At 47.6% G+C, this 115,343-nt stretch carries 103 protein-coding genes, 21 tRNA genes, 3 rRNA genes and 2 pseudogenes (2 of these 129 running past the window's edge); 21 read left to right on the top strand and 108 right to left on the bottom strand.

Going from position 1 to position 115,343, the window contains the following annotated elements:
• Positions 1-164, bottom strand: the 5' portion of a protein-coding gene (locus tag V7R82_RS01700; RefSeq protein WP_338543026.1) for an aldose epimerase family protein. It extends 928 nt beyond the left edge of the window; the window shows 164 of its 1,092 coding nt (coding positions 1-164); it begins with the start codon at positions 162-164; its stop codon lies off the left edge, out of view.
• A 227-nt stretch (positions 165-391) separates the two neighbouring features.
• Here V7R82_RS01700 and V7R82_RS01695 point away from each other — a divergent pair, with 227 nt between their 5' ends.
• On the top strand, positions 392-1,207 hold the full coding sequence (locus V7R82_RS01695) for a helix-turn-helix domain-containing protein (RefSeq protein ID WP_023392450.1): 816 nt from the start codon (positions 392-394) through the stop codon (positions 1,205-1,207).
• Between the two features lie 104 nt (positions 1,208-1,311).
• Here the strand turns inward: V7R82_RS01695 and V7R82_RS01690 are convergent, their stop codons facing one another.
• The 36 genes from V7R82_RS01690 to V7R82_RS01515 form a co-directional block, all read right to left on the bottom strand.
• Positions 1,312-2,559 carry an NAD(P)H-dependent oxidoreductase gene (locus tag V7R82_RS01690; RefSeq protein WP_291454415.1) on the bottom strand — a complete coding sequence of 416 codons (1,248 nt, stop codon included), beginning with the start codon at positions 2,557-2,559 and terminating at the stop codon, positions 1,312-1,314.
• 27 nt (positions 2,560-2,586) lie between these two features.
• Complete coding sequence (locus V7R82_RS01685; RefSeq protein WP_070755753.1) at positions 2,587-3,195, bottom strand: NADPH-dependent FMN reductase; 609 nt, start codon at positions 3,193-3,195, stop codon at positions 2,587-2,589.
• A gap of 27 nt (positions 3,196-3,222) precedes the next feature.
• Entirely contained in the window at positions 3,223-4,143 is a 921-nt protein-coding gene (locus V7R82_RS01680) for an FAD:protein FMN transferase (protein WP_338543727.1), read from the bottom strand.
• A 342-nt stretch (positions 4,144-4,485) separates the two neighbouring features.
• Positions 4,486-5,103, bottom strand: a complete 618-nt coding sequence (locus tag V7R82_RS01675; protein ID WP_338543023.1) for an SAP domain-containing protein — start codon at positions 5,101-5,103, stop codon at positions 4,486-4,488.
• Between the two features lie 87 nt (positions 5,104-5,190).
• Positions 5,191-6,489, bottom strand: coding sequence for a HAMP domain-containing sensor histidine kinase (locus tag V7R82_RS01670; protein WP_338543021.1), 1,299 nt, complete (start codon positions 6,487-6,489; stop codon positions 5,191-5,193).
• Positions 6,490-6,491: 2 nt separating this feature from the next.
• Positions 6,492-7,205 carry a response regulator transcription factor gene (locus V7R82_RS01665; RefSeq protein WP_315271663.1) on the bottom strand — a complete coding sequence of 238 codons (714 nt, stop codon included), beginning with the start codon at positions 7,203-7,205 and terminating at the stop codon, positions 6,492-6,494.
• Positions 7,186-7,827, bottom strand: a complete 642-nt coding sequence (locus V7R82_RS01660) for a GTP pyrophosphokinase family protein (RefSeq protein ID WP_338543017.1) — start codon at positions 7,825-7,827, stop codon at positions 7,186-7,188. Before V7R82_RS01660 ends, V7R82_RS01665 begins: the two co-directional genes overlap by 20 nt.
• 637 nt (positions 7,828-8,464) lie before the next feature.
• Complete coding sequence (locus V7R82_RS01655) at positions 8,465-10,336, bottom strand: ABC transporter ATP-binding protein (protein WP_338543015.1); 1,872 nt, start codon at positions 10,334-10,336, stop codon at positions 8,465-8,467.
• Positions 10,326-12,074 carry an ABC transporter ATP-binding protein gene (locus V7R82_RS01650; protein ID WP_338543013.1) on the bottom strand — a complete coding sequence of 583 codons (1,749 nt, stop codon included), beginning with the start codon at positions 12,072-12,074 and terminating at the stop codon, positions 10,326-10,328. The genes V7R82_RS01655 and V7R82_RS01650 overlap by 11 nt, the downstream gene beginning before the upstream one ends.
• A gap of 181 nt (positions 12,075-12,255) precedes the next feature.
• A tRNA-Gly gene (locus V7R82_RS01645) sits at positions 12,256-12,326 on the bottom strand.
• A 1-nt stretch (position 12,327) separates the two neighbouring features.
• Positions 12,328-12,403 (bottom strand) — tRNA-Asp (locus V7R82_RS01640).
• 2 nt (positions 12,404-12,405) lie between these two features.
• Positions 12,406-12,478 (bottom strand) — tRNA-Met (locus V7R82_RS01635).
• A 9-nt stretch (positions 12,479-12,487) separates the two neighbouring features.
• Positions 12,488-12,577 (bottom strand) — tRNA-Ser (locus V7R82_RS01630).
• 12 nt (positions 12,578-12,589) lie between these two features.
• Positions 12,590-12,661: transfer RNA gene (locus tag V7R82_RS01625), tRNA-Glu, on the bottom strand.
• 25 nt (positions 12,662-12,686) lie between these two features.
• Positions 12,687-12,775, bottom strand: a tRNA-Ser gene (locus V7R82_RS01620).
• A 23-nt stretch (positions 12,776-12,798) separates the two neighbouring features.
• Positions 12,799-12,872: transfer RNA gene (locus tag V7R82_RS01615), tRNA-Ile, on the bottom strand.
• A 17-nt stretch (positions 12,873-12,889) separates the two neighbouring features.
• Positions 12,890-12,960: transfer RNA gene (locus V7R82_RS01610), tRNA-Gly, on the bottom strand.
• A gap of 4 nt (positions 12,961-12,964) precedes the next feature.
• Positions 12,965-13,037 (bottom strand) — tRNA-Met (locus V7R82_RS01605).
• A gap of 9 nt (positions 13,038-13,046) precedes the next feature.
• A tRNA-Ser gene (locus V7R82_RS01600) sits at positions 13,047-13,136 on the bottom strand.
• A 24-nt stretch (positions 13,137-13,160) separates the two neighbouring features.
• A tRNA-Ile gene (locus tag V7R82_RS01595) sits at positions 13,161-13,234 on the bottom strand.
• Between the two features lie 7 nt (positions 13,235-13,241).
• Positions 13,242-13,315, bottom strand: a tRNA-Met gene (locus tag V7R82_RS01590).
• A gap of 14 nt (positions 13,316-13,329) precedes the next feature.
• Positions 13,330-13,402, bottom strand: a tRNA-Ala gene (locus tag V7R82_RS01585).
• A gap of 12 nt (positions 13,403-13,414) precedes the next feature.
• Positions 13,415-13,488 (bottom strand) — tRNA-Pro (locus tag V7R82_RS01580).
• A gap of 9 nt (positions 13,489-13,497) precedes the next feature.
• Positions 13,498-13,571, bottom strand: a tRNA-Arg gene (locus V7R82_RS01575).
• A gap of 31 nt (positions 13,572-13,602) precedes the next feature.
• Positions 13,603-13,688 (bottom strand) — tRNA-Leu (locus V7R82_RS01570).
• Positions 13,689-13,706: 18 nt separating this feature from the next.
• Positions 13,707-13,778: transfer RNA gene (locus V7R82_RS01565), tRNA-Gly, on the bottom strand.
• 1 nt (position 13,779) lies between these two features.
• Positions 13,780-13,855, bottom strand: a tRNA-Thr gene (locus V7R82_RS01560).
• 14 nt (positions 13,856-13,869) lie between these two features.
• Positions 13,870-13,951 (bottom strand) — tRNA-Leu (locus tag V7R82_RS01555).
• A 36-nt stretch (positions 13,952-13,987) separates the two neighbouring features.
• Positions 13,988-14,060, bottom strand: a tRNA-Lys gene (locus tag V7R82_RS01550).
• Position 14,061: 1 nt separating this feature from the next.
• Positions 14,062-14,137 (bottom strand) — tRNA-Val (locus V7R82_RS01545).
• 19 nt (positions 14,138-14,156) lie between these two features.
• A 5S ribosomal RNA gene (rrf, locus tag V7R82_RS01540) occupies positions 14,157-14,272 on the bottom strand.
• Positions 14,273-14,342: 70 nt separating this feature from the next.
• Positions 14,343-17,231 (bottom strand): 23S ribosomal RNA (locus tag V7R82_RS01535).
• A 233-nt stretch (positions 17,232-17,464) separates the two neighbouring features.
• Positions 17,465-19,019: ribosomal RNA gene (locus tag V7R82_RS01530) — 16S ribosomal RNA — on the bottom strand.
• The 16S, 23S and 5S rRNA genes sit together here with 21 tRNA genes alongside, the layout of an rRNA operon.
• A 622-nt stretch (positions 19,020-19,641) precedes the next feature.
• Complete coding sequence (locus tag V7R82_RS01525) at positions 19,642-20,985, bottom strand: glucose-6-phosphate isomerase (RefSeq protein WP_303823044.1); 1,344 nt, start codon at positions 20,983-20,985, stop codon at positions 19,642-19,644.
• Between the two features lie 37 nt (positions 20,986-21,022).
• On the bottom strand, positions 21,023-21,424 hold the full coding sequence (locus V7R82_RS01520; protein WP_023392268.1) for a CvfD/Ygs/GSP13 family RNA-binding post-transcriptional regulator: 402 nt from the start codon (positions 21,422-21,424) through the stop codon (positions 21,023-21,025).
• A 19-nt stretch (positions 21,425-21,443) separates the two neighbouring features.
• The gene (locus tag V7R82_RS01515; protein ID WP_023392269.1) at positions 21,444-22,028 is read right to left on the bottom strand and encodes a peptidylprolyl isomerase; all 585 of its coding nucleotides are present in this window, start codon (positions 22,026-22,028) and stop codon (positions 21,444-21,446) included.
• A 189-nt stretch (positions 22,029-22,217) separates the two neighbouring features.
• Between V7R82_RS01515 and V7R82_RS01510 the strand changes: the two genes are divergently transcribed.
• Both V7R82_RS01510 and V7R82_RS01505 read left to right on the top strand, forming a co-directional pair.
• Positions 22,218-22,706: a divergent PAP2 family protein gene (locus V7R82_RS01510; protein ID WP_338543007.1), complete on the top strand. Its 489-nt coding sequence runs from the start codon at positions 22,218-22,220 to the stop codon at positions 22,704-22,706.
• A gap of 76 nt (positions 22,707-22,782) precedes the next feature.
• Positions 22,783-23,787, top strand: coding sequence for an NAD(P)/FAD-dependent oxidoreductase (locus V7R82_RS01505; RefSeq protein WP_338543005.1), 1,005 nt, complete (start codon positions 22,783-22,785; stop codon positions 23,785-23,787).
• A 32-nt stretch (positions 23,788-23,819) separates the two neighbouring features.
• Here the strand turns inward: V7R82_RS01505 and V7R82_RS01500 are convergent, their stop codons facing one another.
• The 7 genes from V7R82_RS01500 to V7R82_RS01470 form a co-directional block, all read right to left on the bottom strand.
• Positions 23,820-24,230 (bottom strand): Ohr family peroxiredoxin, encoded by a 411-nt coding sequence (locus tag V7R82_RS01500; protein ID WP_070755835.1) that lies wholly within the window; start codon positions 24,228-24,230, stop codon positions 23,820-23,822.
• Between the two features lie 59 nt (positions 24,231-24,289).
• Complete coding sequence (locus tag V7R82_RS01495; protein ID WP_338543002.1) at positions 24,290-24,910, bottom strand: TIGR01906 family membrane protein; 621 nt, start codon at positions 24,908-24,910, stop codon at positions 24,290-24,292.
• Positions 24,911-24,912: 2 nt separating this feature from the next.
• On the bottom strand, positions 24,913-25,683 hold the full coding sequence (locus V7R82_RS01490) for a TIGR01457 family HAD-type hydrolase (protein ID WP_338543001.1): 771 nt from the start codon (positions 25,681-25,683) through the stop codon (positions 24,913-24,915).
• Positions 25,684-25,692: 9 nt separating this feature from the next.
• Positions 25,693-26,361 (bottom strand): YutD family protein, encoded by a 669-nt coding sequence (locus tag V7R82_RS01485; RefSeq protein WP_070755832.1) that lies wholly within the window; start codon positions 26,359-26,361, stop codon positions 25,693-25,695.
• 166 nt (positions 26,362-26,527) lie between these two features.
• Positions 26,528-27,607 (bottom strand): iron-containing alcohol dehydrogenase family protein, encoded by a 1,080-nt coding sequence (locus V7R82_RS01480; RefSeq protein WP_338542999.1) that lies wholly within the window; start codon positions 27,605-27,607, stop codon positions 26,528-26,530.
• Positions 27,608-27,793: 186 nt separating this feature from the next.
• Positions 27,794-28,081: a DUF1294 domain-containing protein gene (locus V7R82_RS01475; protein ID WP_291429157.1), complete on the bottom strand. Its 288-nt coding sequence runs from the start codon at positions 28,079-28,081 to the stop codon at positions 27,794-27,796.
• Entirely contained in the window at positions 28,078-28,419 is a 342-nt protein-coding gene (locus tag V7R82_RS01470; RefSeq protein WP_023392278.1) for a MazG nucleotide pyrophosphohydrolase domain-containing protein, read from the bottom strand. The genes V7R82_RS01475 and V7R82_RS01470 overlap by 4 nt, the downstream gene beginning before the upstream one ends.
• 92 nt (positions 28,420-28,511) lie before the next feature.
• Between V7R82_RS01470 and V7R82_RS01465 the strand changes: the two genes are divergently transcribed.
• On the top strand, positions 28,512-28,844 hold the full coding sequence (locus V7R82_RS01465; protein ID WP_314211895.1) for a thioredoxin family protein: 333 nt from the start codon (positions 28,512-28,514) through the stop codon (positions 28,842-28,844).
• A gap of 31 nt (positions 28,845-28,875) precedes the next feature.
• Here V7R82_RS01465 and V7R82_RS01460 read toward each other — a convergent pair whose 3' ends face one another.
• The 13 genes from V7R82_RS01460 to V7R82_RS01400 form a co-directional block, all read right to left on the bottom strand.
• On the bottom strand, positions 28,876-29,496 hold the full coding sequence (locus V7R82_RS01460) for a DNA alkylation repair protein (RefSeq protein ID WP_291429160.1): 621 nt from the start codon (positions 29,494-29,496) through the stop codon (positions 28,876-28,878).
• A gap of 60 nt (positions 29,497-29,556) precedes the next feature.
• Positions 29,557-30,612, bottom strand: coding sequence for a threonine aldolase family protein (locus V7R82_RS01455; protein ID WP_338542998.1), 1,056 nt, complete (start codon positions 30,610-30,612; stop codon positions 29,557-29,559).
• Between the two features lie 262 nt (positions 30,613-30,874).
• On the bottom strand, positions 30,875-31,345 hold the full coding sequence (locus V7R82_RS01450; protein ID WP_291429164.1) for a putative immunity protein: 471 nt from the start codon (positions 31,343-31,345) through the stop codon (positions 30,875-30,877).
• 129 nt (positions 31,346-31,474) lie between these two features.
• Positions 31,475-32,206 (bottom strand): cyclase family protein, encoded by a 732-nt coding sequence (locus tag V7R82_RS01445; RefSeq protein WP_291429166.1) that lies wholly within the window; start codon positions 32,204-32,206, stop codon positions 31,475-31,477.
• 184 nt (positions 32,207-32,390) lie between these two features.
• On the bottom strand, positions 32,391-33,134 hold the full coding sequence (locus tag V7R82_RS01440; protein ID WP_338542997.1) for a hypothetical protein: 744 nt from the start codon (positions 33,132-33,134) through the stop codon (positions 32,391-32,393).
• A 101-nt stretch (positions 33,135-33,235) separates the two neighbouring features.
• A complete protein-coding gene (locus V7R82_RS01435) occupies positions 33,236-33,976 on the bottom strand; it encodes a TraX family protein (RefSeq protein WP_338542996.1) in 741 nt (246 codons plus the stop codon).
• 105 nt (positions 33,977-34,081) lie between these two features.
• Positions 34,082-34,762, bottom strand: a complete 681-nt coding sequence (locus V7R82_RS01430; protein WP_338542994.1) for a hypothetical protein — start codon at positions 34,760-34,762, stop codon at positions 34,082-34,084.
• Between the two features lie 51 nt (positions 34,763-34,813).
• Entirely contained in the window at positions 34,814-35,398 is a 585-nt protein-coding gene (locus V7R82_RS01425) for a GrpB family protein (RefSeq protein WP_338542993.1), read from the bottom strand.
• Between the two features lie 29 nt (positions 35,399-35,427).
• Positions 35,428-35,793, bottom strand: coding sequence for a hypothetical protein (locus tag V7R82_RS01420; RefSeq protein ID WP_338542991.1), 366 nt, complete (start codon positions 35,791-35,793; stop codon positions 35,428-35,430).
• 160 nt (positions 35,794-35,953) lie between these two features.
• Positions 35,954-36,796 (bottom strand): DUF4300 family protein, encoded by an 843-nt coding sequence (locus V7R82_RS01415; protein ID WP_338542989.1) that lies wholly within the window; start codon positions 36,794-36,796, stop codon positions 35,954-35,956.
• 99 nt (positions 36,797-36,895) lie between these two features.
• Positions 36,896-37,924: a S66 peptidase family protein gene (locus V7R82_RS01410; protein ID WP_338543726.1), complete on the bottom strand. Its 1,029-nt coding sequence runs from the start codon at positions 37,922-37,924 to the stop codon at positions 36,896-36,898.
• Between the two features lie 104 nt (positions 37,925-38,028).
• A complete protein-coding gene (locus tag V7R82_RS01405) occupies positions 38,029-38,577 on the bottom strand; it encodes a DUF6609 family protein (protein ID WP_338542987.1) in 549 nt (182 codons plus the stop codon).
• A 126-nt stretch (positions 38,578-38,703) separates the two neighbouring features.
• Positions 38,704-39,666, bottom strand: coding sequence for an aminoglycoside phosphotransferase family protein (locus tag V7R82_RS01400; RefSeq protein WP_338542985.1), 963 nt, complete (start codon positions 39,664-39,666; stop codon positions 38,704-38,706).
• A 184-nt stretch (positions 39,667-39,850) separates the two neighbouring features.
• On the opposite strand from V7R82_RS01400, the gene V7R82_RS01395 reads away from it, so the two are divergent.
• A complete protein-coding gene (locus tag V7R82_RS01395) occupies positions 39,851-40,102 on the top strand; it encodes a hypothetical protein (RefSeq protein ID WP_338542983.1) in 252 nt (83 codons plus the stop codon).
• A gap of 179 nt (positions 40,103-40,281) precedes the next feature.
• Here the strand turns inward: V7R82_RS01395 and V7R82_RS01390 are convergent, their stop codons facing one another.
• The 6 genes from V7R82_RS01390 to V7R82_RS01365 all read right to left on the bottom strand — a co-directional run bounded on the left by V7R82_RS01390 (position 40,282) and on the right by V7R82_RS01365 (position 44,615).
• Positions 40,282-40,671 carry a MarR family winged helix-turn-helix transcriptional regulator gene (locus V7R82_RS01390; protein WP_291427761.1) on the bottom strand — a complete coding sequence of 130 codons (390 nt, stop codon included), beginning with the start codon at positions 40,669-40,671 and terminating at the stop codon, positions 40,282-40,284.
• 66 nt (positions 40,672-40,737) lie between these two features.
• Positions 40,738-41,145, bottom strand: a complete 408-nt coding sequence (locus tag V7R82_RS01385) for a polyketide cyclase (protein ID WP_268445483.1) — start codon at positions 41,143-41,145, stop codon at positions 40,738-40,740.
• Between the two features lie 168 nt (positions 41,146-41,313).
• Positions 41,314-42,240 carry a peptidase gene (locus V7R82_RS01380; protein WP_338542981.1) on the bottom strand — a complete coding sequence of 309 codons (927 nt, stop codon included), beginning with the start codon at positions 42,238-42,240 and terminating at the stop codon, positions 41,314-41,316.
• A 169-nt stretch (positions 42,241-42,409) separates the two neighbouring features.
• Positions 42,410-43,504 (bottom strand): ferrochelatase, encoded by a 1,095-nt coding sequence (gene hemH / locus V7R82_RS01375; RefSeq protein WP_338542979.1) that lies wholly within the window; start codon positions 43,502-43,504, stop codon positions 42,410-42,412.
• Between the two features lie 282 nt (positions 43,505-43,786).
• Positions 43,787-44,230 carry a GNAT family N-acetyltransferase gene (locus V7R82_RS01370; RefSeq protein ID WP_338542978.1) on the bottom strand — a complete coding sequence of 148 codons (444 nt, stop codon included), beginning with the start codon at positions 44,228-44,230 and terminating at the stop codon, positions 43,787-43,789.
• Positions 44,231-44,462: 232 nt separating this feature from the next.
• Positions 44,463-44,615 (bottom strand): hypothetical protein, encoded by a 153-nt coding sequence (locus V7R82_RS01365; RefSeq protein ID WP_338542976.1) that lies wholly within the window; start codon positions 44,613-44,615, stop codon positions 44,463-44,465.
• A gap of 489 nt (positions 44,616-45,104) precedes the next feature.
• Here V7R82_RS01365 and V7R82_RS01360 point away from each other — a divergent pair, with 489 nt between their 5' ends.
• From V7R82_RS01360 to V7R82_RS01350, 3 genes are all read left to right on the top strand, one after another.
• On the top strand, positions 45,105-46,166 hold the full coding sequence (locus tag V7R82_RS01360) for an ABC transporter permease (protein WP_338542974.1): 1,062 nt from the start codon (positions 45,105-45,107) through the stop codon (positions 46,164-46,166).
• 10 nt (positions 46,167-46,176) lie between these two features.
• The gene (locus V7R82_RS01355; protein ID WP_338542972.1) at positions 46,177-46,851 is read left to right on the top strand and encodes an ABC transporter ATP-binding protein; all 675 of its coding nucleotides are present in this window, start codon (positions 46,177-46,179) and stop codon (positions 46,849-46,851) included.
• A gap of 241 nt (positions 46,852-47,092) precedes the next feature.
• Positions 47,093-47,365, top strand: a complete 273-nt coding sequence (locus tag V7R82_RS01350; protein ID WP_338542971.1) for a hypothetical protein — start codon at positions 47,093-47,095, stop codon at positions 47,363-47,365.
• 67 nt (positions 47,366-47,432) lie between these two features.
• Here the strand turns inward: V7R82_RS01350 and V7R82_RS01345 are convergent.
• From V7R82_RS01345 to V7R82_RS01335, 3 genes and pseudogenes are all read right to left on the bottom strand, one after another.
• Positions 47,433-47,711, bottom strand: a pseudogene (locus tag V7R82_RS01345) (hypothetical protein); the annotation flags it as partial.
• A 494-nt stretch (positions 47,712-48,205) separates the two neighbouring features.
• Entirely contained in the window at positions 48,206-49,501 is a 1,296-nt protein-coding gene (locus tag V7R82_RS01340) for a hypothetical protein (protein WP_338542970.1), read from the bottom strand.
• Between the two features lie 51 nt (positions 49,502-49,552).
• A complete protein-coding gene (locus tag V7R82_RS01335; protein WP_338542969.1) occupies positions 49,553-50,665 on the bottom strand; it encodes a DUF4238 domain-containing protein in 1,113 nt (370 codons plus the stop codon).
• A 552-nt stretch (positions 50,666-51,217) separates the two neighbouring features.
• Between V7R82_RS01335 and V7R82_RS01330 the strand changes: the two genes are divergently transcribed.
• From V7R82_RS01330 to V7R82_RS01315, 4 genes are read left to right on the top strand one after another with little or no spacing between them, the layout of a single operon-like run.
• Entirely contained in the window at positions 51,218-51,463 is a 246-nt protein-coding gene (locus V7R82_RS01330; RefSeq protein ID WP_001813542.1) for a hypothetical protein, read from the top strand.
• Positions 51,460-51,795 (top strand): hypothetical protein, encoded by a 336-nt coding sequence (locus V7R82_RS01325; protein ID WP_000806926.1) that lies wholly within the window; start codon positions 51,460-51,462, stop codon positions 51,793-51,795. Before V7R82_RS01330 ends, V7R82_RS01325 begins: the two co-directional genes overlap by 4 nt.
• A 12-nt stretch (positions 51,796-51,807) precedes the next feature.
• The gene (locus V7R82_RS01320) at positions 51,808-52,176 is read left to right on the top strand and encodes a hypothetical protein (RefSeq protein ID WP_000567222.1); all 369 of its coding nucleotides are present in this window, start codon (positions 51,808-51,810) and stop codon (positions 52,174-52,176) included.
• Complete coding sequence (locus V7R82_RS01315; RefSeq protein WP_001072467.1) at positions 52,163-52,462, top strand: DUF5960 family protein; 300 nt, start codon at positions 52,163-52,165, stop codon at positions 52,460-52,462. The genes V7R82_RS01320 and V7R82_RS01315 overlap by 14 nt, the downstream gene beginning before the upstream one ends.
• A 117-nt stretch (positions 52,463-52,579) precedes the next feature.
• Here the strand turns inward: V7R82_RS01315 and msr(D) are convergent, their stop codons facing one another.
• The 7 genes from msr(D) to V7R82_RS01280 form a co-directional block, all read right to left on the bottom strand.
• Positions 52,580-54,043, bottom strand: a complete 1,464-nt coding sequence (gene msr(D) / locus V7R82_RS01310; protein ID WP_000420313.1) for an ABC-F type ribosomal protection protein Msr(D) — start codon at positions 54,041-54,043, stop codon at positions 52,580-52,582.
• 119 nt (positions 54,044-54,162) lie between these two features.
• Entirely contained in the window at positions 54,163-55,380 is a 1,218-nt protein-coding gene (gene mef(A) / locus V7R82_RS01305; protein ID WP_000417519.1) for a macrolide efflux MFS transporter Mef(A), read from the bottom strand.
• A gap of 385 nt (positions 55,381-55,765) precedes the next feature.
• Entirely contained in the window at positions 55,766-55,936 is a 171-nt protein-coding gene (locus V7R82_RS01300) for a hypothetical protein (protein WP_000873143.1), read from the bottom strand.
• Positions 55,937-56,450: 514 nt separating this feature from the next.
• Positions 56,451-57,824 carry a 23S rRNA (uracil(1939)-C(5))-methyltransferase RlmD gene (rlmD, locus tag V7R82_RS01295; protein ID WP_338542965.1) on the bottom strand — a complete coding sequence of 458 codons (1,374 nt, stop codon included), beginning with the start codon at positions 57,822-57,824 and terminating at the stop codon, positions 56,451-56,453.
• Positions 57,825-58,250: 426 nt separating this feature from the next.
• Positions 58,251-60,014, bottom strand: a complete 1,764-nt coding sequence (locus V7R82_RS01290) for a flavocytochrome c (protein ID WP_338542964.1) — start codon at positions 60,012-60,014, stop codon at positions 58,251-58,253.
• A gap of 430 nt (positions 60,015-60,444) precedes the next feature.
• On the bottom strand, positions 60,445-61,182 hold the full coding sequence (locus V7R82_RS01285; RefSeq protein WP_314237377.1) for an amino acid ABC transporter ATP-binding protein: 738 nt from the start codon (positions 61,180-61,182) through the stop codon (positions 60,445-60,447).
• Positions 61,182-62,786: an ABC transporter substrate-binding protein/permease gene (locus tag V7R82_RS01280; RefSeq protein ID WP_338542962.1), complete on the bottom strand. Its 1,605-nt coding sequence runs from the start codon at positions 62,784-62,786 to the stop codon at positions 61,182-61,184. Before V7R82_RS01280 ends, V7R82_RS01285 begins: the two co-directional genes overlap by 1 nt.
• Positions 62,787-62,985: 199 nt before the next feature.
• On the opposite strand from V7R82_RS01280, the gene V7R82_RS01275 reads away from it, so the two are divergent.
• Entirely contained in the window at positions 62,986-64,008 is a 1,023-nt protein-coding gene (locus tag V7R82_RS01275; RefSeq protein ID WP_291432194.1) for a glycosyltransferase, read from the top strand.
• Positions 64,009-64,370: 362 nt separating this feature from the next.
• On the opposite strand, the gene V7R82_RS01270 is transcribed toward V7R82_RS01275, so the two are convergent.
• The 7 genes from V7R82_RS01270 to spxA all read right to left on the bottom strand — a co-directional run bounded on the left by V7R82_RS01270 (position 64,371) and on the right by spxA (position 70,496).
• Positions 64,371-64,805, bottom strand: a complete 435-nt coding sequence (locus V7R82_RS01270) for a hypothetical protein (protein WP_291432192.1) — start codon at positions 64,803-64,805, stop codon at positions 64,371-64,373.
• A 626-nt stretch (positions 64,806-65,431) separates the two neighbouring features.
• Positions 65,432-65,782 (bottom strand): hypothetical protein, encoded by a 351-nt coding sequence (locus tag V7R82_RS01265; protein ID WP_023392317.1) that lies wholly within the window; start codon positions 65,780-65,782, stop codon positions 65,432-65,434.
• Between the two features lie 16 nt (positions 65,783-65,798).
• Positions 65,799-66,632 (bottom strand): Cof-type HAD-IIB family hydrolase, encoded by an 834-nt coding sequence (locus V7R82_RS01260; protein WP_291432190.1) that lies wholly within the window; start codon positions 66,630-66,632, stop codon positions 65,799-65,801.
• A gap of 25 nt (positions 66,633-66,657) precedes the next feature.
• A complete protein-coding gene (locus V7R82_RS01255) occupies positions 66,658-67,581 on the bottom strand; it encodes an aldo/keto reductase (RefSeq protein ID WP_303766270.1) in 924 nt (307 codons plus the stop codon).
• Between the two features lie 44 nt (positions 67,582-67,625).
• The gene (locus tag V7R82_RS01250) at positions 67,626-69,119 is read right to left on the bottom strand and encodes a helicase HerA-like domain-containing protein (protein WP_291432186.1); all 1,494 of its coding nucleotides are present in this window, start codon (positions 69,117-69,119) and stop codon (positions 67,626-67,628) included.
• Positions 69,120-69,257: 138 nt separating this feature from the next.
• A complete protein-coding gene (locus tag V7R82_RS01245) occupies positions 69,258-69,971 on the bottom strand; it encodes an adaptor protein MecA (RefSeq protein WP_291432184.1) in 714 nt (237 codons plus the stop codon).
• Positions 69,972-70,097: 126 nt separating this feature from the next.
• Positions 70,098-70,496 carry a transcriptional regulator SpxA gene (gene spxA / locus V7R82_RS01240; RefSeq protein ID WP_035364812.1) on the bottom strand — a complete coding sequence of 133 codons (399 nt, stop codon included), beginning with the start codon at positions 70,494-70,496 and terminating at the stop codon, positions 70,098-70,100.
• 305 nt (positions 70,497-70,801) lie between these two features.
• On the opposite strand from spxA, the gene trpS reads away from it, so the two are divergent.
• Both trpS and V7R82_RS01230 read left to right on the top strand, forming a co-directional pair.
• Positions 70,802-71,797, top strand: coding sequence for a tryptophan--tRNA ligase (gene trpS, locus V7R82_RS01235; RefSeq protein ID WP_291454031.1), 996 nt, complete (start codon positions 70,802-70,804; stop codon positions 71,795-71,797).
• 69 nt (positions 71,798-71,866) lie between these two features.
• A complete protein-coding gene (locus V7R82_RS01230; protein WP_023392324.1) occupies positions 71,867-72,331 on the top strand; it encodes a Fur family transcriptional regulator in 465 nt (154 codons plus the stop codon).
• Between the two features lie 96 nt (positions 72,332-72,427).
• Here the strand turns inward: V7R82_RS01230 and V7R82_RS01225 are convergent, their stop codons facing one another.
• The 3 genes from V7R82_RS01225 to V7R82_RS01215 are packed head-to-tail and all read right to left on the bottom strand — an operon-like array spanning position 72,428 to position 78,298.
• On the bottom strand, positions 72,428-74,287 hold the full coding sequence (locus V7R82_RS01225) for a beta-N-acetylhexosaminidase (protein ID WP_338542953.1): 1,860 nt from the start codon (positions 74,285-74,287) through the stop codon (positions 72,428-72,430).
• 5 nt (positions 74,288-74,292) lie between these two features.
• Positions 74,293-76,986: an alpha-mannosidase gene (locus V7R82_RS01220; RefSeq protein ID WP_338542952.1), complete on the bottom strand. Its 2,694-nt coding sequence runs from the start codon at positions 76,984-76,986 to the stop codon at positions 74,293-74,295.
• 19 nt (positions 76,987-77,005) lie between these two features.
• Positions 77,006-78,298, bottom strand: a complete 1,293-nt coding sequence (locus V7R82_RS01215) for a glycoside hydrolase family 125 protein (protein ID WP_422388384.1) — start codon at positions 78,296-78,298, stop codon at positions 77,006-77,008.
• A 211-nt stretch (positions 78,299-78,509) separates the two neighbouring features.
• Here V7R82_RS01215 and V7R82_RS01210 point away from each other — a divergent pair, with 211 nt between their 5' ends.
• The 4 genes from V7R82_RS01210 (at position 78,510) to V7R82_RS01195 (ending at position 83,307) form a co-directional block, all read left to right on the top strand.
• Entirely contained in the window at positions 78,510-79,778 is a 1,269-nt protein-coding gene (locus V7R82_RS01210; RefSeq protein ID WP_338542950.1) for a DUF1576 domain-containing protein, read from the top strand.
• Positions 79,779-79,790: 12 nt separating this feature from the next.
• Positions 79,791-80,135 carry a hypothetical protein gene (locus V7R82_RS01205; protein WP_338542948.1) on the top strand — a complete coding sequence of 115 codons (345 nt, stop codon included), beginning with the start codon at positions 79,791-79,793 and terminating at the stop codon, positions 80,133-80,135.
• Between the two features lie 32 nt (positions 80,136-80,167).
• Complete coding sequence (locus V7R82_RS01200; RefSeq protein ID WP_338542947.1) at positions 80,168-80,440, top strand: hypothetical protein; 273 nt, start codon at positions 80,168-80,170, stop codon at positions 80,438-80,440.
• Positions 80,441-81,348: 908 nt separating this feature from the next.
• Positions 81,349-83,307, top strand: coding sequence for an ABC-F family ATP-binding cassette domain-containing protein (locus V7R82_RS01195; RefSeq protein ID WP_338542945.1), 1,959 nt, complete (start codon positions 81,349-81,351; stop codon positions 83,305-83,307).
• A 153-nt stretch (positions 83,308-83,460) separates the two neighbouring features.
• Here V7R82_RS01195 and tsaD read toward each other — a convergent pair whose 3' ends face one another.
• The 11 genes from tsaD to infC all read right to left on the bottom strand — a co-directional run bounded on the left by tsaD (position 83,461) and on the right by infC (position 93,824).
• The gene (gene tsaD, locus V7R82_RS01190; protein WP_338542943.1) at positions 83,461-84,474 is read right to left on the bottom strand and encodes a tRNA (adenosine(37)-N6)-threonylcarbamoyltransferase complex transferase subunit TsaD; all 1,014 of its coding nucleotides are present in this window, start codon (positions 84,472-84,474) and stop codon (positions 83,461-83,463) included.
• Positions 84,471-84,956 carry a ribosomal protein S18-alanine N-acetyltransferase gene (gene rimI, locus V7R82_RS01185; protein WP_338542942.1) on the bottom strand — a complete coding sequence of 162 codons (486 nt, stop codon included), beginning with the start codon at positions 84,954-84,956 and terminating at the stop codon, positions 84,471-84,473. Before rimI (V7R82_RS01185) ends, tsaD begins: the two co-directional genes overlap by 4 nt.
• An 11-nt stretch (positions 84,957-84,967) precedes the next feature.
• Positions 84,968-85,561, bottom strand: coding sequence for a ribosomal protein S18-alanine N-acetyltransferase (gene rimI, locus V7R82_RS01180; RefSeq protein WP_338543720.1), 594 nt, complete (start codon positions 85,559-85,561; stop codon positions 84,968-84,970).
• Positions 85,533-86,282, bottom strand: coding sequence for a tRNA (adenosine(37)-N6)-threonylcarbamoyltransferase complex dimerization subunit type 1 TsaB (gene tsaB / locus V7R82_RS01175; protein WP_338542940.1), 750 nt, complete (start codon positions 86,280-86,282; stop codon positions 85,533-85,535). Before tsaB ends, rimI (V7R82_RS01180) begins: the two co-directional genes overlap by 29 nt.
• Before the next feature lie 178 nt (positions 86,283-86,460).
• The gene (gene nagE, locus V7R82_RS01170) at positions 86,461-87,909 is read right to left on the bottom strand and encodes an N-acetylglucosamine-specific PTS transporter subunit IIBC (RefSeq protein WP_338542939.1); all 1,449 of its coding nucleotides are present in this window, start codon (positions 87,907-87,909) and stop codon (positions 86,461-86,463) included.
• Between the two features lie 19 nt (positions 87,910-87,928).
• Positions 87,929-88,828 carry a haloacid dehalogenase-like hydrolase gene (locus tag V7R82_RS01165; RefSeq protein ID WP_338542937.1) on the bottom strand — a complete coding sequence of 300 codons (900 nt, stop codon included), beginning with the start codon at positions 88,826-88,828 and terminating at the stop codon, positions 87,929-87,931.
• 270 nt (positions 88,829-89,098) lie between these two features.
• Entirely contained in the window at positions 89,099-90,865 is a 1,767-nt protein-coding gene (locus V7R82_RS01160; RefSeq protein ID WP_338542935.1) for an ABC transporter ATP-binding protein, read from the bottom strand.
• 1 nt (position 90,866) lies between these two features.
• Positions 90,867-92,609: an ABC transporter ATP-binding protein gene (locus V7R82_RS01155; RefSeq protein WP_338542933.1), complete on the bottom strand. Its 1,743-nt coding sequence runs from the start codon at positions 92,607-92,609 to the stop codon at positions 90,867-90,869.
• A 95-nt stretch (positions 92,610-92,704) separates the two neighbouring features.
• Positions 92,705-93,058 carry a 50S ribosomal protein L20 gene (gene rplT / locus V7R82_RS01150; RefSeq protein ID WP_023392342.1) on the bottom strand — a complete coding sequence of 118 codons (354 nt, stop codon included), beginning with the start codon at positions 93,056-93,058 and terminating at the stop codon, positions 92,705-92,707.
• 30 nt (positions 93,059-93,088) lie between these two features.
• On the bottom strand, positions 93,089-93,286 hold the full coding sequence (rpmI, locus tag V7R82_RS01145) for a 50S ribosomal protein L35 (protein ID WP_023392343.1): 198 nt from the start codon (positions 93,284-93,286) through the stop codon (positions 93,089-93,091).
• 22 nt (positions 93,287-93,308) lie between these two features.
• Complete coding sequence (gene infC / locus V7R82_RS01140; RefSeq protein ID WP_023392344.1) at positions 93,309-93,824, bottom strand: translation initiation factor IF-3; 516 nt, start codon at positions 93,822-93,824, stop codon at positions 93,309-93,311.
• Positions 93,825-94,828: 1,004 nt separating this feature from the next.
• On the opposite strand from infC, the pseudogene nrdD reads away from it, so the two are divergent.
• Together nrdD and nrdG are read left to right on the top strand one after the other, a co-directional pair.
• Positions 94,829-96,671, top strand: a pseudogene (gene nrdD / locus V7R82_RS01135) (anaerobic ribonucleoside-triphosphate reductase); the annotation flags it as partial.
• A 2-nt stretch (positions 96,672-96,673) separates the two neighbouring features.
• A complete protein-coding gene (nrdG, locus tag V7R82_RS01130; protein WP_314211557.1) occupies positions 96,674-97,207 on the top strand; it encodes an anaerobic ribonucleoside-triphosphate reductase activating protein in 534 nt (177 codons plus the stop codon).
• A gap of 136 nt (positions 97,208-97,343) precedes the next feature.
• On the opposite strand, the gene V7R82_RS01125 is transcribed toward nrdG, so the two are convergent.
• The 14 genes from V7R82_RS01125 to V7R82_RS01060 form a co-directional block, all read right to left on the bottom strand.
• Positions 97,344-98,108 (bottom strand): class I SAM-dependent methyltransferase, encoded by a 765-nt coding sequence (locus tag V7R82_RS01125; RefSeq protein WP_338542930.1) that lies wholly within the window; start codon positions 98,106-98,108, stop codon positions 97,344-97,346.
• A 130-nt stretch (positions 98,109-98,238) separates the two neighbouring features.
• Complete coding sequence (locus V7R82_RS01120) at positions 98,239-99,780, bottom strand: prolyl oligopeptidase family serine peptidase (RefSeq protein ID WP_338542929.1); 1,542 nt, start codon at positions 99,778-99,780, stop codon at positions 98,239-98,241.
• Positions 99,781-99,875: 95 nt separating this feature from the next.
• Positions 99,876-100,985: a UDP-galactopyranose mutase gene (gene glf / locus V7R82_RS01115; protein WP_338542927.1), complete on the bottom strand. Its 1,110-nt coding sequence runs from the start codon at positions 100,983-100,985 to the stop codon at positions 99,876-99,878.
• A 30-nt stretch (positions 100,986-101,015) separates the two neighbouring features.
• Positions 101,016-102,539 carry an LCP family protein gene (locus tag V7R82_RS01110; RefSeq protein ID WP_338542925.1) on the bottom strand — a complete coding sequence of 508 codons (1,524 nt, stop codon included), beginning with the start codon at positions 102,537-102,539 and terminating at the stop codon, positions 101,016-101,018.
• Between the two features lie 598 nt (positions 102,540-103,137).
• The gene (locus V7R82_RS01105; protein WP_338542923.1) at positions 103,138-104,481 is read right to left on the bottom strand and encodes a CapA family protein; all 1,344 of its coding nucleotides are present in this window, start codon (positions 104,479-104,481) and stop codon (positions 103,138-103,140) included.
• 198 nt (positions 104,482-104,679) lie between these two features.
• A complete protein-coding gene (locus V7R82_RS01100; RefSeq protein WP_338542921.1) occupies positions 104,680-106,986 on the bottom strand; it encodes an N-acetylmuramoyl-L-alanine amidase in 2,307 nt (768 codons plus the stop codon).
• A gap of 454 nt (positions 106,987-107,440) precedes the next feature.
• Positions 107,441-108,283, bottom strand: coding sequence for a dTDP-4-dehydrorhamnose reductase (rfbD, locus tag V7R82_RS01095; protein ID WP_291431506.1), 843 nt, complete (start codon positions 108,281-108,283; stop codon positions 107,441-107,443).
• Between the two features lie 12 nt (positions 108,284-108,295).
• Positions 108,296-109,324, bottom strand: a complete 1,029-nt coding sequence (gene rfbB, locus V7R82_RS01090) for a dTDP-glucose 4,6-dehydratase (RefSeq protein ID WP_291431504.1) — start codon at positions 109,322-109,324, stop codon at positions 108,296-108,298.
• A gap of 101 nt (positions 109,325-109,425) precedes the next feature.
• Entirely contained in the window at positions 109,426-109,998 is a 573-nt protein-coding gene (rfbC, locus tag V7R82_RS01085) for a dTDP-4-dehydrorhamnose 3,5-epimerase (protein WP_291431502.1), read from the bottom strand.
• A gap of 11 nt (positions 109,999-110,009) precedes the next feature.
• Complete coding sequence (gene rfbA / locus V7R82_RS01080; RefSeq protein ID WP_291431500.1) at positions 110,010-110,882, bottom strand: glucose-1-phosphate thymidylyltransferase RfbA; 873 nt, start codon at positions 110,880-110,882, stop codon at positions 110,010-110,012.
• Between the two features lie 10 nt (positions 110,883-110,892).
• On the bottom strand, positions 110,893-111,537 hold the full coding sequence (locus V7R82_RS01075) for a CatB-related O-acetyltransferase (RefSeq protein ID WP_338542917.1): 645 nt from the start codon (positions 111,535-111,537) through the stop codon (positions 110,893-110,895).
• 1 nt (position 111,538) lies between these two features.
• Positions 111,539-112,978, bottom strand: coding sequence for a lipopolysaccharide biosynthesis protein (locus V7R82_RS01070; RefSeq protein WP_291431496.1), 1,440 nt, complete (start codon positions 112,976-112,978; stop codon positions 111,539-111,541).
• On the bottom strand, positions 112,971-114,149 hold the full coding sequence (locus V7R82_RS01065) for an O-antigen ligase family protein (protein ID WP_291431495.1): 1,179 nt from the start codon (positions 114,147-114,149) through the stop codon (positions 112,971-112,973). Before V7R82_RS01065 ends, V7R82_RS01070 begins: the two co-directional genes overlap by 8 nt.
• A protein-coding gene (locus V7R82_RS01060; protein WP_338542914.1) for a capsular polysaccharide synthesis protein crosses the window boundary here: on the bottom strand, positions 114,139-115,343 show its 3' portion. The gene runs 781 nt beyond the window's last position; 1,205 of the gene's 1,986 nt are visible here — the last part of the coding sequence; the start codon falls outside the window, past its right edge — the gene reads right to left on this strand; it ends in the stop codon at positions 114,139-114,141. The genes V7R82_RS01065 and V7R82_RS01060 overlap by 11 nt, the downstream gene beginning before the upstream one ends.

Here is a 115,343-nt window from a genome sequence, read left to right as displayed (position 1 = left end):
AGACTGAGAATCAAGGATTCTCGACCATTTTTGCCAGGAATTGATAAATCACTAATTCGGGCACCCAGGGTGCAGAAGCTTGCCCGTAAGCCCTGCTTATTTTCTACCAGAATTTCCGTGACTTTTTTATCTGTAAAATTTTTTGATATTTCCTTTATATACATCTTGAATCCCTCCGTTAAACCGTTTACAATATAACTATACCAATTTTTAGCACCATGAGACAACAGCAAAAATCATGGAACTTGGCCTGCTAACCAATATTTTGGAGAAGTTTAATTAAAATTTAATGGGAAACCCAATGGTACGGGTTCCAATTTTAATTTAAATGGTGTATTATTATAGTAGAACATTGCACGTTCGCTCAAAAACAGAAAGGAGATTGCTTTTTATGTATATTTCGAATGTAAATTCTGCATCAGTCAAGCTAACTTCGATTACAACTCAGCAATTACCTGCCAACGAGCATCACAAAATAGCATCAGAAGATTTATTAATTTTCTATGTTAACAAAGGCGCGGGTATTTGTCACTCAGAATATGAACAACACGAAATCAAAAAACGTGATGTCATTATCCTGAACCCAGGCACCACCATTACCCTTGACCCAATTCGGAAGATTGACTGGATCTGCATTGCCCTATCCGGCGTTGTCTTCACTTCCTCTCAGGAAGCCAACTCTAGCTCACAATTATTTGTGGCCTCCCATCCTAACCCAACTCTCAAGTACTACTTGGACTTGGCTCTGATTGAAGAGTCCAACCGTTTCCGCGGTTCCGACCTCATCATGAAAAAGTTGATTGAGTGTGTGATGATTCATCTCTTACGTCACAACGAATTATCAATCAAGGACGCCAGCCTCCAAGCTAAGCATAATGAGATTGACGTGCTCCAAAATTATATCCGCAAGAACTACTCTAAGAAGATTACCTTGGAAGAGTTGTCTGACTTGGTGGATATCAATAAATACTACCTGATCCGCCTCTTCAAGCAACAAACTGGCTTGTCACCCATTGACTACCTCATTCACGTTCGCTTAGAAGAAGCAGAGAAGCTATTGGCTAAGTCTAACATTACCGTCTCTGATATCTCAGACCGGGTTGGCTTCCACTCACCTTCTCACTTCTCCAAGACCTTCAAGGAGAACAACCACTGTACGCCTTCCCAATACCGCAAACGCTACTCAGCTAACACGGTGCCATTATAAGGCTACTCATTTTGACTTCAATCCCTGCTGCGGCAGGGATTTTTTTATGCCACAAATATAAGAAGAGCGCCCAACTAAGTCGGGCGCCCTTTGCTTAGGCTTAATTAGTTGCTAGCGCCAGAAGTAGCGTCAGCTTGTGCACCGCCGCCACCGTGGCTGTCTGGCGCATCAGAAGCACCAGAAGTCGCATCGGCATGGCCACCACCGTGTGGGCCAGGGGCCACACTGCCGTTACCGCCAACGAGGCGTTGACCAGTAGATTGTAAGTACCAGTCTAACCATGGTTGGAAGTTGAAGACAATCTCGTTGATCCCAGCGTAAGACCCATCTGGGTAATACATAGCTTGGTAGTTGTGGGTGTTAATAACCCCTTCAGGTGAACCCGGTACAATCGTACGTACGTATTCTTGGTCGCCGTTACGGAGAACCCCAACTACCCACTCAACGTTCTTCATCCGCGCAGCAGGCAAGGAGTTGTGAACGGTTGATAAGCGGCTACCTGATTGAGATGGCACGCGTTTAGCGAACATGGTGTTAGGATCTTGGTGAGCGTTGTTATAGTAGAGGAATTGGTTGTTATCATCGGCATAAGTCAACTCGAAAGGCATGGCCTTAAGGAACATGTCGATTTGGTTAACAGTCAGAATCCCGTGGTCTAACTTAACGTAAGTATCGCCAGAGACTGCCCCTACCAGCTCAGCTGCTTTTTCTACCCATTCTGGATCATCTGGATCCACCCCTTGGATGGTAGTCGCGATTGGGTTAGTTACATCTAAGTCTTCAGGCTCGATTGGTTTTGGTTTCTTCAATTTAGAAACGACCTCCACATACTTAACGAAGTTATCCAAGCAGGAGCCTAAGAACTTAACGGTGCCTTCGTTGGTGATGTTACCGTTCAAGTCGAAGGCTTCTTTGGCTTTACCCAATAGGAATTCATTCCCTGGTAAGGTATAAGCGTTGACCCCTGGTGCGTCCAAGATCTTACGGAGGTGAACTTGGGCACGTGAAGTCCCTTGATCATGGTAGGAAGCCCCTACGATCATAACAGGTTTGCTTTCAAATGGGTGTACTTCATAAGACAACCATTCCAAGACATTCTTCAAGGCTGCCGTAATGGTGTGGTTGTGTTCTGGGGTTGCGATAATGACCCCATCCGCACGTGTGATTTTGTTGTATAAGAAGCGAAGTTGGAAGCTATCGTCCCATTTGCTTTCTTGATTGAAGAGAGGTACTTCATCAATTTCCAACACTTCTAATTCGAATTTGAGTTTAAATTCCCGGCGGATAAACTCTAATAATTTACGGTTATAGGATTGTTCAGCGTTTGAACCAACAAGTCCGACAAATTTCATAGTTTTCTTCCCTTCTCGTCACGTATGTTATAGGTTTTCCCAGTCAAAGTTTTCCGCTTCTTTGTGGAGCAGATCTTGCGCGCTTTTCAGCTTTTGCGTAATCTTCACGAATAAACGGAAATCATCGAAGATGGCGTCTAATTTCTTAATGGTGTCTAGATCAATTAGGTTGCCCTTCTTGTCAAAGGCCTGTAAGGAGTGTGACAAGAGGAATTCTGAACCAGGCATGACGTTAGCCTTCAATTCTGGGGAGTCCAGGATTTGGCGTAATTGTAATTGAGCCCGTGAAGAACCTAAGGTCCCGTAAGAAGCCCCGGTAATCATAACTGGCTTATTCAAGAGTGGGTAAATCCCATAAGAGAGCCAAGCCAAGGCGCTCATTAAGACCGCTGGAATGGCGTGGTCGTATTCAGGTGTCCCGATGATAACCCCATCAGCTGCGTCAATTTTAGCAGCAATTTCCTTAACGATTTCTGGAACTTGCTTGTCAGCTGGTTTGTTGAAGAGTGGGATATCTTGAATCTCAACAAGTTCGATTTCTGCCTTATCAGCAAAATGCTTCTGCATGTATTGAAGCAAACGACGGTTAGTGGAACGTTGGAAGTTAGTCCCAACAAGTGCAATAAATTTTGTCATAAGTGTTCCTCTCTATACTTAGAATGTTCAGTCTCGCTTGAGACCGGAAGTATGGTAGATGTGTTGGTCTTGGGTGACTAAGACAGCCTCTAGACCGGGTTGGGCCTCGACCTGGGCCAGGATATCCGCTGGCATGTCGCCGAAGAGGCGGGTTGTCCAGATTTCGCAATCGACGGAATGCTGGGCAATGATGGTCAGGCTGGCAATGGGGCTAGTCATAGGATAACCCGTCTGGCGATCCAGTATGTGGTGGTAGGTCTGGCCTCCGCGCGATAGGGTCCGCTCATAGATGCCTGAGGTCACCACCGATTGGTCCACAATAGGCAGAACCATCAGGTGTTGGCCACGTGCCGCCAAGGGATTCTGGATACCAATCTGCCAAGCTTGCTGCCGGTCTTGATTCTGGCCAATGGTCAGAATATTACCGCCTAAGTCAATCAAGGCTGATTGGACTCCCTGCGCTAACAAGAAATCCTTAAGACGGTCAGCGATATAACCTTTGGCTAGGGCACCAAGGTCAAGCTTCATGCCGGGCAAGGCCAGCTGGACTGCCAACTTGTCCTCATCCATGAGGATATTGGTTGGGTCCGTGAGAGCCAAGGCCGATTGAATTTCCTGTGGGCTTGGGACGCGGGCATCTTTAAAGCCAATCCGCCAGGTTTGGACCAAGGGCCCTATGGCGATATTGAGATGGCTACCAGGGGCTAGGCTGTGGGTCCGTCCCAGTTGAATGAGCTCGAAGAGCTCGGGGTGGACGGTCACTGGGGCCAAGCCTGCTTGCAGATTGACCTGCATAAGCTCCGAGCGCGCATCATTGGCACTAAAGCGCATATTATAGGTATGTAGACGTTCTTCCACCGCATCGAGGAGGCTCGGATCTTCCGAGTCTGCCAGTGAAATGGCGATTGTCGCACCCATCAAATGAATGATACGTTTGATATAAGGCAATTCACCACTCCCCTCCGTGTTATACAAACATCCACCCCTATTATAACACCTCTATAGCGTTTTCACAAGTTATTCTAGAATCAATCCTGAGGGCCAGGCATGGGGCTAAGATGAGGAAAAGCTGACGGTCAGCCTATTGACGAGATTGGACTGGCGTCTGGCTCCCAGTCAGCCTTTGATCAATGTGAATAGTGGCTTCTTCCTTAAGTCTTTTAGGCAAAGAAAAAACAGTAAAGCTTTTGAACTGCACCCCATGAGTTGGATTTTTTATTGTCCAACTTATGGGGTGCAGTTGATTTTCGCTTTACTTTTCTGTCTTAGATTTAATAAGTTGGGCATGCCCTACTTGTGATAGTCTTTTATCTTATCTCCATAGTCCCTTAAGAGATTGTCTGAATAGATTTTTTCCTTGTCTGAATCTCTGACTTCTTTCCAGAGAATGGCCGCTACTTTCAATTTATTTGAGTAGTGGCCACTATGTTTATCGGCACAAAAATCCTTTAAGAATTGATTCCATTGGCAAACAGCATGATCATACTTGGCATAATCTGATTGGCCATAATAGACCTTCAGCAAGTCTTGGATGGTAAACTTGCCATCCTGTTCGCTTTTTACTTTCCGCCAGGCAGTCGCCATATCAGCAGTGAATTTAAAGGGTGAAATCCCCGTTACAGCAGCAAAATATTCTCTGAATTTGGCATTAAAGGAAAAACCACATTCAAGTAAGGGACTATCTAAGGTAATATTTTCAACTTGCTTCTTGTCCTTTTTTTTTGGCGATTTTTTAATTAAGTTACCTTTGAAGTACTCTTCCATAATGTGATTGAGTTCTTGTTTGGTTCCTCTATATTCTAATCCTAACGACTTGCATATCTGTGAAATTTCCTCACGATACCAATAGTATTTATTAAACTGGTCAAAGGATGTAATTTTATCAAAGTCAGGTCTAGTTTCCATCAATTTGTTAGCTCCTCAACACTTATTTGCTTTTTCGACTCAACAGCATGGCCTTTGACTGACTTTAGGCAAAGGCTTGCAGCATGAGCTTTAAAGGCTGACCACAAAGCGGATGACCCCATCCTTGTAGTGGACGCTAATCTTGCCCCGGTGTAGGCTGATAATGTTTTGGGCCATGGACAGACCAATGCCGTAGCCCTGGGTGGGACTGGTGCCCCCACCTGCTGGCGTCGAGTCTGACTCAGCTCCCTCTTGGCTAACCACTTGGCGGGTGCGGGACTGGTCGGACCGATAGAAGCGGTCGAAGAAGAGTCGGTAGTCCTGACCCTGGCCGGCGGCATAATCGTTGGAGACGGTCAAGATTGCCCGCCCCTTTCTCAGCCAGGGCTTATAATTAGCCAGTTGCAGGCGCACAGTTCCCTGAGGGTCGCAGTACTTGCGGGCATTGTCTAGGAGGATGCTGACCAGCTCATAGAGGTCGTCAGGCACCCCTTGCAGGCTGATGCCTTCTTGAATGTCGGCCTCGTAATGCAGGCCTTCTTGCTCCCAGAGGGCCGACATGTTGTGGGAGACCCGCTGGACCAGTTGGCTAAAGTCTACCGTAACAGGCGCCTGGTCCTTGCGTTCTTCTAGCCGAGCCAGACGGATTAATTTCGCAATCAAATGATCCAAGCGGTCGACTTGATCCTTGGTGCTCTGGGTCCACTCCGTCTCGCCGGTCAAGAGCTCCTGCAACTCATTATTGGCTGCAATGACCGCCAGCGGCGTCTTGAGCTCATGCCCGGCATTGGTGATGAAGGAACGCTGCTTGTCGTAATTGCGGACAAAGGGCCGGATGGCCAGGCCAGAGAAGATGGTCACCACCACCACAAAGGCCAGCCAGCTGATGGCGGCGATTTGGATAGAGAGGACCAAGAGGGCCCAACGGTCGCGGAAGGCCTGAGTGGTCTCGAAGAAGACGACTAGGCGTTCCGTCTCGGAGACGGGGCTAATTCGATAGGAGAAGTAGCGCCCATCTTCTTCCAGGTAACCTCGATCACGGAAGGATTGTAGGCCCGACTGATCCACAAAGCCTTGAATTTGCTCCGAGGTCAGGTGGTTGGCCGTGCCCGGGTTGATGATGGCCTCGTTGGCCTTGATGCGGGCGCTAAAGTAGTTAAAGTTATAGAGGGTCCCCTGGCTGACAAACTGGCGGTCAAAGGTCTGGCGGTTCTCATTGGTGTCGGGGATGGTCCCGTTATTTTCCGTCAACAAGTCTAGCACGGCCTGAATATCGTGCTCGGTCTGCAGGTAGCGGACCGTGTTAATGACACCGACCAGGGTCATGAGGATGAGGGTGATGGCCAGGGTGGTAATGGCGATAAATTGGAAACGCAGCTTGCGGAACATGGCTAGTCGCCCCCTTCCAGGCTCTGGCTAGGTTCGGTTGGCGCGGCTTCCACTAGCAACTGGTAGGGGCCGCTTGGTTGGCCCACAATCTGGAGATTGGAGCGGATGCTGAGTAGCTTTTGGACTAAGTAGGCCAAGTAGACATTGACTAGTTCATAGTCGGCCGGGCCTGCTTCATCGGCCCAGACACGGTCATAGATATAGGTTTGAGACAGAGCCTTGCCTGGGTTCTTCATGAGTAGGGCCAGGAGTTTGGCTTCCTTGCCGGCCAGGCGAATGGCATTGTTGGCCGACACTTCCATTTCTTCTAGCTTGAGTTGGGTGTTGCCTAGGGCCAGTTGCGGCGCCTCATAGTGATCCACCCGGCGGGACATAGAGCGTAGGCGGGCTAAGAGTTCTTTGAGTGAAAAAGGCTTGGTCAGATAATCGTCGGCTCCGGCATCTAGGCCGGTCACCCGGTCGTCGACTTCGGCCATGGCCGTCAGCATGATGACGTGATTGGTGTGGCCACTGGCCCGAATTTCCTTGAGGGCTTCAATGCCGTCCTTGACTGGCATCATAATGTCCAGAATCATAAGGTCATAGACCGTCTGCTGGGCCAGTTGGACCGCTTGCTGGCCGTCCTTGGCCCAGTCCACCTGATAACCTTCATGGGCTAAGGCCGTCATCACGACCCGGGCCAATTGTTGTTCATCTTCAGCTAGCAGGATCCGCATGGACCTCACCCCCTTGGATTAAGTGTCGAATGGTCTGCATGGTCAAATCACAGGAAGCCAGCTCGTCGGCGCAGCGTTTGAGCTCGCGACTGATGCGCTCTGGATTGGCAATATCATGCTTGTACTTCATCTGATGCTCCAGGCTGGCCCAGGAATCCATGGCGATGGTTCTGAGCTGAACCTCGATATAATAACGACCCGGCGTCTGCCCCTGACAGTCCGGATAGTCGGTCTCTACCTCTAAAATGACATGGTAGGAACGGTAACCATTGGGCTTAACTTGGCTGATATAGTCCTTCTCCTCCACTACCTCATAGCCATCTTCCTGACGCAGGCGGTCGACTAGCTTATAAATATCTTCGACAAAGCCCGTGACAATTCGGACGCCAATAGCATCGCGAATGACTCTGAGGGCTGACTGCGGCGTCTGCTCCAGGCCTTTGCGCCGGCACTTGTCCCGCATCGAGTCCTCGGCCTTAACCCGGTATATCAGGTGCTCATAGAGCTTGAATCCCGTGACAGCCTTGTGATCCTTATTATAGTCTTCCAGTTTTCTAATCAAGTCTTGCATAAGCGGCGCTAGGTAGGCCCCGTAGGCGCCGTATATTGCCTCATGTGACATGCCGTCACCTCCTCGCATCTTATATGCGCGATTATAACATATGAACATAAAATTAGCGTGAAAAACATCCGTATATTAAACAAGGCGGAGTTTGTCAACAGGTAAATGTTGACAAACTCCGCCTTAAATCTTTGCTTCGCAAAGTGGCAGATGTGATACATCTGCCTTAGTGGAGATAGGTGATTGTAAATAAAGGTATTAGGAGATTCTTCGAATCTCTTTATCAAAAATAATTATAACTCACCTACAGATTTTTGTCAAGTTATTTTTTGATTACATTTTTTACAATCTAAACTCAAAAGAAAGGAGGCGGTTGCTTTGATGAACAAAATACTCAATATAATAACTTATTTTGCTCGGTGGATAAAGTTATCTAAATATATATTTGAAGTTCTGATGTTTGTTCAAAAAGCGAATGAGAACAACGTCACATTAGTTGACTTAATCTCGCTGTTGAGCACCATAAAAGGCATGTACAACGCTATATGTGATATAAAGTACTATAGTGATAAGTTTTGATAAAAAGGGAGACGGTAAAGCCGTCTCCCTTTTTTCTTCCCTACTCAAATCAATAGGATACCACTCACTAGCTGATCAAAAAAGCAGGGAAGCTGCTTCCCTGCTTACTGACTTTACTTTAGTCGATTTCTAGGCCGCCGGTGTAGAGGCGGTAGTAGGTGCCTCGCTCGGCCATGAGGGAGGCGTGGTTGCCGCGTTCGATAATGCGGCCGTGGTCCATGACCATGATGACGTCAGAATTGACGATGGTGGACAGACGGTGGGCGATTACGAAGACGGTGCGGCCGGCCATGAGACGGTCCAGGCCTTCTTGCACCATTTTTTCAGTCCGCGAGTCGATGGATGAGGTGGCCTCGTCCAGAATAAGGACAGGCGCATCAGCCAAGGCCGCGCGGGCAATGGCAATCAGCTGGCGTTGGCCGTTGGAGAGGCCGGCCCCGTCGTCAGTCAGTAGGGTGTCATAGCCCTGATCCAGATGCTTGACGAAGGAATCGACGTTGGCGATGCGAGCCGCCTCCAGAATCTCCTCGCGACTGGCGTCTTCTCGACCGTAGGCGATATTTTCCGCAATGGTCCCGCTAAAGAGGTGGGTATCCTGCAAGACGATGCCCAGAGACTTACGCAGGGAGTCCTTGTCAATCAGCTTGACGTCGATGCCGTCATAGGTAATAGAACCTGACTGGATATCGTAAAAGCGATTAATCAAGTTAGTAATGGTGGTCTTACCGGCCCCAGTTGCCCCGACGAAGGCCACCTTCTGACCCTTATCAGCGTAGAGCTGGATGTCATGCAAGATCTGCTTCTTGCCATCATAAGAGAAGTCTACATTGTTGAAGACCACATTCCCTACCAAAGGCGCCAACTCGTATTGGCCTTGTGGACGCGGATGTTTCCAAGCCCAGCGATTAGTCTTCTGGTCGGTGACAACTAGCTTACCGTCAACTTCTTCCGCATTAACCAGAGTTATCTTCCCTTGGTTGACTTCAGGCTCCTCATCTAGCAAATTGAAGATGCGGTCTGCCCCAGCCGATGCCATGAGGACAAAGTTAAGCTGTTGGGAGACCTGAGAAATCGGCCCGATAAAGGAACGGTTGAGTTGCAGGAAGGACATAAGTCCGCCAATGGTCAAGCCACCTACTCCATTTAGGGCCATAAAGCCACCGGCAATGGAGGTCAGGACGAAGGAGACGTTACCCAAGTTCCCTAGGATTGGCATAAGGACGTTAGAAAAACGGTTGGCCAGGTAGGAAGATTGGAAAAGTTGCTCGTTAATTTGGTCGAAGGCTTCAATGCTGGCTGCTTCATGGACAAAGGCCTTGATGACCTTCTGCCCAGACATCATTTCTTCAATAAAGCCATTCTCAATCCCTAAATTCTTCTGTTGCTCGCCAAAATAACGACCAGACTTGCTAGAAACTGTCTTGATGACCCAGACCATAATGGCCAGCATGACGGCCACCACTAAGAAGAGCAAGGGACTGACTACCAACATGGAGACCGTGACCCCGATCATGGTGATGGCAGACGAGAAGAGTTGGGGAATAGACTGCTCGATGGCCTGACGCAGCGCGTCGATATCATTGGTGTAGATGGACATGATATCCCCATGAGGATGGGTGTCAAAATACTTAACTGGCAGCTTCTGCATGCGCTCAAAGAGTTGATTACGTAAGGAACGCAAGGCATCCTGAGAGATGGTGGCCATCATGATGGAGAAGCCGTAGTTAGCAAGAAGCCCAACCAAGCAGAAGAGGGCTAGGCCCACCAAGAAATCGCGCAATGGCCCAAAGTCACTAGAGCCCGTCTGCAACATAGGTTGGACAAAATTGTCCACCAAGGAGCGGATAGAACTGGTCAAGTTAACGGTCACTAGGGCTGATATAACAATCAGGACAGCGGAGACTAGGAGGACCCACTTGTAGTCCTGCCACATGAATTTGAGAAGTCGGACAATGGAAGTCCAATCGCCACGTCTTTTCTTATTCTCCATCTGAGGCCGCCTCCTTTCCTTGGGTTTGCATTTGATAGACTTCTTGATAGATAGCATTGTTTGCTAGCAGCTGCTCATGATTGCCAATGGCATCGATTTTGCCGTCATTCAAGACCACAATGCGGTCGGCCTCTTGAATAGATGAAATCCGCTGACCGATAATGAGCTTGGTGGTCTCCTTAAGACTAGTAGCCAAGCCCTGACGAATCAGACTGTCGGTCTTAGTATCCACGGCCGAGGTGGAGTCATCCAGAATCAGAATCTTAGGATTCATGAGCAAGGCGCGGGCAATACAGAGCCGTTGACGCTGACCACCAGACACGTTAGCCCCGCCACGTTCAATCATGGTGTCGTAACCATCCTTGAACTCGGAGATAAATTCGTGGGCCTGAGCCAGCTTGCAGGCTGCTTCGATTTCGGCGTCAGTGGCATCCTTCTTACCCCAGCGCATATTTTCCTTAATAGTCCCGGAAAAGAGCACATTGGTCTGTAAGACCATGGCCACTTGGCGACGCAGGCTATCAAGATCATAGTCGCGGACATCCTGTCCCCCAACCTTGACAGCACCGGCTTCGACATCGTAGAGACGCGGAATGAGTTGAACCAGACTGGATTTACCAGACCCGGTCCCGCCTAAAATCCCGATAACCTCACCAGACTGAATGCTGAGGTTGATGCCTTCTAGGACATGGGCCTTATCACCATTTTCATCAGTATAGGCAAAGCTAACCTCTTGGAATTCAATACTGCCGTCAGCCACTTGAGTCAAGCCATTTTCAGGCGAGACAATGGTAGACTGGGTCTTGAGGACTTCATTAATCCGTTCAACTGAGGCGATGGATAGGACTAGCATGACGAAAATCATCATGAGCATCATGAGGGACATGAGAATGGTCATAGTGTAGGAGAACATCGAAGTGAGCTCCCCGGTCGTCATGTTGCCGACCACAATGAGATGGGCCCCCATCCAAGAAATCATAAGGAAGGAAGCATACATAGACAGCATCATAGCTGGCGTGCTTAAGACGCTGACATTAATAGCCTTCATGAACATGCGGTAAATTCTGCCAGAAGCAGTATGAAACTTAGTAGTCTCCTGGGCTTCCTTAACATAGGACTTAACCACCCGCATATTGGTGATATTTTCTTGAATACTGCTGTTGAGGTTGTCGTAAGCCTTGAAGACCTCAGTGAAAAGTGGATAGACAATCTTAAGAATGAGGGCTAGTACACTCCCTAAGAATAGAGCTACCCAGACAAAAATCATGGCCATCTGGCCATTAATGAGGAAGGTCGCCCAAATGGCAAAAATCAAGTTAAGCGGTGCCCGTACGCCCACCCGGATAATCATTTGATAGGAGTTCTGAACGTTGGTCACGTCGGTCATCATACGGGTAACCAGCCCCCCAGAAGAGAAGCGGTCAATATTCTCGAAGGAGAAGGACTGAACCTTGGCGAAGAGGGCCTTACGCAAGTTCTTAGCAAAGCCAGCCGAAGCAAAGGCCCCGTAGCGGGCAGACTGCATACCACAGAAGAGGGATAAAAAGGCACAGACCAACATGATGCCACCATAAAGGGCCACCTGCTGCATATCCCCCATCTGCACGCCCTTGTCTAAGAGCAGGGCCATGACAAAGGGAATGGAAATCTCAAAAATGACTTCCAAAAACATATAAAAGGATGCTAAGAATGAGGGTTTCTTGTACTCCTTAATCTCAGCAAGCAATGATTGAAACATAACTACCTCCTAGTATCGGATACAAGGTATCCGTTCATTAAAATAGAAAAGCCCCTGACAGCCTAGCTGTAGGGAGATCACAAACTATTGTACATACTTATTATATAGAATCTTCCATTCATGTGCAAGAATGGAGGCAAGACCATAAAAAAAAGAGCAGCTCAAGCTGCTCTAGTATGCAAGCGGGTGACGAGAATCGAACTCGCGACGACAGCATGGGAAGCTGTAGTTTTACCACTAAACTACACCCGCATGGCGGTCCCGACGGGATTTGAACCCGCGATCTCCTGCGTGACAGGCAGGCATGTTAACCCCTACACCACGGAACCTATTGCGGGGGCAGGACTCGAACCTGCGACCTTCGGGTTATGAGCCCGACGAGATGCCAACTTCTCCACCCCGCGATGATATTAAGGAGGATAAGGGATTCGAACCCTTGCACGCTTTTACACGCCTGACGGTTTTCAAGACCGTTCCCTTCAGCCGGACTTGGGTAATCCTCCGAGATATGATAATGATCCGTACGGGATTCGAACCCGTGTTACCGCCGTGAAAGGGCGGTGTCTTAACCACTTGACCAACGGACCAGCTAAGTTAAGGCAATAAAAAGAACGGAGAAGGAGGGATTTGAACCCTCGCGCCGGTTTACCCGACCTACACCCTTAGCAGGGGCGCCTCTTCAGCCTCTTGAGTACTTCCCCACCATTCTAATATTTTATTGCAATGGGCCTAAATGGACTCGAACCATCGACCTCACCCTTATCAGGGGTGCGCTCTAACCAGCTGAGCTATAGGCCCTTCATTATATAAAGTTAAGCGGGTGACGAGAATCGAACTCGCGACAACAGCTTGGAAGGCTGTGGTTTTACCACTAAACTACACCCGCAATATTGCGGAGGCAGGACTCGAACCTGCGACCTTCGGGTTATGAGCCCGACGAGATGCCAACTTCTCCACTCCGCGATTAAGGAAAGGAGGATAAGGGATTCGAACCCTTGCACGCTTTTACACGCCTGACGGTTTTCAAGACCGTTCCCTTCAGCCGGACTTGGGTAATCCTCCATTATGCCCAAACTGGCAAGAGAATGGACCTTGTAGGACTCGAACCTACGACCGGGCGGTTATGAGCCGCCTGCTCTAACCACCTGAGCTAAAGGTCCATGTCTATAGCGGCGAAGGGGATCGAACCCCTGACCTCCCGGGTATGAACCGGACGCTCTAGCCAGCTGAGCTACACCGCCAATATATAAAAAAATGGAGCCTAGCGGGATCGAACCGCTGACCTCCTGCGTGCAAAGCAGGCGCTCTCCCAGCTGAGCTAAGGCCCCATTATAATATAATCGGGAAGACAGGATTCGAACCTGCGACCCCTTGGTCCCAAACCAAGTGCTCTACCAAGCTGAGCTACTTCCCGTTTATATAATACACCCAGCAGGAGTCGAACCTGCAACCGCTTGATTCGTAGTCAAGTACTCTATCCAATTGAGCTATGGGTGCCTATTCAGTTGTTTTCAAGCCTAAGCTTGAATGCCGAGGACCGGGGTCGAACCGGTACGGGTATCACTACCCGCAGGATTTTAAGTCCTGTGCGTCTGCCAATTCCGCCACCCCGGCAAGGGCCATTATTGGCTAAGCGGAAAACGGGATTCGAACCCGCGACCCCCACCTTGGCAAGGTGATGTTCTACCTCTGAACTATTTCCGCGTGGTGCCGGCTAAAGGACTTGAACCCTCGACCCTCTGATTACAAATCAGATGCTCTACCAACTGAGCTAAGCCGGCTATTAAGTTGTTAATGCGGATGAAGGGACTTGAACCCCCACGCCCTAAGGCGCCAGATCCTAAATCTGGTGCGTCTGCCAATTCCGCCACATCCGCTGGCTTTTCATTCTCTAAGACGCATTTAATAGAGAATGAGTCATACAGGGCTCGAACCTGTGACCCTCTGATTAAAAGTCAGATGCTCTACCAACTGAGCTAATGACTCATGGTGGAGGTTAACGGGATCGAACCGCTGACCCTCTGCTTGTAAGGCAGATGCTCTCCCAGCTGAGCTAAACCTCCATCAAGACAATCTCACCCAGCATGGCAACGACCTACTCTCACAGGACCAAAGGTCCAACTACCATCGGCGCTAAGAAGCTTAACTGCTGTGTTCGGAATGGGAACAGGTGTGTCCTTCTTGCCATTATCACCACACTTGGGTGTTGTCTTATATGAGTGCTTGCACACTCAAAACTGAATAACCTCAAACCTAACCTCAAATCTTGTGGTTAAGACCTCGACCGATTAGTACTAGTCCGCTCCATGGATCACTCCACTTCCACTTCTAGCCTATCTACCTGATCGTCTCTCAGGGGTCTTACTTCTTTCGAATGGGAAATCTCATCTTGAAGCTGGCTTCACGCTTAGATGCTTTCAGCGCTTATCCATCCCGCACATAGCTACCCAGCGATGCCCTTGGCAGAACAACTGGTACACCAGCGGTGCGTCCATCCCGGTCCTCTCGTACTAAGGATAGCTCTTCTCAAATTTCCTACGCCCGCGACGGATAGGGACCGAACTGTCTCACGACGTTCTGAACCCAGCTCGCGTACCGCTTTAATGGGCGAACAGCCCAACCCTTGGGACCGACTTCAGCCCCAGGATGCGATGAGCCGACATCGAGGTGCCAAACCTCCCCGTCGATGTGAACTCTTGGGGGAGATAAGCCTGTTATCCCCAGGGTAGCTTTTATCCGTTGAGCGATGGCCCTTCCATACGGTACCACCGGATCACTAAGCCCGACTTTCGTCCCTGCTCGACTTGTAGGTCTCGCAGTCAAGCTCCCTTCTGCCTTTACACTCTACGAATGATTTCCAACCATTCTGAGGGAACCTTTGGGCGCCTCCGTTACTCTTTAGGAGGCGACCGCCCCAGTCAAACTGCCCACCTGACACTGTCTCCCGTGCTGTTACACGTGGGTTAGAGGGTCCGCATCACAAGGGTAGTATCCCACCAGCGCCTCCGTGTAGACTGGCGTCCACACTTCTTCAGCTCCTACCTATCCTGTACATGCCATACAAACACTCAATATCAAGCTACAGTAAAGCTCCATGGGGTCTTTCCGTCCTGTCGCGGGTAACCTGCATCTTCACAGGTACTATAATTTCACCGAGTCTCTCGTTGAGACAGTGCCCAGATCGTTACGCCTTTCGTGCGGGTCGGAACTTACCCGACAAGGAATTTCGCTACCTTAGGACCGTTATAGTTACGGCCGCCGTTTACTGGGGCTTCAATTCGTACCTTCGGATTGCTCCTAAGCACTCCTCTTAACCTTCCAGCACCGGGCAGGCGTCAGCCCCTATACGTCATCTTTCGATTTTGCAGAGACCTGTGTTTTTGATAAACAGTCGCCTGGGCCTATTCACTGCGGCTGACATCTCTGTCAGCACCCCTTCTCCCGAAGTTACGGGGTCATTTTGCCGAGTTCCTTAACGAGAGTTCTCTCGCTCACCTTAGTGTTCTCCACTTGACTACCTGTGTCGGTTTGCGGTACGGGTTGTTAACAACTCACTAGAAGCTTTTCTCGGCAGTTTGATTAGCCACCTTCGCTACTTAAATTTCGCTCCAGGTCACACGTCACAGTTATAGGTATAAGCATTTGACTCATACCACCACTTCGTGCTTCTACAGACACTTCCATCCGTCTGCGTGGCGTCGCCTCCTGCGTCCCTCCATCGCTCAAACATTGTTAACAAGTACAGGAATCTCTACCTGTTGTCCATCGCCTACGCCTATCGGCCTCGGCTTAGGTCCCGACTAACCCTGGGCGGACGAGCCTTCCCCAGGAAACCTTAGTCTATCGGTGGACGGGATTCTCACCCGTCTTTCGCTACTCATACCGGCATTCTCACTTCTAAGCGCTCCAACACTCCTTTCGGTATGCCTTCACCGCCCTTAGAACGCTCTCCTACCACTCAATTTAAAATTGAATCCACAGCTTCGGTGTACTGTTTAGCCCCGGTACATTTTCGGCGCGGAGTCACTCGACTAGTGAGCTATTACGCACTCTTTGAATGGTGGCTGCTTCTAAGCCAACATCCTAGTTGTCTATGCAACTCCACATCCTTTTCCACTTAACAGTTACTTTGGGACCTTAGCTGGTGGTCTGGGCTGTTTCCCTTTCGACTACGGATCTTATCACTCGCAGTCTGACTCCCAGAGATGAGTCCTTGGCATTCGGAGTTTATCTGGATTCGGTAAAGCGTGAGCCCCCCTAGTCCAAACAGTGCTCTACCTCCATGACTCTTACTCTGAGGCTAGCCCTAAAGCTATTTCGGAGAGAACCAGCTATCTCCAAGTTCGATTGGAATTTCTCCGCTACCCACACGTCATCCAAACACTTTTCAACGTGTCCTGGTTCGGTCCTCCAGTGCGTCTTACCGCACCTTCAACCTGCACATGGGTAGGTCACTTGGTTTCGGGTCGACGACACCTGACTTTCGCCCTATTCAGACTCGCTTTCGCTACGGCTCCGTTTCTTCAACTTAACCTCGCCAACTATCGTCACTCGCCGGTCCATTCTACAAAAGGTACGCCATCACCCCTTAACGGGCTCTGACTACTTGTAAGCACACGGTTTCAGGTACTCTTTCACTCCCCTCCCGGGGTGCTTTTCACCTTTCCCTCACGGTACTGGTTCACTATCGGTCACTAGGGAGTATTTAGCCTTGCCAGATGGTCCTGGCGGATTCCGACGGAATTCCACGTGTTCCGCCGTACTCAGGATACTCTTAGGTACAAATCAGTTTTCGTATACGGGGCTCTCACCCTCTTTGGCGCTGTTTCCCACCAGCTTCTACTAACTCATTTGAGTCCACGTTAGAGTCCTACAACCCCAGTGTGCATGCACACTGGTTTGGGCTCTTCCCGTTTCGCTCGCCGCTACTCAGGGAATCGATTTTTCTTTCTCTTCCTGCAGGTACTTAGATGTTTCAGTTCTCTGCGTCTACCTCACCCGTAGGTGTGACTAGCCATTACGCTAGCCGGGTTCCCCCATTCGGATATCTCTGGATCTTAGCTCACTTACAGCTCCCCAAAGCATTTCGTCGTTCGTCACGTCCTTCTTCGGCTCCTAGTGCCAAGGCATTCACCGTGCGCCCTTTGTTTCTTAACCACGATCATACTTGATGCATGATACTTTCGCGCTATTTTTTCTTACTCTGTAATTTCTTACAGACTCGGTCAATTCTCGGTTCATTATTTTAGAAATAATGTGTTTTACCATCCATCCTGTCGGATGATAAAACGGTTTGTTTGGTTATTCAGTTTTCAATGTGCAAGTTTGAGTGTTAGCACACTCAAAACTAAACAAAGACGCAAGCTCTGTGAGGTTCCGTTACTCCTTAGAAAGGAGGTGATCCAGCCGCACCTTCCGATACGGCTACCTTGTTACGACTTCACCCCAATCATCTATCCCACCTTCGACGGCTCCCTCCTAAAAGGTTAGGCCACCGGCTTCGGGTGTTACAAACTCTCGTGGTGTGACGGGCGGTGTGTACAAGACCCGGGAACGTATTCACCGCGGCGTGCTGATCCGCGATTACTAGCGATTCCGGCTTCATGTAGTCGAGTTGCAGACTACAATCCGAACTGAGAATGGCTTTTAGAGATTCGCTTACCCTCGCGAGTTCGCTGCTCGTTGTACCATCCATTGTAGCACGTGTGTAGCCCAGGTCATAAGGGGCATGATGATTTGACGTCATCCCCACCTTCCTCCGGTTTGTCACCGGCAGTCTAACTAGAGTCCCCATCTTAATGCTGGCAACTAGTTATAGGGGTTGCGCTCGTTGCGGGACTTAACCCAACATCTCACGACACGAGCTGACGACAACCATGCACCACCTGTCACCGACGTTCCGAAGAAAAACTCTATCTCTAGAGCGGTCGTCGGGATGTCAAGACCTGGTAAGGTTCTTCGCGTTGCTTCGAATTAAACCACATGCTCCACCGCTTGTGCGGGTCCCCGTCAATTCCTTTGAGTTTCAGCCTTGCGGCCGTACTCCCCAGGCGGAGTGCTTATTGCGTTAACTCCAGCACTGAAGGGTGGAACCCCTCCAACACTTAGCACTCATCGTTTACGGCGTGGACTACCAGGGTATCTAATCCTGTTTGCTCCCCACGCTTTCGAGCCTCAGCGTCAGTTACAGACCAGAGAGCCGCCTTCGCCACTGGTGTTCCTCCATATATCTACGCATTTCACCGCTACACATGGAATTCCGCTCTCCTCTTCTGCACTCAAGTCTCCCAGTTTCCAATGACCCTCCACGGTTGAGCCGTGGGCTTTCACATCAGACTTAAAAGACCGCCTACACTCCCTTTACGCCCAATAAATCCGGACAACGCTCGCCACCTACGTATTACCGCGGCTGCTGGCACGTAGTTAGCCGTGGCTTTCTGGTTAGATACCGTCACACGCATAACAGTTACTCTATGCGCTGTTCTTCTCTAACAACAGAGCTTTACGATCCGAAGACCTTCTTCACTCACGCGGCGTTGCTCCGTCAGACTTGCGTCCATTGCGGAAGATTCCCTACTGCTGCCTCCCGTAGGAGTTTGGGCCGTGTCTCAGTCCCAATGTGGCCGATCACCCTCTCAGGTCGGCTATGCATCATCGCCTTGGTAGGCCGTTACCCTACCAACTAGCTAATGCACCGCGGGTCCATCTCTTAGCGATAGCTTGCGCCACCTTTCCTCACTGGATCATGTGATCCCATGTCCTATGCGGTATTAGCAGTCGTTTCCGACTGTTATCCCCCACTATGAGGTAGGTTACCCACGTGTTACTCACCCGTTCGCCACTCACCTTGACCAAGTGCAAGCACTCAGTCGCGGTTCGTTCGACTTGCATGTATTAGGCACGCCGCCAGCGTTCGTCCTGAGCCAGGATCAAACTCTCATGAAAAATTTCATAAGTCTTGTTGACTCATTTCTTTACTAGCTTGTTTTTTACCCAGCTTGTCTGCTGCTGAATTGTTGGTTGTTCATCAAGTTTCCTCGATGACCCTCACATTCTTGGTGTGTCTTTGTTTAGTTTTCAATGTGCTCCTTGCCACCACGTGACAACTTCTATATATTAGCACAAGCCTCACTTCCTGTCAACAACTTTTCAGAAGTTTTTTCGAAGTTTTTGGTCAGTGCTTGTTGCTGGTAGCAACTCATATATCATATCAGTCTCGGCTATGCTTGTCAAACACTTTTTAGCTCTTTTTTCAAACTTTTTAGTGAATGTTCGCTAACTCTCAGACCTACTCTATAATATCATTACAACCGCTTCAGGTCAAGCCCTTTTTAGGAATTAGCCAGCAGCTTTTTCAGCTGTCGCTGTCGTAAGGACTCTAGTAATATACCATGGTCCACTTAAGACTGTCAACCACTTTTTTTCATCTTTTTTGGTCTATTTGAGAACTTGTGTTTAAGACTCTTTGGGGCCCTCTTTGGCCACAAGATATAGTGGTATAAACAAGACAAGCAGGGAAGTCTATCTGGATCCCTGCTTGTTTCTGTCTATTATATAGTAGAAAGTCTTATAAGCGGCTGTTCAATTCTGCAGCTAAGTCTTCAAAACCTGGCTTGCCTAAGAGGGCAAACATATTCTTCTTGTAGGCTTCTACCCCTGGTTGGTCGAATGGGTTAACCCCATTGAGGTAACCAGAAATAGCCACCGCAATTTCGAAGAAGTAGACTAAGTAACCTAAGCTGTAGGCGTCCATCGCTGGAATGCTTACGACTAAGTTAGGCACTTGGCCATCGATGTGAGCCAAGAGTGTCCCTTGGAAGGCTTTGGTGTTAACGAAGTCAACTGTTTGACCTTGTAAGTAACCTAAACCATCGGTATCAACTTCTTGTTCTGGAATGACCACGTCATGGCGAGGCGTCTCAACCTTGACAACCGTCTCGAAGATGTTGCGACGGCCTTCTTGGATGTATTGACCCAAGGAGTGTAAGTCAGTAGAGAAGTTAGCACTTGATGGGTAAATGCCCTTGAAGTCTTTCCCTTCTGATTCACCGAAGAGTTGTTTCCACCATTCGTTGAAGAAGGCCATACCTGGTTCGTAGTTAACCAAGAGTTCGGTTACTTTACCTTTACGGTAGAGAATGTTACGAATCGCTGCATATTGGTAAGCTTGGTTGCTTGCTAAATCTGCTTGGCTGTATTCGGCCATAGCAGCTGCTGCCCCTTGCATCATAGCTTGGATGTCGCCACCTGCAACTGCGATTGGCAAGAGACCAACTGGTGTTAAGACAGTGAAGCGCCCGCCGATTGCATCTGGAATAACGAAAGTTTGGTAGCCTTCTTGGTCAGCTTCTGCCTTGAGGGCGCCACGCTTAGCGTCAGTGGTTGCGTAGATACGTTTGATGGCTTCTTCCTTACCATACTTAGCAATCAATTTTTCCTTGAGGACACGGAAACCAACGGCTGGTTCAGTAGTAGTCCCTGATTTAGAAATAACGTTGATTGAGAAGTCACGGTCGCCAATTAAGTCTAATAAGTCATGTAAATAAGTAGAAGAAATGCTGTTACCAGCAAAGACTACTTGTGGCATACCCTTGCGGCCGGCCTTCATATTATAGAAGCTATCGTTCAAGAACTCGATGGCTGCACGGGCACCTAGGTATGAACCCCCAATCCCGATCACAACTAAGACATCAGAATCTTGACGGATTTTCTCAGCAGCTGCTTGAACTTGGGCAAATTCTTCCTTGTCGTATGCTTCAGGCCAAGTCACCCAACCAGTATAGTCGCTACCTGCCCCTGTACCCTCACGCAATTGACGGTCAGCTACGGTCACGTAGTCTTGGAGTTGAGTTAGTTCGTGTTCGCCAAAGAATTTTTTGGCAGTAGAGTAATCAAATTTAATATGTGCCATTTTTTCCTACCTCTTGTCTAGCTAGTATTGGACTAGTTTATTTGATTTGTTGCTTGACTTCAAAGCGATCTTCTTCAATGGATTGAAGGGCGCTGTCAATCCACTCCGGTAACTTCTTAGCCACACTGGAAAAACCAATGTCAGGCAAATGGCGCTTGGCGCGCTTCTTGGTCCGGGCTGGATACGGCGGGGTGTTGAGCTTCATCAAGACCCGCATGGACAGGCTAATCTTCTTGGTATATTCATCAATGTCAATGACCATGACCTTGACCTTGTCGCCTACCTTAATCTGGTTGCTGAGTTCATTCATGTAGCCATGCTTGCACTCGGAAATATGAACCAGACCTTGTTCGGTTGGCGAGAGGCCAACGAAAACACCATAATTTTGGATACCTGTGATTTGGCCTTCAACGATATCGCCTATTTTAAATTCAGTCATAGGATGTCACCATCCTTGCTTATTCTAACACATCAATCGTCTCAATCACAACAGGTTCTACCGGTTTATCTTGGAGACCGGTAACAACTTTATTGATTGCAATGACGACATCCATGCCTTCTACCACATGACCGAAGACAGTGTGGCGTTGGTCCAACCAAGGTGTCCCACCCTCTGTCGCATAGGCTGCCACGATTTCTTCAGGGAAACCGAGTTCCTGCATTTGGCCCAACATGGTGCTTGGTACATTGCTGGCTGTCACGATGAAGAATTGGCTGCCGTTGGTATTAGGCCCTGCGTTAGCCATGGAAAGGGCCCCCTTCAAGTTGTAGAGCTCACGTGAGAATTCATCTTCGAAGCTCTCGCCGTAGATGCTCTCGCCGCCCATACCGGTACCGCTTGGGTCGCCTCCCTGAATCATGAAGTCTTCAATGACCCGATGGAAAATCACGCCGTCATAGTAGCCTTGCTTAGCAAGACCTACGAAGTTAGCCACGGTCTTAGGTGCTAGCTCTGGGAAAAGGGCTACCTTGATGTCGCCGTGGTTGGTTTTAATTAAAGCATGTAAGCTGGCTTGAGCCAGATCAAGTTGTGGATATGTCATGAATCATCCTCCTATTGTTAATGGTTGAATATCATCTATATGATACACTAAATCCCGTCAGATTCAAATCAAAAGCGACCTCTAGACGATTTTTCTTGAGAATTTACGGCTTCCTACTAGTTTCAAGTCGCATTTTTTGATATTATCTAATAGATACCTGTATAAGGAGAAGGAGGGATCCCCCCACTTATGAATACTATATTGCTGACATCTCTTGTCGCGATTCTCTTCACTCAAGCTATTAAATACCCTATTGCCCTCGTGACTAGCCGTCATAAGGTCAAAGTAAATATTGTCATGACGACTGGCGGCATGCCAAGTTCGCATTCGGCCGCAGTTAGCAGCCTGATTACCAGCCTAGTGCTGGAATACGGCTTTGAATCCCCTCTGGTGGCCATCGCCACTATTTTCGGGGTCATCGTCATGTTTGACTCCATGGGCGTACGTCGCCAGAGTGGCGAACAGGGCCTCCTGCTCAACCTCTTAGCTAAGCGTCGCCTGCAAGATCCGGAGATCCAAGCTGACTTCCGCCGTCTGCAAGAAAGCTACGACATCGATCATTATGAGGATATGATCATCGAAAAATACCTGGGCCATCGCCCCACCGAAGTGGTGGTCGGCGTCTTAGTCGGCGTTCTAGTCGCCTTCGTCAGCCGGGCCATCTATCTCAGTCTCTAAGAAATCTGGTGCAAGGACCCTGGACTTGCCCTTTTCTTTTGCCTTAAAAACTATGATTGAATAAGGAGTCCCTACTATGTCACAAATTTACGACATCACCATCATCGGTGGCGGGCCGGTTGGCCTCTATGCTGCCTTTTACGCTGGCATGCGCCAGGCCAAGACCAAAATCATCGAAAGCTTGGACCTGCTAGGTGGCCAGCCAGCCCATCTCTACCCTGAGAAGACCATCTACGATATCCCGGCCCACTACCAAATAAAGGGGGGCGACCTCACCCAGTCCCTGATTCAACAACTGGACCACTTCGACACCACCATCTGTACCGGCCAGGAAGCCCGTCAACTGATTCAACATGAAGATGAGGACGGCAAGCCCTACTATGAAATTCAGACCCCGCAAGCCAGTCATTTTAGCCGCGCGGTTATTATCGCCGTAGGCAACGGGGCCTTCCGTCCTCGTAAATTGGACTTGCCCGAGGCGCCAGACTTCGAAGGTAAATCGCTTCATTACTTTGTCCGCCAACCTGAGGCCTTCCAAGATCGGGTCGTAGCCATCTGTGGCGGGGGCGACTCCGCCCTGGACTGGGCGCTGGCTATCGAACCTTATGCCAAGCAAGTCCACCTAATTCACCGCAGACCCCAATTCCGGGCCCACGAACACAGTGTCAGCCTGTTGGAGTCTTCTAGCGTCAAGATTTGGACCCCTTATATTCCAGTTGCCCTCCATGGCCAAGACGGCCAGCTTGACCACCTAACCTTGCAAGTGCCACGCCAAGAAGAAAGCGTCGACTTAGCCGTCGATGACTTCATCGTCAGCTACGGCTTCGTCTCTTCCTTGGGCGAAATCGCCAAGTGGCCCCTTACCATCAAGCGTCAGACTATCGAGACCGGCAGCTGCCACCAAACTAATTTGCCAGGTGTCTATGCCATCGGGGATATTGCCCAATACCAAGGCAAGACTAAGCTGATTGCGACTGGTTTTGGTGAAGCCACTACAGCGGTTAGCCACGCCATGGCCAGCCTCTATCCAGAGCGCAACAATCTACATGTTCACAGTTCCTCCCTTTTCGAGGATAAATAAAGAGACGAGGCCTGGGCCTCGTCTTTTTATACTTATTCAGCTACTAATTCCACTTCGATGTTGCCTTTTACTGCTTTAGTGTAAGGGCAGATGTTTTCTGTCTCTTGAACATAGCGTAAGGTTTCTTCTGGGCTCAAGCCTTCAATAGATACAATTAATTTAGCTGCTAGGTGCAAGCTGTTAGTATCTGGCAGGTCGCCTAAGAGCACTACTTCAGCGCGCACTTGGCGTTGACGGTCGCCTAAGCCATCACGTTGTAATGGGAAGGACAAAGCCCCATTGAAGCAGGCAGACAAACCAGCTGCGAAGAGTTCTTCTGGGTTGGTGTAGCCTTCTTTTTTAGCCATGCTAGTCTTAAGGTTTAAGTCCCCTGTTACGGATTTAACTTCGCCATCACGGCCACCTGTGTTCACGACGGTTGATAATGAAATTTTTTTGCTCATACTTACTTCCTCCTCGATTAGGTTATCCTCATTATAGCATAAGCTTATGCAAAGCGTATTCAAAATGCTTGAGGAGCGAAGAATTTGGCAAAAAGCCAGGACCACAAGACATAGAAGGCCAGAATAAGTGCCGTCAGTCCCAAAAAATAAGACTGAGGTAGAATCCAAATGACGGGGTCCAGACGCGGATCGAAGAGCCAGAGCTCATTGGCGAAGAAGAGCCGATGGAAGGCCACAAAGGCCTGGTCAAAGAAGAGTAGCATCCCTAGTCCTAGTAGGGCTAGCCCCCACTGGCCTTGCTTAAGCGCCTGCCAATAGGACCAGGAGTTGAATTGCTCTTGGCGGGCCCAGCGCCAGATAAGGACATTGAGCAGGAGAGCTAACAAGACCAGGCCAATTATGAGCGTCCGAACCTCAGCAAAGTGCTGACGCCCTCCGGCTGAACTGGCAAAATGTGCTAGTTCTAGGCTAGGCCGCCAGACTTGCCATAGATAGGTCCAGATGCGCATAAAGTCATCATAGATTGCTGCCTTTGACAGGCCTGCAATACGTGGAATCCAGCCTAGTTGCAGATAGGCCCCATAGAGCAGGGGCGCTAAGATGACGGTGCCTAGAACAGCATTGGCCAGGCCACCCAAGAGACTGACTCCCGCCCGAATCCATGCCCTTATTTGTTCCATGACTAGAGCTCCCAAGTGGAGAGGTCTGGCCGGACGTAGGTTGGTTGCACTGGCACGGACTTGAGATCTTCTTCTTGAGTGAAGCCTGTTAAGACGAGTAGGGTATCCATACCGGCATTAATCCCCACCTTGATGTCGGTCTCGTAATTATCACCAATCATGAGGACTTGATCCTTGGTCAAGCCCAGGGTATGGAGACCACCTTCCAGAATAGGACTGAAAGGTTTGCCCATAACGACCGGTTCTACCTGACTGGCATACTGAATAAAGGAAGTCAAGGCTCCTGAGCTTGGCATCATGCCCCGTTCAGTTGGGATATTACTGTCGGTATTGGTCACCAAGAAGGCCGCACCATTACGGATAGCTAGGACCGCAATGGACAGGGCTTCATAGGTGGTCTGACGGTCCAGGGCTTGGACCACCACTTGAGCCGATTCATTTTCCACTAGCGTGAAGCCGGCTGCTGCCACCTGTTCCTTAAGGGGTGCTTCGCCCACTACATAAACCGTTTGCCCCTCATGGTGGGCATGCAGATAGTCAATAATGGCCATGGCGGAGGTATAGACATGCTTCTCGGTCACAGGCAATTCATACTGGGTGCTGAGGGCCTGAGCCACTTGAGCTGCCGAGCGCGTCGCATTATTGGTAATGAAGAGGAAGGGAATGTCTTGCGCCACTAACTTCTTAATGAAGGCTTCGGCTGTCGGAATACGATTCTTGCCGAAGTAGACCGTTCCATCTAAATCAATCAAATAACCTGCGTAGTCTTTCATAGGGACCTCCTAAGGGTTGGTTTTGTTCTTTTGCTTGATGACAAAGTTATTCTTACGTTGCTTGGCAGCAGCTGGCGCCTGTTTAGGGGCCGCCTGATCGCCAGCGGCTGGGCGACGGTTGCGCTTCTTGAAAGGCTTCTTGCCGCCCTTAGCCGGCGCATCCACCTTGTTGCCCTTGAAGCGATTTGGATCTTCCTTAACTTGAATCTTAGCTAGTTGCTTGGTCTCGCCTACCTTTTTCTCGATTGGGGCCGGCTTAGTCTTAGCCTTGTCTTTGAGTTTGGCGTATTTAGCCACTTCCCGCTCCTTGGCTAGGACGAAGTATCGACAGCCAAAGTTACAGTATTCATTGAGATAGTCTTCTAGGAAATCAATGGTCTGATCCTTAGGCACCTTGGCCTGGCCGATTTGATAGAAGCCTCGTAGGCGTAACTGTTCAAAGCCCCAGTCCCCGACAATGAAGTCGAACTTCTCGAAGTATTCTTGGTAGCGATTCTCGAAGGCTAGCAAGTCGAAGCCCTCACGGTAGTTGAGAACCAATTGATAAGGTTCCTCCTTAATCAGCAGGTGGTCTTCGTTAATTTGGCGAATTTGCTTGTCTTCTTGGACTTGGTCCTGACTAACGTCGGTCAGGATGGAGTCGATTTGATAGGATATATTATTATCGCGTTGGGTCATGCCTTTAGCTCCTTTACTTCTATGTCTCGTTCCTTCCTATTATAGCAAATTCTGGCCCTGCAAGCTATGGAATTCTCTGAGCCAAGTCACCCGACAAAAAAGCCCGCTCATTCAGCTTATGGCGAACTGAATGAGCGGACCGATCTTAAGGAAGTAGAAATTAGAATTATTTAGCTTGAGCTTGGGCTTCTACCTGGTAGACGGCCGCTTGGACTTGTTCAGGTGTCACGCCAGGCACCGCCAGTTTGAAGGTCTCCTTGTCGGAGGCGGCGAAGTCAGCCATCTTAGCTACGGCAGTCGCCATATCCTCTTGGACCCCTAGTTGTTGCCAGGAGTAGATGAAGCCATTGTCCTTGCAGTAGTCGATGAGTTTTTGGGTCTCACCCTCTTCACCCATGGCTGCCAACATTACCAGCAGCCCATAAGCCACCTTGACCCCATGTTCAATGGTATGGGTTTCGGCAAATTGTGATAGAGCGTTGTGGACAGCGTGAGCCCCCGACATACGGCCATATTCACAGGCAAAGCACCCTACGGCAGCAGCCACGTTGAAGACCGTGTCAACCACGCGCTTGAAGGTGTCGTTCACTACGCCCAAGGCATGAGTGGCTAAGGCAGCGTGGGTATCGCGAAGCAGAATATCCTTGGTTACCTTGGCAGCAGCCAAACCTAATTCTACATTGGCTTCTAGCGCCCCAGTCAAATGACGGGTGATACTTTCGGCTTCATACCACTTGGCTACCGTATCACAGATGCCCCCTTCGAAGTAGCGTCTAGGCGACTCAACTAGGAGATCTAAGTCCACCACGCAGGCATACGGGGTACGTTTGAAGTAGGCCACGTCATTGAAGACTCCATTAGGATGGTAGACAGCCGCAACAGGAGTGGTTGGCGCACAGGTCCCCACGATTGTCGGCACGGTCACCACTTCACAGTGGAGGCGGTCAGCCGTCCCCTTGGCAGTGTCACAAAGCTTGCCCCCACCGACAGCCACGATGACATCGGCATCAGCTGCTAATTGAGCCAAGCGGTCCATATCTTCATAGCTGGCTGTGTGGTCATAACGTAAGACTGGCACACCTTCTAGCGGTTGAGGTAAATGTTTAAGAAAGGCAGCGTAAGATTTCTCCCCGGTAATAATGTAGGGACGCTCGAAGTTCTTTAAAATGCCTACTAAAGAAGCCAAAGCTCCTTTTTCACTGATATATTGTCCGGGTGTACTACGTACGACTTGTACAAATTCCATAAGCGTCCTCCTTATCACTTAGATATAGCTAAGCGAATGATTAAAGTTTTATTAGAAAATACTCTAACACACTTATTTTTCTAATACAAGGATCTGGCGTCAGAAATTTGTATCACTTTCTGAAAACAATTGGAAATTTCATGAAAAAAGCGCCAAGCCATCGGCTTGACGCTAACTAGTACTAGCTTAACGCCCTAACTTAGGGAGCCACTCAAATACAAGGAAAATGAGAAGGACGGCCTGAAGCACTAACATAAGAGGGACCCCCAGGGCAAAAAGCCACTTGTGGGTCTTGTGGCGCCAAACCTGCATGGCCAGGAGGGCGCCCAGGGCACCTCCTATGGCAGCTAGGCCTAATAGGCGGGCTTCCGGCACCCGCCAGTGGCGCGCCACAGCTTGATGCTTATCCCAGATATAGACAGCAGCCGTCAGCAGATTAATCAGAACAAGATAGAGCCAAATATAGGTCATCATGGCCGCTGTTTCCATTCTGCTAAGAAGTCAGCCAGATTACGCTCATGCTGGTACTTGATGGCTGCCTGAATATCCTTCTCGATGATGGCCTTGCTTAAATCCAAGCCATTGATGGCCGCAATGGCCACCGCATAATGAATCAGGTCCGCCAGCTCAGTCACCAGTTCCTGGTCGGTATCCTGGCCCTTGCCTTGCTTGCGCCCCGCACGAATATTGAGTAGCTCGGCTATTTCACCCATTTCCTCTACTAGCTTAATGAAGAGGCCCTGTTCCTGACCCCAGTCACCATAATGCTCCGCTAGATAGGCCTCTAGAGCTGCCAAATTCAAATCTGTCATTCCCGTCTCCTCCTATGGGCGCAAGCACCTAACTTGCCCAGTCTCAGTCACCATGCTACCATAAAAATAAGAATCTGTTAAGGAGGACCCACATGCAAGCACTCCAAGCCCACGAAGACTTGGCCCAACTCAAGGCTCAGTCTCAGCTCCTCATTCTCCAATTCGGTAGACCCCAATGCGCGCCCTGCGCTAGCTTGGCCTTGAGACTGGATGAATGGGCTCAAAGCCATCCCCAGGCTACCCTACGCTATATCGACTTAAGCCAGTGGCCCCAAGTAGCCGCCCAGGAACAAATCCTGTCCGCGCCCACCTTACAAGTATACATTGATGGGCGCCGCTACCTGCAAGAAGCTGGCTATTTTAGCCTGGACCTCTTGCTAGACAAGCTGGATTACTACTGGGAACTACGTCAAGATAGACCATAAGATAAGAAAAAGGCCATGACATGGCCTTTTTTTATGCAATGAGAAATTTGCTAGCTAGCTTATGAACCTGCTGGATGTCTTTGCCGTCCAAGGTCCAAGTTGCTAACTCCGCTTGAATGAGATCAGGAAATTTCCGGCTAATGTCCCTCAGGGCATTGCCGACCGACTTGCGGACATAGTCACTGGGATCCCGCTTCAAGCCAGCGATACGCCCAATGGCTTCCTGGGGATGGTCCTTAAAGTAAGGCCGGCTAGTCCAAATTCTCAGCCCCTCCGTTACAGCCCGTCTGGTATTAGCTTGGCTATGGCCTAGCCATTCATCAACGACCGGCAAGGCTGCTGGGTAACCTGTGGTCTTGCAGTAATGGTCCAAGGCCTTGGCTAATACTTCCTGGACCCGCCAGTTAGGGTCCAGACAGACCTGCTCTCTCAAATAATTCAGTATGTCCTCTTGCTGGGACAGGTAGCCCATGAGGAAGACGGCATACATGCGCACTTGATAGGTTTCTGATTGATAGGCCTGCATGGCCAATCGCTTGATATAGTCCGAATCCTGACTGGCGTAATCCGCTTGAGCCCTTTTCTCCTCTTCCTTGAAGCCTTTTTCAATCAGTGAGAACTCCGCCTCCAGGCGCTTGATATAGTCTTGCATCGGCAGTCACCTTCTCTCTTTTACTAAAGACCGCATCCTATCAAGGCGGTCAAAATAAACTTAGCTTTGAACTGGGTGCAGGGCAATGAAATTACAGAGGGCCGTCACCTGCTCTGGTCGCGTAGACCAAGCCGTTGTCAGACGGGCCACGACATAATCCTCAGCCAGTTCCCAGGTCGCATATTGGACCTTGTCCGACCATATCGGCACCAAGACCTTAGGTAGACGGACAAAGACCTGGTTGGTTACCGAACGATCGACTAGCTCGTAGCCATTGGCCACTAGGCAATCCTGAATAGTCTGGGCTGCTGCCACCGCCTCGCGGCCGATGACCTGATAGAAGCCATCCTCGAACAGCGCCTCGAATTGGACCCCTAGGACGCGTCCTTTAGCTAGGACGGCACCCCCCTGCTTCATGACAGTAAAGAAGTGTGGCAGTAGACTTGGGTTGGAAATCACCACGGCCTCCCCTAGCAGGGTTCCACACTTGGTTCCGCCAATATAGAAGACATCCGTCAAACGCGCCAAATCCGCTAGACTGACATCGTTACTTGGGCTGGCCAAGGCATAGGCCAGTCGCGCCCCATCAATAAAGAGGGGAAGCTGGTGCCGACGGCAGACAGTTGACAAGGCTTCAAGCTCGGCTAGACTGTAGAGCGTCCCCAACTCGGTTGGTTGCGACACATAGACCATGCCAGGATAGACTGAATGGACATGGTTAGCATCCGCATAGAAAGTCGTCACCCAATCCTCAACCGCTTGGGCGGTCAACTTACCTTCATGGCTAGGCAGAGGCAAAACCTTGTGACCCCCTAGTTCAATCGCGCCCGCTTCATGGACATTAATATGGCCCGTATCCGGCGCCAAGACCCCTTGGTAGGGCCGTAAGAGGGCCCGAATAACAGTGGAGTTGGTTTGAGTTCCCCCTATAAAGAAATGAACCGTGGCATGGGGGCAGTCGCAGGCTTGACGAATCAAGTCATAGGCCCGTTCACTGTGGCTATCACTACCATAACCCGCAGCCGGCTGGCGGTTGACTTCTATCAATCGCTCCAAAACCCGCTCATGTGCTCCCTCTAAATAATCAGATCCAAAATACAAATAGTCTTCAGTCATACTAATCAATCCCCTAATTTAATCAATATAGTCCTGCTGGATTTATTATATACTCTCTTGACTCTGGGGCGCAAACCGCACTACTAAGTTTAAATAGTTTGTGCTTAAATGTTCGTAATTCTGACCTAATACAAGAAAAGTAAAGCCCTACTCCGGCCTGTCAACATCTTCTGACCACATCTGTTATATAAGATTCTTTCTAGATGAGGATATAGTTGGGAAATATTGATGCCCCTAAGAAAACAAAAAACTACGACAGAAGCTAGGCTCTATCATAGTCTGTTTTGTCTTGCCACCAAGCCAACTGCCACTGGCGTTCTTTTTGAACGGCTGCCAGGTCATCTGGATAGGCTAGGTTAATAAGCTTGATTGCATAGTCACTGGCGACCAGGGCGTGTTCCTTCATATGGGCGGTCGCCACCGCATGGCCAATGACCCGCAAAAGGGTTTGTTCTAGAGGATTCTCGGCTTGCTTGGCCAGGGCGTGTATCTTGAAGCCCGCCTGTCTGACATCATGCATACGGGCCTGGCCGACCAAACAAGCTTGGCTGACAGCCCAACCTGCCTCAACATCAGGCTCCTGCCCTACCTTGAAGCCCGTCAATTCAATCAAATGCTCTACCAAATCCCGGCCGAAGCGGGCACAAGTCTCCTGACTAGCGGCTTGGTAATAGGAATCTAGCTGCTTTCTCAAATCATCGCTGTCTAGCAACTTAATTTTCCGCCTGGTCATAGCCTCACCCCCTTATAAACTTCTTAGCCCTAGTATACACCAAGCCCTAACTGAGTCAAACAAAGCCATTTGCCACTCATTCCCATAAAAAAGAGACCGGACTTCAAGAATCCGACCTCATTTATTGGCTTAAGGTAAAATAGCAATGGCGCGCACAGGCGAACCAGTCGCTTGCTCCCAATGTGGGAAGTGGACACTAATCAAGGCACCAGTGGCTGGCACTTGGTCCAAATTATTCAAGACTTCTACCTGGTAGATATCTTGCTCCAAGAGATAATATTCATTAACTAAGCCATGCTCCGCTGCCGGAATACCAGCATCGGTGTCAAAGGTCTCATGGCCCACAGCCTTGACTTGGCGTTCCTTAATCAGAAATTCCAAGGCCTCGCGACTCCAACCTGGACTCTGCTGAACACCGGCTGCATCTAGGTTGCGCATGGCCTCTTGGCTTGGCCAGCGCTTAGACCAGTCGCTCCGGAAGGCCACGAAACTTTCTGGGCGAATTTGACCATGTTCTGCTTCGAAATCCAGGATGTCTTGCTTGGTCAAAATGTAGTTAGGGTTCTCCGCCACTTGAGCCGACTTGTCAATAACATAAAGAGGCAAGAGCAGATCCTTGAGCTCAATCTGATCCAGCCAGCGGCCACCCGCCACGAAGTGGATTGGAGCGTCAATGTGGGTGCCGTATTGGCCCACCACCGAGATTTTCTGAACGTGGAAACCATCCTTAAGGGTGAAGAGGTCTTCCTTCTCTAGGGCTGGTAGCGCAGGGAAGTGGGGGCTAGATTCGTTAATGACATGGCTAAGGTCAACCCATTTTTTGGACTTGAGTGTTTCATAAAGTGAAAGTAAATCTGACATCTTGTCTCCTCCTAACTAAGAGCTAATGATTACTGTAAAGGCAGTATAACAAAGTTAAGTGAGGCAAAACAAGATAGAAGGACCTATTCCCTTAGACTATTTTTCTAGAACCTGATATAGCAAATAACTATAAAATTAAAAACAAGAGGCTAGCTCCCTAGAGCTAGCCTCTTGTCATCTTAGCTTATTTATCCTTACTCAACTGGCTTAAAATCCCCTTGAGATTAGCTACTTGCTGGCTGATGGCCGTCTCTAGGTCTTGGTCCCGTTCTAAGGGGAAATAGAGGGCTCCGACCAAGACAGAATCATCTTGTTTACCCGTATCCTCTAGGCGGTAGAAGACTAGGCAAGCCGTGTCGTGTTCGGGCTCGACTTCATAGCGAGCCTGAAATTGCTTACCCTCGATTTCAATCGATCCTTGGAAGATGGAATCTGGCCGGTCTGACTTGAGACGCTCCTCCAGTTCCTTATCGGTGAGCAACTTACCACCCTTGAGGGGGGAAGTCGTATAAGCCTCTAAGGTATAGAGATTGACATAACCCTTCATGCCAGGCGTCATGATGCGATAACCTATATCCCGACGGTCGTCCTTGGTCAAGGATGGATGCATCTTCCAATCCTCGGGAATCTTGTAGGGACGTTCAGTTGGCTTAGGTGGCTCCTTGCCATCCACGGCCTCATACATCCAGTTCTTGGATGATTCGAAAATCTTATCTTGGCCCTTGTCAAAGGCAGTTGCTTCCACCTTCAAGAGGGTCTTGAAGAAGGCTTCTTCCTGCTCCTTGTTTTCTAACTCCTTACTAGACTCTGAAACAGCAGAACTGGACTCTTGGCTATCGTCCGATTCATTGGCCCAGGCTGCTTGAGGGGCCAATAAGAAGCTAGTAGCGGTTGCTAGACTGGCTAAGACTAGATGTAATTTTTTCATGCTTTACCTCCTTGGGTGACCGATGATAAGGGGAGTCACCTTGGTTACTGGAGTACCTAGCCCTAGTCTAACCTATTTGAGCTCGTCAGGCAAGGAAAGGCCTATTTGGCTAAGCCCGCCGCCACCAAGGCCAAAAGCCAGAGATGGAGCGGATAGAAGACATAGAAGAAGTAGCGGTTGAAGGCTGACTGCTTACCTCTTTGGCCATTGTAGAGGGCTAAGAGAGGCAAGACACTAATGAAGAGCCAATCAGAGTTATAGAGCATCATGGTGAGGGTCTCCTGCCAACTGTCATAGGTGGCGTAAGAAAGGGCAAATAGGATTAGAGCAAGACCTAAATAAAGCACGGTCCCAAGGCCCTTGCGCTGACGGCAGCAGTAGGTAATCAAGATAAAGGGTAGTACCACCATGCCCCCTTCTGTCAGCAAGAGGCCGGCTAAGAAGAGGAAGCCTGCGCCAGCCCAACGGAGACGTTTGGCCTCTGGTGTCAGACTATACCGCGGGAAGGCCAATGCCAGAATGCTTACCCCCAGAGCTAGGGTGAGGAAGATGTTATTGCTGATATGGACACCGCGCTCGGCCAAGAGGCCATTAAGCAGCCAGTTGCCAGCTACCATGATGGCTGCGGCACCCCAGAGACGGACTTGATAGCGCTGCAGATTACGGGTATGGATGAAGCCTTCTACCGCCAGATAGGCAAAGCCCGCGGCCACACAGCGCGTCATGGCATGAAAGATGCCCTCCCAGAGTGGTGGCACCAGACCGGGCACATGGGGCAGATGATCTAAAACCATGAGGGCTGCCAACAAGTATTTGATTTGAGTTGCATTTAATTTCTTCATAGGAATACTCCTTTAAGTTTTCTTAGCTTAAGTTTAGACCCAAAAAGCCCGGCCAACCATAAGCTGAGCTTACAGTTAGCCGGGTTATCTTACATTATTGAAAGTTTAGGCTTGCTGCTCTATACCTCGCAGGAGACGTTGGATGACCCAGGACTTAAGCAAGAGGGTCAAGATAAAGTTTGGTAGCAAGGATAGGAGAAAAGCCAAAATCCCCAGACGAGCTACAAAGGACGAGACTAGGACGGGTTGCCAGTAGAGCCCCCATACCAGCGGCACCAGGCCAAAGAGATAGCCTAATAACAAGAGACTATTGACCAGATAAGGCCGCTGGCGCCCCGGTAGGGCTCCATTAAAACGCAGGGTTTGGTCACGAAAGTCGCTTAAAATGGCACGCTGACTAGCCAGGTCTGGCACTGGCACTGACTTGACTTGGGCTCTGAGATGGCTTGCCACGCCTTCATATACTAGCGCTAACAAGAGCCCCAAGAGCAAAGGCAAGGCCACTGCCCCCAGGCTACCTAGATATCTATCCGGGTAGTGTGGCTGACGCCCCGCATCATAACCTAGCCAGCGAATAAGGCGCCCGGCTAGCAGGGGCAAGATGACCAAGCCTAGAGACCACAGGGTCCAGGCCACACGCCGGCTTAGGTCAGTAGGACTTTCCTCTTTCCAAGTCAGCTGACCACTAGAGAGGTCATACTCTGCTAGCAAGCGACGGTCTGCTTCTTTCTGGACTTGGCTCAGATAGGCACCGTAGAAGACTAATTTTTTATAAGGTATCCACATTAATCTGGTTCCTTCCCTTTCTACCTTTGTTGCAATACTAGAGCTAAATTATTAGTCTGTTTTTCCTTTGTCATAGCGCGCCCCGTATTCTTGACGGGCTTGGCGCGTCCAAGTTTGGATGAAGTCGGTCTTGGCATCAGTGTAGGCATCTCGATTGTGCTCATACTGAGACCAGAGAGCTAACTTGAGGGTCTCATAATCCTCAGCTACTTGGGCATGTTCCCTGAGATAGTCCCTAAAGTAGAGCTCGTCGTGATCTCCTTGGTAGCGCAAGTGAATGTGATAGACCTTATCCGCGAAGCCTTGTGGCGTATAACCCGCATTCAAGGATACCCGCCCCTCTGACTCTGACATTTTAAGGAAGCCAGACTGAATTAGGCAATCACTGGCTAGGCGCAAATCAGCCTGGGGTGCTAACTCGACCAAGACATCAACGATATCCTTGGCCCAGATGCCTGGGATGGCCGTACTACCAATGTGGCTGATACGAACCAGAGGCAAATCTCCTAGGACTTGTTCCAGTCGCGCTTCCATTTCTTGATAATCAGCCTCCCACTGAGCCTTAGGTTCCACTAGGAAGATTGGAAATAGACGCCAGAGTTCTTCTAAAGATAATTGACTCAGGTCCTTGGCCATATGGGTTGCTCCTTTCAGACAAAGTAAATCTAGTTTTTTGGCTTTAAACCTAAAGCCGAGTAGCCCGAAGGTCGCATACGGTTCTCGGCTGCTAGCTTGTCAACCAGTCTTAAATTCCGTTCAGACTGGGTAGACTTGCCCTTGCGAGGTGTAAACTTCTGCAGATAGGACAGATCATCATAGGACCGTCGCATGCTTTCACTCCACCCGAAGCAAAGCCCTTCTTCCAATACCTCATGGAAGGTCACCGATGGCGACTTGGACTTAGCTTTAAAAATCCGAATCCAAATACCTGGCGAAGTCTGTTCATTGGCTAGTAACCAATCATGTAGTGCTTGTCTCTTTTCAAAAGATATAATCGGAAGTTGATCATAGACTTGGTCTAATTGTCGCATTATTTTTCCCTTTCATTCTTGGTGGTAATCATTCTGCTAAACTAAGGATAAGATGGCCTCACATACAAGCTTATCTAATTGATTGCCCTCATCCGGTCTGAGTTCTCTGTTTATCCCATCGAGTCCCGCCTTGGAACTTATGGTAATGGCGATAAACTAGCTATTGAGTCCCCTCCACCCATTGATCATTATCCATAATAAAGGGCTTGGCCAGTCCAGGACCAGTATAGTCGGAGTACTTGGTCCCCAGATATTGATAGACCTCTTCCTTGCTGGCAAATTTGATGGCCTGATAAGGCTCCTCGAAGGTCAGCTTCTCTAGGAAGAGATAGCCTCCTTTGGCTGGAACTAAGACGCCGACATGGCCGATGAAGAGGCTGTCGCCATCCAAATTATCATGTAAGACTACTGACAGCATTCTAACCTTATCATTGAACTTGAACTGGGACAGGTATTGCGCCATACACTTGGCGTGGACCTTGACGTCCTGGGTAGCCTCGGTCTTAACCCGAGAGAAGAGGATATTGAAGGCCGCCTTATCCTTGGCATCCATGACATGCCCCTTGTCGATGGCATCATTATCCATGAAGAGCAGCTCATCATCCTGGCTGACAGGCGGAATCTCAATGGTGTTTTTGAGCAAGGTATAGCTGTTAATGCGGCAATTTGTCCCGATAAAATCCCCCTTCTGCTCATGCCAGAGCGGGTTAATCTTGGCCACATCGTAGTCCGTCTTGGTGAATTCGGTGAAGTCCCCCTTGAGCCCGCTAGGTCCCACAATGTCATTGTAGTCCTTAACAAGTTTGAGGAATTCCTCAACGCTATCCTTATCCAAATGAGCAGACAAGAGGGTCCTCACTTCTTCCAGGCTACTTGGACTATTGAGGTTGGAAGAACTAGGATGAGAGGGGCTTGCTTCTTGGCCACTCTGCTTAGGACTACAGGCTACTAGGGTCAAAATGAGGCAGAGATATAAAATGATGGTTTTGGTATATTTGAACATGAGATCTCTCCTCTAGCTGATATTTTGGTCAAAATAAGTTGTGGTGCCATCTATTGGGCTTGTTCCATAGAAGGGCTGTCGCCCTATTCAAGTTTCCAATTATCCTTCAAACCTGATAACCTGATTGATTACATCTACGGTCGCTTTCAGGCCAAAGGGAATGATGCAGCGGGGTTGAGCATGTCCAATGTTAAGATTAAAGACCACAGGCAAGCTTGGATTGGCGATGACGTCTACCAATAGCTGCTTGTATTCTTCCGAATATACATCATCCATGGGCTTTCCTACTAGCAGGCCGGAAATCGAATCGAAGATACCTGTCTCCTTTAGCAAAGTGAGTGCTTGATAGAATTTCTCAGGTGGCATTTTTTCTTCACTGGATTCCAGTAAGAGGATTTTCCCAACCCAGTCTTCTTTTTGAGGGAGCAAGGCATATCGACTACAGAGTAGGGGCATATCCGCATAGCGCTCCCCATTAAAGATGTCATAGAGTGAGTCAATGCAACCTCCAAGAATCTCGCCCGAGAAGATTGGGTCCCCCTGAAGCAGGTCAAAACCATAGTCCGAGTGAGATTTCAAAGGCTTGCCAATTTGGTCGACGCCGAAGTCAGACCGGCTCTCATACCACAGCTCACTCGGTCTTATTTCTTTTATTGTACCCGTCCTTATTAATTCCTCAAAGTATTGTCGTGTGTAAGGCAGCATGTCCTGATTGAGCTCACAGATATCCGAAAGGAAGGATTGTCCATAGAAAGTATTGAGCCCGACTTTATGCAACATCAAGTGATTGAGGGTCGTGTCGGAGAAACCGAGGAAGACCTTTTGGGACACAGCACCAGCCAACTCTCCGTTTTCAAATAAATAGGGTAAGAGTCGATAAGTATCATCGCCACCAATGGCACAGAGGATCATGTCAATCTCTGGATCTCTAAAAGCCTGTAACAAATCAGTAGCCCGTGCTTCCGGGTGCTGCTTCAAATAGTCAATTCCCTTGAGCGCATTGGGCATAAAACTCACCTCTAGACCAAGGTCTGACAGTCTTTTAAGGCCAATTTCTAGCTCATGCTTGATGAAATCTTCGCCCAATACCCCAGCTGATAGGCTGACGATTGCTAGCTTTTTAATCATCATATTCACCTCACAAAATTAATCAAATGACGAGCTTGACTTCTGCAAATCAATGCTTATAAAATATACCTTTTAACGACAAATTAAAAGGTAAAATGAACTATTTATGCTTGTTGAGATGGTCGCGACAAAAAGTAGAGATAGGCCCCAAAGGCGAACTTGATGGCAGCATCTACATAGGCAATGACCGCCATGGAAATATTAGGGAAGAGATAGCCAACCGCAATATTGACCGCACACACCAGGGCTAGATAAATCATGGACTTACCATGGACGAAATAGAAGGGGAGGAAATGCAGTGCGGTCGCCATTAAGGCTCCCAGCCAGATAAGGCGCCAATTCTCCGTCGCGAAGAAGGGCCCGCCTAAGATGGCCATTAAGACAAAGAGTAAAATGACCGCATAGAGGGCTACTTTCTTCTGGAAGGGGCTAGAGCTACCCGTTGATAATTTATTAAGCAAGGACTTATTCTGGTTAATAGCGAAAAAGCTGACAATGTAACCTATACTGAAAACCTGCATATTGATAATCTGCTTGCCACCAATTAAGGTTGCCACCGCAATCACCGATGCGACGGCCATTAACCATAAGCCGCAGGCTTTCTTGAAGTTAAATGCTAGTTTTTCATTCTTGTCATAAGCTAAAAATCCCATAAATAAGTGCCTCCAAAATCTTCATAACTGCCATCTAGCCTCTATCCAGTAGGCTAGATGGCTCTTACTTTATTATAGCACTTTAATAGAAGAAAAGGAGTCAACAAGTTCCTTTTAGCTCAATATTTATACTGGAACTGGGAACTGCTCAAAGCGCAACCATTCCTGAGCAATTCTTAAGAGGCTGTCACCTAAGCCGTGTTCTTGAATTACTTTTAAAAACAACCCTGTTGAGACAGATTGAATGAATGCCCATTCCCAGATGCTCTGCTTCTCAACTCCAGTTTCATTATGAAGTAAGAGAACTCTCTCAATAGCTTTTTCCAAAGGAGCATCAACTAACTCCTCCACCCATTCTCGCACGAGGATTCCAAGGTCGTAGGCAGGTTCTCCTAGGATTCCATCCGGATCTATCAATTTATAAGATAGCTCATTGGAATCTAGTGCTTTCAGTATATTGTCAGCGTGAGGATCCCCATGGACTAGCACAGATTGATATGAAGACAGGCACTTTCTTCTTGATTCTAAAAACAAGAGCGCCCGTTCAATGATTTCTTTACTGCACGGTTGCTCTAATTTTTCCCAAGTGGACAGGATAAAGTCTTGAAACCACCCAATTAATTGTCCCATCAGTCTTAGCTCCTGTTTTTCATCGAGGGGAATCCAGGTTTTCTTAAGTAGCCCGCAAATTATCTTCATTTGGTCTCTAATAGAATAGTCAGACTCACTCAATGGCTCGCCCAGACACTCTAGTAAGACTGCTTTCCTCTTGACATCATGCTTTAGCAACTTGACATATCCCGCTCCATTTACAACTCTAAGGGCCTCTACTTGTTGCTCAAACTCGGAATTCCCCTCCAATTGAGGCATAAATAATTTGAGAATCCCCTTTTCTTGATTTCTCAAGGTACATTTTGCTACAAAGGCCTCTGTGCCTCCTTCGAGGATTTGCTCCAAAGAAAGGCTCCACTCTTTTGCTATGCAATCTATAACTGTATTTAAGTCCTTTTTCCATTGTAGCCCCTCATCACCTAATGCATCCAACTTGTTTTGAACATTGCACGGAATGTGGTCTTCCCAGTTTTTCATCTGTTGCTATTCCCCTTTAATTTTTCTAGCTTATCTTTAAACTCATTTGTCTACTCATCTCTATTTTAAATAGTCTCTTCATTTTTTTCCACTGCTTTTAAGTAGCTTTTAGGTTCATGTTGTACATTAGAGTTAGCACTAAGGAAAGGAGAAAGCTCCCCCCAGAGGTGAGCGGTGTAAAACAATGAGAACAATCGTCGTCATAGCTAATCTACTAGCCCAAAAACTTCATAAGCACTTCCTCAGCTCAGAAAACGCCAAGGCAGCCTATAAAATGGGTGTCCTCACCCTCATCTTCGGCTCCTTCCTAAAAGGCGTCTTCGACATCTACGGCACCCATTCAGTCTACCCAAGCTTCTACCTACCAGTGGGCCTGCTACTCTTGCTGGTCGCACTTTGCTTTGAAATCCACCAGAGGAAGGGGAGGGCAAAATAGGAAATTAATTACTAGAGCAACAGCACTCCATCCGTTGGATTCTCTTATCCAGCTGATGGGGTTTTGTTTATTACCTAAGACAATTAGTTATCATAATTATCGTACCTTCAAAAAATCCTCGAGCACGGTAAGAAATAAAAAAATCTTGGTTGCAAAGCGCAACCAAGATTCCGTTTAAACTATTCTTCGTTTAACCTAACAAGAAGGTGTTTGAAATGTTCTTCATCCTCAACTAGTTTTCCAAAGAACAACTCATCAATTTGCTCGATTACGGGCACAGCTTTTTGTAAAATCTCTTCTCCCTTTTTCTTCAAAATAACAGCCTTGGCTCTTGAATCTCTGGAGTGTTCTTTTCTCTCTACATATGCATGTTTTTCTAATAGACTCAATATTTGAGAAGCAGTCATTACGTCTATCCCAGAAAGTTTAGAAATCATGACTTGAGTCACTTCGTCATTAGTTTGCGATAGATAGGCAAGCGAAGCTAAAACAACAAATTGAGGGTGTGTCAGATTCATTTTCTTTAACTCTTTTTTTATTATAAGATGCCATTTATTGTACACCCTCATGAACAGCAAGCCAGTTGATTGTTCTGAATCTTTTTTATATTTCGATGTAAACAAACAGCAATCCTCCTATCGTTCCAAAAGCTCTTTCAGAATAAATATAGAGTTAGGGACATCTGAGAACACCTGGCGTAAAAATTCTAAATGTTGCTTACCCTCACTATCTAAGGATACAGAATGTTTGACCGTTACACTTCCATCATTGTTCTCCATTATTTGGTGTCCAAAAAGGATGTCACCAAAAGGAGTGGCTGTTTTATCCCAGAATTCTTCGAAGGCTTTTACAAGTGTAAGTTGAAAATCCATAGGAGGCATACCTTCAAGCTCCATCGTCCCATGGGATCCAGTCTTAAAATCATCGTTTAATGTAATGTTTTTTAAATCCTCTTCCCAGGCATACCATTTTTCAATATTGGCATAATACTCCCAAACAGCTTCTTTTGTTGCTTTAATTTTCAAACTGAAACTAAATTCCATTGTTTTCACCCCAATTTATTAAGTGTGCTTATTATATGTTATTTTACAATGTGTGTCAACAAAATTCTTTTTAGAATCGTAAGAGCGGGGATGACAAAATAGGATATGAAATAACCGGAGGTTTGCCTATACAGGCGCCTCCGGTTTTTTTTCATATGAGGTTAAAACTTAACTATCTCTAGCTACTAGGCATAAAGCTCTAAATCGGTCATCTAATTTCGCTATCTCCAACAAGAGGCGGGACAAGTCTTCGTAATCTTCCTTTAGGCAAGACAGGTGGGCTTGTCCAAATAAAGAGGCTAAGTCTTCTTTTATTTTTGAACGCAGACTATCATGCTCTGCTAGGAATCTACTCAGGTAGAGATTTCTGACAGCTGCCAGTTTAAAACTGAAATACTGATGCAGTTGTTTTTGCTCATCATTCAAGCCATGTTTTGCTACTGCCGCCGCGTAGATTGAGAGGACACCTTCTTGTCCTTGCAGGTATCTTTGGGCCATTATTTGCGAGGTGGCCAGATAGATTGCGCTCGCGTCTGGACTAGCGACTCGCTTGAAATTGCCCCACATAGAATAGGCGCCCCGCTTATAGTCGATTGCCTGAGCTTGCCATGCTGGCAGGAAGTCTTCGAACTGAACCTTCATACAGGCAAAACCTGCTGGATCATGCAAGTAGAGATAGTCATCATCTAAATCATAAGCTGAAACAAAGTGGTCCACTCCGTATAAGTGGGTGTGGTTAGTATTGTATGTCAGATGTCCCATATCGAGTGGCCCCAGCACTACCGGCCCATTAGCTAGAAGAGCTTTCAACTTCCTTCTGATTAAATTCAAATCAACCGCTTCCCCCTCTCTTAGATAATATTCTTCATAGTCAAAACCTAGAACTTCTAGGACATGAGAAATCGAAATATCCGGCATGCCGTTATCGAAGAATACTAATGGGTGCTCTTCATCTTCTTTGACAATGGAAGCCCCATTCCCCATCAACATAAGGGCCTCAAGATATTCCGGTCTCAGATCATAACCATAGGCCTCCAAAGCCATGGCTAAAGAATAGGTATAACAAAGCGATACGTCTCCAAAATAATTCTGCATCTAACTGCCTCCTTCTCATTGATAGCTTGATTATACAGTGCAGTTAGGGCTGCCACCCTAGAAAAAAGAATCAGAATTTATGGGGTGTGGGGATTGAAAAAAGTTACAGACCATTAAAAAAGCCCCCTTAGTTAGATTTTTATCCAGCTAAGGAGGCTTTTTTGGCTGTTTAATCGTACTTCTTGCCGAATTTCTTCTCCAGCATTTTCTTGACTAGATAAGGCATCTTGACGTTTTCTCGTCCCTTTTTGGCAATGAGTTTCTTAACAAAATCAGGCATCTGGATGTCTTGGTCTTCTTTTAGAATCGCATCGCTGTCTCTAGGCGCCGCCATCTCATCAAAAGTAGTCTCATCAGCTTGATGGATTTGGTAGTCCCCGTGGAGATGCTTGGCAACCGTTGACAGCAAGGCCTCAATCAGACGTGGATCCGTATTGGGCATAGGGGGACGCTTATAGCCCACCCCTAATTCATGGCAGAGTTCTTGACACTCCACGTCATTGTCAAAAAGCACCTCGATATGCTCACTAATAAAAGCAATAGGCACAAAGATATAATGGTCGGGATGCTGGCTTTGCTCCCGCAAATACTCCAAGACATCTGGTTTAATCCATGGCATCCCAATATCGCTCTCGCTCTGCCAAGTGTTGGTATACTGGTCTGGAGCAAGACCGAGACCTTCAGCAATCAAGCGGCTATTGTCGTAGATTTGGTCGATATAAGGATCGCCAAACTCTAAGGCCAAGACAGGTACGCTATGAGCCGAAAAAACGACCCGATAAGTCTGACTACCAATTTCTTGGATAATTTTTCGAATCTCCTCTACCCAATAATTGATAAGGGCTGGCTCGCGATACCAGTCTTTAATGACTTGAAAACGGATGGTCTGGCTCTCTAGGAATTTCTCATAGCCCATTACGGAGTAATAGGAATAATGAGGCTCCAAGATTAAACAGAGGCAGTCTTCAATCCCATCTGCCTCCATCTGCGCAATGACATCTGGGATGAAGGGACGCGAAAATTTATTAGCAAAATAAACGTTCGCTTGACCTTCTAGGGCCTCAGCTACTAGCCTCACTTCTTCCCTGGTAATGGCTTGGAGAGGCGTGCCACCAATCCGAACATAATTATCATATAGGGTTTTGATTTCATCTTCTTCTGGACGAACACCCCGGCGAATATGTGTGAAAAATTCCGCGACTGCTTCATAGCTAATCGCTTCTGGTGACCCAAAGGTCATCATGAGGACAGCTTTCTTAGACATGTCAAACTCCTTATGTGTGTGTCGTAGTTTCCGTCTCTTATTCTACCATAGAAAAGGCTTTATCGGAACTATCTAGGGTTCTATTATTCAGGCTTAGTCGTTTTCTTAAGCACCGCCACGCACTCAACATGAAACGATTGGTCTCTAAGTATAAAAGGTGCTCCGTATCAATCCCGCTAGTTTTTGAATCATATCTACACACTATTTAACGTTATTAACGTTAAATGATAGAAAATGAACCTTACCTTCATTAACACGGCAGTCTACTCCACAAACAGGAAGTTATAAATGTCTTTGCAAATATACCATATCTATTAGTTGTACACCGCCCTCATAAATTGGGTGGTCATAATTGTCAGTAAAGAAATTGGGAGTCTTATGAGAACGAACAAATCCACATTTTTCATAAAATGGTATCGTCAATGGACTGTCACCTGTTCCAACTTGCAAAATAGAATATTCATCTGCATATTTACTAGCAAGAAAATCAATTAGTGCTTTGCCATAGCCCTTTCCCTGATTTTCCGGATCGACTGCGATATTCTTGATTTCAAGTGTTTCGTTACCTTCATCGGTGACAACACATTCAGCTTTTACACCATTGTCTTCAAGCACATACATAGTTCCTTTTTCAAGATAGCGATCCACCATGCTCTCCTGTTCATCAGCTAATAACAATAATGATATAAACTGCTTTTTATTCTTATTCACTTCTCGGATTTTCATATCCATTCCTCCGTCAAACTGGAATTTAATGGTTCCATGCCATTATAAATTCCTTCTCCCCCGTATTACTATCTAAACTTTCAGATTGGGTGCTAATCTCTCACACTTCCTCCATATTTTGGCTCATTAATATGGACGCCAAGCAAGCCGATGTTTTGCACAGGCCCCCAGTAACGATAGTCGCCCTCAAATTGAATCCCCAGCATCTTATCGATTAGATAGTCAGTCAATTCTAGCTTGTCAGACAAATAAAAATATAGCCTAATCGGGTCAATAGATGCATAAAATCCATCTGCGTTTTCTTGTATTTTTTAGGTATCAGCTCTAGATAAGGTGTCAATCTGGCCTCATCTTGGACTTCTTCAATTAATTGTCTGATTAGCATGGCTTCTCTCCTAAATCTTAGTACATATCGTCGTCGTCGTGCTAGCACAAATACGCCGTCTTATAACCTTTAGCGACAAAACATTGGGCTCCTTGTCTTGATTTCCCTTTCATTATACCCCTTTTAGCACTCTCTGTCGAAGAAGGCTCCCAGAACCCTAGAGAATAACGAGACTTCATGAAGAGTAAACCTCCTTAGTCTAGGCCAGCAAGATATTCTAAGTCAGGGGATATTGCTAGAATGGGAATAAATTAATATCATCATAGGTTCCTTTTAATTTGTTAATACCTTTAGTATGATTCTAACCCACGACTCCTTTCTCTTGACAGTGCCTTTTTGTTTTGGTAGATTGATAGGACTAAACTCGGAGAATGGGTTACAAAGAGATATCCAAGCAGTAATTCAATGCTTCAAATGATTTTAGCTAATGGGCTCGGCTAGACTTAAGCTATCCAAGAGCCAAATCACAACCAATTAAGGAGCATTCACATGTATCTCGCAATTAAAGAAATTCTGCAAAATAAATTACGCTATAGTCTCATTGTATCCACCATTTTTCTGATTACCTTTATGGTCTTTTTTCTAACTGGCCTAGCGCTTGGTCTTATGAGGATCAATCGAATTGCTGCAGACAACTGGAACGCTACTGGCGTTGTTTTATCTGACTATGCCAACAATAATTTAACTGCTTCTTTTATCCCAGAGGCCAATTACCAAGATAAGCTCTCAGATGATGCTGTGGCTCTTGGTTTTATGTCTGTAGTGACAAACCTCAAAGACAATGATGATACGGAAAAACTCAATGTATCTCTCTTTGCCCAAGACTGGGACAGCTTTATTGCACCTAAGTTGACTGAAGGCAATTATCCAACTAAAGATGATGAAGTGGTTGTTGACGAATCTTTGAAAAACTACGGCATCTCAATGGGAGACGAGATTCAACTTAACGGCAGCGAGACAAGCTACAAGGTTGTTGGTTTAACGACGAATAGTAAATTTTTTACTGCACCTGTCATCTATAGCAACTTGACAACCTACTGGACTTTACAAGGAACACTTGACTCTAGCCGTTCGGTTTCGGCCTTAGTCTTGAAAAATGATCAAATGATTTCTGCAGATGAATTGACTCAACTCACGGTGGAAGAGATGATTTCTCGTCTCCCTGGCTATGGCCCACAGAAAAATGTTTTCGCTGGGATGATTATTGCGATGATTGTGATTACTGGGATGATTGTCGGAATCTTCATTTATATTATCACCATCCAAAAATTAGGCTTATATGGCGTGATGCGAGCTCAAGGGATTCAAGCCAAGACCATTGTTTGGTCCTTGTTTTGCCAAATATTCATTCTGTCTCTTATTGGGATTGCCTTCGCCTTAATTGGAATTTGGGCCGTCACCTTGGTCTTGCCTGCCACCTTCTTCTTCTATACAAATTGGGCTGCATATGGGGCTTTAAGCCTAGTGATTGGTCTGATGGCGTTACTTGGCGGCATGATTTCATTACCGCGCTTACTCAAGGTTGACCCAATCACTGCTATTGCCGAATAAGGAGAAAAAAATGACTAAATTAATTGAAATGAAGCAAGTAACGAAAACATACGGGCATGGGCATTTACAGGTGGTTGCTTTGCACGAAACGAATTTCCATCTCAATGCTGGTGAGTTTGTGGCCATTATTGGACCGTCAGGTTCCGGGAAAACAACCTTCTTGACCACGCTCGGACAACTCCAACATCCATCGAGTGGTGATATTCTTGTAAAAGGAAAAGATACGCGCCAGTTATCTGAAAAAGAAAAAACGGCTTTACGTTTCAAGGAGTTCGGCTTTATTCTGCAAACTTCAAACTTAATCCCATTCTTAACCGTCAAAGAACAATTAGACTTAATCGACCGTTTGGATAAGGGACGGTCGGTTAAGGAAGATCGTCAAAAATTATTCAATCTATTAGATTTAGACAAGGTCAAAAACAACTACCCCAAAGAACTTTCTGGGGGCGAACGTCAACGTGCTGCGATTGCAAGGGCCCTCTACAATAATCCGAGTATCATTTTGGCCGACGAACCCACTGCTAACCTAGACACCCAACGGGCTTATCAGGTCACTGATATGTTAGCAACTATTGCCCATGAACAAGGGAGAGGCGTTGTTATGATTACCCATGACACACGCCTTTTAGACAAGTTTGACCGTATTTACACCATGAATGATGGCCAATTAAAAGAGAAAGTCTAAAACTATAGGTAAGTAATTCCATCTATTTGGTCTGCATATATAGAGAAAAAGCCTTGAACCCAAGGCTTTTTTTCTATCCACATCTATCTTCAATTTTCTAGGCTTTCAGGAGCAGCCCCACACACTCCACTAAAGCCAATCAAAACAAGAAAGGCATCCCTTCTACACAGTCACTACCTTAAGCGCCTTGATAAGCTAAACTGTCTACGAGTTCTTCAGACACTAAGTATACTCACCTTTTATGTACCTACTCTTCCTGATTCCCCTCCTACTAGCGCTAGCGCCTAATCTACTAGCCCAAAAACTTCATAAGTACTTCCTCAGCTCAGAAAACGCCAAGGCAGCCTACAAAATGGGCGTCCTCACCCTCATCTTCGGCTCCTTCCTAAAAGGTGTCTTCGATATCTACGGCACCCATTCAGTCTATCCGACCTTCTACCTGCTAGTTGGCCTGCTGCTTCTACTAGTCGCACTTGGCTTTGAAATCCACCAGAGGAAGGCGATGACAAAATAGGAAATGAAATAACCGGAGGTCTGCCTATAAGAGCGCCTCCGGTTTACTGTGGATATGAGGTTAAAGCTTAGCTATCTCTAGCTTCTAGGCATAAAGCTCTAAATCGGTCATCTAATTCCGCTATCTCAAACAAGAGGCACGACAACTCTTCATAATCTTCCTTTAGGCAAGACAGGTGGGCTTGTCCAAACAAAGAGGCTAAGTCTTCTTTTATTTTTGAACGCAGACTATCATGCTCCGCTAGAAATCTACTCAGGTAGAGATTTCTGACAGCGGCCAGCTTAAAACTGAAATACTAATGCAGTTGTTTTTGCTCATCATTCAAGCCATGTTTTGCTACTTCCTTCTTCTCATTGATAGCTTGATTATACAGCGCAGTTAGAGCTACCACCCTAGAAAAAAAAGAGCAGAATTTATGGGGTGTGGAGACTAGGAAAAGATATACCTACGATGACTTCTGTAGATGCCATACACAACATAGGATCTTAATTAGACTCGAGTTAAGAAAGTCGATATTATTTCACAGTATTACGTTAAATAAAATCACGAAACGTTTGTCCCCAGTTAGTTGTACCTAGATAAAAACACCGGTAAACTCCATTGGATGCAGACAAGTTTTACGAATACCTGCAACTCATCAATAGTTGACAGGTTTTATCAAAGCTTGATTTTTGTTTTATTGAGTTTGATGAAGCAATTAAAATCACTGGCTTAAGAATATCACAACCTGAATGGACTGTTAGAGAGTTGAATTGAAATCTAGACTTAAGTATGATATGGATAAATTCACATAGAGTCGCGAAACCCTCCCAGCCATGATGGTTGAGAGGGTTGTTTTGGTTATTTGTCTTTATTTTCTGGAAGATAGTAAATCTTCCCATTCTTAGAAATGAGCTGGACATCCTCTGTATATAGTTCAGATGTATCTGCTATATGCAGCGCATCATGACCTGATGCTTGTGCTGAAATCATCGTAGCAGTTTTCTTTTCAATAGAACGGAAATTGAAATCGTTATTAAAAAGACCTAGTATAGAATGAATTGTACCATCAAATCCTACTCTCTTTCTTCGAATCTCATCTGTTTCTATTCCTAAACGTTTTGCTGTTCCATCATGCCATGCAGTAAGACGTTCTTGCGTGTCACTTACTTGTTTTGCATAGGTCGGTAATAATGCAACACACTGTTCTCTTGATAAAGCTCCCAAATACAATGTGTAACGTAAATCTGAAATCTTGTAAAGTACATCTAATAAAGACTTCTGATAAATGAACCAGTTATGTGCAATACTTAATGCCCTCTCATAGGCTTCATAATCCAGATCCGTTTTCTTTGCGAAACTTGCGAGTGTAAGATTTGCTTGTCCAAGAAGTTTCGTACATTCTTCTTCCAAACTATCAAGCTGCGTAATCTTCGAAAGACGCAACTCATCATTTTCTAAAATTTCTGTCTGGAAATCAGCAATCTTCTTTACATGAGCAACAAGTGAAAACACCCTGCTACGGTACTCATTATCCTGAAAATCCTGTATCTGAGAAATACCATCACCGATTTCCCCTAGTTTTCTGTCTATCTGAGTCATGTAATACTGACCAACCACCATTGATGCAACACCCATTGCCGCTGCTGCAGTGTTTGCAACAACCGCAGTTCCTTTTTGTGCTTCTACAGCCACAAGATTGGCATGGCCTTTAATTCCATCAGCGCCATGATAGATACCGCGAACAGCACCTTCCATTACTTTAGAATTTGTCAGTTTTGCGCCAGCAGGAATAACCGCACGATATAACATTTCACCATTCGCTGCTTGAACAGCCTGCGCAGCATTATTGACTGCATTCCCGGCCTGAGCTAATCCTGGAACCAGATTATTAACATGAGCCAGAACTTTGCTATCTGTGATTTCTACTAGCTTAGTATCATCATCAATAGCCTCTGCCGGGAGCATCTCCATCTGAATAATGAGTTCATTTTCCTGATGAATCTCAGCAAGTTCATCTTTTTCGCTTATAGCTTTTGACGCCACCGGTACTAAATCGTTTGATGAAGTAGAGCCACGCTTCTTAAATTTTGTAGAGATGATAATGCCTGCTGCTATTGCTACAGCTACGACAATACCTATTCCTATGTATTCCATATGTTTTGAATCTCCTATTGTTTCTATAATAGGCTTTGTAATTTTTGCGAACTACGTCACATCCATTAAGTTTGTTGATGAAGAGATTATTATCTCCGTCTTGTGCAAATTGATTATTCTGTTGAACTTTTTAATAGTTTCTGCATCTGCAAATCTATGGTCAACAACATTAATTCCTTCATCTCCTTTAGCAACAAAAACTAGATATTTAGGAGATATCGGAAAAACAAGACCACTACCATTATCTCTCTCAACAACAGCTGATTTATGTTCGAATGCAGGATTATCAGATGTGATAAAAAATCCTGCGTTATCGTATGCCTCGAATAGAATCATCTGACAACCGCTTAACGCTAATTGCACAGCATTATGATAAAATCCACCTGTATTATTAAAGAACATTTTATAGAGTTCAGAATACCATATTCCCGTCATTAACTCATCAACATACTCTTTTACTTCGTTTACATCCTCGTCTTTACACATCGACTCAAAGACAGGATACAACAAGTTTTCTTTAATTTGTGTATAAATACCCATAGCATCAAATTCAGGATTTCTACAAAGCATAATGAAAAAAGACGCCAACATATCCCTTGCAGTATCTACTGGGATAATTCTTTCGCTTCTTCCAAGTCCAACAGGCTGACCGTTATGAACTCCATAGACAAATGAATTCATAGTATTTTCCCAGTTTTTTTCTAAATAATCGTCAAATGATTCTTCTAAAATATAACAATTAAGTGCATCTATCTGGCTTAGAATAGCTGTTTTCTTTGCAACATTACCGTCATCATAATAGAAGTCCCAATCATGTATTTCAAAAAAATGCTTCTTTATACTCTTCTTGGTTTTGATAATGCTATATCCTAGTTTTCCATAAACAGGCTGTTTAAATTTATTTCTTAGCAACTCGTAAATCATGTCAACAAACTGCGATTTTACTTTGGCACATGAATTGCAAATAAAATCATACTTAAAATTGATAGTATACAGATGCGGTTTCCAAAGTACGGAATTTATGTTTGCTCCATCACCAGTGCTTCCGTCTTTAATCACATAAATGCCATTGAATTTTTTATCAGGCTCTTTATGTGTTTCTACTTGTGTTTCCCAAGCTTTCATATATACACGGGGCACAAAATGCTGCTTTTTGGTTGGCATACAAAACTCATCCTTCCATAACATCTAATCCACTGCTTGCCATATTGCTAACAGTCGAGTTGCCGGATTATACAACATCTAAATCACTCACTCAAATTGAGTTTGCACCCTAGATAACATCTATCCTAGTGCTGCAACCCACGACATCCAATCCACAGCCTATACCCTCTGACTGTTTTTACAGTAGATATGTTTCAATATAAGAATTACGGACTTTTATGAGCTATTGCCTAATCTCAAAAAAGCCCATAAATTCGCTACTTTTCGCTATTTATTTTCTTCCCTAGACATCAAACATACCGTCTCCACATGTGCTGAGAGCTTTCTTCTATACTAATAGACGAAAGGGTGTGAAAATGATTTTTAAATGATACTGTGGAACGGAACAGTAGCCCTAGTATTGACTACTGTCGTTTCTATTCATATTGGCTATTCTAGGACTGAGATGAAAAAATCTATAAATGCTCAGAATAAAATTGAACCCGCAAATCTCCCAAAAACAATGGTGAGTCATGTACTTGTATTATTCCGAAAAAATACACCTCTGGTGCAGTGAGACAAATTGGTGTATCTTATAGTGGCTTCGTAGATGAAAGCTATACTCTACTATCACTCTTTGATGATGTAGAACAAATTGAAAAAGATAATAGACTTCAGACAGCTATTGATGTTGTCAGAGAACAGTTTGGTTTTTTAGCCATACAAAAAGGAACCGTCCTAACTGAAGGTTCCAGAAATATTGAACGCAGTAAACTTATCGGTGGTCATTCCGCGGGTGGATTGGAGGGATTAAAATGAAACAAGAAAAAAATACAGTACAATTTTCAGAAATCCGTAGCAAAGGATGTAATGATATTGAAATGCTTGAAAGATTTTTACATGGAATCGTTGAAACAGCAACTTCAAAACTTCGTCAGAGAAAACTCAAAACAACTGAAATATCGATACGACTAGTACATGCTAAATCTGAAAACCGATTACCATTGGAATTTACATTTAGCATTAAGCCAACAAGCTCATCTGTGATAATCTATACTGAGGTAATCAATCGCTTTAAAGAATGTTACACAGGTGGGGGAATTCAAGGTTTTACGATTCAATTTGATAAAAATACCCTTGCCTCTGCATAGAAAGGATTTGATATGATTGACCGTTCATATTTACCATTTCAATCAGCAAGAGAGTACCAGGATACAAAGATGCAAAAATGGATGGGCTTTTTCCTATCTGAACATGCATCAGCACTCTCTGATGATACAAACAAAGTAACGTACATGTCTGACTTATCACTAGAGAAGAAATTATTACTCCTCAGTCAAGTATACGCCGGGCAGCTACGCACACGCATTCAAGTGATTGAAAAAAACAAGCGTGTTTCCTACACTGGAACAATACCAAGTCTGACCAAAGATTTCATTTTGATAAAAACTACAACAGGTCACATCAATTTGAAATTAAAAGACATTATTAGTATTGAACTTGTCGAGGAGGTGCTCTATGAATCAGCTTGAGTTTCAGCGTAATCACCTACAAATGGACTATTATAGCGAGAGCTACCAAGATTTTGAACGTGACTTCTACCGCTACTCTAACATGAATATTCCATTGACCTTCCTAACTGATGATATCCTAAAAACAATGGCGACTTCACGTAAGAATTACTTTGTCCTCAATAAGGAAAAGTCCAGAGATAACCGCGATCACTTCTTCATATTTGAAGTAAGTACCGTAGATGAGAATCCGCTAATCTATCATTATACATATAAGAAAACTACAATATATTTAGCAGAAAAATAGGAGCAGTTCAATTGACTGTTCCTATTTTTAATATTCATAAAATCTAAAGTCTTTATACTCTTTAACAATGGAGTCGCCAACCAGAACAGACTATACTGACCAGCGACTACCTTAAATTTAATGTTTCAGATTTATTTTCTTATCTCTAATTTCATAAACTACATCTGCTACATTTTCGAGTAATCGTTTATCGTGGGTGATAAACACGATAGTTCCGGTGTACTCCTTCATTAGTATTTCCAAAGCCTCTAAACTTGGTATGTCAAGGAAGTTACTGGGTTCATCCATTATTAGGATGTTATATCTACCCATGAGCATTTTAGCAAGCAACAATTTTATAATTTCTCCACCGCTTAAAACAGATAAACTTTTTCCAATATCGTTCTGTTTGAACCCCATAGATGCTAGCACTGAACGAATTTCTGATATATTGTAGTCACAATCCTTCTGCATAAACTCCATAACATTCTGATTACTGTTGTACTTGTAACCATTCTGTGCAAAGTAACCTATTTTTGCCTTAGGCGAAATAGAAATTCCTTCTTCATGGTTTAAGATCATTTGGATTAAAGTTGTTTTTCCGATTCCATTACCACCAGTTAACGCCACTTTTGCTCCTAACGGAATTTGAAAAGATGCATTTTCAAACAGAGCCTTATCCCCAAATACTTTATTAATTTCTGCACCGACTATAGGGTATGGATTATGGAGCTCCAATGCTTTACTTTGCCTGAAACGAATTCTGCGAATGCCTTCCGGAGCTTCTACTTTTCCTAAGGCCGCAATCCTGTGCTCTAGGGTTTTAGCAGCATTATACATCTTTTTTTCCTTACTTCCTATTGATTTTTGATGAGCTAAACGCCCTCCGTCTTCAGTACTTTTTTTCTTTGAAGAACCTTTTGCCTTCTGTTCTATTTTACGAGCCTGTTTTCGCTTTTCCTCCGCAGCCCTTTCCAATCGGGCACGTTCCGCAATAAATTGTTCGTATTCTGCAGCTTGGCTCTTACGTTCTTCCTCTTTCTGACGAAGATAATCAGAATAGTTTCCCCAATACTCAGTGATTTTGCCATCTTTCAGTTCCCATATTTTATCTACTATTTCATCAAGAAAATAGCGGTCATGGCTAATAACTAACAGTGCACCTGTAAAATATTTTAGCTGTCCTATTAGAAAATCAATTCCTTCACGGTCTAAATGGCTCGTAGGTTCATCCGCTAAAATACCATGAACCTGTGCCGATAAGGCCTGTGCTATTTTAAGCCTTGTTTCTTCACCACCGCTCATAGTCTGTATATTTAATTGCTCAACACCTAGCTTGCCTACAAGTGCAAAATCTTTTTCCTCCTGCAGAGTTACTTCGTCCAACTGGGGAATATAGGCAAGTTCACCCAGACGATTCATTTTACATCCTGGGGGAGTTAATTCTCCTAAAAGTACCCTGAGTAAAGTGCTTTTTCCAGCACCATTTGCTCCTACTAAACCAATACGGTCATAATCATATACTTCTAATTCATTTATATCTAAAACATCGCGTCCTTTGAATTCCACACGAATGTCTTTTGCTTTTAATATTAATTCCATAACATTTCCTCCTGTCTATAATCGCATGCTTTCATTTGCTTGTATGCAGGGAAAACCCTGCGATTTTAGCAGGAAGAGTTACATGAAAATAAGATACATAAATATTCCTCCAATATTGTTTATTTTAAATCTAATTTTCTAACCTCAGTTATCATTTGGCAAACTATAGCAATGCCAATAATTAAAATACCTGATAGTAAAAACCAATGATTTACACCGATTTTATCAGCAAAGAATCCAGAAAGAATTAACCCAATTGGCATAGCAAGTGACATGATACTTCCGATCAAAGAAAATACACGTCCTAAATATTCAGGCTTAATTTTCTCCTGAAAAAGAGCTGTTTGCACACCGCTATAAAATGGCACCGAAAGCCCCATTATTGCACAGCAAACTACGAATATTACAAATCCATTTGGAGGAAGTATTCCCGAAACGGCTAAACTGGTCCCCATTATAAAAAATGAACTTGTTATTAGTAATACATGCTTTTCGAAGCCCCCTAATCTTCCTAATAATAAGCCTCCTGCTAGCATCCCAAATGCAAAGGAAATTTCCGTAATAGAAATATGCACAGGCGTTCCATTAAAGTGTTCCATGCTTATTAAAGGAAATAGTGCATTGATTGGCATATAAACAAAAGTATATAGTGTTCCTAAGAGTAATAAGGCAAACAATCCTTTGTTTTGTCTCAGAACCACAACTCCTTCTTTCATCTCCCTTATGAAATTTGGTTCTAAACTTTGCACTTGATTACCCAGCTTAGGTATACGTACAATTGCTACCGTAATAGATGCAATCACAGCACCCAATACGTCGATGGCAATAATAGCATTTAAATCCCAAACGGAGTATAAGAGTGCTGCAACTGCCGGACTAACAATATAGCTTATAGACTGCAAAGACTGACTATAGCCTGCGCATTTCGTTAGCTGTTCTTCTGGTACTAAAAGTGGTGTAACCGCATTGAGTGCTGGGGTATGAAAAGCTGTTCCAATGCTACGGATAAACAATACTATCATAATCATCCAGACAGGTAGCTCCATACAGAATGCAACAATAGCAAGCACTGCACCAGCTGCTGCGATAATTAAATCGGCACCAATCATTATCTTCTTCCTATCATGACGATCCACTAGCACACCAATGGCAGGTCCCAAAATCGCATAGGGTAAAAAACCTACTAATGAAGCCATAGACAAGACCATCGCAGATCCTGTTTTTTCTGTAAGGTAAAAAATAATCGCCATTTGCAGGATGGCACTAGTGATTAATGATACTGCTTGCCCTGCCCATATTGCATAAAATTTTCGTTTCCAATTGTTGTATTTTTCCATTTATATTATCTCCTGCATATTATTTTGCTTGAATTTCTATTTTGAATAGCATTCTAGGCAATAAAAAATGCAGGCCAAACCCCACAATGTGGCTTTTGGTCTGCATACATACAATTTGGAAACATTCATATTAAAGACATAGTTAAATAAAGGTATAGTTAAATAACCAATATCCTCACCGTAACTAATGAATGCTCAATATCGTATAAATAAGCACAACAAAAAAGCCTATCATCGGGTATAGATTCTGCTTTTTTTATTGCCAGCTTATCTTAAACGCATTGAGGCTGTCATAGTTTCGGTTCCTCCTACATCTTTGTTTATATCAATTTATAGTATAACACAACAAGATGATATGTTCAATATAAAAGTTATGGAATGAGACTCATACTTCCAATTCGATGCCAGATTTAAAGGATATGACGAAGTTTTCTTCATAGACTGTAACGCTCTGGATTATCTTCCTTAGTAGCAAGCGATTAGCTTTCACAAAATCTTCTGTTTGTAGTTTTAAAAATTCATCAGGATTTTCTAACTCAACCTCAAAATATTTCATTTTACATTCCCTCATTTCATTTATTGATAAATTGAGTTTGCAAAAAAGAGTGGACAATTTTTGTCTACTCTTAACCTTTAAAATAGTTTTTTTTAATCGATTTGAAGTTGCCTAAATTATTACTTATTCGGTAAAATGAAGTATTGCTTTCAACAGATTTCCTTCAACTACACTTCACTTGATTCAAACAAGGTGGGTACATTTCTATTCCCACAAACTCCTTGTCAATGGAAACAAACACGTACCCACAGGGTAAATGGAAATAGAAACTGATAATTTCTAGCTATCACTTCTACTCATTCCAAAAATTTTCTCACTCTGATACTTACCCACCATAAAGCAAAAAGCCTTGCAATCAAGGCTTTCATTATCCCTTTCGTTCAAAGGTTTCTAAGCTTTTACGAGCAGAGCGACACACTCAGCGGTTCGCTATCTCCGTTCTGTCTGCGTGCTAGCACTTGTCAATCACGGACAGCTATCGCATGGGCGGAAGTAAATGCTAATCTTCGTCGTTTTACTCCTTGACTAGCAAACTTACCGCCTCAACATGCGCGGTCTGCGGGAATAAATCAACCGGCTGCACCCACTGAAGCTCATAGCCTGCCTGGGCCAAGAGCTGGCAGTCCCGGGCACAGGTGGCTGGGTTGCAGGACACATAGACAATCTTGTCTGGCGCCAGTTCAATCAGAGTCTTAACGAATTCAGGGTCTAGGCCCTTGCGTGGTGGATCGACTACCGCCACATCAAAAGCAATGCCTTCTGCCTGCCAAGCTGGTAGTACTTCTTCGGCCTTGCCGGCTTGGAAGGTGACATTGGTCAGGCCATTGGCCTCGGCATTGGCCCGCGCCATGTCGATGGCTTCTGGTACGATTTCCATGGCATAGACCTGACCGGCTTTACGGGCTAGGGCCAGGGAGATGGTGCCGATCCCGCAGTAAGCATCCAGGACGGTCTCACTGCCAGATAAATCGGCTGCCTCAATGGCATAACGATAGAGGGCTTCGGCCTGAGGGGTATTGACCTGATAGAAGGAATGCGGGGAGATAGAGAAATCTAGCCCCAACATCTGGTCCTGATAGACCGGCTGGCCCCACAAGAGCCGATTGGTCGGCCCCATAATGACATTATTGGCCTGCGTATGGCTGTTGAGGACCAGGCTGACTAGGTTAGGAATGGCATCGGTCAGGGCTTCCACTAACTGTTCTTCTCGTGGCAGGCCCTTGCCGTTGACGACCAGGATTAACATGACTTGGCCGCTATAGTGGCCGCGCTTGACGATGATATGGCGAATTTGGCCCTTGCGACTCTCCTCGTCGTAGGCAGTATAGCCCAGCTGGCGCAAGATATCTCGCGTCTTAAGAATGGCTTGGTCGATGGCTGGATCCTGAATATGGAAATTCTCCACCGGCACTAGCTGGTGGCTATTCTTACGGAAGAAGCCGGTCTCTAGTTGGCCTTTGACGGTCCGCACCGGGATTTGGGCCTTATTGCGGTATTGCCAAGGATGGTCCATGCCATGAGTCGGCCGGACTTCCAAACTTTCCGGGAATTTTCCTAGGCGACTGAAGACCTGCTTGACTAGGGCCTGCTTAGCCTTGAGCTGGGCAGGATAAGCCATATGTTGCAAGGTCATGGTGCCAATCTGACGGCCGATAGGGTCGGTAATCTCCACCCGATCCGGACTGGACTTTAGGATTTCTTCCAGGCGCGCAAAGCCGAAGGACTTGCCGACCTTGAGTACCTTAATGGCGACCTGCTCACCCGGAATCACCCCCTCGACAAAGAAGGCGTAGCCGTCAATTTTGACGACGCCCTGTCCTTCGTGAGTTAGATCCACTACCTGCCCTTGGTGTACTTGGTTCTTCTTAAATACTTGTTTTGCGTCCATCTTCAGTCTCCTTTGCTTTTCCTTCCTATCATACCACGAATCAAAGGCTAGGCAAAGACGTGGCCACTCCTTGCGGGCTAGTTTAGGAAGTCATATGCCACCTTTTTTCGTCGAGCCAGTCCATTGTGTTCTGCCTATCCATGGACTGGCGACACCTTCCCTAGGCTATCTAGCAGTTTTTGTCCATTTTTCGTCGAGCCAGTCCATTGTTCTACCTATCCATGGACTGGCGATACCTTCTCTAGGCTATCTAACAGTTTTTGACCAATTTTCGTCGAGCCAGTCCATTGTTCTGCCTATCCATGGACTGGCGCTGACCTTTTACCTAGCTTGTTGGGACTGGGGCCAGTCTATGCTTGTATTAAGTGCTGGTGGTGGTCTTAATACAACAAAAGAGGCAGGGTCTAGCCCCTGCCTCGACTTGTCTTATTTACTTACCATCTTGCCGGCAACGCGTCCGAAGGTGATGATATCAGCGATGGCATTCCCGCCTAGACGGTTAGCCCCATGAATCATACCGGTCAATTCACCGGCTGCATAGAGGCCTTCAATTGGCTTGCCAGCTTCATCTAGGACCCGGGTATCCTTATCGGTCACCAAGCCCCCCATGGTGTGGTGGACACTTGGGCGAACTTTTTCTAGGATATAAGGGCCTTCTTCCAAGGATGCCAAGCCAGCCCGGTGGTTGAAGTCGGGGTCTTTCTTGTCCTTGGCATATTGGTTAACCTTGGCTACCGTTTCCTTGAGCTTAGCCGGATCGATGTCGAAGTGAGCCGCAACTTCTTCCAGCGTGTCCGCTTCAACTAGCAGGCCTTGTTTCTTGAGTTCTTGATACTCAGCCTGGTGGTGCTCCTTAGAGTGGGAGATATCGTCCGTCTTCTGGTTCCAGAGTTGATAAGTATAGCCCCCTGGTTGAGCCAGAATGGCCTTAGAAATCACATCCCGCCGGTCCAATTCTTCTACAAATCGTTGGCCCTCTTGGTTAATGAGGACCGCCCCATCGAAACGGGTATCGGCTAGGAGGGAGATTTCCCCGGTCTCAGGGTTAGACACCGGATAGGTTTGGATGGAAGACATATTGGTGACAGCTGCACCAATGGCTTGAGCCATGACAATCCCATCACCGGTAGAGCCGACCGTATCCGTGGATAGGTAGCGCTCGTCCATCTCAGGATTGTATTGCTTACGCATGTCAATGTTAGAGCCAAAGCCCCCCGTAGTCAGTACGACCCCATTCTTGGCATGGAAGGTCACAGCCTGGCCTTGATGGTCTGCCTTGACGCCGACAACACGCTTGCTGTCATCTTGGATGAGTTCAGTAGCCTTGGTGTTCACCAGAATTTTAACACCTAGTTCTTCTGCCTTGGCGTTGAGCTTGGTCACCAATTCTTGGCCGGTGTGGCCTTCTGGAATCAGGGCCCGCTTGTAGGAGTGTCCACCAAATTGGAAGAGCTTGTCTTCCAGGAATTTGACGCCAACCACGTCACGTAGCCATTCGGCTGACTCTAGGGCATGTTCTGCTAGATAGCGAACCATCTCAGGATTACCCAGATTGTCGCCACCCTTCATGGTGTCTTGGTAGTAGGTTTCTACGCTATCGCCTTCAATGCCTAGTTTCTTCTGAACCCAGTTACCTGGCGCATTCATTTCGCCCCCACTAATGAGGGTATTCCCACCGACAGCTGGCATCTTCTCGATAATCACCACGGATTTGCCTGCTTGGGCTGCTTCGATCGCCGCACTAAAGCCTGCGCCCCCTGCTCCGACAACGACCACATCATAGGATTGTTCGCTGTCTAGCTGCTCTTGGGTTGAAGTAGTAGAACTTACCTCTGCTAGGGTCAGGCCTGATTTCTTAACGGCATCTTGGACGGCTTCCAGATAACCTTGGCTAGTGGCTGTGGAGCCGGACACCACATCGACATCGGCCTTGTTGTTGCCAATAATCTTATCCTTAAGTTGCTTGTAGACGGGTGTGGCTAGGACTTCATTCTCATCGGACTGGAGCACCTTAATGTCCGCAATCCGGTCGTCTTGGAAGGTCACTTCCACCTCGACAGTCCCGTGTTTCCCCTGGCCTTGGCCCTTGACCGTTTGGCTGCCGGCCGCCTGAGCTAGGCTAGCCAAGGGACCCATGACTAGGACTAAGAGGGCTAAGACTAGCCAGAACTTTTTCCAGTAATTTTTCATATTCCATCCTCCTATCTATTTTTACCACCAAGACTAGGCTCAGAATCTTGGTTACCCTTTCATTATACTCCTTTTATGCCTTTCTGTCTTGATAATATATTACTTAAAATGGCCTAGGCTTGCTTTTCAGCCTTCAACTTTCTGTTAAGATTTACCGAAATCCGATAGCATATTCATCTCAGTAGATTATTAATCGAGCTTTGCCAGGGGCGGGTGGGCCCAAGCTTAGCCCTCAGTGCCAAAAGGATGCCGAGCGTATGAGTTCCCCTGGGAGCTTTAGCGACCTAGGGGACCATAGATCGGCAAGGCGGAAGCCATCCGCAGGATGGCTAGAGCCGGTCCCGCACTGAGGACTAAGTTGGAGCCCACCCGCCCTAGGCAAAACCATGCACAAAAACAGGCGACTGGAAATCCAGTCGCCTGCAACTTATTAACTGCGTAAGTAACGTTCCAAGAATTGTTGGGTCCGTTCTTCTTTAGGGTTGACGAAGAGTTGCTCCGGCGCGCCTTGTTCGGCGATGACCCCTTGGTCCATGAAGACCACGCGGTCAGACACCTCACGGGCGAACTCCATTTCGTGGGTGACAATAATCATGGTCAAACCAGTGTGAGCCAATTCCTTCATAACCTTCAAGACTTCGCCGACCATCTCAGGGTCAAGTGCAGAAGTTGGTTCATCGAAGAGAATGACATCTGGCTGCATGGTCAAGGCCCGAGCAATGGCTACCCGTTGCTTCTGGCCCCCAGATAATTGGCTAGGACGAGCATGGACATAATCCCCCATGCCGACTTGCTCCAAGAACTTAGTAGCTAAGGCTTCGGTCTCAGCCTTGTCCTTACCTAGGACCTTGATAGGGCCGACGGTACAGTTAGCCAAGACATCCATGTTGTTGAAGAGGTTGAAGGATTGGAAGACCATACCGATATGGGTCCGGTACTTGTTGACGTCATGCTTAACGTCTAAGATATTCTCGCCCCGGTAGATAATTTCCCCACCGCTTGGTTCTTCTAATAGGTTAATACAACGCAAGAGGGTGGATTTCCCTGAACCTGAAGAGCCGATAATGGTTACGACTTCCCCTGCTTCAACGGAAAAATCAATGTCCTTGAGGACCGTACGGTCGCCAAAGGTTTTGCTTAAGTGTTGAATTTCTACAATCGCCATGATTAGGCCTCCTCTTTGAGCACTGCCACTTGTTGTTGGTTACCGGCAGCCAGTTGATCACTTGGGCGCCCGTCAATGCGTTTTTCAATGGCGCGCAAGAGTGATGTAATGGTAAAGGTTAAGATGAAGTAGATAACCGCCGTTACGAAGAAGGTCTCGAAGTAACGGAAGTTATTGCCGGCAATGGTCTTGGTCGTGAAGTACAATTCGCTGACCGAGATCACGTTGAGGACGGATGTATCCTTAACGTTGATGACAAATTCATTGCCGACAGATGGCAGAATGGTCCGGAAGACTTGTGGCATAACCACTTCTTTCATGGTTTGCCAGTGGTTCATCCCAATAGCACGAGCCGCTTCAAATTGGCCCTTGTCGATGGCGTAAATCCCACCCCGAACGACTTCGGCAATGTAGGCCCCGGTGTTAATGGAGACAACCAGGAAGGCTGCTGACATAGGGGTTAATTTCCAGCCCCAGAGTAGGTCGGTCCCGTAGTAGAAGATCATAGCTTGAACGATCATCGGTGTCCCACGGAAGATGGCAATATAGGCATTGAGCAATAGGTTAGCGACTTTCAAGACGCCATTATGGATTTGGCTCTTAGACTTCGGAATGGTCCGGATAATCCCGACGGCCAAACCAATCAGGAGACCGATTAAGGTACCGGTTAAGGATACCCAGAGGGTCATGCCGGTCCCGGCCAAGTATTGACGCCAGTTCTGAGTGGCAATCTCCCAAGTACGAGCAAAGAAGTTATAATCTTCTGTGGCCGCTGCCTCAGTGCTGGTTTCTTGACCGTCAGCCGCTGGCTGGTTCTTAATGGCCTGGTCCATGAAGTCCTTGCGTTGCTGATCTGTAATTTCCGCAATGGCCTCATTAATTTGGCTCATAAGTGGGCTTCCCTTCTTGACCCCGATAGAGACCTTGCGATCTTCTGGCGCCACTTGGAAGCTTGGATTAAGTTCTACGTAGGTGAATAGAGGGTTAGCGGCTGCCGCAGAGACAGCTTCTGGATATTCTGAGATGTAGGCATCTAACTTGCCCGCTTCTAAGGCCACTCGCAAGACAGGGAAAGAATCCTGTGCCTGCTCAACCTGAGCGTCCTTGAGTTGTTTCAACAAGTCATAGTGCAGGGTCCCTTGTTGACCTGACACCTTAGCACCCGCAAAGTCGTCTAGCGTCTTCGCTTGCGCGTATGGTGAATCCTTGCGGACCACCATGACGAAACGTGAGTCATAGTAAGACTCGGAGAAGTCAATCTCCTTAGCACGTTCCGCAGTTGGCGACATGCCGGCAATAATCATATCTATCTTGTCCGATTGGACAGCTGGTAAGAGCCCATCCCACTCCGTCTTGACCACTTGGACTTCGCGGCCTAATTTTTCCCCAATCTTACGCGCGATTTGCACGTCGTAACCATTGGCGAATTCCTTGGAGTCCTTAATAGGTACAGCACCGTTAGCGTTGGTGGACTGTGTCCAGTTATAAGGCGGATAGCCCGCTTCCATCCCGATCAATAGGGGTTGAGTGTCTTGCTTCTTGGCGCCACACGCTACCATCATGAATGCAACGAAGGCTAATGCCAAGAATTTTAACGATTTTTTCATTTTTCTCACTCCTATTAATAGAATTATAATAATAAGTATACACCTTCCGAACCATAGTGCAAGATATTTTTAAGATGAAAGCGTTATTTATGGTTTATTTTTTTCAAATGTCCCTAGGATTCTCTCGGCCAAGCTTGCACTCTAGCTTCTATTACTATACACTTAAGGAAAGCAATCGCATTTTAAAGGAGGTTTCGGGGTGAAAGTCCTACTCTACAGTCAACATCTCGACAAGATCGCCAAATCTGGCCTTGGTAAATCAATTAAACATCAAATGAAGGCCTTGGAACATGCCGGGATTGACTACACCACCGATCCCAAGGACTCCTTCGATTTATTACATATCAATACCTACTTCCCCCAATCCATGCTCTTTGCCCGCAAATGTCGCAAGCAAGGCATTCCGGTCGTCTACCATGCACATTCGACCATGGAGGACTTCCGTAATTCCTTCCGCTTCTCTAATCAGCTAGCGCCTATCTTCAAGCGTTGGCTCATGACTTGCTATCAGCAGGGCGATGTCCTCATTACACCTACGCCCTACTCCAAGCGTCTACTCGATTCTTATAATATGGGGCGGGAAATCTTCGTCCTGTCTAACGGTATCGAGCTAGAGAAATTCGCCCCTCAGCCTCAGGCGCGGGAGCTCTTCCGGGCTCGTTACGGACTGACCGAGCAAGACTTCGTCTGCATTGGGATTGGCCTCTACCTAGAGCGCAAGGGCATTCTAGATTTTGTGGAGTTGGCTAAGCGCCTGCCCCATATCCGCTTCATCTGGTTTGGCTATACGGACTTGAACCTGGTGCCGTCTGCTATTCGGGCTGCCGTCTCTAATCCACCAGCCAACCTGACCTTTGCCGGTTATGTCGACAATCAGGAGATTATTCAGGCCATGCAGGGCAGCGACCTCTACCTCTTCCCTACCTTGGAAGAAACCGAGGGTATTCCGGCCGTCGAGGCCTGTGCCGCCCATGCCAAATTCATCATTCGAGACATTCCGGTCTTCGATGACTGGCTAACCGACCAGGTCAACGTCTATAAGGCTAAGGATGTCGATGACTTCGAGCGTCTGATTCGGGCTAACCAAGCCCAAGAGCTACCTGATTTGACCCAGGCAGCCTATCCCGTGGCGGTCCAACGTGACCTATCGGTCATCGGCCAAGAACTAGGCCGCATCTACGGCCATGCTATCCGTGCTAGTCAGGAGCGACAAGGATTATAAGATAAGTAAAGGGTGGGAGTTTCCCCACCTTTTTTCTATACCCTAAACCGTGTGAGGCCAGCCCCACTCTGACCAAAAGACGGGGCTTGTGGTGGGATCGGCTGCAGCCAGCCTGCGGCTGTCTTGCGCCTTGCCTCGCTATTGAAGGGCTAGGTCACTAACGTTCCAAGCCCTTCTGATACGCGAGGCATCCTCTTGCACCACAAGCCCGCTTTTGGACGTGGGGCTAGTCTCACACTGGACTATGGGCAAAATGAAGAAAGCTAAGTTGTATGCCTCTTGAAAAGCACCCCATAAGTTAGACATTAAAAGTCCAACTTATGGGGTGCTTTGCATAAAAGGGTGAAATCTCATTTTCTAACTCAATTGTTTGCTCCTGGACCTTGTAAAATAACCGTCCCCTTATATATAGCGTAGTAAATTGGGCCCAGTTGCCATATTTTAACCAAAGGGATATAACCATAGTAGTGATTTTTATTATAGTAAATGGTTTGAGGTGGCTGAGAACTAAAGAATCGAATCTCTTCTACCACAATAGAGGTTGGAAATGCGTCTCGTTTTTTATCCTTCTTATCAGGAATATAGGCTGTCAAATCTTCTTCAATCGGCCGAACATCATTTGGATCTGCTCCCTTGTACCACTCTACAGCATATTCTTCACACCAAGATTCATGTGGCTTCTTAGGACAGCAACATAGGTCATCACCTACTGATTGGTTGGCTTGAACGTTTGAAGTCGAAAGACAAAAGAGCAGTAGAAACAAGAAAGTGAGTGGGGTCAAAACAAAACGTTTCATATTACATTGCTCCTTTATATCTTGCATGCTTGATGACGACATTACCCTAACCCTCCCTTCTCGAAGACATCGTCATCCAAATCCTATCTACACACTCATTATACATCCAGAAAGTGTTTTCATCCACTTTTTCTATGCTTTTTGACAGCCCAGTGGGAGCCCAGACCCATGGCCAAAAGTGGGGCTTGCGGTGTCCAGGATGTGGCGCGTATCAGAGGGGCTGGGAACGCAGTGACTTAGCCCTTCGATAGCGACGCAAGGCGGAAGACAGCCATGGGCTGGCTGTAGCCGGTCCCACCTCAAGCATCGTCTTTTGGCTCGAGTGGGGCTTGGCTCACACGCCTTTGGATACCTTCAACCTTGTCTCTATCTCCTTTCGTAGTCCAGTGGGAGCCTTGCCTCGCGGCCAAAAGCGGGCTTGTGGTGTTCAGGATGTGACGCGTATCTGAAGGGCTTGGAACGACAGTGACTTAGCCCTTCGATAGCGTAGCAAGGCGGAAGACAGCCATGGGCTGGCTGCAGCCGGTCCCACCTCAAGCCCGCCTTTTGGTTCAAGTGGGTATGGGCTCACACGCCTCTGGACACAGATAAAAAGGGTGGGAAATTCTTTTCCCACCCTTTCTATATTACCCCTCCGTCTGGCGGAGATGGTCCACAAATTTATCCAGTTGATGCTTGTCCCGCGCCTTCTGGGCCTGAGAAATATTGCTAGGATTGAGGTAAATCCGTAGCTGTTCGACGTCGGCCGCATCATAGGCGACCACTGCCTCCCCTTCTTCCTCATTGTCCGAGACCCGAGCCACCCGGGCGAATTCCTGACTCAATAGAGCCAACAGATCCTCGGCCACGGCTTCCCGTAAGACTTGATACATGGCGGCAAAGGGCGCCGGAATCATAAAGGCGTCAACCTGCACCAAGTCATCTTGGGCTTGCTCCTTGTGGGCTTTTTGCTTTCTTTTGCTTGGCTTTTTGGACACGGTCTTGCTCCTTTACTTAGCGACGATATTGGGCCAGGAAGGTCGCACTTGGGTCGGCCACTAGGGCTTCCAGGATATCAATCACTGCTTGCGATTCATTATCGCCAATTTGATAACGGCAGATAGCCAATAAATCTGGATCGGCGTTGCCCATGGCTAGGCTATAATCGACCACTTCCATCATGGTCTGGTCATTGAGGCTATCACCGAAGGCCATGGTCTGGCTGGCATCCGTCTGCAAATAGTCTTGCAGGTAGCGGATGGCCTTGCCCTTGCCCCCTTGGGGACTGAAGACATCAATCCAGCGACCACCACTGGTCACCGCATGCCCCTCTGGGAAACGTTCATTGAGAATCCGCGTCATGACCTTATTGTCAGCTACACTACGCTTACTCATGACCGATAGTTGAAGAATGGCTTCTTCTGGATTGAGGTCACGGAAATTAACCAAATGATCAATATGCGGATGGTAGAGACGGAAATGATCCAAGGCATCCTGATCTTGGGTCACGGCATAGGAGCCACGGTCGGTCATGACCAGACAGAAGAAATCTGAGAACTCATTGAGGAAGTCAATAATGGCTTCGGTCGTGTCATAGTCCAAGGCGCTATAATGAAGGCCTTGCTCTTCTACCATAATGGCGTTACCGTTAGTCGAGGCAAAGAGCAGTTCCTGACGTAATTGGTCATCAAAATAGCCACGTAACTTAGGATAGCTATTGCCTGAAGCAATACAGACACGGGTTCCGGCTTCCTTAAGGGCATGAACTGCCCGCTCGAAGCGATCCAAATCAAAGGACTTGTCCCCTCTTAAGAGGGTACCGTCCATATCAATGGCGATTAATTTCATTGATTCTTGTCTCCTTCACACTTGATTAAGGGAGGCGATTGCCTGCACTCTTGTAGATGTCATACCATTCTTGGCGAGTCATTTGCACACGTTCAGCCTGGGCCAGCGCTTCAATCCGTTTTGGGCTCATGGTCCCCACAATCGGTTGGAAGCCTGCCGGATGGCGCAAGAGCCAGGCAATGACCATGGCTTCGAAGGCCACACCATGTTGCTTAGCGCCCTGACTTAAGGTTTCTGTCAAGAGCTGATAGTCAGGATGGGTCATGAAGACGCCTTGATGCAAGTCGACCTGGAAGGGCGACCATGGTTGGATGGTCATGCCCTTGAGGCGACAATAATCCAGAATGCCCCCATCCCGGTTAATGCCTGCGACTTCTCGCATATTAACATTGAGACCAGCATCAATCATAGGCGTGTGGGCAGGCCCCAACTGCAATTGATTAATAATGAGGGGCTGGCTTAGACTGGCTTGAAGTAGCTCTATTTGATAAGGATTCTGATTGCTGACGCCGAAATAACGCACCTTACCGGCTGCATGCAAGCGATCGAAGGCGGCTGCCACCTGGTCCGGCTCCATCAGGGCATCGGGCCGATGTAGGAGCAAGACATCCAGATAGTCGGTCTTGAGGCGTTTGAGAATGCCGTCTACCGAATCCAAAATATGCTGGCTGGAAAAGTCAAAATATCCTTCCGGCAGGCGAATCCCACATTTGGACTGGATTAGCAGCTGATCACGCGGAATACCTAGTTCCTTGACAGCTTGAGCAAAGCGGACTTCCGACTCGCCCCGGCCATAGATATCGGCATGATCGAAGAAATTAATGCCGACCTGGCGGGCGGTCTCCAGAACCTGGCTGGCTTCTTGTAGCGAATGGGAGGCCATGCGCATGCAACCTAGGGCGATGCGACTGGCTCCGGCTAAGTGGCGACCAAGACATAAGGTTTCCATGATAGCGACTCCTTTATTGGCTGGCTTAGGAATGGGACAAGGTCTTACTTCTTGAACATACCGGTAATCCCGCGGGATACCACACGGCCGACTTCACGACCCACTTGGCCGACTACGTTCTTCATGAAACGATCCAAGAGATTGTCTGTCTTGCGACCACCAGTGCTAGTTGATTTCTTGCTAGTTTTTGCCACGTCTTCATCCTCCTCTTCTTCTACTTCTGCTGCCTCTTCGGCCTGAGCGGCTGCTAGGAGGGCCGCTTCCTGTTCTTGGGTTTGTTTGAGAATGACTTCATGGGCACTCTCACGGTCAATGGCTTCACCATACTTGTCATCCAATGGTGAGCTATTCATTAGGCTGGCCTTAACGGTTGGGTCGATGGTCCCTAAGAGACTTTGCGGTGGGTAAATGAGTACCCGGTCGGCCAGGCTAGGGCTCCCATCTTCCGTCAGGGTAGACACCACGGCTTCCCCTACCTTGAGTTCTTGAATGACCTTGGCTAGGTCTTGGTTGGCTTCTTGACGGAAGGTGTCCGCTACCGTTTTAACGGTTTTGAGTTCCTTAGGCGTAAAGGCCCGCAAACCATGCTGGATGCGGTTAGCCAATTGGCTGGCTACCTTGTCTGGAATATCGGTTGGGTTTTGGGTAATGAAATAAACCCCGACCCCTTTGGACCGTACTAAGCGGACAATAAGCTCAATCTTCTCTAATAAGACAGCCGGCGCATCCTTGAAAAGGGCGTGGGCTTCATCGAAGAAGAAGACCAACTTAGGTTTATCCAAGTCCCCGACTTCCGGAAGGTTCTCATAGAGCTCAGCCAAGAGGGCCAAGAGCACAGTCGCATACAAGGTTGGTTGGTTGAAGAGCTGTTCCGCATTGAGGATGTTGACAATCCCACGGCCATCGCTGTCTTGGCGCATGAGGTCGGCAATCTCCAAGCTTGGCTCACCAAAGAACTTGGCTGCCCCTTGTTGCTCTAAAATAACTAGAGAGCGTAAAATCGCCCCAACTGAACGTGCTGGAATGTTACCGTAATGTTGGCTTAAATCGCCAGCATGAGCGGCCACATAGTTAAGCATAGCCCGCAAGTCCATGAGGTCAATCAGCAAGAGACCTTGCTTATCGGCCACATCGAAGACCACGTTGAGAATGGATTCTTGGGTTTCATTGAGGCCCAAGAGACGGGTTAACATGACAGGCCCCATATCGGAGACGGTCAAACGCAAAGGCGTCCCGTTCTCGCCTTTGACATCCCAAAGTTGTACAGGATAAGAACTTGGTTCATAGTTCTCACGACCTGTCTGAGCCAGGCGCTCGCTGACATCGGTATTGTTGGCTTGAGCCAAGGACATAAGGTCCCCCTTGATATCAGAGAGGACGACTGGAATACCTTCTTGGCTTAACAATTCGGCCAAGACCTTAAGGGTCACGGTCTTACCGGTCCCTGTCGCACCGGCGATAATGCCGTGACGGTTTAATTTATCAAGGCGAAGTTGCGCTGGATGCGCCCCCTGCCCGAAGGTGATGACTGAAGTCATGCTCTTTCCCCCTTTTTCTTGATAGGCCTGGACAGTTTTGGTCCAGTTGCCATTCTACTCTTATTTTAACATATCCATAGCCCGTAAGCGACCACAAAAAAGCCGTCCACAGGTAAATCCTGTCGACGGCAGTCTATCTTAAAATTGTGCGAAGAATTCCAAGGCATCTCCCGCTTGCAATAGTTCCCCGTGTTCCTTCAGAATCGCTTCCTTGACGGTGGCTTCTTCCCCAAATTCCAACATGAAGAGGAATTGTTGGTAGAGACCGTCTGGCTCATAATCACCAATCACATCGCTCAAGACCAGATAGTAGGCGTCATTGTAGCGATAGAGGCTATTTTCAACTGGGAAGTCCCGTAGTTGACGTGCCAACTTGAGGAAATAATCCAAGCTATCGAAGCAGACAATCTCGGGCCCTACAGGTTCTTCCTGATCCTGGGCCTGTTCAATCTCGGCTTCAATCTCCTTGGTCAAGCCTTCTAGGACTTCTAGCTTCTCATTGACGCTGAGATCTTCTTGATCCTGGGCTTGTTGCTTATCTTTTAGGGCGGATTTACGACGGTCCAAGAGACGTTTGAGGACTTCGTTTTCCAGCAAATCTTCTAGGCCATTACCACTGCTACGGCTAATGTAGAGTTCGAGGCCTCGATCGGATGGGATGACATGGAAAGTGACGGAATCAGATTCCGCGAATTGGTTCTCCACGTCCACCTCTTCCAGGATGGAGTAGAAGAATTGCTCAATGCGGGCATGGTTGCTAATCAGTTCTAGGAAGTTAATCCCTCGTTCTTCCAGATCTTCCGGCATAATCAAGACTTTGATTGTATCCTCATTGATACGTTCCATTTCCATAGTAACACCTCCTCTATTTCTTCATTATACTAAACTTTAGGCCAAGACGCTATCCTAATGTATTGTCCTAAGGGAAAAGAAAGGCGAGGCAGAAACAAGGTTCCGGCCTCACCTAGACTCTATTCATTACTCATTGACTAAGGCTTGCACCTTACGCAATTCCAAGGCACGCACTTCGCGTGGCAAGAAACGACGAATTTCATCTTCATTGAAGCCGATTTGCAGGCGTTTCTCGTCAATCATGATTGGACGACGCAAGAGACCTGGTTGCTCTTGCACAATGCGATAAAAGTCATTCAAGGATATTTCGCTAATTTCAATATTTAAGTCTGAATATGCTTTGGAACGGGTTGAGACGATATCTTCTGTCCCTTCTTCTGTCATACGTAAAATATCTTTAATTTCTTGTAGAGACAGTGGTTCCGAAAAGATATTACGTTCTGTGTAGGGAATTTGATGTTCTTCCAACCAGGCGCGGGCCTTACGGCATGAAGTACAACTTGGGGTCGTATATAACGTTACCAAACTAATCACTCCTTTTTTCAATAACCACTACGATTACTACTCTGCTATTATACTACCCCTAGCCCCTGATTACTATACTTTTTTTGAAATTTAACAATAAATCATACTTAAGACCGAGATTAGTTCATAGCTGTAAACAAAACTTCACAAAAAATTCATATACTCTTAGGGAATTCTTTAAAAGTCCTTGTTCAATCTCTCCTCTGCCTTCTTTTGCCAGGAGGGCACCACATTGCTTTTGTCAATTAAGTGAAACTGCGTTATAATAATAGTAGCGAAACTAAGAGAGAATGAGGCTCGATTTGATGAAAGCAAAAATTTTTTCTGGCGTTCAACCCACTTCGGTTCCAACCATCGGGAACTACGTTGGAGCTATGCGCCAATTTGTTGAATTGCAAGACGACTATGACGCTACCTACTGTATCGTCAACCAGCACGCCATTACCGTGCCCCAAGACCCAGCCAAGCTCCACCAAACAACCCGTGAGTTGGCGGCCCTCTATCTGGCCCTAGGGATTGACCCTAAGAAGGCAACCATTTTCGTTCAGTCTGATGTCCCAGCCCACACGCAAGCAGCTTGGATAATTCTCTGTACGACCGGCTTGGGCGAATTGGAACGTATGACCCAATATAAAGATAAATCCACCAAGCAAGAAAGTGTCAACGCCGGCTTGCTCTGCTACCCTGCCTTAATGGTTGCAGACATTATTCTCTATGATGCAGCCTATGTACCAGTGGGCGAAGACCAGAAGCAGCATTTGGAGTTAACCCGTAACTATGTGGACCGCTTCAACCAACGCTACGGCAAGGGCAAGGAGCTCCTAGTCAAACCTGAAATCATCACCCCTAAATCCGGTGGCCGGGTCATGAGTCTGCAGGACCCATTCAGCAAGATGAGTAAATCCGATACCAATGCTAAGGCGACCATCTCCCTCCTAGATGATCCTAAGACCATCCTTAAGAAGATGAAGAGTGCCGTCACCGACTCGGTTGGCCAAGTCAATTACGACCGTGAAAATCAACCGGCTGTCAGCAACCTGCTGGATATTTTCTCTGCTTTTTCTGGCCGTTCAATTGACTCTCTGGTGGCTGAATATCATGAGGCTGGCTATGGGACCTTTAAGCAGGCCATTGCCGACAGTATTATCGCGACCCTAGAGCCAATCCAAGCGGAATATCATCGTCTCTTGACTTCTAGCACCCTAGACGACATCTTGGCTGACGGAGCTAAGAAGGCCAACCAACAGGCTAACAAGGTCCTAGCGCGGATGGAGAAGGCAATTGGCTTGACTTATCGCTAAAATTTGTGCTATAATGTTATATGTAGTAGATTGTTTTAATTATCAATAAATAAAAGGAGGTGACCCAAAATGGAATATGTAACTGATGTCGCTAAAGAACTCGAACAAGTTGTTGCCCAACTTAAGAATAAGCACATTCGGATGACGCCACAACGTCGCGCCATTCTGTCCTATATGATTCAGACACACAATCACCCTACCGTGGAAGAAATCTACCATGATCTCTTACCTGACTGGCCAAGCCTTAGTCTTGCGACCATCTATAATAACCTGTCTTTCCTAGTCAAAGAAGGTTATGTCAATGAGATGAAATTCTCTGATGTCACCAGTCGTTATGACTACATGGGCCTAAATGGCTACAACCATCAGCACATTATCTGTGAACGCTGTGGGAAAATTGCGGACTTCGCTATGACTAAGTTCCCAGATCCAACCGAAGACGTCCATAAACAAACCGGCTATACAACCAACCGGACTAAAGTCGAAGTTTACGGTGTCTGCCCAGACTGCCAAGGTCGCATCCGCGCCTGGTAATCACAGACGAAATCAAATGACGAGGACTGAGTCCTCGTCATTTTTGTATTCATAAAGCCAAAGGCAAGGGTGATTCCCTTGCCTTTTTGTCTGATGTTACCAGGTCATACGGGACCGCGACATGGTCCGTAGGGCGCGGTTGTAGTTGACCGCTGGTTTGAAACCACTTTGGTCGTTTGGCAGCGGATTGAGTCGTGCTTCCTCCAACTCTGGCAGACTGTCAACACGGCCTGACAGATAGTCCTTCAAGCGCGAAATGACCGCTTGCGTCCGGGTCATCAGCCCACCAATCCGGTATTCTAAGATTTCCAAGCCAAATGGGTTGGCTTCTTGTAACCAGACTTGACGACGACTTTGCAGGACGCGGTCATAGTCCGCAATCAGTTGTGGCAAGCGACCGTGAACGAGGTCAGCTAGCGTCTGACGGTCGTGGGCATGATAGGCCTGCCAGATTAAGTAAGGCAGGTTCCATTTGTTAGCCAAGCAGAGGGCATAGTCGCTATAGAACTGGTTGACAGCTGGGTTGCCACCCTCCATAGCATCGAAGTCAACGGCTAACTTGGCCATACGGGCCCCATAGTCCACATCCATGGACTCAATTTGTGGCATAAACATCGGCAGTAGCAAATCTTGATAGAAGAAGTATTTAGAAGGTGTCACATCAATACCTGCTAATTGATCCCATTCTGGCAACAAGTCTAATTCCCCTTGCTTGAGCCAGTCGGATAGGGATAAGCCGGTGAAGAAGCTTAGCCATTGGCTAAACTCCTCTTCTACATAGTCAGCATGGCTGTCTAGGTAAGAATAGAGGACCAGGCCGAAGACGGCCACTTCAAATGGTGACTCGGAGCTGTCATCGCCCCAGGCGGTCGCCATGACTTCCTGGATGCCGGTTTGGCGTGCCGCTTCTAGGCCGGCCAGGCTAGCCACCAAGGTCTTACGGTGGTGCGGTGTGTAACCCGTCCAACGCCAGGCCCCACCAGCAAAGCTGACTTGAGCCCCTAAACTACGGCGTTGGGCGATTTTATCCAAGTAAGCTTGGGTGCTATGTTGGTAGTAATCCCAGTACATGAGGCTGATGCCCTCAGGAATGGCAATTTTCTCGCCTTCTTCCACTTGGTTATACCAAGAGAAGAACATGTCATCCCAAATGATTGGTTCTAGGTCATAGCGGTCACAGAGGGTCTTCATACGGGCTAGGTGGTCCAGCATAATGTCAGTCTTGGCTCGCAAACCCACTTGATCCAGATAATGGCCCCGCCCTAGGTCATAGGCTTCATCCATACCTAAGTGAATGCGCTTGGTTGTAAAACAAGAAGAGAGTGAGGCCAGCATTTGGTCGATTAAGGTATAGGTCTCTTCCCGCCCTACGTGGAGGACGTCAGCCAAGTCTGCATATTGACTGTTAATATGCTCCCATTGGAAGAACTGGTTGAGGTGGGCCAAGGTCTGCACACAAGGCACCAACTCAATACCCAAGTCCTGGGCGTAAGCATCCAATTCACGCAAATCGGCCTGGCTATAACGGCCTCGGAAGGCCCCAAAATAAGGTTGCTCCGGAATTTCATAGACATCTTCCATATAGAGCATATACCAAGTGTGGCCTAAGACGGCCAAGCGTCTTAAGAGGGACTTAACATAGTCCACCTTGGCAACAGCATTGCGGGAGTTATCCAGCATGAGGCCATTGCGACTGAAGCTAATGGGCTGACTAAAGCTGCTGGTCTGGCCGGCTTGTTGCCGCATATTCCAGAGGGCCAAGCCATGGAAGAAATGCGGTAGGTCAGGTGCCACAATGAGGACGCCCTCTCCTTGGTCGGCTACTTCTAACTTGCCCGCCGGGCCCGCTTGATAGTCAACCAGGTGGCCATCAGGCGCTAGGGATAGGTCTAATTCTGCTACTAGACGCTGAACCTTGTCGCGCAAGGCCGCATCTTCAATCCAAATCTTAGTCATACTACTTACCCTTTCTTAAGGCGATAGGTCTTGATTTCATAAGGCGCAATCAGCGAAGAGGTCGCCTCTAGGTCCTCTTCTAAGAGGTTGACCGATTGCAACTTGCTAGGTAGATAAGGTGCCAGGTCGAGCGTCTCTGAAGCATGGCTGACTAGGCGGAGAATCCAATCTTGGCTATCGTGGGCCTGCTTGAAGGCCGTCACTTCGATGCCTCTTGGCAGGTCATTGACCTTGACTGGGCTGGCTTGCCAGTCAGCCAAATCTTGACCTAGGCTGGCTTGCTTAACCAAGAGTGGGATGAAGATGGAAGACCCGGTCGCAAAGCTTTGGCTTAACTGATCTTGGCCTTGCCAGAATTGGAGGTAGGCACTGGCTTCGTAATCGCCCAGACATTGGGCTTCCGGTGTTGGGAAGTAACCCCAGTCACCTAATTCGCCGGTGCAACGCAAGCAAGTCAGATAGAGATAAGTCGCTTGGTCGTCGACGGTCACTTCATATTCAGGTAGCCCCTGTACGCTCAAGGTCAAACCTTGACTCTCCCCAATGGCCACATTGCGGTGCAAGGCTTGTGGGTTACTTGGATTACGCCATTCAGGCGCCACATGGTTAGAGCGCCAGAGCCATTCATAGGCAGAGTCGACAAAGTGGCGGTCCGTGCGTTCAGGCAGCTTGAAGCCCAGTCGTACCCGGTGGTCCAAGACCTCATTGTGACCTTCTAGACGGATGGCCACGCCCCGTGATTGAGGGGTCAGGCTATAGGTGACGAAGATTTCAACCGGTACTGTCTCGTCAGCCCGGCCAATTTGGCGTTCGACCACATCGATGACTTGTTTTTGCGCCTCTAATAAGGCATAGTCAGCCGAAATTGGCACTTGAAGTTGATAGCCTAGGACCAGATGATCAGCCAAACCATCATGGATGACCCGGGTGCTAATGAGAGCGTCGGCTTGGGTCAGGCGTTGGCCTAAGGATTCGCGGAAAATATACTCGTTGCCCACATCCCCCGTTTCTTCTAAGAGCCCTTGGTCTTCATAGACCTGGCCGGTCACCTTATCGGTGATAGTGACAGAGCCATTAGCTGCAAGGGCCACTTTGAGGTAGTCATTCTCGATGACCTCCTTGTCTTGGGCCCCGCCTTCTAGTTCCAGGTCCTCTGTCTTAGGCACCAAATAGTACTCAGCCAAGGACATGGCAGGCACGGTGGCTAGCCATTCCACTTCTAATTCACGAGCGAAGTAAGCCCGGCGGAAGCGGTCATCTGGTAGGTCATAGTCGAAGTTAGCCCCTAGGTCCACAATGGTGGCAGGCACGACTTGGCCTTGGCCATCCACTAATTGGTAGTCTTCAATGGCTAATTCTGCCATGCGTTTGTAGGCTTCTTTAACCGGATATTGACTGAAGAAGGCCCGGTCTAAGACGACTTTGCTGACTAGACGTCCTTCCTTGAGGCAATTGCTTGGGTTCCAGACCTGCAAGACATAAGGCTGGTCTGGCAAACGATTTGGCGCCTTGACCTGCTGAGCCAAGAAGTCTAGAAGGCCCCGCACTAGGGTCTGGCTAGCCGCTTGGACGGCTTCAAAACGTGACACCATGCCCCGGTGAACTTCGTCGATACTACAGCCACAAATGCTGTCATGAGGGTAGTTCTGTAAGAGGGTCTTCCAGATAAAGTCAATTTTATCGCTTGGGTAGACAAAACCGTAGCGGCTAGCTAAGGTGGCCAAAGGCTCCAGGACTTGCTCTAAATAGTCAGACAGACGAGCTGAGTACTGCTTGAGGTAGAGACGGGAAGAAGCGGTATTGGCCAAAGTATACCAACCATCCGTTGCTTGCGAACGTAGTTCCCCTTCCACCACACTTAATTGTGGTTGATTGCTTGCTAGACTCGCTTCTAGGGCTTCTTGATAGAGGGTAAAATTAGAGTGGATGAATTCATAGTCTGGGTAGAGCTGGTTGGCCAAGGCAATGGCTTGGGACAAATCCTCCTGGGCAGGTTGGTGGTCACAGCCATTGAGCATGAGCAACTGGTCAGAGACCGCATAGCGCTCAGCATCGGCTAATTTCTTGTCCCAGAAGACTTTGGCTTGCTCTGAATCAGTAGGGATTTCATTGCCGTTACTATACCAGTTAGCGAAGAGAATCCCCATGACATCCGAGCCATCTGGACTCTTCCAGGTCAGCTCTGAGAAGGCCGACTTGAAGCTGCCTTCTTCAAAGGTCTGGTTGTCAAAGCCCGTTGGTTTGACCCCGCGACCAAAGGCCGCCACAGACATGCCCATGCCACGAGTGATTTGTGGAGTTTGGCCGGTCAGGCCGAAGGTATCCGGATAGTAACCTAATTGTTCGCCCTTAACCCCCCAGCGTTTGAGATCTTGATAACCAATCAGACCGTTACGCACGGTTGCCTCGCCACTAATCAGGAAGGCATCCTGCAAGATATAAAAGGGCCCAATCCGTAATTTACCGGACTGAACGGCCGCCTTAAGGCGCGCTTCTTGATGAGGACGAATTTGTAGATAGTCGTCCAAGGTGATGGTCTGGCCATCCAGGTGGAAGTAACGGTAGTCTGGATCTGTGTCGAACAGGTCTAGGACTTGATCAATCAAGTCGACTAAACGTAGGTGGTGTTCTTCAAAGGGAAGATACCATTCCCGATCCCAGTGGGAGTGGGAAATGATATGAACGGTTTTCTTGCTCATTTTATTGCCTCATGTCTTTCTAGCGTTTAACGCGAATATCGAAGTAGTCTAATAGTAGTTCGCAGAACATCATATTAGACCAGGAGAACCACTCCCGGGTGTAACGACTGTCATCGTCCACGTGGAAGGATTCGTGCATTTGGTTGGTGCCGGCGTCCGTATTGACCAGCAAGTCTAAAATCCGAGCCTTCTCTGCCTTATGGCTAGTCGTTAAACCTTCCATAGAGAGGGAAATTGGCCAGATATATTGATCCCAGGTATGGGAGGAGCCCAAGCCACTGGCTAATTTGCCACTGTAGTAGTAAGGGTTCTCTGGCGACAGAACGGTCTGCCGTGTGGCCACGTAGATCGGATCATCTTCTGAACAGAAGCCTAAGTAAGGCAGGGAAAGTAAGTTTGGCACATTGCCATCATCCATGATGCTGGCATTGCCTAAACCATCCACTTCGTAAGCATAGACTGCTTGACCTTGGGCGTTTTGAATGATCCCATAACGCTCAATGCCGGCCTGGATTTGATCCTTAAGGGCGGCCGCTAGTTCGATTTCTTCTTGGCTCAAGCCCAAGAATGGCGCCAATTCTGCCACATAGCCCAAGACCACGCTGGCAAATTGGTTGGATGGCACCAGGTAGTGGTAGGTGCAGCGGTCATCACTTGGCCGGAAGCCAGACCAGGTCATGCCGGTGTAGCCAACGGGTGAGCCCTTGCCATCAAAAGGCAGGGTGTCTTCCTGGCGGTCAGTGTCACGCACAAAGCGATAAGGACTAGACCCTGCATGGTCTTGCTCTGTGCGCCAGAGGTCTAGAATAGTCACCAACCCCTTGCGGACAGTCTCTGTTAAGTGGTCGGTCCGGCCACTATTGACATAAAGTAGGTAAGCTAACTGAATGGCATAGGCCAAGCTATCAATTTCGTATTTGCGCTCCCAAATCCAGTCATTCATTTGCGTGTGATCGGTCGCCCCGTGGCCTTGGCCATTTGGTTCTTGGTTGAAGGCATTGGTATAAGGGTCAATTAAGATATAGCCAAATTGGCGCTGGACTAAACCGGCAATCATGTCGTAGATGTCCTCATGCTCCTTAGCTAAGACTAGGTAAGGCCGTACTTGTGCGGTCGAGTCACGCAGCCACATAGCCGGAATATCCCCGGTCACCACGAAGGTGCTGCCATCTTCTAGGCGTTCGATGGTGGTCTCTAGGGTATTTAGGAAGCACTCATGAAAGACCTCCGCCCAACGGGGATTGACCGCCCGGGCTTGATCACAAATCTTTTCCATATATTTTTTTAATTCAGTTGATACTGGCATTGCCATTTTTTCTTCCTCCTCATCACGAATCGAGTCTCCTCTATCCTCTATTATTGCTAAGCGCTTACCCTAAATCAAGTCTTGTCAGAGACTTCTCTATTTTTTGCTAAAACAACTATAATTTGTTAATATAAGCCCCTCAGAAAAACAGCAAAAAACCCCGCGAAAGCCTTTCCTTTGTGCTATACTAACATTAGCAGCTGATAAGGAGGTTCCCATGGCTGATTCTACTATCCCATCTTTCCTGCGGCCCACCAAGAAGTCTAGTCTCTTAGTGCTGGCCCTCTATACCTTTATTTTTAGCTTTTTGATGCCAGATGCTGGAAGCCTCTGGTCTGATTACGGCCAAATTTTAAGTAAACAAAGCTACCTAATGACCGACTTTACGGCCATGGGTATGGCGGCCACTTTCTTCAATGTGGCTTGCCATTTTGTCATTGCCTACATTCTCATCTACACGAACACCCGGTCACGCCTTAATGGTTTGCAAGCGGCAGCCGCCGGTATCTTTGCTGGCCACGCCCTCTTCGGGACCCATGTCTTGAATATCCTACCTATTATTTATGGGGTCTACCTCTATAGTCGCTGGACCGGCCAATCCTTCGGTTCCTTGACCACGGTCAGCCTCTTCGCCACTTCGGCAGCACCCTTTATCTCCTTCTGGGCCATCGCCCCTGGCTTGTCCTGGTGGTCGCTAATTCTGGCTGCCCTGATTGGCACCGGCGTTGGCTTTATCTCGGCGCCTTTGGCTGAGCAATACCTTAAGTTCCACCAAGGCTTTAACCTCTATAACTTTGGTTTCGCCATGGGCCTTATCGCCATGTTCGGAACCATTAGCTTCCGCTACTTCAAGCTAGAGGCGCCTAGCCTCAGCATCCTCAGTCAAGATCATCATAGCCTCTTAATCCTCTATTTGCTAGGCATCCTGCTAGGCCTCTTTGGCCTAGCGGTCTTCAAACGGACAGAAGTCAAAGCCAACTACGGCAAACTCTTGCGCCGGGCCGGTCGGACACCGGATGACTTCCTAGCTCACTTTGGCTTCGGGACGGCAGCCTTCAATATGGCCCTTAACGGCAGCCTCTACTTGCTGCTGGCCCTAGCCTTGGGCGTCCAATTCAATGGACCTATCCTGGGCGGTATCCTAGGGGTCATGGGTTTCTCCGCCTTCGGTAAGCACCCACGTAACTGCCTGCCTATCTCAGCCGGCATTCTGCTAGCTGCCTTATTGCTAGGCCAAGATCCCGCCCAATCTTCGGTTTGGGTGCCTATCTTATTTGGGACCACCCTAGCGCCAATTGCTGGACATTATGGCATCATTTATGGTGCAGTCGCAGGCTTTTTGCATTATAATGTAGTGAGTATGGTCTTTAGCTTACACGCAGGCATGAGCCTCTATAACAACGGCTTTGCGGGTGGCTTTGTCGCCGCCTTCCTGGTACCCATCTATGATACCCTGCGCAGCAACCATCACGCCTATGATGATTAGAAGGAGCCCCCTATGAATATCGAAAAACACAAAGCAACGCGTATTATGAAGGAGATTGTCTCCTATTTCTTAGACAATGGCCTTAATGATTTTAACCTGGACTTTAAGGCTAGCAACCAAGTCATTGAAATGACCGTCCAAGCGCCCTGTCAGGCCGAACCCGCTAGCTTCCAAGAGCTACTCAAGGATCTGCAAAGCCCGCGGGAGATCGAAGTGGACGAATACTTCAATGCCCTCCTGGGTAGTCACTGCACCGGCCATGACTACAGCTTCCTGGGCAAGGCCATTGACGAAGCCCTGGGTGGCTTCCAAGACGGCGTCTTGACTCTTACCATCAGACGTTACAAAATCAAATAATTTAGTCACTAGTAGAAAGGATTGTTTCCCCCATGGATTTTCTCCGCATGCCAGCTTATCAACTCTTCTTACACCCTGTTACGGGTGGTGCCATCTGGGGCTATGTGCTCGCCATGATTTATCTGCGCTATGTCCGTCGCTTCCCACAATACAAACCGCACTTCTATGGTGCCTTGGCTATCTTGATTTATGTGGCACCCCTCTTCTTAACCCAGCACATCAGCATCACTCATGGTGTGACCTGCGGATTAGCCTATGTCCTGACCCGTCTCTATGAATATGACCGGTCACAAGTTGCTAACTAAATAGACACGAGCCCCCTTGGGAGCTCTTTTTTTGTGGCTGGCCTGATAAGATTTGAGGTAAAATTTTTTTGGGGTATTTTAGATTTTGCTTAATATTTTTGGGATGACTCTTGGCAAAACATTCATAGTAGGAGTCACTATAAACTTCTTGGTTTTCAGTTTTTTGATACGAGTTGTGGTTAACCACAACTCGCTGCCAAATATTGATTAGCAAGATTGTTTTGGAGTTAGCGTCTATCGGTTCTGAGTGTCTTTGGACCTAAAGTAGCTATCTAGTTGTGTCAGGCTTATGCCTCCATTGGCTATTTTCAACAAAAATTATTCTGGCCATTTTACATTTCTATCCATATTATTCCGATGAACATTGATAGCACAGCAATAATAGACACCACCATCACTTTCTTGCTTTTCAGTATCTTTATGCGAGTTCGGGTTAACCCGAACTCGGCGTAAAATATTGAAAAGCAAGATAATTTAATTCTCGGCCTTTGTGGCGAGAACTCGTAATCGCCTTTCGGCATTAAAACCTAAAGCAGGCATTTGGAGCCGGACCGGCTCTAGCCTGGCCAGGCCAGTCTTCCAACAGATTTCTCGCCGTCTAACTCTCTCTTTTGTCCCAAACATGAGCCTTGTCTCCACTAAAAAATACTTGGACTAATTTAAATTTCTCAATGTTTTCTACACTTTGCTATTGATATAAAGGCAATAAAATCTTCCCCTATGACTTTTTTGCTTTTCAAGATTACCCACCCAGTTCGGGTTAACCCGAACTAGGCCTAAAATATTGAAGAACAAGATGACGATAACCCGCCCTCCGGTCTCCGAGAATTCGTCCCTTCTCTTTCCTTGAAGGTCCTGAATCTTCAAGGTATAATGATAGAGACACTGATAGAAAGGAATCGCCTACTATGATTCTACTACAAGCCAATGACCTGGCTCGGCGCTTTGCCGATGACACCCTCTATGAAGGGGTCTCCTTCAATATCCAAACTCAAGACCGCATTGCCCTAGTGGGCCGTAATGGGGCCGGCAAGTCCACCCTGATTAAGCAAATCATGGGCGAGGAGCCAATCTCGGACGGTTCCATCACCAAGGCCAAAGGCCTAAAAATCGGCTACCTGGCCCAACATGTTCGGACCGAATGGAACGACAGCCTGTCCATCTGGGATACCATGCTAGCGGTCTTCCAGGAGACTTTGGCCCTACGCCAGACAGCTGAGGAAGCCGCCATGCGACTAGCTGAGCTGTCTGATGACACCCAAGCGCCAGCCTACCAGGCTGCCTTGGAGCGCTACGACCAACTCCAGGAGGCCCTAACCCAACGCAATGCCTATGCTATTGAGTCCGATATCCGGACCGTTCTACACGGTTTCCGTTTCTACGAAGCTGACTATGCCACGCCGGTTAGCCAATTATCCGGGGGGCAACGGACCCGCCTTGCCCTGGCCCGCATCCTACTTATGGACTATGACCTGCTGATTCTGGACGAGCCGACCAACCACTTAGACATGACTACCCTAGCCTGGCTAGAAACTTACCTGACTGGCTACAAGGGCGCCCTCCTCCTGGTTTCCCACGACCGTTATTTCCTGGATAAGGTAGTCAACCAGGTCCTGGAACTGCGCCATCATCGTCTCCACACCTACAAGGGCAATTACAGCTACTATGTGGAAGAGAAGGCCCTGCGTCTGGCCGCTGAGGAGAAGGCCTATGCCGCCCAACAAGCTACCATTCAAAAACTCGAAGACTTCGTCCAACGTAACCTGGTGCGGGCTTCAACGACCAAACGGGCCCAAAGTCGCCGCAAGCAGTTGGAGAAAATGGACCGCCTAGACAAGCCTAAGCAAGACAAGCAGGCGCCCCGCATCCAGTTCCTGGCAGCCAAGGACTCCGGTGAAGATGTTCTCGCCGTCGATCATTTGGCGGTGGGCTATGAAGCCACGCCGGTCGCTCAGGACCTCAACCTCCAGGTCCGGCGCCAAGAAGCCATCGCCCTAGTAGGACCTAACGGGGTCGGCAAGACCACCCTGCTCAAGACTCTGATTGGCCAGTTGCCTGCCCTGGCAGGGACCTATCGCTTTGGCACGGGCGTTCAAGTCGGCTACTACGACCAGAACCTGGTCTTGCCTGACGAGAATTTGACCGTCTTAGAAACCCTCTGGCAAGCTCATGACACTACCGACGAGAAGGTCATTCGGACCATTTTAGGCAGCTTCCTCTTCTCGGGCGATGATGTCCTCAAGAAGGTCTCCATGCTGAGTGGGGGCGAGAAGGCCCGGCTCAGTCTAGCCCTGCTAGCCACCGAGCACGACAACACCCTGATTCTAGACGAACCGACCAACCACTTGGATATCGACAGCAAGGAAGTTCTGGAAGATGCCCTGATTGCCTTCGATGGCACCCTGCTCTTCGTCTCCCACGACCGCTATTTCATCAATCGCTTGGCGACGCAAGTAGTCGAAGTCACCCCGCAAGGCGTCAAGACCTACCTAGGCGACTACGATTATTATCAGGAGAAGAAGGCCGAAGAAGCCTTAATTGCCCAGAGCCAATCTAGCGAGGCAGGCACTGAGCCTAAGGCGGCCAATTCAGCTAATCCGGCCCAACAAGACTATCAAGCCATGAAAGAAGCCAAGCGTCAACGCCGCCGCTTGGAAGAAGCCGTGGATCAGGCAGACGCCAGCCACGCCCAATGGGAGGCTCGCATCGCCCAACTCCACACCCAGATGGAGACGGCTGCCTTGGCCAATGACCAGAGCCAGCTAGCCCAGCTCCACCAAGACCTGCAAGAGGCTGAAGCTGCCCAACTTGAGGCCTTAGAAGCCTGGGAAAGTGCCAGCCTGGCCTTGGAAGACTTTCTAGCCTAAGTTTAGCATTTTCCCGATATATCATATATGATATATCGGGAAAGCAAAAAGGCACTGAGACTTAAATCTCAGTGCCTTTTTTCATTGGCTTAAATCGATTTAGTGACCCTTAGTGCGCAAACTTTGGCCCCCAAGAAGAAAAAATAGCCTAGCTTATAAGAATAAGCCAGGCTTAGCATTGAGGGTCAGTGGACTATATCTTTTTTGTAAATAAAGCGGATAGGCGGCCGCCCCAATCATGGCCGCATTGTCGCCACAGAGGGATAGAGGCGGAATCAGAACTTCAAGCTCAGGATAGCGACTGGCCAATTCCTCGCTGAGACGCTGACGCAGGCCAGAGTTAGCGGCCACACCCCCGGCTAGAATAAATTGCTTAACTGGATATTGCGCCAAAGCCTTGAGGGTCTTACCCACCAAGACATCGACAACCGCCTGCTGGAAGCTGGTGGCCAAATCAGCCGTCACCAGCTCCTGACCCCTTTGCTTGGCATTATGAACTAGGTTCATGACCGCGCTCTTCATACCACTAAAGCTGAAGTCCAAGTTATCTTCTTGCAGCATGGCCCGTGGTACCGGATAGGTGTCCTGACCCTGATGGGCCAAGGCGTCCATATGCTTACCGGCCGGATAAGGCAGGCCCAGCAGGCGCCCGACCTTATCATAGGCTTCGCCGACCGCATCATCCTGGGTCTCTCCCACGACTTGATAGCTTGCATGCTCAGGCATATAAACCAACTCGGTATGGCCGCCCGAAGCAATCAGGGCCAGCAGGGGAAAGGCTAGTGGCTGCCCGATTTGACTGGCATAGATATGGCCGGCCAAATGATTGACCGCAATCAAGGGCTTGTCGTGGACCAAGGCCAAGGTCTTGGCGGCCGTAATCCCGACTAGGAGGGCGCCGACTAGGCCAGGCCCCTGGGTGACCGCAATGGCATCAATGTCCTGCCAAGTGACGCCAGCTTGTTCTAAGGCCAGACGGGTGACCTGACTGATTTGTTCCACATGATGGCGGCTGGCTACCTCGGGCACCACCCCGCCAAAGCGGATATGGCTTTGGACCTGGGAAGCCACCACATTGGCTAAGATGGTCTGGCCGTCTTCGACAATGGCCACACTGGTCTCATCGCAAGACGATTCAAAGGCCATAATCCGAACTACTTGACTCATGAAGGCTCCCCCTCCTTTTCTGATCGACTTAGTAATTTTTGCATAATGACCGCGTCATCCACCGGATTTTGATAGTAACGTGGCCGGACGATTAAGGTTTCAAAGCCGGCCTGCTGGTAGAGGCCCAGGGCCGCTGCATTAGCCTGGCGCACTTCCAAGAAGACATGGCGGATGCCCCGATGGGTTAGTTGATTTAAGACGAAATCCAGGAGCTGGCGCCCCAAGCCCTGGCCCCGTAAGTCAGCTTGGATATAGACTAGGTTGAGGGTGGCTTCATCCAAGACATGGTGGAGGCCGACATAACCCAGCACCTGATCATGGTCTAGCAGCAGGTAATACTCGGTCTGGTCCAGTTGGAAGTCGTCCCGACTCTGAGCTTCATTCCAGTGCAAGGCCTGATTGCCTTCAATAATAACCTGACGGAAGGCCTCGGGTAGCTGGGCGCCGGTGAAGGGCACCACCTGATAATGTTTGCTGTCCATGCCGACACCTCCTATTGCTGACAGTCATAGACCATGAAGAGGGCATCCTCCTGCATGGTGTGGTAGTAGTTGGGCACTAGGCGTTCAATTTCAAAGCCTAGCCCCTGGTAAAGGGTTTGAGCGGCCTGGTTGGTCGCCCGAACCTCTAAGGTCACCCGCCGGCTGCCGATTTGGCTGACGCAACGACACCAGCGTTGCACCAGGCGACGGGCATAGCCCTGGCGCCGAAAGCGCGGGTGGATGAAGAGATGGCTGATGTGAGCGGTCTTTTGCTGGCAACGGCCAGAAATCAGGCCCTGAATATGGCCATCAATTTCCAGTACCCAGTAGATGGCGTAGAGATTATAACGGAAGTCGGTCCGGAAATCCTTAAGGGTCCAGGCCAGAAAACCGTCGTAGCAGAGTTCTTCCAAGGCCACTAGCTCAGGCAAGTCCTCTTCGACTAATTGCCGTAGATAGGCCCCCGCGCCCAAGGGTTGGGGCTGAAACTGGCTGATATCAAGAGCCGCATGACGCTTGGGTGGCGTCTGACTAGCATCCTGGGAATGGCGACCTAGTACCCGCTCCTGCCAGAACTCACGAATAATAGTGGATAAGTGCTGCATGGTCGACACTGGCGCCTCCTTCTTTGGCTAGCCATTCCTGTTCCGCCAGGGTCAAATGGCCATAGACAGGCTCCAAGAGGGCCGGCTCTACCACCCGCTCATGGGCGACTTGCTGGAACTTATCGGTATGAGGATAGGCGGTCCAACCTTCCACCGTCTTAAGGCTGACATCTGGCAAGGCCTGGCTAAAGACCTCAGCAAATGGCGCCAGATGCTGGCCAATCATCAGGACTTGGGTGCCAGCCTGCAAATGCTGGCGAGCTTCATTCGTCAGCCAAGTCTGCCAGTCGGCATGGCAATCCGCCGTCACTGCCACCAGCCCCTGGTCTGTCTGCTGATAGAGGGCCGTGTAGGCTGACAAGCGGCGGGCATCCATGAGGGGAATAATGTAGTCTCCTACTGCCACATTAGCTTGTGCTGCTAGCAGGGCCAGGGAAGACATCTGATAGAGGGCTAGACCCAGACTGTCGGCCCAGGTTTTAGCCAGAGTCACCCCAATACGCACGCCGGTATAAGAGCCGGGTCCTACCCCCACATAGAGGCTATCCACGGCTTGGCGGTCCACATTGCAATCCTCCAGCAACTGGGCCACAACAGGCACCAAACGCTCCCCATGCTGTTTGCCTGCCGCTAAGCTGGTATGCCCTAGCACCCGGTCCGCATCATCTATGACTGTCACTGACAGTGCCTCCGTCGCCGTATCTAATGCAAGCTTGGCCATGCCGCTCGCCTCCTTCTCTGATTTATCACCTATCTATTTTAACACAATGTGACCAGCAACTGAAGAGGCCAGAAGCTAGAAAACCAGCCTTTTGCCCTCTCTCGTCAAGCCATAAGAAAAAGCGTTGGAGCCCTCAGGCTACCAACGCTTTTTTTATCTACTCTATCAATAGACTGGCTTATTTTACTTGTGCTGCTAAGGCATCGTGAACGAATTGTACTTCGGTCCCGATAATGACTTGCACGTTCTTTTTGTTGAGGACACGCGTTGCAACAGCACCGGTAGATTTGATCTTAGCTTCGTCAACCTTGCTAGTGTCAGCTAGGGTTAAACGTAAGCGAGTAGCACAGTGGTCAGTTGCTTCAATGTTGTCCTTGCCACCTAAACCTTCAATTAATAAAGGAATGTTGAAGTCGCTAGCTTTAACGGTCATGTTAGCATCGCCTTCAGTGGACTCATCTTCTTCACGACCTGGAGTGGTGAAGTTGAATTTCTTGATTAAGAAGTCGAAGACAAAGAAGTAAACAACGAACATTACTAGACCTAAGACAATCAAGAGCCAAGGATTGTTAGCCATTGGCAAGCGGCTAGTTAAGATAAAGTCAATCAAACCAGCACTGAAGTTGAAACCTGCAGTAGCATGTAACAAGGCTGCAATTGTCAAGGATACCCCTGTTAAGACAGCGTGCACCAAGTAAAGAACAGGTGCTAGGAACATGAAGGCGAACTCAAGTGGTTCGGTAATCCCGGTTAAGAAGGAAGCCAAGACAGCCGCCACTAAGAGGGCTGATACAGCTTTTTTCTTGCTGTCTTTGGCATTGCGGTACATTGCCAAAGCAGCCCCTGGCAAACCAAACATCATGACTGGGAAGAAACCAGCTTGGTACATACCAGTTTGACCTAGAACCCCAGTGTTACCCCAGAAGTTCCCGATATCGTTAATCCCAGCTACGTCGAACCAGAAGACAGCGTTGAGGGCATGGTGTAAACCAACTGGAATCAAGAGACGGTTGAAGAAACCATAGATACCAGCACCGATTGCGCCCAAGCCAACAAATGACTTACCAAAGGCTACTAAAGCACTGAAGACTGCTGGCCATACGAAGAGCAAGACAAGGGCAGCAAGTGATGCTACAAGACCTGCCATGATTGGCGCAGAACGACGACCGCTGAAGAAACCTAGAGCGGTTGGTAATTTAACATCTTTGAAACGGTTGTACATTTCCCCACCGATGATCCCTGATAAGATCCCGATGAAGGCGTTAGTGCTCTTAGAGAAAGCCAAAGCCACTTCTTCTGGTTTTACCCCTTGTAATTGAGCCACAACATCCTTAGATAGGATGGTCGTGATAATTAAGAAGGCTACCAAACCACTGAGACCGGCTGCCCCGTTCTTATCTTTGGCTAAACCAACAGCCAAACCAACGGCGAATAAGAGTGGAATTTTGTCGATTAAGACTAAACCTGCTTGAATCAAGAAGACTGCTACTGGGTTGGTCCCGGTTTGGCCTGGAACACCTAAACCAGCAGGGCTAATCCAGTAACCAATCCCCATTAAAATGGAAGCCACTGGTAAGATGGCAACAGGTAGCATCAAAGAGCGACCCATTTTTTGTAAATATGACATCATTGTTTTTTCCTACTTTCTATCTTAATACTGATTGTCCCATACGGAAATAAGTATGCCGCTTCCCTCTAATTGCTAGCGACAAGGCCAGAATATTCTCTGGATCTGGCATGCGTCCATAGGAACCATCGCCAATGTGATGAATATCTGTACCCACGCGTTTGTTGGCTAGCGCAAATTCGCGAATGGTCCCACTATCGGCACTTTCCTGACTGGTGCCAATGGTTGAGATAACTAAGCCGCCCAAGTCCTTGACCTGATCGGCAATCCGCGCCACCTGGTCTTCTCTGACACCTGGCACGGTCCCCACACTTGGAATCAAGACGCCATCCGCACCTGCTGCCATATAGGCTAACAAATGCTCTTCAGAGACCACCTTCTCGCCGGTCCCGGCACTGTGCATCTTACCTGCAAAGACCAGTCCCTTGAAATGCTGCTTAGCTAGCCGCACCGTGGCTTCAATGGCCTGATGACTAACCCCTGTCGAAGGGTTACCCGTCAAGACCAAGAAATCAAATCCCTCTCGGTTAGCGGCTTGGAAGTTCTCTACTGTAGCACGTCGGCCCTCAGGTAGGTCAATCCAATCTTCTAGCGCTTCAGCACTTGGGTCAACCGGTTCTAAGTTCAACCCCATAGGTCTACCAGTTAATTCCTTGAGGTAGGCAATGGGCGCGTCCATGGCAGGCAAACTATGGATAAATTTGGTGGATAGATCATATTCATTCAATAATAGCATATCCGCACTAAATGCCCGCATCATCTCCGCATTGCTCACCCCTTCAATTAGCGGCGCCTTGGTGACCACTGTTTCCGCCAAGATAATACGGCCTTCACTGGCCTTAATGGCTTGTTTTAGTTCCGCGGCTGTCAAAGTTTTGACCTCACTGGCTGTACAAGACAACAAACGTTTATGAGCCATGCTTCTCCTCCTTTCCAAATATTTTTGAAACGTATTCTAGGATACGTCTTGCCTTCATTATAGTCCTGAAACCCCTTAATGTAAAGCCTTTCTCCCCTAAATACAGCATATCACTAATTGAGATAAATTTCAGCTTAATTTTGACTCCCCTTCCGATAGGCAACACTTGGGCGATAAAACTATAAGCTATCTAATCCGCACTATTGTGACACTTTTTTGTCTAGTCCAATTACAAAAATAAGGTTAGGACAAAATCCTAACCTTATGGGCTTATTGATTAAATTGGCTTTGATAGAGCTCGTAGTAGAAGCCCTTGGCTGCCAAGAGGCTGTCGTGATTGCCTTGTTCTATAATCTGGCCATCACGTAAGACCAAAATCTTATCGGCTTCCTGAATGGTCGACAGACGATGGGCAATAACGAAGCTGGTCCGCCCCTCCATCAAGCGACCCATGGCCTTCTGGATGAGGAGCTCCAGACGGGTATCCACTGACGAGGTGGCCTCGTCCAGAATCAGAATCTTAGGATCTGCCAGCAAGGCCCGGGCGATTGTCAGCAGTTGCTTCTGACCCAAGGAGATATTGCTGGATTCCTGGTTCATCTTCATATTGTAACCACCCGGTAAGGTCCGGATAAAGTGGTCCACGTTGGCTGCCTTAGCTGCTTCCACGATTTGTTCATCAGTAGCGTTTAAGTTACCGAAACGCAGATTGTCCTTAATGGTCCCTTCATAGAGCCAGGCATCCTGGAGGACCATACCAAACTGCTGGCGCAATTCCTGACGTGGCAAGTCCCGGATATCCAGGCCATCTACTAGAATAGCCCCCTGGGTCACATCATAGAAGCGCATAAGCAGGTTAATCAGAGTGGTCTTACCGGCACCTGTCGGCCCAACGATGGCAATCATTTGACCCGGCTCAACTTCTAGGTTGAAGTTACGAATCAGAGGCTTATCTTCCTGGTAGTGGAAGGCCACGTCCTGGAAGCTGACCCGCCCCGTTAGCGGCCCTGCCAAATGAGCCTTAGCACTCACCACTTCTTCGGGCGCATCCATCAATTCTAGAATCCGGTCCAGGGAAGACTTAGCTGACTGCAAGGCACCTGTCAGCTGGGTGATCGTTTGAATCGGTTGGTTGACCTGCCAGACATACTGGACGAAGGCTTGCAGGTTCCCGATAGTCAGCACCCCTTGCAAGACGGCCAAGCCCCCCAGCAGCGCTAGGAGCAAGTAGGTCATGTGGGAGATGAAGCCTACCAGCGGCATGACCATCGAAGACACCATGGTCGCCTTAAAGCCTACTTGTTGTAAATTATGGGTAATGTCATAAAATTCCTGGGCGGATTGTTCTTCCCGGCCATAAAGCTTGATGACATTGAAACCCGTTAGGTTCTCCTGGACAAAGCCATAGAGGCGACCTAAGGCGTCGGCCTGGCCCTTGAAATAAGGCTGAGATAGAACCAGGACCTTCTTAGCCACCCAATAAGACAGTGGCATAGAGATAATGACCACTAAGGCCAAGCTTGCGTTAAGCCAAATCATCATGGCTATCACCAAGCCAAGGGTGAAGACGGCATTGACAATTTGGAGCAGGCTCTGTTGCAAGGCATTAGAAACGGACTCCACATCACCGGTCATACGGCCCAAGAGGTCACCAAATTGATGTTGGTCCACATAGGAGACCGGCAGGCGGTTGAGCTTCTGATTCATGGCCTGACGCAGATCCCGAGTAGTCCCTTGGACGGCATTGGTGATGGCCACATTGGCTAGATAGGCAGACACTTGATAGGTCAAACCACGGAAGAAATAGATAACTAGAATCCAGCCAATATAGGCGTAATTGAGGCTAGCGCCCGGTAGCTTTTGCAGGATGGCCACACTACCCCGCGAGATTTCTGTCAGGGCCAAACCCCAAATGAAGGGTTCCAAGACGGAGGCAATGTCGCTCACAATGGTCAAGAGGATTGCCCAGAAATAAGACAAGCCATATGGCTTCATATAAGGCAGGAGGCGCTTGATACTAGATACTTTTTTATTCATCTTACATGGCCTCCTCATCTAGACTGGCTTGCTTAAGCTGAGAATTGGCGATATCACGGTAAATCTCGTTGCTAGCCATTAATTCTTGGTGAGTCCCGCGACCCACGATTTCGCCCTTGTTGAGGACGATGATTTGGTCAGCATTCATAATGGTCCCCACGCGTTGAGCCACAATCAAGACGGCGGCCTCCTGGGTCACTTCCTTGAGCCGCTTACGCAGTTGGGCGTCAGTCTTATAGTCCAGGGCCGAGAAGGAATCGTCGAAGATATAGATATCGGGACGCTTCACTACGGCACGGGCAATAGACAAGCGTTGCTTCTGACCCCCTGACAGGTTGCTGCCGCCCTCTTCTAGGAAGGCTTCATAGCGTTCAGACCGGCTATGAATAAATTCCCGCGCCTGGGAGATATCGCTAGCCTTCTCCAACTCACCTTCGCTGGCATTCCATTTACCATAACGCAAATTGTCGCCGATGGTCCCGGTAAAGAGCAGGGACTTCTGCGGAATAAAACCAATCTTCTGGCGTAGGGCCTTGAGGTTGTAGTCGCGGACATCGACGCCATCCACCAGGATTTTCCCCAGGGTGACATCATAGAAGCGTGGAATGAGCTGGACTAGCGATGACTTCCCGCTCCCGGTCGACCCGATAAAGGCCATGGTCTGGCCAGGCTTAACCTCAAAGCTAATATTATGAAGCACCGGACTCTCTGTCTCGCCTGGATAGGCAAAGGTCACATTCTCAAAGGTCAGATAACCCCGCGTTTCCGTCTCAGTCACTCCCTTGGGATTTGGATCAATGGAAATAGGTAGATCCATGACCTCCTGCAACCGGGCGGCCGATACGGCCGTCCGCGGATACATCATGAAGAGGTTGGCGAAGAGCATGAAGGAGAAGAGAGCATGGAAGGCATACTCCACAAAGGCTACCAGATTCCCCACTTGGAGTGAACCCTGAGCGATTGGCTCCAAGGCAAACCAAACAATGGCCACAATCATCCAAATCAAGATATGGACGAAGAGCGGGTTAGCCCAACCCATTAATTTGAAGAGACGGGACGAAGTCTCGGTATAGGATTGGTTTTGCTCATCGAAGCGTTCCTCTTGGAAATCCTCGCGCGCAAAGGCCCGGATAACCCGCAAACCGGATAGGTTCTCGCGGGCATACTGGTTAATCTTATCTAGCGTCTTCTGTTGTTGCTTAGACAGGGGCGTCGACTTTCTGGCCAAAAACCAGATGGAAATGGCTAGCGGTGGTACCGCCAATAAAATCAACCAAGCCAGGGACGGGCTGGTTACCAGAATCATGACCATGGAAGATGCTATCATAAAGGGGGTAATCATCCCCAGACGCAGACTTTGGTCGGCAAATTGCATGAGCGCGAAGGCATCCGAAGTTATCCGGGTTACCAAACTAGAAATCCCAATCTGCTCATATTCATGGTGGGAGAACTGCTGAATTTTGTCATAGAGATCATTACGCATCTCCCGAATCATCTCGGTAGTTAGCTTGCTGGCGGTGTAGGAGAGCAGGATTCGCCCTGCCACCCCGGCCAGAATCACTAGGAACATGATGACAGACCAGTAATAGAGACGGCTGACATCGTGAGGTAGGATGGCTTCGTCTACCATACGGGCTAGGATGGTCGGCAGGCCCAAGTTAACTAAGACAAAGAAAAAAGCCCCTAAGAAATCTAGAAACAAGAGCTTGGGTTGCTTGCGTAAATAACGCCAAATGTACTGCATATAGAACCTCCTTTTTGTTATTGATTGATTAAAATTCAAAAAATAGAGGCATCGACCGACCGGTCCTGCCTCCATTTATCTGCTTAATCCGCTTCTTATAAAGCCTTCTTAGCTTGTTCTACTAAAGCAGTGAATGCTGCTGCATCGTGAACTGCTAAGTCAGCCAACATTTTACGGTTCACTTCAACGCCAGCTTTCTTCAAGCCGTTCATTAAGACGCTGTAGCTGATCCCGTTCATACGAGCTGCCGCGTTGATACGGGTAATCCATAAACGACGGAAGTCACGTTTTTTCTGACGACGGTCACGGTAAGCATACATGTAAGATTTCATTACTTGTTGCTTAGCGGTCTTGAATAAGAGATGTTTGGCACCGTAGTAACCTTTAGCTAATTTTAATGTACGTTTACGACGTTGACGGGTAACGTATCCACCTTTAACACGTGGCATAGTAAATTCCTCCTTGGTTCTTCTCTAGTATTATAATTGCGAAATTTGTTGTTTAATACGTTTGTAGTCTGAATTAGATACTAAGTCAGCTTGACGTAATTGACGACGTTGTTTCTTAGTTTTACCATGGAAACGGTGGCTAGTGAAAGCGTGTGAACGTTTCAATTTACCTGAACCAGTCTTCTTAACGCGTTTTGCTAAACCGCGGTGTGTTTTTTGTTTTGGCATGGGAATTCCTCCTATAAAAAGATTAGTCTTGTTGCGCCGCTTGGGCTAATGGGGCTAGCACGATAAACATGCTGCGACCTTCCATTTTTGGTCGAGCTTCAACCGTTGACACATGGCTGGTGTCATCAATGAAGTCTTCCAATACGTCTTGACCCAATTCCTTGTGGGTGATGGCCCGCCCGCGGAAACGAATGCTGGCTTTGACCTTGTCACCATGTTCGAGGAACTTGATGGCCTGGCGTAATTTGGTTTGGTAATCATGGTCTTCGATACCAGGAGAAAGACGAACTTCTTTGACGGTTACGATCTTCTGATTCTTCCGTTGTTCCTTTTCCTTCTTCTGCATCTCATAACGGTATTTACCGTAGTCCATAATCCGAGCAACAGGTGGCTTGGCATTTGGTGAGACAAGTACTAGGTCAAGTCCGAAAGATTCTGCAATAGTGAGCGCATCATTAAGTGATTTGACTCCGATTTGTTCACCATTGTCTCCAATCACACGTAATTCACGTGCGCGGATATCTTCGTTAATGATCATTTCTTTAACGATGGTAGTCCACCTCCAGTTAGATTTCGAGCCTTACAAGAAAAAAACTAGCTTGTGTACACAAACTAGCCGCTACTTATCCCCGCACCAAGGCGCAAAGGAAACTCTCTATCGGCCAAGCACCTAAGGGGATTGGCGAGAAACGGCTGGTTTCTACTTGTTTTACTCAACTACGATAGTATAGCACAGCTTAGACCGGTATGCAAGGGGAAATTTTTTGTTTTTGCTGGTCGCCTAGGCAGCTAGTGGGGCGCGGGCGCTTGACTTTTCGTAGCTTTTGGCCAGGTTGCTGCCTTTTTCTGGGGAGCTAGTGGTCCACTCGACAAAGTGGACCACTGGCTCACGATTTTTCCTGGCTTTTGACTCATTTTCGGCTCTTTCTCGGGTAGCCAGTGGTCCACTCGACGGAGTGGACCACTGGCTCACAACTTTTCCTAGCTTTTGGCCCAGTTTCCGCACTTTTCCGGGCAGCTAGTGGTCCACTCGACGGAGTGGACCACTGACTCACGGCTTTTCCTGGCTTTTGGCCCGATTTCAGCACTTTCCCGGGCAGCCAGTGGTCCACTCGACGGAGTGGACCACTGGCTCACAACTTTTCCTAGCTTTTGACCCAGTTTCGACACTTCCTCGGGTAGCTAGTGGTCCACTTGGCCGAGTGGACCACTAGCTCACGCCACACTATATCTTGCGAAACTTTAGCCTAGATTTGTCTGTCAAAGTTGCCTTGTCTAGACCGGGCATTGGCACAGTTTAGACAAGCTGTTTTGGCTATGGAGCAAGCGCCAACCAAGTTAGTGCCCACACCTCAATGCCCAGACAAGAACACTATATATAGTTGTGGAACAAGTTTATAAACACTATATATAGTGTAAAGTCTATTGACTTCACACCTAGACTAGGGTAGCATAGGCTTTGAGGTGATAAGTATGAATCCACAAATTAGAGCGGCCCAAGATATTCAAGCTGCAGTTGACCGCCTGCACCAACAGGAGTCAAGTATTGTTAACGAGAATGCCAACAAAGACAGCCAAGTCTACAACACCCAACGAGACTTGACCGCCAGGCATCGTTGCTAAAGCCATCGGCATTGGCATGTTGCCGGAAGCAGTCGCCCTAGCCCATTTGAACGGCGACTTGCACTATCATGATTTAGACTACCATCCCTACCAGCCTATGACCAACTGCTGCCTGATTGATTTCAAGACTATGTTCAAGTTAGGTTTCAAGATTGGCAATGCAGAAGTCGATTCCCCTAAATCCATCCAGACTGCCACCGCCCAAATGGCGCAGATTATTGCCAACGTGGCGTCTAGCCAGTACGGGGGTTGCAGTGCCGACCGCATTGACGAGGTCCTGGCGCCTTATGCCCAGCTCAACTACGAGAAGCATCTCAAGCTGGCGGAAGATTGGATTCCCGACACCACCCAACACCATGACTTTGCTACGGCCCGGACTAAGAAAGACATCTATGACGCCATGCAAAGTCTGGAGTACGAGATCAACACCCTCTACACCTCTCAGGGCCAGACGCCCTTTACCACTTTGGGCTTCGGCCTGGGGACTTCCTGGATTGAACGCGAAATTCAGCGCGCCATCCTTAAGGTTCGTCTGGGCGGTATCGGCAAAGAGAAAAGAACGGCTATCTTCCCTAAGCTAGTCTTCTCCCTTAAGCGCGGCGTCAACCTAGCTCCCAAAGACCCCAACTATGATATCAAGGAGCTAGCCGTCCGTTGCGCCACCAAGCGCATGTATCCCGACGTCCTCATGTATGACAAGCTAGTCGAGCTGACCGGCAGCTTCAAGGCGCCTATGGGCTGTCGTTCCTTCCTGCAAGGTTGGTGGGACGAGCACGGTCAGGAAATCAACGCCGGCCGTATGAACCTGGGCGTGGTGACCCTTAACCTGCCCCGGATTGCCCTCGAGAGCCAAACTCTGGATGAGTTCTGGCAGCACTTAGAAGCCAAATTAGAGATCGCCCGTCAGGCCCTCTGCTACCGCATCGAGCGGGTCAAGGAGGCCAAACCTTACAATGCCCCAATCCTCTATCAACACGGGGCTTTCGGTCGCAAGTTGAGTCGCGACGGCAAGGTCGATGACCTCTTCCGCGACAAACGGGCCACCATCTCCCTGGGCTACATTGGCCTCTATGAAGTGGCCACCCGCTTCTTCGGTCCTGACTGGGAGACGGATCAAGAGGCCAAAGCCTTTACTATCGATATTGTCAAAAAGCTCTACCAACACACCCAAGACTGGGGCAATCAATACGGCTACCACTTCTCCGTCTACGCGACACCAAGTGAGAGCCTGACCGATCGCTTCTGTCGTCTGGATCTAGAGCGCTTTGGCTCGGTGCCCGATATCACTGATAAGGGCTACTATATGAATAGCTTCCACTACGATGTGCGCAAGAAGCCGACACCTTTTGAGAAAATTGATTTTGAAGCGGCCTATCCGCCTTATTCTTCAGGCGGCTTCATCCACTACTGCGAGTACCCTAATATGGTTCAAAATCCTAAGGCTCTGGAAGCCGTCTGGGACTTTGCCTATGATCGGGTCGGCTATCTGGGCACCAATACACCGATTGATAAATGTTTTGAGTGTGGCTACGAAGGGGACTTTAACCCGACCGAACGGGGCTTCGAGTGTCCTTATTGCAAGAACCGCAATCCCGAGACCTGCGACGTGGTCAAGCGGACCTGTGGTTACCTGGGCAACCCTCAGGCTAGACCCATGGTGGCTGGGCGTCACAAGGAAATTGTGGCCCGGCAGAAGCACTTGACCATCCGCATTAAGTCCTCCGACAAAGGCCAGGACCTAGCTGACGACAAGGAGGTCTAGCCATGGCCATTCCTGAGACGACTACCAAAGTGGCCGACTACAAGCCCTATAACTTCGTGGACGGCGAAGGCGTTCGTTGCAGCCTCTATGTCAGCGGCTGCCACTTCGCCTGCCCGGGTTGCTACAACAAGGTGGCCCAGAACTTCAACTACGGCACTCCCTACACGGAGGAACTCAAGGAAAGAATCCTGTCCGACCTGGGCGCCAGCTACTGTCAAGGTCTGACCCTATTGGGTGGCGAGCCCTTTCTCCATACGGCGGTCCTGATTGACCTCTGCCAGGAAGTCAGACGACGCTATGGCCACAGCAAAGATATCTGGTCCTGGACGGGCTACGACTGGGAGGAACTCATGCAGGAGACGCCGGACAAGTTGGAACTCCTGTCCTATGTCGATATTCTGGTCGACGGCCGATTCATTCAAGAACAGTTAGACCTAACCCTGCAATTCCGGGGTAGCCGCAACCAGCGCATCATCGACGTCCCCAAGTCCCTGGCGACCGACCAAGTCGTCATCTGGGACAAGTTAGTCCGCTAAACACTAGACGATTTTTTGAAAGCACCCCATAAGTTGGATTTTGATTGTCCAACTTATGGGGTGCTTTTCATTTGATTGACTGTTTCTCAAGTCCTTATCTTCCATTATAGAAACTGGGATTTTTTAACCCTTAATATTATAGTTTAATGCAGAGTGTAGCGATGTAGTCATTTCCATAATGTGATAATCTATTTCTTTTATCACATGATTCATAAAAATCGATCATAGCGAGACCATTTTTAAGTTGTCCTCTAATCTGACTTTCTAAGGTATGGCTAAATTCATAGCCATACTCTGGATCTATGGTTATTTTGCCTTCCGCTTCAAGCTCTTTTGAATTAAAAGGTAGTGCAAACTTCAAAAGTAATTCCTCATCGGGTTTATCCCATACAACGTCCGCATCATACATGTAGATCCAAGGATTCATAAATCCGACCATTAAGAGTCCACCTTTTTTCAATACTCGAGCGGCTTCTTTGTACATATTTTCTAAATCTTCTATATAGACATTTGAAACCGGATTAAAAATAATATCAAAAGTTTCATCTTCAAACGGAAATGGTTTGGTCATATCGCCTTGAAGCGTCTTGATTTCTAAGCCTTCTCTTTTAGCAACCATCTCGTCTCTTTCTAATTGTGATTTAGAAAAATCCATGATGGTGACATCATACCCTTTTACAGCAAAAACTGGCCCCTGCTGGCCACCACCACAAGCTAAACCTAATATCTTTTTCCCCTTGGCTTTTTCAAACCATTCTGTCGGAACTTTTTTCCCAACAGTTAAGGCAACAGAAATTGGATGCTTTCTAGCTTCTTCTAATTCTTCATGTGTCAATGGCTCAGTATAGGCATTTTTTACCTTATTCCATCGATCTTCATTTAATTTTATATAATTGTTCATCTTATGATCTCCTCGTTATTTTGTGCTATTTCGACTTAAGCATTAGATCCTTTTCCCCTGTCTATAGATCACTCATGTTCAGTTCATATTAGGCAACCCAGGCCAGTAGTCCATCGCTTTTTTAATTATCTTATCGGTGTTGGGCGTTAAGCCAGTGGAAGACATCTTGATAGGGCTGGCCGACCACTTGGACCTGGGCTCTGCCACCACCGCTGGCATTATCGGCCTCAAAACCACTCAAGCCTGGGCTTTGGCGAATGACTTCCGGGTCTTGCACGCCCTGGACCTGCTGATTGAAGAAGGGAATCCAGGAGAAGTGGCCGGAATAGCGCATCTTAGGCAAGTCTTGACCTTGCACCGATTGGAAGAGGGACAGCCAGATATTCTGCCCACCCGCATCGACTAGGTCCTTGTAAATCGGCAAGACATAGGCATTGGCTGGCACGGTCGGGTCATCCAGACTATGGACAAACCAAATGGCTTGATCCTTGAGGGCAGCCACCTTGTCCTGGTCGAACCATACTCGCTGAGTTGGCACATAGGTTTGAATACTGCCTCGTTTCTTAGGGTCTTTGATCAGATAGTGACCGTTGTCCAGGCGCTGGAATTCATAGTAGGAATAGGCCGTAGCCTGGGGTACCAAGCCGGCAAAGTAGTCCGGATAGTGCAGGGCCATGTTGAGGGTCATATAGCCCCCGTTGGAGCAGCCCATGAGATGCACCCGATGCGGGTCAATCTGTGGATGGCTGGTCACGTAGTCGTCAATGACCTGCATGAGGGACTCGGTATAGCGGGAATGGCCCGCCCCCGGCCCATTCAACCCGTCTCCCTCGTCCATCCAGTAGGTCGGTGTTTGCACAGCCAGGACGAAGGCGCCCTTAAGCTCGGGCTGGTCGGTGGCCGTAAAAATCTCTTGAACTTGCGGCCGACTAAGGGCGGTCACCTCATTGCCTAGCAGGGCAATGCGAGGATCCTCGCCCCCTTCGGCTTGGCCATGCAACCAAATCAAAAGCGGAAACTTGGCCTGGGTCTGATCCTTGGCAGCCGCCGGCTCAAAGGCTCCATAGTGTAAGGTCTGGCTCTCCTCTTGGCCAGTCAGGGGATTGGTCACCCCGTCTACATGGACTTGCTCAAATTGATAGCCGGCCAAGTCCGGCAGCTCCAGATGGGGCAGGGCGTCATAGTCTGCCAAGTGAACCTGGGCCGACTTGCCCTCTTGGGTCGTCACCTGCACTGGCCCCACCGCGATGAGATAGCTAGCTTGCCATTGACTAATCAACCGTTCCTGGTTGTAGCCAAAGAGACTACCTAAATTCCAAGAGTCCACCACCAAGTCCAAGGCCAGCCATTGACTGGCTTGACCCTCTGGCAAGGCCTGGCCCTGCTCATCAGCTAGATAGAGGGCACTCACTTGGCGTCCTTTACCTTGGGTGGTGACCTCTAGCTGTTCACCTCTGGCCACTGCCGTCACGGGTTGACTGACTTGAAGGACAATTTTGTTAACGGCCGGGCCAAACTCATAGCCCTGAGCCTGAATCTTGGCTTGGACCACCTGCACCTGGTCCGAATCTACCTGGGCTCGCGCCGCTTGGCTAGTCCACCAGCCCCTAATGACTAATAAGGCACCCAGGCAACCCGCTAGCAAGGACCACCAGTATTTGGCTTTCTTCATGACGACAACCTCCCTTTTGACTCCTATTCTAGCAGAAAAGTCCGACCCACGCAAAATCCCCCTTACCAGCCAGTAAGGGGGATTTGATTCTTGATTTAGTCTACTTTGGCTGCCAATTGTAAGGCCAGGCCGATGACATGGTGCATGTCATAGTAGCGGTAATGGCCCAAACGGCCGGCGAAGGTCACCTGTGGCAGGGACTTAGCCAAGTCAGTATAGGCCTGATAGAGCTTGGTGTTGCGCTCATCGTTAATTGGGTAGTAAGGCTCATCCCCGCGTGCCCAGTTAGCTGGATATTCACGCGTTACCACGGTTTGTGGCTGGGTGCCATACTCGAAGTGTTTGTGTTCAATAATTCGGGTATAAGGCGTCTCGCGGTCGGTATAGTTAACCACCGCATTACCCTGATAGTTGGCCTGGTCCAAGACCTCGGTCTCGAAGCGCAAGCTACGGTATTCCAATTCACCCAACTCATAGTCGAAGAACTGGTCGATCATACCCGTGTAGAAAACTTTAGGAAAGGCCGCCAAATAGTGGTCCTTATCCGCGAAGAAGTCTGTCTCTAGGCGCACTTCAATGTTAGGATGATCCAACATCTTCTCCACAATCTGGGTGTAGCCCCCGATTGGGATACCTTGGTAACGGTCATTGAAGTAGTTGTTGTCATAGGTCATGCGGACTGGCAAGCGGCGAATGATGAAGGCTGGCAATTCAGTGGCTGCCTTGCCCCATTGCTTCTCGGTATAGCCCTTAATCAGTTTCTCGTAGATATCGCGCCCTACTAAGGACAGAGCTTGCTCTTCCAAGTTGCTTGGTGTCTTGCCTGCCACTTCAGCCCGCTGTTCTTCAATTTTGGCGGCCGCTTCTTCCGGTGTCACCACACCCCAGAGCTTGTTGAAGGTGTTCATATTGAAGGGCAGGTTGTAGATTTCCCCGTGATAATTGGCGATTGGCGTATTGATATACTGGTTGAATTCCGCAAATTGGTTGGCGTAATCCCAAACGGCCTTGTCATTAGTATGGAAAATGTGGGCGCCAAATTTGTGGACTTGAATGCCCGCGATTTCTTCCGTATAGATATTTCCCGCCACGTGGTCGCGCTTCTCAATAACCAGGACGCGCTTGCCTTTCTTGGCAATTTCATGGGCAAAGGTAGCGCCAAAGAGGCCGGCACCTACCACTAGATAATCATATGTTTGTGTCATAAGTCTCTCCTTTTCTCCTTGAAAGCGGGCCTATTGGCCTAGTACTTGCTTGATTTGAGCTTGACGCTCAGCCAAGCTAGCCTCATCCACTTGCATCATATAGAGCTCAGCGCCCGGCATAGCATAAGATGGTAGGCCAGTTGAACCGTGGCCAGTCAGGGCGACTGAGGTAACCGTGTAAGCTTGACCGCTCTCAAGTTGCTCGTTGACCAGTTCCATGACCTTAGCCAGTGGCAGATTGGTTTGCACCGACTGGCTCATGCGGTCCATGACTTCTTGGGCTTGGAGCAAGGTCTGGCGACTGCCTAATTTCTTAATCAGCGCGGTAATAACCTTCTCATGGTTCTTGCCGCGGTCATTATCCCCACCTGACAGGGAGTAGCGTTCACGCACGAAGCCTAGGGCTTGGTCGGCATTAAGGTGGAGTTCCCCGACAGGGAAATCATATTTGCCGTAGAGGGAGGTAAAGGCTTGGTCGTTGTAAACGTCAATGCCCCCCACCGTATCAATGATATTGAGGAAGGAGGTGAAGTTGAGGCGGACATAATAGTCGATTGGCGTGTCATAGAGACGGGCCAAGGTATGCATGGAAGCCTCCACGCCATAGATCCCCGCGTGAGTCAACTTGTCCTTCTGGTCTGCCCCGCCATCCGCGATGGGTACATAGGCGTCACGCGGTGTGGTGGTCAGAAGAATCTGATGGGTCTTAGGGTTGATAGTGGCGATAACGTTGACGTCTGACCGGGAGACGGAGCTGACTGGCCCGAAGGTATCAATCCCTGAAATGTAGAGGTTGAAAGGCTGGTTCTCAGCTGGTGTCTGGCTGGTCTGCTGGGTTTCCGTCGCTGGCTTAGCCGGCTCTTCGGCTACTTCGGTCACATGATTGTACTGATAGAGCTTCTTGATCTTGCTGCTGAAGTCGCTAGCCATGCCTTCTAAGAGGGACTCATAGCCTGAGTTGAGGACCATGGCTTGAGCCTTGCCGTCCAGGAGTTGTTGGTAGGCCGCTAGGTAAGATGGCACTTCCTCAACGGTCACCGTTACCTGGCGTTTGGCCTTGAGGTCATCGACTAAGGCTTGGACATTGTCGCGATCTTGGCCCAGCGGCGCTAGGACCACTTTGCCATCTAAGGCCGACACATCTGCCACGCCGCCCTCTGCTAGGGTAGCCAGGCTCATGGTCAGTTCCTGCTTCTGGGTATTGGTATTGAGTTTGTTGAAGAAATTGACGGTAGCATTCATTTGGTAGGCGCCGTAGCTAGCCCCCAAAATGACGATCGTGGCTAGGACCAGGGTGGTCTTGCCTAGGCGCTTGAGGCCGTTGAGCAGAATTAGGAGCAGTAAGACCGCGCCCAAGCCGCCCAAGACCCAGAGATGGTAGCCACGCCCGGCCAGAATCTTGTAGGTTAAGAGGAAATAGGCAACCAGGCCGCTAGCTACCGCTGCCAAAATAATAAAGAGCCAGTTAATCCGCCAGAGCACTGACTTAGTCCGCCCATGACTAGGGCGGGAGTGACCGTGACGCCGGCCCTTTGAGTGATGTGATGCTGTCATTGTTAAGTTCCTTCCATAAATTGGATATCATTTCGTCGTTACTTTTTGCACTAAAAGTTATTATAGCAAAGATTCCGCCCCGGCAAAAGCCCCTAAAAGGCTTTTTTTCTAGCTAGTAGCCCAGGTTTTTGGCCTTTCCAGCCTAGCTAGTGGTCCACTCGAAAAAGTCGGCCACTGGCTCTCGACTTTTACCCCGTATCCCGCCATTTTCCGGCCTTGCCAACCCAGCTAGTGGTCCACTCGACGGAGTGGTCCACTAGCTCATGGCTTGCTCCCCGGCTTCAGGCCTTTTTCCATGCTTTCTAGTCGAGCTAGTGGCCCACTCTCCAAAGTGGACCACTGGCTCACTGCTTTTCCCACGGTTTCGCCCTTTTTCCATGCTTTCCAGCCCAGCTAGTGGTCCACTCGACGGAGTGGACCACTAGCTCGCGGCTTTCTCCCTGTTTCCCGCCCTTTTCCCAGCTTTCCAGCCCAGCTAGTGGTCCACTCGGCGGAGTGGACCACTAGCTCACGGCTTGGACCTCGTTTTCCGCCTTTTTCCAGCCCCCCACATAGCCAATGGCCCACTCAAAGGAGTGGGCCATTGGCGCAAACTATATTAGCGATGAATATCGGTATCTTCCTGGGTCCATTGGGTTTCTAGGTGGCTAACGTAGCGGAAGTCTTTGGTATAGAGCTGCATGCGCTGGCGAATAATCTCGTACCAGTCGGCGCCCTCGGTGACCGCGTAGCGATTGTAGTCAGCCATAGGCACCGTTTCGTAGAACTCGGCATTTTCGGCGCCCGTAATATAGATTGGCATGAACTTCGGATCGGTGACGGTCACTTGTCCGTCCTCGCCGCGTTTGAACGTCACCTCGGTGATGCCCCCTTGCTTATTAGCCGGGTAAATTTGGCCCGACATGAAGCTAGCCTGGGAGTAGATGGCAAAGGTCTGCTTGCCGTTAAACCACTGCATAGGTTGCAAGACATGCGGGTGGCCGCCCAAAATCAATTTGACGCCAGCATCGCTCAGGGCTTGGAAGACTTGCTCCTGAGTTGGATCTGGAGTAGTGTCATATTCCTGACCTAGCTGCAAAGTCACCACCACAGCATCGACCTTGTCTTTGAGGGCCTTGACATCTTCTACCATCTGAGGCAGGTCTACCAGGTTAATCAAATAGGGCTGGTCTTCTGGCACGGGGACGCCGTTGGTACCGTAGGAATAGGTCAAAATCCCTATCTTAATGCCATTCTTCTCGATAATGCGCGGGGTATCGTGATCTTCCTGGCTCTCAAAACTCCCTACATAAGGCATCTGTGCCTCTTTGAGGTTAGCAATAGAGGCTAGCGCCCCACGCGCCGAATAGTCCAAGGTATGGTTGGTCCCGTTGGTCACCATGTCCACACCGATAGCCTGAAGGGCCTTAATAATCTGCTTAGGCGCATTGAAGGAAGGGTAACCAGTCACCGGATACTGAGGGTTGGCCACAATAACTTCCATATTAGCCAAAGTCACGTCGGCATAGGACATATAAGGGGCAATCTGCGCCAACATTGGATAGAAATCATAGGCGCCCCCTGGATTTTCCCAGCTGATGCCGTCCTTGTGGAGCCGATCGACCGCTGATTTGTAGAAAGGATTCTTGACGCTGGCCATTTCGCTGACAAATTCATGCAACAAGACATCACCTACTGAGCGTAGCTTGAGCTCTCCTTCCTTGCCTTCAAAAGGCGTCTCCTGATCCTTAGCCTTGAGGCCTACTAGGGGTTCTGCCAAGACCAAGGGCTGGGGCTCGCTGCTAGAGCTCTCACTCACCACTGACTCAGACTCTAGCGTCTGCAAATGATCGTGGGGCTGGCCAGCCAGGAGGCCAATCATGGCGAATCCAGCCACTAGAAAGAGAACAAAGGCAAGTGCAATAAGCTGCGGACGATACTTACTTAAAAACTCTGATTTCATAAACAAGACCCCTTTGTAGGAAGATAAGCGATATAATTACAGAAATAAGACATTTATATTACATATTTTACATCCGCCCGGTCAACCCCGTCAAGCTATTCCCCTAAAAATATTAGAAAATTTACTTGAATTTTCGTCCTTCGCCAACAAAAAGCAAAAAACGGCAGAAGCCTTAGCTTCTACCGTTATAATCTATTCTTAAGCCTTACCGAAGTAAGCCTGAATGCCTTGGACCAGCCCCTTAATGAGCTTGTCCTGGTAGGCAGGTTGATTAAGTTTTTTGAACTCCTCGGCGTTATCCATGAAGCCTAGCTCCACCAAAACAGCTGGCATGTCCGTCTTACGAGTCACATGCAGGTTCTGAGGACGCGCTCCTTGGTCGCGGGCGCCTGTCATCTTAACCATTTCGCGTTGCAGAAGTTGGGCCAGACGCTTACCTTCTGTAATCTTGCTTTCTGGGTGATAAGGCATGGACATGAAGCCTTCTTCCTCAATGCTGTGATCGTGGAAGAGGGACAGAATCCCCTGCACCTTACCTGATAGAGCCGCCGGCATGGCGTTGTGGTGAACGCTGACGAAGATATCCGGCATGAGTCGGTTAGGCTCAAACTCACGTTGGCCTAGCGGAATTTCCTTATCGTCCACGCGCGACTCATAAACTTCATAGCCCAGACGGCGGAGTCGGTCAGCCAATGGCCGGGTAATGTCTAAGTTCATGTCCTTCTCGGTACGTCCAAAGGCCACCGCCCCGGTCTCGGCACCACCGTGTCCTGCGTCAATGTAGACGGTCCGCTTGCCCATTGGTACTTCCACTAAGTCAGAACGTTTAGCATAGGCGAAGACCTTGTTATTGCGAATCAGGGCTACTTCAGCATTCTTAGCGCCTGGCAGACTCGCCACGCCAAAGCGTTGACCGAAGTAGTCCTTAACCGGCACGGTCTGGCGCTTGCCATTGGCGTCTAGGACTTGAATGGTCGTACCAATACCGCGGACTTTGACTTCGTGGTTAACTAGACGCTCTTGGTATTGCAGCTGCAAACGACCCCCTGGCGCGGTCAGCAAGAGGTTGCTCCCTTGTTGGCTGAGGCTCCGGTCACCATGCCAGATAACTTCGCTAGCATTGCCTACGCCGCCTACTACTTGATAGACTTGTCCCTTGCGGATCTGGCTAGCATCGAATAACAACTCGAAGAGACGCGGGTTTTGAGTGGCTTTCACTTGGACATTGACTTTATGACGGCCATCCTGAGACAGAACTTGAGCACTCACTTCCTTGGCTGGCGCCGCTTCTCGATAGCCGGCCGCATCATAAGTCCCGTAAGACAAGTGAGCCAAAATCTTAGCTACCCCGTCTACTACAGAGAAGTCATAGAAAGAAGTCGAAATCCCCTTATCAACTGGCTTAGCAGGCGCTGACTTCTTGACTAGCACTCGTTGCTTAGCTACCATGGCGGTCAAGTCCCCTGACTCTTGCTTGTAGCTGTTATCGCCTGCCCAGAGGGCTTCTTCCTTATTGTCCACACTAATCAGCACCCGGTAAGTCTGGTCGGCCTTAAGCGCCGTCCGGTCAAATTCTAGGTAGAAGAGTCGCGGATTTTGGCTAGCCCGCACCCGCAGGCCGACTTGATGCTGACCCTTAGTGGCTTCTAAGCGAGCCTTGATGACAGCTTGCGGCGCTACCTCGCGGTAACCCGTCGCATCATAGGTCCCGTAGGCAATATGAGCTAGGATAGTCCCCACCGTATCAGTCGCCGAAAACTCGTAGAAAGAAGTGGAAATCCCCTTTTGCACTGGGGCTGCCTTACGTAGGCTGACGCGTGCGCCTTGGGCATTGAGTTCTAAGCCGGCCACTGCCTGCTTATACTGGCGGTCGCCATACCAGAGTTGCTCCTGGTTATCAGCTACCTTAATCATGACCCGGTAGGCCATGTCCGTCGCGAGGGCTTTGGAATCGAAGCTGAGCTCGAAAAGCCGTGGGTTCTGGGTTGCCTTAACTTCTAGAGGCACATGGCCTTGGCCAGTGGCGGACTGGAGTTGCGCACTAATCTGGCTCTTAGGGGCCACCTTACGGTAGCCAGCCTCATCGTAATCCCCGTAGGCAATATGAGCGAGGAAGGTCCCGCGCCCGGCTGATTCGGTAAACTGGTAGAAAGAAGTCGAGATGCCTTGGTCAACCGGCTTAACTGGCGGCTGGCTGTTAGCCTTAGGGGCTAAATCCAGGGCAGGAACCGCAGGCAAGGTCGCCGGCTCTGACTCATGAGCTTGAAGCGAATCGGAACTAGCTTCTTTGGCACTAGATTCCTGATTTTGGGACGCCGACGTCTCTTGGCTTGCTTCTTGGCCTGCTGCAGCGGGGGCCACTGCTGGGGCCGATTCTTGTAGAGGGTCCTGCACTTCATGACTGGCAGGTGCTACTGGACTGACTGATTCAGCATGCACCTGATCCAAAATCATGACAGAACCTAGGGCAAGGCCCACTAAGGCCGCTAAACCATGTTTCTTCATTTTGGTGATTCCTCCTAAAAAAATACACATTTGTGGCTTGTAAATCCTTGTCTATCATACAAGTAAGCCATTCAAAAAGCAATAGATTTTTGCCCAATTGTCACCAAAAAAATAAACTTTCATCTTATAGTTAAGCCAGTGTTATTGAATGTCATCACATGGTGATAGAAGTCATAACTCTGGCCTATTCAAAAAAATCCCTCGTGACTAGCCATAGCAACGAGGGATTTTTAAAATTTGTTTATAAGAGAGCACGTATTTTGGCTGACTTCTACCCTATCTATTAGTGTAGACACTAATAGATAGGAGCACTTAATCAGACCTTGCGTCTTTTTAAGAAACCTAGGGCCATCTGGCCTAGATAGCTGACGAACTGCTCGCGACTGAACCAGAGAATAGCAAGATAAATCAGAACAAAAAAACAGGGAGAACCCCCTGTTTTCAAGCTTTAAAATTAATCATTTAAGGAAGATAAGAATTGTTGTAGAGCATCACGCCAAGTAGGTATAGTGAAACCTAATCGCTTAGCCTTTTGTAAGCTCATTACGGAATGTTTAGGGCGATAGGCTTTTTGCGGAAATTCAGCCGAAGTCACTGGCAAAACCTCAACATCCGTGTCTTTCAAAATTTCCCTAGCAAATTCATACCAAGTACAAGCATCATCATTGGATAAATGGTAGATGCCATATGGTGATTGATTTTGAAGTAGGAAAACCACAAACTCTGCCAGTGTCCGAGTCCAAGTTGGGCGGCCATACTGATCATTAACAATTGTTAACTGCGGGCGTTCCTTAGCTAGGCGTCTCATAGTGTAGACAAAATTATGCCCATATTTCCCAAAAACCCATGAAGTTCGGATAATGTAGTAATCCGAAAGCAAATCTCGAACAACCTCTTCGCCTTGCAACTTAGCTTTACCATATTCATTCATAGGATTAGTAGGTGAATCCACCAAGTACTCGCCGTCCGCTAAATTACCGTCAAACACATAGTCAGTACTGATATAAACTAACGGAATTCCTAATTCCTTAGCTGCAGTGGCTAAATAGCGAGTGCCATCGACATTAACCTTATAGTTTAAATCCCGGCCTTCATCTTCTGCCTTGTCCACAGCAGTATAGGCTGCACAATGAATAATATGGCTAGGTTGTACTCGACGTAGTGTTTCGAATACTTGTTGTTGATCAGTAATATCCAAGTTATCTAGCGTCGTAGCCTCATATTTTAGCTCCATATCATCCATCAAATAACATAATTCTGTTCCTAGCTGACCATTTGCACCTGTGATTAAGTACATTGTTTCTACCCCTTACTGCCCATTCTTGGCATAATTCGCTTCTACTTCTTCTTTCTGTCCTTGCCACCACTCTTGATGCTCTCGATACCATGAAATAGTATCTTCTAACCCGGCTCGAAAATCAGTGAATTGAGGCGTCCATCCTAATTCATCTCTCAATTTACTTGCGTCAATAGCATATCGCAAATCATGGCCTGCTCGGTCATTGACATGCTCGTACGCATCTTTAGGTTGCCCCATCAATTCCAAGATAAGTTCAATCACCGTCTTATTGTCTTCTTCTCCGTCAGCGCCGATCAAGTAGGTCTCCCCTATCTTACCCTTAGTTAGAATCGTCCAAACCGCAGAGGAGTGATCTTCTGTATGAATCCAGTCACGAACATTCTTACCTTGACCATAAAGTTTTGGCTTAATCCCACTTAAGATATTGGTAATCTGGCGAGGAATAAATTTCTCAATGTGCTGATATGGTCCATAGTTATTGGAGCAATTTGATAAGGTTGCTTTCAGGCCAAAGGAACGCACCCAAGCCTTCACCAGCAAATCAGACCCCGCCTTAGTAGAAGAGTATGGGCTTGAAGGATTGTATGGTGTTTTATCTGTAAACTTTTCGCCTTCCCCTTCACCGTGACCCGGGAGATCTTCTCTAAGAGGTAAATCTCCATAGACTTCATCGGTTGAAACGTGATGAAAACGAACATCATATTTGCGACAAGCTTCAAGTAAAGTATAAGTCCCTATAAGGTTAGTATGTACAAAAGGGTAGGGATCCTTTAATGAGTTGTCATTATGCGACTCTGCTGCATAATGAACGACTGCATCTGCATCTTTTACTAATTTATCTACTAACTCCGCATCCGCAATATCTCCCACTACCAATTTACAGCGATTTTCTGGAAGTCCTGCCAAATTGGCCCGATTACCTGCGTAAGTTAGCTTATCAAGTACCGTTACTTTAACATCTGGATGGTGATTAATCACGTAATGCACAAAATTTGAGCCAATAAATCCGGCACCACCCGTTACTATAATGTGTTGCATATATACCTCCTCTAGTAGATTTCTGACTATGTTCTTCTGAGTTGTTGGCTATCCCAATGTCCAGAGACTAATTCGGATAATCCCCCAATTAAACGCAACTTTTAGATTTCTCCATAGACAAAATCATTCAGCTTTTCGAATTCTTTAAACGTTGGATGTTTAGCATCCTTTTCAGATGTAATAGCCTGACTCAAATCCATTTGCCAATCAATCCCTAGTTCAGGATCATCAAATGCAATACCTGCATCCGCATCTGCCTGATAATAGTTATCACACTTATATAGGAAGTTAACATTAGGCGTTAAGGTCGCAAATCCATGCGCGAAGCCTCTAGGTACCAATAACTGTCGGTGATTATGTTCAGATAGAACAAAGCTTTCCCATTGACCGTATGTTGGGCTTCCCTTGCGTAAGTCCACTATGACATCTAGAACTGCCCCAGTCACAACTCGAATTAGCTTGGTCTGTGCAGCTTGCCCCTTTTGGAAGTGTAATCCTCTCACAACACCTGCCTGAGCGGACAAGGAGTGATTATCTTGGACGAATTCATGATGAATACCCAATTCATTGAATTTAGTTTGAGAATAACTCTCCATGAAAAAGCCCCGATGATCTCCATACACATCTGGCTCGATAATTTTCACATCTGCTAATTTTGCCTCTCTTACTAACATTGGCTCTCTCCTTACATTTTTTCTTGAGCAATACGCAACAGATACTGCCCATAGCTATTCTTCTTCAATGGCTGGGCGAGCTCTATCAATTGCTCACGGCTAATATAACCCATACGATAAGCAATTTCCTCTAAACAGGCTACTTTTAAATTCTGCCGTTTTTCGATAGTTTCAATGAAAGTGCTAGCTTCCAGTAGGGATTCATGAGTCCCTGTATCCAACCAGGCATAGCCACGGCCAAGTAGCTCTACATTTAGCTGTCCCTTAGTTAAGTAAGCCTTATTGACGTCGGTAATTTCTAGTTCACCACGCGCAGATGGCTGAATATTCTTAGCAATGTCCACCACCTGATTATCATAGAAATATAGCCCCGTCACCGCATAGTGTGACTTGGGAACTTGTGGCTTTTCCTCAATTGAAATAACTCGCATGTCTCGATCAAATTCTACAACGCCAAAGCGTTCAGGGTCGTTGACATGGTAACCAAAAACTGTGGCACCTTGCTCGCGTTTAGCAGCACGTTGCAACATCTTAGATAAACCGCCACCATAATAGATGTTATCTCCAAGAATCAGGCAGACTGAATCATCACCAATGAAGTCTTCACCAATCAAGAAGGCCTGTGCTAATCCATCCGGGCTTGGTTGGACTTTATATTGGATAGATAAACCTAAGTCACTCCCATCTCCAAATAATTGTTCAAAACGCTCAGTGTCAGTAGGTGTTGAAATAATTAAAATCTCACGAATTCCAGCTAGCATTAAGATTGACATAGGATAGTAAATCATAGGTTTGTCATAGATAGGCATCAATTGCTTTGAAACAGTTTTAGTGAGCGGGTATAGTCGAGTGCCACTTCCCCCTGCTAGAATAATTCCTTTCATTTGAGTCCTCCTAGATGTTATGATTCAGACTAGACAATATCTCATCAATATTATTTTCATCAATTGGTGTATAAAGAAGCGCCAAGTTTTCCTTTATATCTTTTTCAGAGATTGACGCCCAGTCAAATCTTTGCAGCTTCTCAATTACTGATTGAGAAAACCGATATTTGATTACTTGAGCAGGATTTCCTGCCACGATAGCATAGGCTGGCACATCCTTGGTAACAACGCTCCGAGCAGCAACAATCGCTCCCTGGCCTATCGTTACTCCAGACATAATTAAAGCTTCCATGCCAATCCATACGTCGTCGCCAACAAAAATAGGACCTTTACTAATAGCTTCATTATTTACTAAGCCCGTCTTGACCTTAAAAGGATAAGTTGTCAAACCTTGATAGAAATGATTACCTCCTAGCAAGAACTTTACACCTGGAGCAATAGAAACGTAATTTCCAATTTTAAGTTCTTCACCAGGTTGCCCCCAGGAAATGATGTCGAGCTCACCATAAGTACGTTTTCCTACACTTACCCTGGATATTTGGAAGGATTGATTAATCACTTTGGTCTCATTATGAGCATTGTTACGACGCCACATTCGCTTAAATTTAGCAAAGCTTAGCCATTTTTTTAACAAATAGAAGCTTTTCTTAACCATATTATCCCTTCCTCTTTGATTGAATAAGGCTCCCTAGTAGAACGATGCTTGGGTTACGAGTTAGGTAGGCCAAACCTAAGTAGATACATGCGCCTATCAATATTTGGATGGCATATGTCAAAAGCGTCTCAGATCCCATTGCCCCAACAAGATAGACAGCCACTCCCATAATAATTGCTATGCCAACATTATTTAAGAATGAGGCAAAAACCTCTCTGTATCGAATCCCAATGTGTTCCTTAGCAAAATACATGTAAGCACTAAAAACGGTTATTTCCAATACAACCTCAGATAGGGCAATGTAGATTACCCCCCAATTTATGACACTAAAGAGTAGTATTAACCCTAAAATTCGCAGTGGCACATCCATTTTTAGTATAATGTCAGACCGCCCAACTGATTTAATAGATTGTAACAAAGCCGTTTGAGGCGCCCTAAAAAGCAATGTAACACAAATAATCTGGAGATATGGAATCATATCTAACCATTTTTCTGTAAGTAACACCACAGTAAAAGGTTTCGCCATGACAATGAGTCCCACTAGCAAAGGGGAAAGAATAAAGGAAGATACTTGCATCGCCTTTTGGGCATAGCTTCTCACCATCATAATACTAGATTGTGCCCGAGACATAACTGGGAACAATGCACGCGAGATGGCCGTATCGACATTCGTCACAATCAAATTAGGATACTGGTTACCTTTAGTATAATAAGCTAAATCTTCTGGAGAATAAAATTTAGCAATTAAAAGTGATCTAACATTGGCAAATAGAGTATTTAATAATGATTGCACCAAAAGCTTCCAACCATAATCATATAAGTTCTTTAGTCTAGCTATGGAAAAATATAGCATTGGCTTCCACCGAGTAAGAGCGAACATTATGATAATACTACAAGTGGTAACTAAGAAATCTTGTGCTACCAATGCCCAAACACCAAAACCAAGATAAGCTAAAATAATACTTACAACACCTGATATAAAGGTTGCCCCAGTAGAAGTAATGAAAAACTTCGAAAACTGCAATTCTCTCATGACAATCGCCTGTTGGACCGCACTTATTGCAACTAACGGAATTTTAAAAGCTAGTACCCGCATAATTGGAATAAGTAGCGGAACACCATAGAAATCAGCAATCGCAGGCGCTATAAACATCACTGCTAGCATTATCAGAAAAGAGAAGATTAGATTAAAATAAAAGACTGTCGAGTAGTCACGATTATCTAGATTATCTTTCTGAATAATAGCCGCACTAAAACCACCATCTACTAGAACATTAATTAACGCGATGAAGATTGTCACTAACGAAATCGTCCCATAATCTGACGGTGCAACCAGTCTAGCTAAAATAATCGTGAAGATGACTAAGATTGTCTGAGTCCCAAGGCGTTCAAGTAGATTCCAGAGAGCCCCATTCACCAAACTTGTATTTTTCTTACTCATTGGCATCCCCTTCTAACCGGTTTGTATCGAGATATAGGGGAACCAATATGCACAGATGTATCATTACAAATGAGAAGTATTCCGTTAACCCCACCAAGGTATAGACAAAGAGGCCAATACTACAGATTTGGAAGGCCTTTTTACCGATATTTTTGTAAATGGTTTTTATAATTTGCATGATATGAATCATAAAACAACCTAAACCAATTAGCCCTGATTGGAAAGCGACTTGCAAGAAATGGTTGTGAGCATGAGTTGCTCCTAGCCAGGTAAACCCACCACCAAAATCACCTAAAATATAGGCGATACGTTCTGCAGGCATGAAGCCATGCCCCAAAAATTTATGCCGGTTGATAGCTAAGAACGCATTCTCCCATATTCGATTACGGTTAGTGAAAGTCAGGTTCTTTCCTAGCACATTCTCAACAACAAATGCTAAAGGAGCAATACGCGCCCCAAAAAAGGCAGCTAAAGAAAGCCCAATATTAGTTAGCATGAGATAGATGGGGTTGAAAAAAACTTGTTTGAATGGGAAATTAGCCATCACTAAGAAAATAACGACAGCTACCAATCCGGTTGATGATCCCCAGAAAACTTGATTCATCAGCATAGCTGTAGAAAAGAATACATAACGCCACTTGAAATACCCATGATTTTTGAGCAAAAGACCTAACAACAAAGCAGGCACCATCCAGAAAACAAAGAAGTTTTTGGAACTCAATAAATATTCTTGAGTATAGCCGTAGGCTTCATTGTATCGACTGAACAACCCATCTGGACGTAAAATAACACTAACTAAGTTAAGATAGAGGTAAAATTCAAGGTAGTAATATGCGCTCTTTATAAGCCCCCATATGTCTTCCTTAAATAGTTCGAAAATTGCGATTAAAGAAATAAGAGGCAAACTATCCCGAAAGGCCAATCCTACCTGCCCATTCCTCACTATAGTTACTGCCACTGTCCACAAGGACATCCCTAGCAAATAACTGGCTTTTGGTAGTCGACGATTAAAGAATAAGGTTCCTATACAAAATAGTCCGACACCCCAAAGGGCGAAATTATAAAATCTGTTGAGCCAAGGAACAATACCAAAGAAAGCTGGTCGAACTAATGGCGTTAGGAGTATAAAACAATAGATGCTACTATAGCGAATTCTTAATTTACCAGTCATTACACTCCCCCATTTCTAATAGTTTTCCATCTAACAAGTCCTGCATAACCGTTTTTTCTTTCTGCTCCTTTGCCCTATAGAACCATGCAAGCTTCTGTGGTATCTCCGATAACTCATCAATAATCATCTTGTGGTTTATGCGGTTAGCCATTGTCATGAGTAGAAACATGCTATGTGGGCTACGGATAGATTGATTTAAGACATCATCGTCCACATGGTTTAACTTACAATACATGTAGGCTAAATCGATGAAGAAATATAAGTCGTAAGTATGATATTTCTTGTAGTATGACTCGAATATATAATCCATTACCGTAACAAGTTTACCATGCCGACGTGATGCAACCAGGAAACCCGACCACGTGCACTGTTGCCCTTTATACTCATAGAATGATCGGCTTGAAGAAAATTCAACACTCACAAATGATTGTTGTTCTAAGTAACTCATCATATCTAATGGTTTAGCAAAAAATAGCGTAGCATCCATCCAAATTCCTCCATGGAGCTTCAGTAGATTAAAGCGTAAAACGTCTGAAAAAGTCTGAATAGATATTTTACCTGTTTCAAAACCCTCTAATATTTCTTGATCTAGTTGGGTATAAACCATGAAGTTGGAGTGGTCAATCTTGATGACATTATAGCCTTGATAGTGTTTCTCAATGGAAGCCATGCACTGCTTAACTACAGGCGGCGCTTTATCAAAGCCATCCCACCACAAAACAAAAACATTACGTTCATCCTCTTGTATTAGCCCTAGTTGATGATAGGTAGTCCCAGCTTCATCATACTCTGACATGATTTGATCTAGTCGTTTCTCAATAATAGGTGTTAGGCGTTTTAAATCTCGATAAGCACTGTGTCTTTTTTGACGGTGTTTAAGCAATTCCCAACTTTTGGCAAAGCCCTTAGTGCGCCCATCCTTAAAGAAAACCAACGGCTCTTTAACTCCATAGAGCAATAACACTTTTGCCACTTTCTTAGCAACTTGATATACTCTACGCAGACTCCAGTCTATTCCTGGCAAATAGCTTCTAACTGCTAATCTTGCCTTAGTCTTAAATGAACGCGCCTGTTGGCTCACTTCTTTAAGAACTGAGCGATAGTTCAGTTGATGGACTAATTTCTTATGAGCAGATTTCATAATGCTCATTTTCCCACCATAAAGCGACTGCATCACACCCTCTATCAACAAGA

This window comes from Abiotrophia defectiva ATCC 49176 (genome assembly GCF_037041345.1).
Lineage (GTDB): Bacteria > Bacillota > Bacilli > Lactobacillales > Aerococcaceae > Abiotrophia.
This window is presented reverse-complemented; position numbering and strand designations above follow the sequence as displayed.

Excerpts from the sequence above, each read along its gene's own strand:
- V7R82_RS01155 (WP_338542933.1), bottom strand. The coding sequence starts at position 92,609 with ATGCAGTACATTTGGCGTTATTTACGCAAGCAACCCAAGCTCTTGTTT.
- tsaB (WP_338542940.1), bottom strand. The coding sequence starts at position 86,282 with ATGGCCAAGCTTGCATTAGATACGGCGACGGAGGCACTGTCAGTGACA.
- V7R82_RS01415 (WP_338542989.1), bottom strand. The coding sequence starts at position 36,796 with ATGTTCAAATATACCAAAACCATCATTTTATATCTCTGCCTCATTTTG.
- V7R82_RS01245 (WP_291432184.1), bottom strand. The coding sequence starts at position 69,971 with ATGGAAATGGAACGTATCAATGAGGATACAATCAAAGTCTTGATTATG.
- V7R82_RS01385 (WP_268445483.1), bottom strand. The coding sequence starts at position 41,145 with ATGGAATTTAGTTTCAGTTTGAAAATTAAAGCAACAAAAGAAGCTGTT.
- V7R82_RS01125 (WP_338542930.1), bottom strand. The coding sequence starts at position 98,108 with ATGAACAATTATATAAAATTAAATGAAGATCGATGGAATAAGGTAAAA.
- V7R82_RS01490 (WP_338543001.1), bottom strand. The coding sequence starts at position 25,683 with ATGAAAGACTACGCAGGTTATTTGATTGATTTAGATGGAACGGTCTAC.
- rimI (WP_338542942.1), bottom strand. The coding sequence starts at position 84,956 with ATGGACAGCAAACATTATCAGGTGGTGCCCTTCACCGGCGCCCAGCTA.
- V7R82_RS01320 (WP_000567222.1), top strand. The coding sequence starts at position 51,808 with ATGATTGACCGTTCATATTTACCATTTCAATCAGCAAGAGAGTACCAG.
- V7R82_RS01260 (WP_291432190.1), bottom strand. The coding sequence starts at position 66,632 with ATGAAATTAATCGCCATTGATATGGACGGTACCCTCTTAAGAGGGGAC.
- V7R82_RS01105 (WP_338542923.1), bottom strand. The coding sequence starts at position 104,481 with ATGAAATCAGAGTTTTTAAGTAAGTATCGTCCGCAGCTTATTGCACTT.
- V7R82_RS01370 (WP_338542978.1), bottom strand. The coding sequence starts at position 44,230 with ATGAAAATCCGAGAAGTGAATAAGAATAAAAAGCAGTTTATATCATTA.
- V7R82_RS01650 (WP_338543013.1), bottom strand. The coding sequence starts at position 12,074 with ATGTTTCAATCATTGCTTGCTGAGATTAAGGAGTACAAGAAACCCTCA.
- V7R82_RS01160 (WP_338542935.1), bottom strand. The coding sequence starts at position 90,865 with ATGAATAAAAAAGTATCTAGTATCAAGCGCCTCCTGCCTTATATGAAG.
- V7R82_RS01210 (WP_338542950.1), top strand. The coding sequence starts at position 78,510 with ATGGCTGATTCTACTATCCCATCTTTCCTGCGGCCCACCAAGAAGTCT.
- V7R82_RS01660 (WP_338543017.1), bottom strand. The coding sequence starts at position 7,827 with ATGTCACATGAGGCAATATACGGCGCCTACGGGGCCTACCTAGCGCCG.
- V7R82_RS01255 (WP_303766270.1), bottom strand. The coding sequence starts at position 67,581 with ATGGAAACCTTATGTCTTGGTCGCCACTTAGCCGGAGCCAGTCGCATC.
- V7R82_RS01400 (WP_338542985.1), bottom strand. The coding sequence starts at position 39,666 with ATGAAAAACTGGGAAGACCACATTCCGTGCAATGTTCAAAACAAGTTG.
- V7R82_RS01200 (WP_338542947.1), top strand. The coding sequence starts at position 80,168 with ATGGATTTTCTCCGCATGCCAGCTTATCAACTCTTCTTACACCCTGTT.
- V7R82_RS01315 (WP_001072467.1), top strand. The coding sequence starts at position 52,163 with ATGAATCAGCTTGAGTTTCAGCGTAATCACCTACAAATGGACTATTAT.
- V7R82_RS01495 (WP_338543002.1), bottom strand. The coding sequence starts at position 24,910 with ATGGAACAAATAAGGGCATGGATTCGGGCGGGAGTCAGTCTCTTGGGT.
- V7R82_RS01280 (WP_338542962.1), bottom strand. The coding sequence starts at position 62,786 with ATGAAAAAATCGTTAAAATTCTTGGCATTAGCCTTCGTTGCATTCATG.
- rplT (WP_023392342.1), bottom strand. The coding sequence starts at position 93,058 with ATGCCACGTGTTAAAGGTGGATACGTTACCCGTCAACGTCGTAAACGT.
- tsaD (WP_338542943.1), bottom strand. The coding sequence starts at position 84,474 with ATGAGTCAAGTAGTTCGGATTATGGCCTTTGAATCGTCTTGCGATGAG.
- V7R82_RS01515 (WP_023392269.1), bottom strand. The coding sequence starts at position 22,028 with ATGACATATCCACAACTTGATCTGGCTCAAGCCAGCTTACATGCTTTA.
- V7R82_RS01445 (WP_291429166.1), bottom strand. The coding sequence starts at position 32,206 with ATGTCAGATTTACTTTCACTTTATGAAACACTCAAGTCCAAAAAATGG.
- V7R82_RS01430 (WP_338542994.1), bottom strand. The coding sequence starts at position 34,762 with ATGTGGATACCTTATAAAAAATTAGTCTTCTACGGTGCCTATCTGAGC.
- V7R82_RS01290 (WP_338542964.1), bottom strand. The coding sequence starts at position 60,014 with ATGAAAAATTACTGGAAAAAGTTCTGGCTAGTCTTAGCCCTCTTAGTC.
- V7R82_RS01270 (WP_291432192.1), bottom strand. The coding sequence starts at position 64,805 with ATGAAACGTTTTGTTTTGACCCCACTCACTTTCTTGTTTCTACTGCTC.
- V7R82_RS01225 (WP_338542953.1), bottom strand. The coding sequence starts at position 74,287 with ATGACTAAGATTTGGATTGAAGATGCGGCCTTGCGCGACAAGGTTCAG.
- V7R82_RS01520 (WP_023392268.1), bottom strand. The coding sequence starts at position 21,424 with ATGACTGAATTTAAAATAGGCGATATCGTTGAAGGCCAAATCACAGGT.
- V7R82_RS01405 (WP_338542987.1), bottom strand. The coding sequence starts at position 38,577 with ATGGGATTTTTAGCTTATGACAAGAATGAAAAACTAGCATTTAACTTC.
- V7R82_RS01355 (WP_338542972.1), top strand. The coding sequence starts at position 46,177 with ATGACTAAATTAATTGAAATGAAGCAAGTAACGAAAACATACGGGCAT.
- V7R82_RS01230 (WP_023392324.1), top strand. The coding sequence starts at position 71,867 with ATGGAATATGTAACTGATGTCGCTAAAGAACTCGAACAAGTTGTTGCC.
- hemH (WP_338542979.1), bottom strand. The coding sequence starts at position 43,504 with ATGTCTAAGAAAGCTGTCCTCATGATGACCTTTGGGTCACCAGAAGCG.
- V7R82_RS01075 (WP_338542917.1), bottom strand. The coding sequence starts at position 111,537 with ATGGTTAAGAAAAGCTTCTATTTGTTAAAAAAATGGCTAAGCTTTGCT.
- V7R82_RS01250 (WP_291432186.1), bottom strand. The coding sequence starts at position 69,119 with ATGACTTCAGTCATCACCTTCGGGCAGGGGGCGCATCCAGCGCAACTT.
- infC (WP_023392344.1), bottom strand. The coding sequence starts at position 93,824 with ATGATCATTAACGAAGATATCCGCGCACGTGAATTACGTGTGATTGGA.
- rfbA (WP_291431500.1), bottom strand. The coding sequence starts at position 110,882 with ATGAAAGGAATTATTCTAGCAGGGGGAAGTGGCACTCGACTATACCCG.
- V7R82_RS01485 (WP_070755832.1), bottom strand. The coding sequence starts at position 26,361 with ATGACCCAACGCGATAATAATATATCCTATCAAATCGACTCCATCCTG.
- V7R82_RS01220 (WP_338542952.1), bottom strand. The coding sequence starts at position 76,986 with ATGAGCAAGAAAACCGTTCATATCATTTCCCACTCCCACTGGGATCGG.
- V7R82_RS01460 (WP_291429160.1), bottom strand. The coding sequence starts at position 29,496 with ATGCAAGACTATATCAAGCGCCTGGAGGCGGAGTTCTCACTGATTGAA.
- V7R82_RS01120 (WP_338542929.1), bottom strand. The coding sequence starts at position 99,780 with ATGAAGAAAGCCAAATACTGGTGGTCCTTGCTAGCGGGTTGCCTGGGT.
- V7R82_RS01100 (WP_338542921.1), bottom strand. The coding sequence starts at position 106,986 with ATGAAGAAACATGGTTTAGCGGCCTTAGTGGGCCTTGCCCTAGGTTCT.
- V7R82_RS01695 (WP_023392450.1), top strand. The coding sequence starts at position 392 with ATGTATATTTCGAATGTAAATTCTGCATCAGTCAAGCTAACTTCGATT.
- rimI (WP_338543720.1), bottom strand. The coding sequence starts at position 85,561 with ATGCAGCACTTATCCACTATTATTCGTGAGTTCTGGCAGGAGCGGGTA.
- rpmI (WP_023392343.1), bottom strand. The coding sequence starts at position 93,286 with ATGCCAAAACAAAAAACACACCGCGGTTTAGCAAAACGCGTTAAGAAG.
- rfbC (WP_291431502.1), bottom strand. The coding sequence starts at position 109,998 with ATGTTAGTAAGAGAGGCAAAATTAGCAGATGTGAAAATTATCGAGCCA.
- V7R82_RS01670 (WP_338543021.1), bottom strand. The coding sequence starts at position 6,489 with ATGTTCCGCAAGCTGCGTTTCCAATTTATCGCCATTACCACCCTGGCC.
- nrdG (WP_314211557.1), top strand. The coding sequence starts at position 96,674 with ATGGCCATTCCTGAGACGACTACCAAAGTGGCCGACTACAAGCCCTAT.
- V7R82_RS01500 (WP_070755835.1), bottom strand. The coding sequence starts at position 24,230 with ATGAGCAAAAAAATTTCATTATCAACCGTCGTGAACACAGGTGGCCGT.
- V7R82_RS01440 (WP_338542997.1), bottom strand. The coding sequence starts at position 33,134 with ATGAAAAAATTACATCTAGTCTTAGCCAGTCTAGCAACCGCTACTAGC.
- V7R82_RS01450 (WP_291429164.1), bottom strand. The coding sequence starts at position 31,345 with ATGACCAGGCGGAAAATTAAGTTGCTAGACAGCGATGATTTGAGAAAG.
- V7R82_RS01505 (WP_338543005.1), top strand. The coding sequence starts at position 22,783 with ATGTCACAAATTTACGACATCACCATCATCGGTGGCGGGCCGGTTGGC.
- rfbB (WP_291431504.1), bottom strand. The coding sequence starts at position 109,324 with ATGCAACACATTATAGTAACGGGTGGTGCCGGATTTATTGGCTCAAAT.
- V7R82_RS01380 (WP_338542981.1), bottom strand. The coding sequence starts at position 42,240 with ATGCAGAATTATTTTGGAGACGTATCGCTTTGTTATACCTATTCTTTA.
- V7R82_RS01470 (WP_023392278.1), bottom strand. The coding sequence starts at position 28,419 with ATGACAGATTTGAATTTGGCAGCTCTAGAGGCCTATCTAGCGGAGCAT.
- V7R82_RS01510 (WP_338543007.1), top strand. The coding sequence starts at position 22,218 with ATGAATACTATATTGCTGACATCTCTTGTCGCGATTCTCTTCACTCAA.
- V7R82_RS01410 (WP_338543726.1), bottom strand. The coding sequence starts at position 37,924 with ATGATTAAAAAGCTAGCAATCGTCAGCCTATCAGCTGGGGTATTGGGC.
- V7R82_RS01685 (WP_070755753.1), bottom strand. The coding sequence starts at position 3,195 with ATGACAAAATTTATTGCACTTGTTGGGACTAACTTCCAACGTTCCACT.
- V7R82_RS01395 (WP_338542983.1), top strand. The coding sequence starts at position 39,851 with ATGAGAACAATCGTCGTCATAGCTAATCTACTAGCCCAAAAACTTCAT.
- trpS (WP_291454031.1), top strand. The coding sequence starts at position 70,802 with ATGAAAGCAAAAATTTTTTCTGGCGTTCAACCCACTTCGGTTCCAACC.
- V7R82_RS01365 (WP_338542976.1), bottom strand. The coding sequence starts at position 44,615 with ATGCTAATCAGACAATTAATTGAAGAAGTCCAAGATGAGGCCAGATTG.
- V7R82_RS01110 (WP_338542925.1), bottom strand. The coding sequence starts at position 102,539 with ATGACAGCATCACATCACTCAAAGGGCCGGCGTCACGGTCACTCCCGC.
- V7R82_RS01425 (WP_338542993.1), bottom strand. The coding sequence starts at position 35,398 with ATGGCCAAGGACCTGAGTCAATTATCTTTAGAAGAACTCTGGCGTCTA.
- V7R82_RS01360 (WP_338542974.1), top strand. The coding sequence starts at position 45,105 with ATGTATCTCGCAATTAAAGAAATTCTGCAAAATAAATTACGCTATAGT.
- V7R82_RS01335 (WP_338542969.1), bottom strand. The coding sequence starts at position 50,665 with ATGCCAACCAAAAAGCAGCATTTTGTGCCCCGTGTATATATGAAAGCT.
- V7R82_RS01465 (WP_314211895.1), top strand. The coding sequence starts at position 28,512 with ATGCAAGCACTCCAAGCCCACGAAGACTTGGCCCAACTCAAGGCTCAG.
- glf (WP_338542927.1), bottom strand. The coding sequence starts at position 100,985 with ATGACACAAACATATGATTATCTAGTGGTAGGTGCCGGCCTCTTTGGC.
- V7R82_RS01325 (WP_000806926.1), top strand. The coding sequence starts at position 51,460 with ATGAAACAAGAAAAAAATACAGTACAATTTTCAGAAATCCGTAGCAAA.
- V7R82_RS01340 (WP_338542970.1), bottom strand. The coding sequence starts at position 49,501 with ATGGAATACATAGGAATAGGTATTGTCGTAGCTGTAGCAATAGCAGCA.
- V7R82_RS01065 (WP_291431495.1), bottom strand. The coding sequence starts at position 114,149 with ATGACTGGTAAATTAAGAATTCGCTATAGTAGCATCTATTGTTTTATA.
- V7R82_RS01475 (WP_291429157.1), bottom strand. The coding sequence starts at position 28,081 with ATGATGACCTATATTTGGCTCTATCTTGTTCTGATTAATCTGCTGACG.
- V7R82_RS01070 (WP_291431496.1), bottom strand. The coding sequence starts at position 112,978 with ATGAGTAAGAAAAATACAAGTTTGGTGAATGGGGCTCTCTGGAATCTA.
- V7R82_RS01300 (WP_000873143.1), bottom strand. The coding sequence starts at position 55,936 with ATGAAATATTTTGAGGTTGAGTTAGAAAATCCTGATGAATTTTTAAAA.
- rlmD (WP_338542965.1), bottom strand. The coding sequence starts at position 57,824 with ATGGACGCAAAACAAGTATTTAAGAAGAACCAAGTACACCAAGGGCAG.
- V7R82_RS01420 (WP_338542991.1), bottom strand. The coding sequence starts at position 35,793 with ATGCGACAATTAGACCAAGTCTATGATCAACTTCCGATTATATCTTTT.
- V7R82_RS01655 (WP_338543015.1), bottom strand. The coding sequence starts at position 10,336 with ATGGAGAATAAGAAAAGACGTGGCGATTGGACTTCCATTGTCCGACTT.
- V7R82_RS01455 (WP_338542998.1), bottom strand. The coding sequence starts at position 30,612 with ATGACTGAAGACTATTTGTATTTTGGATCTGATTATTTAGAGGGAGCA.
- rfbD (WP_291431506.1), bottom strand. The coding sequence starts at position 108,283 with ATGTACTTAATCACAGGTGCAAATGGTCAGCTAGGAACAGAATTATGT.
- V7R82_RS01215 (WP_422388384.1), bottom strand. The coding sequence starts at position 78,298 with ATGGCAATGCCAGTATCAACTGAATTAAAAAAATATATGGAAAAGATT.
- V7R82_RS01480 (WP_338542999.1), bottom strand. The coding sequence starts at position 27,607 with ATGGAATTTGTACAAGTCGTACGTAGTACACCCGGACAATATATCAGT.
- V7R82_RS01350 (WP_338542971.1), top strand. The coding sequence starts at position 47,093 with ATGTACCTACTCTTCCTGATTCCCCTCCTACTAGCGCTAGCGCCTAAT.
- V7R82_RS01435 (WP_338542996.1), bottom strand. The coding sequence starts at position 33,976 with ATGAAGAAATTAAATGCAACTCAAATCAAATACTTGTTGGCAGCCCTC.
- V7R82_RS01165 (WP_338542937.1), bottom strand. The coding sequence starts at position 88,828 with ATGGCTCATAAACGTTTGTTGTCTTGTACAGCCAGTGAGGTCAAAACT.
- V7R82_RS01390 (WP_291427761.1), bottom strand. The coding sequence starts at position 40,671 with ATGAGGGTGTACAATAAATGGCATCTTATAATAAAAAAAGAGTTAAAG.
- V7R82_RS01665 (WP_315271663.1), bottom strand. The coding sequence starts at position 7,205 with ATGCGGATCCTGCTAGCTGAAGATGAACAACAATTGGCCCGGGTCGTG.
- V7R82_RS01525 (WP_303823044.1), bottom strand. The coding sequence starts at position 20,985 with ATGGCACATATTAAATTTGATTACTCTACTGCCAAAAAATTCTTTGGC.
- nagE (WP_338542939.1), bottom strand. The coding sequence starts at position 87,909 with ATGTCATATTTACAAAAAATGGGTCGCTCTTTGATGCTACCTGTTGCC.
- V7R82_RS01195 (WP_338542945.1), top strand. The coding sequence starts at position 81,349 with ATGATTCTACTACAAGCCAATGACCTGGCTCGGCGCTTTGCCGATGAC.
- V7R82_RS01690 (WP_291454415.1), bottom strand. The coding sequence starts at position 2,559 with ATGAAATTTGTCGGACTTGTTGGTTCAAACGCTGAACAATCCTATAAC.
- V7R82_RS01205 (WP_338542948.1), top strand. The coding sequence starts at position 79,791 with ATGAATATCGAAAAACACAAAGCAACGCGTATTATGAAGGAGATTGTC.